General features: G+C 34.9%; 105 protein-coding genes and 1 other RNA gene (1 of these 106 running past the window's edge). 60 read left to right on the top strand and 46 right to left on the bottom strand.

From position 1 onward, the window contains the following. The 3 genes from ACTB0X_RS14415 to ACTB0X_RS14405 all read right to left on the bottom strand — a co-directional run. Window positions 1-84, bottom strand: the beginning of a protein-coding gene (locus tag ACTB0X_RS14415; protein WP_463025752.1) for an ATP-binding cassette domain-containing protein. Its footprint begins 2988 nt before the window's first position; only the first 84 of its 3072 coding nucleotides appear in the window; its start codon is at window positions 82-84; its stop codon lies off the left edge, out of view. Window positions 85-188: 104 nt separating this feature from the next. Beyond that, a complete protein-coding gene (locus ACTB0X_RS14410; protein ID WP_463025751.1) occupies window positions 189-506 on the bottom strand; it encodes a hypothetical protein in 318 nt (105 codons plus the stop codon). A gap of 125 nt (window positions 507-631) precedes the next feature. After that, a complete protein-coding gene (locus tag ACTB0X_RS14405; RefSeq protein WP_463025750.1) occupies window positions 632-1558 on the bottom strand; it encodes a hypothetical protein in 927 nt (308 codons plus the stop codon). Between the two features lie 313 nt (window positions 1559-1871). Here ACTB0X_RS14405 and ACTB0X_RS14400 point away from each other — a divergent pair, with 313 nt between their 5' ends. Together ACTB0X_RS14400 and ACTB0X_RS14395 are read left to right on the top strand one after the other, a co-directional pair. Then, window positions 1872-4841 carry a sensor histidine kinase gene (locus ACTB0X_RS14400; RefSeq protein ID WP_463025749.1) on the top strand — a complete coding sequence of 990 codons (2970 nt, stop codon included), beginning with the start codon at window positions 1872-1874 and terminating at the stop codon, window positions 4839-4841. Beyond that, window positions 4822-5544, top strand: coding sequence for a LytR/AlgR family response regulator transcription factor (locus ACTB0X_RS14395; RefSeq protein ID WP_463025748.1), 723 nt, complete (start codon window positions 4822-4824; stop codon window positions 5542-5544). Before ACTB0X_RS14400 ends, ACTB0X_RS14395 begins: the two co-directional genes overlap by 20 nt. On the opposite strand, the gene ACTB0X_RS14390 is transcribed toward ACTB0X_RS14395, so the two are convergent. Then, window positions 5541-7313, bottom strand: a complete 1773-nt coding sequence (locus tag ACTB0X_RS14390) for a sodium:solute symporter family protein (RefSeq protein ID WP_463025747.1) — start codon at window positions 7311-7313, stop codon at window positions 5541-5543. The two genes, ACTB0X_RS14395 and ACTB0X_RS14390, sit on opposite strands and share 4 nt — an antisense overlap. Before the next feature lie 234 nt (window positions 7314-7547). Between ACTB0X_RS14390 and ACTB0X_RS14385 the strand changes: the two genes are divergently transcribed. From ACTB0X_RS14385 to ACTB0X_RS14350, 8 genes are all read left to right on the top strand, one after another. Further along, on the top strand, window positions 7548-8123 hold the full coding sequence (locus tag ACTB0X_RS14385; protein ID WP_463025746.1) for a HutD/Ves family protein: 576 nt from the start codon (window positions 7548-7550) through the stop codon (window positions 8121-8123). A gap of 302 nt (window positions 8124-8425) precedes the next feature. Further along, window positions 8426-9265, top strand: a complete 840-nt coding sequence (locus tag ACTB0X_RS14380; protein ID WP_463025745.1) for a putative RNA methyltransferase — start codon at window positions 8426-8428, stop codon at window positions 9263-9265. A 47-nt stretch (window positions 9266-9312) separates the two neighbouring features. Beyond that, window positions 9313-10320 (top strand): toxin-antitoxin system YwqK family antitoxin, encoded by a 1008-nt coding sequence (locus ACTB0X_RS14375; RefSeq protein ID WP_463025744.1) that lies wholly within the window; start codon window positions 9313-9315, stop codon window positions 10318-10320. Window positions 10321-10422: 102 nt separating this feature from the next. Beyond that, on the top strand, window positions 10423-11433 hold the full coding sequence (locus tag ACTB0X_RS14370) for a toxin-antitoxin system YwqK family antitoxin (protein WP_463025743.1): 1011 nt from the start codon (window positions 10423-10425) through the stop codon (window positions 11431-11433). A 14-nt stretch (window positions 11434-11447) separates the two neighbouring features. Beyond that, window positions 11448-11813 carry an iron chaperone gene (locus ACTB0X_RS14365; protein WP_463025742.1) on the top strand — a complete coding sequence of 122 codons (366 nt, stop codon included), beginning with the start codon at window positions 11448-11450 and terminating at the stop codon, window positions 11811-11813. Between the two features lie 73 nt (window positions 11814-11886). Continuing rightward, window positions 11887-12678: a TIGR00266 family protein gene (locus ACTB0X_RS14360; RefSeq protein ID WP_463025800.1), complete on the top strand. Its 792-nt coding sequence runs from the start codon at window positions 11887-11889 to the stop codon at window positions 12676-12678. Window positions 12679-12734: 56 nt separating this feature from the next. Next, window positions 12735-13148 (top strand): hypothetical protein, encoded by a 414-nt coding sequence (locus ACTB0X_RS14355; RefSeq protein ID WP_463025741.1) that lies wholly within the window; start codon window positions 12735-12737, stop codon window positions 13146-13148. A 103-nt stretch (window positions 13149-13251) separates the two neighbouring features. Continuing rightward, window positions 13252-18501, top strand: coding sequence for a T9SS type A sorting domain-containing protein (locus ACTB0X_RS14350; RefSeq protein ID WP_463025740.1), 5250 nt, complete (start codon window positions 13252-13254; stop codon window positions 18499-18501). An 80-nt stretch (window positions 18502-18581) separates the two neighbouring features. On the opposite strand, the gene ACTB0X_RS14345 is transcribed toward ACTB0X_RS14350, so the two are convergent. Beyond that, entirely contained in the window at window positions 18582-19511 is a 930-nt protein-coding gene (locus ACTB0X_RS14345) for a leucine-rich repeat domain-containing protein (RefSeq protein WP_463025739.1), read from the bottom strand. A gap of 78 nt (window positions 19512-19589) precedes the next feature. Beyond that, the gene (locus tag ACTB0X_RS14340) at window positions 19590-24047 is read right to left on the bottom strand and encodes an alkaline phosphatase PhoX (protein WP_463025738.1); all 4458 of its coding nucleotides are present in this window, start codon (window positions 24045-24047) and stop codon (window positions 19590-19592) included. 198 nt (window positions 24048-24245) lie between these two features. Between ACTB0X_RS14340 and ACTB0X_RS14335 the strand changes: the two genes are divergently transcribed. The 11 genes from ACTB0X_RS14335 (at window position 24246) to ACTB0X_RS14285 (ending at window position 35799) form a co-directional block, all read left to right on the top strand. Then, window positions 24246-24941, top strand: coding sequence for a DUF2064 domain-containing protein (locus ACTB0X_RS14335; protein WP_463025737.1), 696 nt, complete (start codon window positions 24246-24248; stop codon window positions 24939-24941). Window positions 24942-24991: 50 nt separating this feature from the next. After that, on the top strand, window positions 24992-28228 hold the full coding sequence (locus ACTB0X_RS14330) for a SusC/RagA family TonB-linked outer membrane protein (protein WP_463025736.1): 3237 nt from the start codon (window positions 24992-24994) through the stop codon (window positions 28226-28228). Between the two features lie 9 nt (window positions 28229-28237). Next, window positions 28238-29689, top strand: a complete 1452-nt coding sequence (locus ACTB0X_RS14325) for a SusD/RagB family nutrient-binding outer membrane lipoprotein (protein WP_463025735.1) — start codon at window positions 28238-28240, stop codon at window positions 29687-29689. Between the two features lie 299 nt (window positions 29690-29988). Then, window positions 29989-31353, top strand: a complete 1365-nt coding sequence (locus tag ACTB0X_RS14320) for a sodium:solute symporter (RefSeq protein WP_463025734.1) — start codon at window positions 29989-29991, stop codon at window positions 31351-31353. A 544-nt stretch (window positions 31354-31897) separates the two neighbouring features. Then, window positions 31898-32719, top strand: coding sequence for a metallophosphoesterase family protein (locus ACTB0X_RS14315; protein ID WP_463025733.1), 822 nt, complete (start codon window positions 31898-31900; stop codon window positions 32717-32719). Window positions 32720-32919: 200 nt separating this feature from the next. Beyond that, window positions 32920-33378, top strand: a complete 459-nt coding sequence (locus ACTB0X_RS14310) for a hypothetical protein (RefSeq protein ID WP_463025732.1) — start codon at window positions 32920-32922, stop codon at window positions 33376-33378. 6 nt (window positions 33379-33384) lie between these two features. Further along, complete coding sequence (locus ACTB0X_RS14305; RefSeq protein WP_463025731.1) at window positions 33385-34275, top strand: tetratricopeptide repeat protein; 891 nt, start codon at window positions 33385-33387, stop codon at window positions 34273-34275. 65 nt (window positions 34276-34340) lie between these two features. Then, window positions 34341-34634 carry a type II toxin-antitoxin system HigB family toxin gene (locus tag ACTB0X_RS14300; RefSeq protein ID WP_463025730.1) on the top strand — a complete coding sequence of 98 codons (294 nt, stop codon included), beginning with the start codon at window positions 34341-34343 and terminating at the stop codon, window positions 34632-34634. Between the two features lies 1 nt (window position 34635). After that, on the top strand, window positions 34636-34992 hold the full coding sequence (locus tag ACTB0X_RS14295; protein WP_463025729.1) for a helix-turn-helix domain-containing protein: 357 nt from the start codon (window positions 34636-34638) through the stop codon (window positions 34990-34992). Between the two features lie 4 nt (window positions 34993-34996). Continuing rightward, entirely contained in the window at window positions 34997-35206 is a 210-nt protein-coding gene (locus ACTB0X_RS14290) for a DUF5808 domain-containing protein (RefSeq protein WP_463025728.1), read from the top strand. A gap of 272 nt (window positions 35207-35478) precedes the next feature. After that, window positions 35479-35799 (top strand): GIY-YIG nuclease family protein, encoded by a 321-nt coding sequence (locus ACTB0X_RS14285; protein WP_463025727.1) that lies wholly within the window; start codon window positions 35479-35481, stop codon window positions 35797-35799. Window positions 35800-35929: 130 nt separating this feature from the next. Here the strand turns inward: ACTB0X_RS14285 and ACTB0X_RS14280 are convergent, their stop codons facing one another. The 3 genes from ACTB0X_RS14280 to ACTB0X_RS14270 all read right to left on the bottom strand — a co-directional run bounded on the left by ACTB0X_RS14280 (window position 35930) and on the right by ACTB0X_RS14270 (window position 39467). After that, the gene (locus tag ACTB0X_RS14280) at window positions 35930-36064 is read right to left on the bottom strand and encodes a hypothetical protein (protein ID WP_463025726.1); all 135 of its coding nucleotides are present in this window, start codon (window positions 36062-36064) and stop codon (window positions 35930-35932) included. Window positions 36065-36067: 3 nt separating this feature from the next. Further along, window positions 36068-38524, bottom strand: coding sequence for a PIG-L family deacetylase (locus ACTB0X_RS14275; RefSeq protein ID WP_463025725.1), 2457 nt, complete (start codon window positions 38522-38524; stop codon window positions 36068-36070). Between the two features lie 76 nt (window positions 38525-38600). Further along, on the bottom strand, window positions 38601-39467 hold the full coding sequence (locus ACTB0X_RS14270; RefSeq protein ID WP_463025724.1) for an alpha/beta fold hydrolase: 867 nt from the start codon (window positions 39465-39467) through the stop codon (window positions 38601-38603). Between the two features lie 99 nt (window positions 39468-39566). Between ACTB0X_RS14270 and kdsA the strand changes: the two genes are divergently transcribed. After that, entirely contained in the window at window positions 39567-40379 is an 813-nt protein-coding gene (kdsA, locus tag ACTB0X_RS14265) for a 3-deoxy-8-phosphooctulonate synthase (RefSeq protein WP_463025723.1), read from the top strand. A 73-nt stretch (window positions 40380-40452) separates the two neighbouring features. On the opposite strand, the gene ACTB0X_RS14260 is transcribed toward kdsA, so the two are convergent. The 8 genes from ACTB0X_RS14260 to ACTB0X_RS14225 all read right to left on the bottom strand — a co-directional run bounded on the left by ACTB0X_RS14260 (window position 40453) and on the right by ACTB0X_RS14225 (window position 46194). Then, window positions 40453-41109 carry a transposase gene (locus tag ACTB0X_RS14260; protein WP_463025722.1) on the bottom strand — a complete coding sequence of 219 codons (657 nt, stop codon included), beginning with the start codon at window positions 41107-41109 and terminating at the stop codon, window positions 40453-40455. A gap of 85 nt (window positions 41110-41194) precedes the next feature. Further along, entirely contained in the window at window positions 41195-42397 is a 1203-nt protein-coding gene (locus ACTB0X_RS14255; RefSeq protein ID WP_463025721.1) for a TonB family protein, read from the bottom strand. Next, entirely contained in the window at window positions 42394-42756 is a 363-nt protein-coding gene (locus ACTB0X_RS14250; RefSeq protein WP_463025720.1) for a BlaI/MecI/CopY family transcriptional regulator, read from the bottom strand. The genes ACTB0X_RS14255 and ACTB0X_RS14250 overlap by 4 nt, the downstream gene beginning before the upstream one ends. A 112-nt stretch (window positions 42757-42868) precedes the next feature. Further along, entirely contained in the window at window positions 42869-43894 is a 1026-nt protein-coding gene (gene arsB, locus ACTB0X_RS14245) for an ACR3 family arsenite efflux transporter (RefSeq protein WP_463025719.1), read from the bottom strand. After that, window positions 43891-44466, bottom strand: coding sequence for an arsenate reductase/protein-tyrosine-phosphatase family protein (locus ACTB0X_RS14240; RefSeq protein ID WP_463025718.1), 576 nt, complete (start codon window positions 44464-44466; stop codon window positions 43891-43893). The genes arsB and ACTB0X_RS14240 overlap by 4 nt, the downstream gene beginning before the upstream one ends. Before the next feature lie 13 nt (window positions 44467-44479). Then, window positions 44480-44953, bottom strand: a complete 474-nt coding sequence (locus tag ACTB0X_RS14235; protein WP_463025717.1) for a DUF6428 family protein — start codon at window positions 44951-44953, stop codon at window positions 44480-44482. Window positions 44954-44964: 11 nt separating this feature from the next. Continuing rightward, on the bottom strand, window positions 44965-45294 hold the full coding sequence (locus ACTB0X_RS14230) for an ArsR/SmtB family transcription factor (RefSeq protein WP_463025716.1): 330 nt from the start codon (window positions 45292-45294) through the stop codon (window positions 44965-44967). A gap of 90 nt (window positions 45295-45384) precedes the next feature. Further along, window positions 45385-46194 (bottom strand): hypothetical protein, encoded by an 810-nt coding sequence (locus ACTB0X_RS14225; protein WP_463025715.1) that lies wholly within the window; start codon window positions 46192-46194, stop codon window positions 45385-45387. A gap of 242 nt (window positions 46195-46436) precedes the next feature. Here ACTB0X_RS14225 and ACTB0X_RS14220 point away from each other — a divergent pair, with 242 nt between their 5' ends. Then, complete coding sequence (locus tag ACTB0X_RS14220) at window positions 46437-48152, top strand: ABC transporter ATP-binding protein (protein WP_463025799.1); 1716 nt, start codon at window positions 46437-46439, stop codon at window positions 48150-48152. Window positions 48153-48158: 6 nt separating this feature from the next. Here the strand turns inward: ACTB0X_RS14220 and ACTB0X_RS14215 are convergent, their stop codons facing one another. The 12 genes from ACTB0X_RS14215 to ACTB0X_RS14160 form a co-directional block, all read right to left on the bottom strand. Then, window positions 48159-50300, bottom strand: a complete 2142-nt coding sequence (locus ACTB0X_RS14215; protein ID WP_463025714.1) for a KAP family P-loop NTPase fold protein — start codon at window positions 50298-50300, stop codon at window positions 48159-48161. A 360-nt stretch (window positions 50301-50660) separates the two neighbouring features. Then, complete coding sequence (locus ACTB0X_RS14210) at window positions 50661-51167, bottom strand: hypothetical protein (protein WP_463025713.1); 507 nt, start codon at window positions 51165-51167, stop codon at window positions 50661-50663. 62 nt (window positions 51168-51229) lie between these two features. Next, a complete protein-coding gene (locus ACTB0X_RS14205) occupies window positions 51230-51844 on the bottom strand; it encodes an SRPBCC family protein (protein WP_463025712.1) in 615 nt (204 codons plus the stop codon). Window positions 51845-51892: 48 nt separating this feature from the next. Further along, the gene (locus ACTB0X_RS14200; RefSeq protein WP_463025711.1) at window positions 51893-52927 is read right to left on the bottom strand and encodes a cytochrome-c peroxidase; all 1035 of its coding nucleotides are present in this window, start codon (window positions 52925-52927) and stop codon (window positions 51893-51895) included. Window position 52928: 1 nt separating this feature from the next. Further along, window positions 52929-54035, bottom strand: a complete 1107-nt coding sequence (locus ACTB0X_RS14195; protein ID WP_463025710.1) for a cytochrome-c peroxidase — start codon at window positions 54033-54035, stop codon at window positions 52929-52931. Between the two features lie 2 nt (window positions 54036-54037). Then, window positions 54038-54982: an MbnP family protein gene (locus tag ACTB0X_RS14190; protein WP_463025709.1), complete on the bottom strand. Its 945-nt coding sequence runs from the start codon at window positions 54980-54982 to the stop codon at window positions 54038-54040. Window positions 54983-55051: 69 nt separating this feature from the next. Continuing rightward, entirely contained in the window at window positions 55052-55456 is a 405-nt protein-coding gene (locus ACTB0X_RS14185; protein ID WP_463025708.1) for an HYC_CC_PP family protein, read from the bottom strand. A 64-nt stretch (window positions 55457-55520) separates the two neighbouring features. Next, complete coding sequence (locus ACTB0X_RS14180; RefSeq protein WP_463025707.1) at window positions 55521-56732, bottom strand: permease; 1212 nt, start codon at window positions 56730-56732, stop codon at window positions 55521-55523. 11 nt (window positions 56733-56743) lie between these two features. Next, on the bottom strand, window positions 56744-59080 hold the full coding sequence (locus ACTB0X_RS14175; RefSeq protein ID WP_463025706.1) for a multicopper oxidase domain-containing protein: 2337 nt from the start codon (window positions 59078-59080) through the stop codon (window positions 56744-56746). Between the two features lie 87 nt (window positions 59081-59167). Then, on the bottom strand, window positions 59168-59596 hold the full coding sequence (locus tag ACTB0X_RS14170; protein WP_463025705.1) for an HYC_CC_PP family protein: 429 nt from the start codon (window positions 59594-59596) through the stop codon (window positions 59168-59170). 387 nt (window positions 59597-59983) lie between these two features. Next, on the bottom strand, window positions 59984-60634 hold the full coding sequence (locus ACTB0X_RS14165) for an MCP four helix bundle domain-containing protein (protein ID WP_463025704.1): 651 nt from the start codon (window positions 60632-60634) through the stop codon (window positions 59984-59986). A gap of 76 nt (window positions 60635-60710) precedes the next feature. Further along, window positions 60711-61181, bottom strand: coding sequence for an OmpA family protein (locus tag ACTB0X_RS14160; RefSeq protein ID WP_463025703.1), 471 nt, complete (start codon window positions 61179-61181; stop codon window positions 60711-60713). A gap of 193 nt (window positions 61182-61374) precedes the next feature. On the opposite strand from ACTB0X_RS14160, the gene ACTB0X_RS14155 reads away from it, so the two are divergent. Then, window positions 61375-62061, top strand: a complete 687-nt coding sequence (locus tag ACTB0X_RS14155; protein ID WP_463025702.1) for a M24 family metallopeptidase — start codon at window positions 61375-61377, stop codon at window positions 62059-62061. A 208-nt stretch (window positions 62062-62269) separates the two neighbouring features. Then, window positions 62270-62641, top strand: a complete 372-nt coding sequence (locus ACTB0X_RS14150; RefSeq protein ID WP_463025701.1) for a DUF6567 family protein — start codon at window positions 62270-62272, stop codon at window positions 62639-62641. A gap of 261 nt (window positions 62642-62902) precedes the next feature. Here ACTB0X_RS14150 and ACTB0X_RS14145 read toward each other — a convergent pair whose 3' ends face one another. Then, window positions 62903-63454 carry a 4'-phosphopantetheinyl transferase family protein gene (locus ACTB0X_RS14145; protein ID WP_463025700.1) on the bottom strand — a complete coding sequence of 184 codons (552 nt, stop codon included), beginning with the start codon at window positions 63452-63454 and terminating at the stop codon, window positions 62903-62905. Between the two features lie 201 nt (window positions 63455-63655). Here ACTB0X_RS14145 and ACTB0X_RS14140 point away from each other — a divergent pair, with 201 nt between their 5' ends. Together ACTB0X_RS14140 and ACTB0X_RS14135 are read left to right on the top strand one after the other, a co-directional pair. After that, complete coding sequence (locus tag ACTB0X_RS14140) at window positions 63656-64162, top strand: DUF4442 domain-containing protein (RefSeq protein WP_463025699.1); 507 nt, start codon at window positions 63656-63658, stop codon at window positions 64160-64162. A gap of 104 nt (window positions 64163-64266) precedes the next feature. Then, on the top strand, window positions 64267-64767 hold the full coding sequence (locus ACTB0X_RS14135; RefSeq protein WP_463025698.1) for a GreA/GreB family elongation factor: 501 nt from the start codon (window positions 64267-64269) through the stop codon (window positions 64765-64767). A gap of 84 nt (window positions 64768-64851) precedes the next feature. Here the strand turns inward: ACTB0X_RS14135 and ACTB0X_RS14130 are convergent, their stop codons facing one another. Both ACTB0X_RS14130 and ACTB0X_RS14125 read right to left on the bottom strand, forming a co-directional pair. Then, window positions 64852-65682, bottom strand: a complete 831-nt coding sequence (locus ACTB0X_RS14130; protein ID WP_463025697.1) for a prohibitin family protein — start codon at window positions 65680-65682, stop codon at window positions 64852-64854. Window positions 65683-65794: 112 nt separating this feature from the next. After that, window positions 65795-66973 carry an AZOBR_p60025 family cell surface glycopolymer formation protein gene (locus ACTB0X_RS14125; protein WP_463025696.1) on the bottom strand — a complete coding sequence of 393 codons (1179 nt, stop codon included), beginning with the start codon at window positions 66971-66973 and terminating at the stop codon, window positions 65795-65797. Between ACTB0X_RS14125 and ACTB0X_RS14120 the strand changes: the two genes are divergently transcribed. Further along, complete coding sequence (locus ACTB0X_RS14120; RefSeq protein WP_463025695.1) at window positions 66972-68495, top strand: hypothetical protein; 1524 nt, start codon at window positions 66972-66974, stop codon at window positions 68493-68495. The two genes, ACTB0X_RS14125 and ACTB0X_RS14120, sit on opposite strands and share 2 nt — an antisense overlap. Before the next feature lie 144 nt (window positions 68496-68639). Here the strand turns inward: ACTB0X_RS14120 and ACTB0X_RS14115 are convergent, their stop codons facing one another. Further along, window positions 68640-69434: a class I SAM-dependent methyltransferase gene (locus ACTB0X_RS14115; RefSeq protein ID WP_463025694.1), complete on the bottom strand. Its 795-nt coding sequence runs from the start codon at window positions 69432-69434 to the stop codon at window positions 68640-68642. A 293-nt stretch (window positions 69435-69727) separates the two neighbouring features. Between ACTB0X_RS14115 and ssrA the strand changes: the two genes are divergently transcribed. Beyond that, window positions 69728-70125: a transfer-messenger RNA gene (ssrA, locus tag ACTB0X_RS14110) on the top strand. A gap of 81 nt (window positions 70126-70206) precedes the next feature. On the opposite strand, the gene ACTB0X_RS14105 is transcribed toward ssrA, so the two are convergent. The 5 genes from ACTB0X_RS14105 to ACTB0X_RS14085 are packed head-to-tail and all read right to left on the bottom strand — an operon-like array spanning window position 70207 to window position 74814. Beyond that, window positions 70207-71463 (bottom strand): hypothetical protein, encoded by a 1257-nt coding sequence (locus ACTB0X_RS14105; RefSeq protein WP_463025693.1) that lies wholly within the window; start codon window positions 71461-71463, stop codon window positions 70207-70209. A gap of 39 nt (window positions 71464-71502) precedes the next feature. Next, complete coding sequence (locus ACTB0X_RS14100; RefSeq protein ID WP_463025692.1) at window positions 71503-72807, bottom strand: hypothetical protein; 1305 nt, start codon at window positions 72805-72807, stop codon at window positions 71503-71505. Window positions 72808-72814: 7 nt separating this feature from the next. Beyond that, complete coding sequence (locus ACTB0X_RS14095) at window positions 72815-73723, bottom strand: hypothetical protein (protein ID WP_463025691.1); 909 nt, start codon at window positions 73721-73723, stop codon at window positions 72815-72817. A gap of 10 nt (window positions 73724-73733) precedes the next feature. After that, window positions 73734-74300 carry a hypothetical protein gene (locus ACTB0X_RS14090; protein ID WP_463025690.1) on the bottom strand — a complete coding sequence of 189 codons (567 nt, stop codon included), beginning with the start codon at window positions 74298-74300 and terminating at the stop codon, window positions 73734-73736. Beyond that, entirely contained in the window at window positions 74293-74814 is a 522-nt protein-coding gene (locus ACTB0X_RS14085) for an RNA polymerase sigma factor (protein WP_463025689.1), read from the bottom strand. Before ACTB0X_RS14085 ends, ACTB0X_RS14090 begins: the two co-directional genes overlap by 8 nt. A gap of 431 nt (window positions 74815-75245) precedes the next feature. Here ACTB0X_RS14085 and ACTB0X_RS14080 point away from each other — a divergent pair, with 431 nt between their 5' ends. From ACTB0X_RS14080 to ACTB0X_RS14050, 7 genes are all read left to right on the top strand, one after another. Continuing rightward, window positions 75246-75947 (top strand): hypothetical protein, encoded by a 702-nt coding sequence (locus ACTB0X_RS14080; RefSeq protein ID WP_463025688.1) that lies wholly within the window; start codon window positions 75246-75248, stop codon window positions 75945-75947. Window positions 75948-75951: 4 nt separating this feature from the next. Further along, window positions 75952-76401, top strand: a complete 450-nt coding sequence (locus tag ACTB0X_RS14075) for a GIY-YIG nuclease family protein (protein ID WP_463025687.1) — start codon at window positions 75952-75954, stop codon at window positions 76399-76401. 97 nt (window positions 76402-76498) lie between these two features. Beyond that, window positions 76499-79783, top strand: coding sequence for a DEAD/DEAH box helicase (locus ACTB0X_RS14070; protein ID WP_463025686.1), 3285 nt, complete (start codon window positions 76499-76501; stop codon window positions 79781-79783). A gap of 164 nt (window positions 79784-79947) precedes the next feature. After that, on the top strand, window positions 79948-80727 hold the full coding sequence (locus ACTB0X_RS14065; protein ID WP_463025685.1) for a hypothetical protein: 780 nt from the start codon (window positions 79948-79950) through the stop codon (window positions 80725-80727). A gap of 84 nt (window positions 80728-80811) precedes the next feature. Continuing rightward, window positions 80812-81234 (top strand): lipocalin family protein, encoded by a 423-nt coding sequence (locus ACTB0X_RS14060; protein WP_463025684.1) that lies wholly within the window; start codon window positions 80812-80814, stop codon window positions 81232-81234. 265 nt (window positions 81235-81499) lie between these two features. Beyond that, window positions 81500-82783 (top strand): replication-associated recombination protein A, encoded by a 1284-nt coding sequence (locus ACTB0X_RS14055; RefSeq protein ID WP_463025683.1) that lies wholly within the window; start codon window positions 81500-81502, stop codon window positions 82781-82783. 81 nt (window positions 82784-82864) lie between these two features. After that, window positions 82865-83341 (top strand): OsmC family protein, encoded by a 477-nt coding sequence (locus ACTB0X_RS14050; protein ID WP_463025682.1) that lies wholly within the window; start codon window positions 82865-82867, stop codon window positions 83339-83341. 5 nt (window positions 83342-83346) lie between these two features. On the opposite strand, the gene ACTB0X_RS14045 is transcribed toward ACTB0X_RS14050, so the two are convergent. Continuing rightward, window positions 83347-83859 (bottom strand): DinB family protein, encoded by a 513-nt coding sequence (locus ACTB0X_RS14045; RefSeq protein WP_463025681.1) that lies wholly within the window; start codon window positions 83857-83859, stop codon window positions 83347-83349. A gap of 1 nt (window position 83860) precedes the next feature. Then, window positions 83861-84442: an LOG family protein gene (locus ACTB0X_RS14040; RefSeq protein ID WP_463025680.1), complete on the bottom strand. Its 582-nt coding sequence runs from the start codon at window positions 84440-84442 to the stop codon at window positions 83861-83863. Between the two features lie 114 nt (window positions 84443-84556). Here ACTB0X_RS14040 and ACTB0X_RS14035 point away from each other — a divergent pair, with 114 nt between their 5' ends. Then, window positions 84557-85708 (top strand): trans-sulfuration enzyme family protein, encoded by a 1152-nt coding sequence (locus ACTB0X_RS14035; RefSeq protein ID WP_463025679.1) that lies wholly within the window; start codon window positions 84557-84559, stop codon window positions 85706-85708. Window positions 85709-85712: 4 nt separating this feature from the next. Here the strand turns inward: ACTB0X_RS14035 and ACTB0X_RS14030 are convergent, their stop codons facing one another. Then, window positions 85713-86600: a hypothetical protein gene (locus ACTB0X_RS14030; RefSeq protein WP_463025678.1), complete on the bottom strand. Its 888-nt coding sequence runs from the start codon at window positions 86598-86600 to the stop codon at window positions 85713-85715. A gap of 186 nt (window positions 86601-86786) precedes the next feature. Between ACTB0X_RS14030 and ACTB0X_RS14025 the strand changes: the two genes are divergently transcribed. The 8 genes from ACTB0X_RS14025 (at window position 86787) to ACTB0X_RS13990 (ending at window position 96107) form a co-directional block, all read left to right on the top strand. Then, entirely contained in the window at window positions 86787-87914 is a 1128-nt protein-coding gene (locus ACTB0X_RS14025) for a hypothetical protein (protein WP_463025677.1), read from the top strand. 6 nt (window positions 87915-87920) lie between these two features. Continuing rightward, window positions 87921-89543, top strand: coding sequence for an alkaline phosphatase PafA (pafA, locus tag ACTB0X_RS14020; RefSeq protein WP_463025676.1), 1623 nt, complete (start codon window positions 87921-87923; stop codon window positions 89541-89543). 147 nt (window positions 89544-89690) lie between these two features. Further along, window positions 89691-90026 carry an arsenosugar biosynthesis-associated peroxidase-like protein gene (locus ACTB0X_RS14015; RefSeq protein WP_463025675.1) on the top strand — a complete coding sequence of 112 codons (336 nt, stop codon included), beginning with the start codon at window positions 89691-89693 and terminating at the stop codon, window positions 90024-90026. A 350-nt stretch (window positions 90027-90376) separates the two neighbouring features. After that, window positions 90377-91429, top strand: a complete 1053-nt coding sequence (arsS, locus tag ACTB0X_RS14010) for an arsenosugar biosynthesis radical SAM (seleno)protein ArsS (protein ID WP_463025674.1) — start codon at window positions 90377-90379, stop codon at window positions 91427-91429. 236 nt (window positions 91430-91665) lie between these two features. Then, on the top strand, window positions 91666-93063 hold the full coding sequence (locus tag ACTB0X_RS14005) for an MBL fold metallo-hydrolase (RefSeq protein ID WP_463025673.1): 1398 nt from the start codon (window positions 91666-91668) through the stop codon (window positions 93061-93063). Window positions 93064-93251: 188 nt separating this feature from the next. Then, complete coding sequence (locus ACTB0X_RS14000) at window positions 93252-94310, top strand: sensor histidine kinase (RefSeq protein ID WP_463025672.1); 1059 nt, start codon at window positions 93252-93254, stop codon at window positions 94308-94310. Next, window positions 94307-94963: a response regulator gene (locus ACTB0X_RS13995; RefSeq protein WP_463025671.1), complete on the top strand. Its 657-nt coding sequence runs from the start codon at window positions 94307-94309 to the stop codon at window positions 94961-94963. The genes ACTB0X_RS14000 and ACTB0X_RS13995 overlap by 4 nt, the downstream gene beginning before the upstream one ends. Window positions 94964-95063: 100 nt before the next feature. Continuing rightward, window positions 95064-96107: a hypothetical protein gene (locus ACTB0X_RS13990; protein WP_463025670.1), complete on the top strand. Its 1044-nt coding sequence runs from the start codon at window positions 95064-95066 to the stop codon at window positions 96105-96107. Here the strand turns inward: ACTB0X_RS13990 and ACTB0X_RS13985 are convergent. Continuing rightward, entirely contained in the window at window positions 96090-97031 is a 942-nt protein-coding gene (locus ACTB0X_RS13985; RefSeq protein WP_463025669.1) for an SPFH domain-containing protein, read from the bottom strand. The two genes, ACTB0X_RS13990 and ACTB0X_RS13985, sit on opposite strands and share 18 nt — an antisense overlap. A 5-nt stretch (window positions 97032-97036) precedes the next feature. After that, window positions 97037-97483: an NfeD family protein gene (locus ACTB0X_RS13980; RefSeq protein ID WP_463025668.1), complete on the bottom strand. Its 447-nt coding sequence runs from the start codon at window positions 97481-97483 to the stop codon at window positions 97037-97039. A gap of 94 nt (window positions 97484-97577) precedes the next feature. On the opposite strand from ACTB0X_RS13980, the gene ACTB0X_RS13975 reads away from it, so the two are divergent. Then, entirely contained in the window at window positions 97578-98057 is a 480-nt protein-coding gene (locus ACTB0X_RS13975) for an ABC transporter ATPase (RefSeq protein ID WP_463025667.1), read from the top strand. 3 nt (window positions 98058-98060) lie between these two features. On the opposite strand, the gene ACTB0X_RS13970 is transcribed toward ACTB0X_RS13975, so the two are convergent. Both ACTB0X_RS13970 and ACTB0X_RS13965 read right to left on the bottom strand, forming a co-directional pair. Beyond that, complete coding sequence (locus tag ACTB0X_RS13970) at window positions 98061-98711, bottom strand: carboxypeptidase-like regulatory domain-containing protein (RefSeq protein ID WP_463025666.1); 651 nt, start codon at window positions 98709-98711, stop codon at window positions 98061-98063. Window positions 98712-98751: 40 nt separating this feature from the next. Beyond that, the gene (locus tag ACTB0X_RS13965; RefSeq protein ID WP_463025665.1) at window positions 98752-100467 is read right to left on the bottom strand and encodes a M23 family metallopeptidase; all 1716 of its coding nucleotides are present in this window, start codon (window positions 100465-100467) and stop codon (window positions 98752-98754) included. A gap of 160 nt (window positions 100468-100627) precedes the next feature. Between ACTB0X_RS13965 and ACTB0X_RS13960 the strand changes: the two genes are divergently transcribed. The 3 genes from ACTB0X_RS13960 (at window position 100628) to rny (ending at window position 103035) form a co-directional block, all read left to right on the top strand. Continuing rightward, on the top strand, window positions 100628-100912 hold the full coding sequence (locus ACTB0X_RS13960; RefSeq protein ID WP_463025664.1) for a hypothetical protein: 285 nt from the start codon (window positions 100628-100630) through the stop codon (window positions 100910-100912). 10 nt (window positions 100913-100922) lie between these two features. Next, window positions 100923-101210, top strand: coding sequence for a cell division protein ZapA (locus ACTB0X_RS13955; RefSeq protein WP_463025662.1), 288 nt, complete (start codon window positions 100923-100925; stop codon window positions 101208-101210). 283 nt (window positions 101211-101493) lie between these two features. Beyond that, a complete protein-coding gene (gene rny, locus ACTB0X_RS13950; RefSeq protein ID WP_463025661.1) occupies window positions 101494-103035 on the top strand; it encodes a ribonuclease Y in 1542 nt (513 codons plus the stop codon). 258 nt (window positions 103036-103293) lie between these two features. Here rny and ACTB0X_RS13945 read toward each other — a convergent pair whose 3' ends face one another. Continuing rightward, entirely contained in the window at window positions 103294-103647 is a 354-nt protein-coding gene (locus ACTB0X_RS13945; RefSeq protein WP_463025660.1) for a hypothetical protein, read from the bottom strand. A gap of 134 nt (window positions 103648-103781) precedes the next feature. Here ACTB0X_RS13945 and ACTB0X_RS13940 point away from each other — a divergent pair, with 134 nt between their 5' ends. The 11 genes from ACTB0X_RS13940 (at window position 103782) to ACTB0X_RS13890 (ending at window position 115278) form a co-directional block, all read left to right on the top strand. Then, entirely contained in the window at window positions 103782-104891 is a 1110-nt protein-coding gene (locus tag ACTB0X_RS13940; protein WP_463025659.1) for a tyrosine-type recombinase/integrase, read from the top strand. Window positions 104892-104969: 78 nt separating this feature from the next. Continuing rightward, entirely contained in the window at window positions 104970-106010 is a 1041-nt protein-coding gene (locus ACTB0X_RS13935; protein ID WP_463025658.1) for a tetratricopeptide repeat protein, read from the top strand. Between the two features lie 34 nt (window positions 106011-106044). Next, complete coding sequence (locus ACTB0X_RS13930) at window positions 106045-106605, top strand: hypothetical protein (protein WP_463025657.1); 561 nt, start codon at window positions 106045-106047, stop codon at window positions 106603-106605. Window positions 106606-106750: 145 nt separating this feature from the next. Further along, window positions 106751-106996 (top strand): hypothetical protein, encoded by a 246-nt coding sequence (locus ACTB0X_RS13925; protein WP_463025656.1) that lies wholly within the window; start codon window positions 106751-106753, stop codon window positions 106994-106996. Window positions 106997-107023: 27 nt separating this feature from the next. Continuing rightward, entirely contained in the window at window positions 107024-107923 is a 900-nt protein-coding gene (locus tag ACTB0X_RS13920) for a hypothetical protein (RefSeq protein WP_463025655.1), read from the top strand. Window positions 107924-108090: 167 nt separating this feature from the next. Further along, window positions 108091-110742: a UvrD-helicase domain-containing protein gene (locus tag ACTB0X_RS13915; RefSeq protein ID WP_463025654.1), complete on the top strand. Its 2652-nt coding sequence runs from the start codon at window positions 108091-108093 to the stop codon at window positions 110740-110742. Between the two features lie 176 nt (window positions 110743-110918). After that, window positions 110919-111449: a hypothetical protein gene (locus ACTB0X_RS13910; protein WP_463025653.1), complete on the top strand. Its 531-nt coding sequence runs from the start codon at window positions 110919-110921 to the stop codon at window positions 111447-111449. A gap of 552 nt (window positions 111450-112001) precedes the next feature. Beyond that, window positions 112002-112484: a MarR family winged helix-turn-helix transcriptional regulator gene (locus ACTB0X_RS13905; protein WP_463025652.1), complete on the top strand. Its 483-nt coding sequence runs from the start codon at window positions 112002-112004 to the stop codon at window positions 112482-112484. Then, window positions 112481-113407, top strand: coding sequence for an aspartyl protease family protein (locus ACTB0X_RS13900; protein WP_463025651.1), 927 nt, complete (start codon window positions 112481-112483; stop codon window positions 113405-113407). The genes ACTB0X_RS13905 and ACTB0X_RS13900 overlap by 4 nt, the downstream gene beginning before the upstream one ends. A gap of 26 nt (window positions 113408-113433) precedes the next feature. After that, complete coding sequence (locus tag ACTB0X_RS13895) at window positions 113434-113880, top strand: GNAT family N-acetyltransferase (protein ID WP_463025650.1); 447 nt, start codon at window positions 113434-113436, stop codon at window positions 113878-113880. Between the two features lie 219 nt (window positions 113881-114099). After that, a complete protein-coding gene (locus ACTB0X_RS13890) occupies window positions 114100-115278 on the top strand; it encodes a chloride channel protein (RefSeq protein ID WP_463025649.1) in 1179 nt (392 codons plus the stop codon). Window positions 115279-115343: the final 65 nt, after the last annotated feature.

The following is a 115343-nucleotide window of genomic DNA, read 5'->3' as shown; positions in this document are numbered from 1 at the left end:
GTCTCTACCTAGTTTATTGTCTTCTCCAACATTTGCCACAATTGCAAATAGTTGCATTAATGCTTTTAGTATCCGTTCACTCATTTTGTTGATTTAAATCGAGGCCCATTTGACGCTATGAAAATAATAAAAAAAAGGCCTTGAAACTAATTATTCAAGACCTTCATTTTTAAAAGTTTGGTTTTATACTAGGGTTTAAATCCTACTAGTAAAACAGCACATCCGGAACCTAGTTTGTCTAGATTAAGATTTCCTTCTACTATAATATCCAGTGTGTTGGTTACTTTGAAATCCCAATATGGGCTGATGGCGTGATCTTTATTTGAGAAAATAGGATTTCTATCCTTATCGTAAACAGAGAAAATCAAATTACCTTCGCTTAAGCCACTGCAAGCAGCAAACCGATATGTACTGTTACCATATAAAGTCAAGTGAAATTCTGCTGTTTCTTCTTCAATTAATAGCGCACGATACTCTTGTCCATCAGAAAGGTAATTCTTAGCCATGTTTTTTTCGCAGATAGTTGCAATAGTATCACATTGGGCAAAAGAATTGAATTGACTGCCAACAGTTAGAAGAAGAAAAAATATAAGAGATCTTAGCGATTGATTGTTCATCGAGTTTGTATTCATTATAAAGTGATATTATTTCTGATGCTTGAGATTTTGTCTGAAATATTTTTCAAAGTTTCAGCACTCATTTCTATTTTTGATACACTAGTGATTGTCGTTGTTTTGTTTTCTACGTCAGTGATTGGCTCTTTATATTCGTAACCGTAATTTACATCTTTATAAATGTCTTTTAATTCTTGTAAACTTCCTAGTAATTGTGTGACGTCCTCCGTAGGTTCAATGGTTAACAATAATTTCATTAAGTTTTCCAATGTAATTTTTTGTTCTCCAATACGGTCGATTACTTTTTGATTTCCTGAACTATTAGAAATTTTTGTTGCGAAATGCAAAGTTTCAATCCATCCCCCGGCTAGGATTAATACACCCAATTGTTCCTGTTGATTTTTCTTTAAAAATTGGTCGGTTGATTTAAATGCATCAGAAACTAAACTCAATAGAGAATCTCTATTGCCAATATTTTTCTCAAAACGAGCCAATATTTTTGCATCAAAAATATTAGCAATTCCTAAATCTGTAGCCAAACTTTTTGTTGCCGCTAAGTAAGAAATAGAAGATTGTGTTTGATCAAAAATAGTCACATATCCTAAGTCTGCTCCATAGATTCCAAGATTTATAGCTCTTTTTGTTGACGTAGTATATTTTGAAATATTAGTGGTCGGATTCAAAACTGAACCATCAAAGGCTGTTCCTGCATCTTTTAAAAGCAATGCAGTCTGAATCGGAGAAGGAATACTGAAAACTTTTCCTTCAATTTCAAACATTGTTCCACTGTTTTTATCTTTGGGTTGTTCTTGTTCTTCTTTTACTTCGGCTTTCTGTTCGCCTTCAGCACAAGAGGCTATAGAAAGAACTAATCCAAGAGTGATTACAGCAAATGTTGTTCTAAGTGCTCCATTAGTGATGTTGCCAAGGGAAGTGTTTTGCATAACTAGCAAATAATTAAATATTTAATTAGACCATTTTTCAATTGTCGGGTAAAGATAATTAAATCTCTAAAATTGTCGCAATAAAACTAGATTATCTTAATCATCCTTTCAAATTTATACAGAAAGTCCTATTCTTTAGATTTACAAAAAGTTAACAACAATGTAAATTCACATTTGGAAACTTTCGATTCATAGTTGGGAATAATTGGTTCATACATGATTCATTTTTGCCGAAAACATTGATTAATCTGACAAATTAAACAGTTCCTTATCGCATTTGATTTCCTATTTTCGTTTTTCAAATCTATTTTGCATGAAACTGCTACTCCTTCCTTTTTTAATTATTTTCAGTCTGTTTCAGCAAGCTTCTGCGCAATCACCTATGCCAAAAGTTCGTCATTTTAATGCCGATAATGGGTATGATAGAAGTGGAATAATAATGGATGTAAAATCAGATGTTATTGGAAATATTTGGATTGTACATCATTCAGGAGTTACTCGCTATAATGGTCAAACTTTTCAAGAAATTAATACCGAGAATGTACCCCATGGTACATTGCTTCGGTTTTATGAAGACAATAGTAGTCAGCCTTTTATTATTGATTACAGAGGTGCAATCTTTTATATAGAAGGAGATTCAATTCGCCCTTACGCATACAATGAATTATTAATAAAATTGAATGTTCAGAATGGATTTTCGGATCTCTATTTTGATCAACAAAATCGATTGCATATCTCATTTAAAAAGTCTGGTTACGCCATTGTTGAAAATGGTGAAGTAACTTATCCGTTCAAAGAAAAAGGAAATGAATTGTTCGGAACTGCATGTATTTTAAGAGAGGGGAAATTACCGTTTATGTTGTCTCGTTTTGAGAACAATGGATCTGACGAAAAGGATGCGCAGTTTTATCTATTTGATGCTGACTTACAATTGATAGACCAGATTGAAATTAAGAAGGATATCTACGCCTATCCCAATGCAATCACACAATTGAACAATGGGAATTTTATTTATTCATCTGGAAGGGGGAATCTCATATCATTTGATCGAAATCAAATTTTTCAAGAAATTGAATATAAACATGCCGTTTTAAATGTTTATTCAGACACTGAAAATGGATTGTGGATTAGCACAGTGGAAAATGGAGTGAAACTTTATCGAGATGGTCAGATTGAAGGTCAAATTCCAACGGTATATTTTAAAAATACAACGAGTATTTTAAGTGCAGAGGATTATGAAGGAGGGCTATGGGTTTATTCTGAAGAGAAAGGATTAAACTTAATTTCTAATCACTATCTGAAATATTACAATGAAGAAAATGGATTAATTCTAAGTAACAATGTTTATGCTTTCGATTTAATCGATACCAAATTATTGGCTGGTAAAGAAGGTTGTAAATTTTCTAGTATTGATATCGTTACTAATAAGATGGATAGTTTGACACTGCCCATTGACTGCGAGAGGTATGTGTATGATATACAACATCAAAAAAATGGAGAAGTCCGCTGGGTGACTCAACGTGGCAAAATCTACTTCAGTAATAATAACGGGTGGAAGGAGGTAAATACTTCATCACTTCAAACTGCCAGTAGTGGAACTATTTTTAGGTTGAATGACTATGCCGCAGAAAGTGAAGATTATACGGTGGGAATAGCGAATAGACAATTCTTTTACTTAAAGCAAGACAGTATTGTTTATACTTCACCTGTTTTTCCTGAATTTATATATCATGTGTTGGTTCAGAATGATACTGCGTGGGTAAGTTGTATTGATGGGTATTATTTAGTTGTTAACGACCAAATAACCAATTTGGCTGCTCAATTTCCCTTGTTGGCGAACGGAGTGAATCAATCTATCGCATTTGATGGTAAATTGTGGTTGAATCTGAGAAATAAGGGAGTACATTTTCTGCATAATGATTCTCTTATTCCTTTAACTTATAATGGGCTGCAAATCAAAGGAGCGGTATTAGTTGAAAAAAGCAATGAAGAATTGTGGGTTTTTGCCAATCAAGGCAGTTTTCAATTCACAACTTCCGATTTGTCCAATCATCCATCAGGAACTTTTATGTCAGTTTATCAACCTTTATACGGATTCAGTTCTACTGAGGTACGCTGCAATGAGTCAACGGTTTATTTTGGTACAAAAAATCAAGGAATTCTTCGGGTAGAATTTAAAGACATCATGGATCGGCCTTTGTCTAGTCCTCGATTGGTTATTACTACATTGAAAATTAATGATCAAGTCATCACCACAGCTGATTCTGTTTTTGAGTTGAAATACAATGAAGGGTTTATTCAAATCTCTTACATCGGAATCAGTTATAAGAATCAGAAAGTGCGCTACCGTTATCGGATGAAAGAATTGAATGATAACTGGAGTTATACCAATGAAGTATATATTCAATATACCACTTTACCTCCTGGGAAGTACCAATTTGAGATTCAAGCTCAATTGGAAGATCAACCTTGGAGCGCTTCCAAAACACTGCGATTTGAGGTTTCTCCTCCATATTGGAAAACTTGGTATTTTATTCTTGGATCTATTTTGTTAATTATATTTATTGGCTATGAATTGATTACCTATCGATTTAGAATAATAAAGCGAGAAAAGGACTTAATTATTGATCGATTAATGGCAGAGCAACGAGCGTTACGGGCACAAATGGACCCTCATTTTGTGTTCAACATTGTAGCATCGGCTCAGTATTTAATTTTGAAAAATGAAAATGAAAAAGCCAATCAATTTTTGGATTTATTCTCAAAGTTAATGCGCAGTATCTTGGATCAATCCAATCAGAATTATCAGCCCATTAAAACAGAGTTAAAGTTTTTAGAAGATTATATTCAACTGGAGTGTTTTCGATTAGAGAATAAATTTGAATATAAAATAGATGCTTCAGGAATTTCAACTATTTCTAATGATTTGATTCCACCTTTCTTTATCCAGCCATTTGTAGAAAATGCGATTCATCATGGATTGAAAAATAAAGTTGGAAAAGGATTGCTGACGCTAACTGTAACAAGAGAAGATCCATTTATAAAGGTCGTGATTCAAGATGATGGGATAGGTCGAGAAGCGGTTAGTAAATTTAAGCGGAACGATAAAAATGGACGAAAGTCACACGGGATAAGAATTATAAAAGAACGATTAGCGTTGCATCATGGCAAAGTAGGGAAATCAGAAGTGGTGATTGAAGATTTGAAAAGCGGAGACCTAGTTTTAGGGACTAAAGTGACAATATACATTAAAAGAATACCAAATGAGGGCATTAATAATTGATGACGAGCCGTTGCCGGCAAAACATTTACAAGAAATGATTCAAAAGAATTGTTTCGAAATAACTAGCACTACAGTTTTTACGAGAGCTTCTGAGGCCCTCGAGCATGTGAAGACGGAAGTTTATGATTTGTTGTTTTTGGATGTAGAAATGCCTGAATTAAATGGGTTTGATTTTATAGAGCATGCTAATTTGCCGCACCATACCATTGTGATTTTTATAACGGCCTATTCGCATTATGCATTCGAAGCGTTTAAGGCCAATGCGGTTCATTATATCTTAAAGCCAGTAATGAGTGATGAGTTGATTAAGGCAGTCAGAAAAGCAACTCAATTATTAAGTGTAGAGAAAAAAAAGCAAGTTAGTGCTGTTGAAAAGTACGGTGATACATTATCTATTTACGACGGAGAAGACTACCTAATTCTCGATGTGGCAAACATTATTCGAATGGAAGCAGATGGCAGTTATACAAAGATTGTATCCAAAACCCATGCGCCAATTTTAGCTAGTAAAAGAATGGGGCATTATGAAGAAAAGTTAGATCCATCCAAATTTTTTAGGTGTCACAATTCTCATTTAATCAATTTAAAAGAATTGAGTCGTTTGAGTAAAGGGAAATCTGGATACATCACCTTACTAAACAATGAAGTAATTCCTGTTTCAGGCTCTAAAAAAGAACAATTGAATCAGCTTTTAGGACTTTAGTTCTCAAAAACATGACTTTTTGAAATGAATACTTTCAATACAATGAAGCTGACTAAGCTAATTGAACCGTAAAGCATCACGTCGTCATAGTTTTGGAAGATGAGTGAACCGATAAAGAATAAAATTCCATAAGTCATAATCACAGAGCTTAACCAACACATCAATAAAGGAAAAATGGTGCCTTTTTCTTCCGAATCCTTTTGTTTGTATGGTTTCCAATTTCCTTCAGGGCGGACCTTATTGTAGAATTTCGCCAAGTGAACGTAATCCGTTGGTTGAGTTAAAAAAGTAACGGTTAACCAACAAACGGTCGAAAAACCAACGGTAAACAAGAAGTTGGTTGGGTGCTCGAAATGAAATACATAGTTGGATAAAGTATAGCCCAAAAACGGCGCAATGGATGCTGTGATTTCACTCCATGCATTGATTCTCCACCAATACCAACGAAGGATTAAAACCATTCCTAAACCGGCTCCGCATTCTATTAAGAAGTTGGCAGCTCCGTCAATGGTTTCGATTTGTGATGTGGCAAAAATGGAAATCAACACAATTAATAAAGTGCTGATTCTTGCTGCTTTTACGTAATGCTTGTTTTCTTCCTCTTCATTTTTAAATGTTTCAGGTTTTCTTAGAAAGCGTTTGTAGAAATCATTGGTGATGTAGCTGGCTCCCCAGTTTAACTGAGTGGAAACGGTGCTCATATAAGCTGCTAAAAAAGCAACAAGTAATAATCCTTTTAATCCAACTGGCAAGTAATCGCGCATCGCCAATACGAAACCTTGTTTGGTTTCTTCAGGCCCTAAATCAGGATATAAAACCAACGCACACAACCCAACAATAATCCAAGGCCAAGGACGCAAACAGTAATGTGCAATTTGGAAGAATAAAGTGGCGAAAACGGCATTCTTTTCATCTTTAGCACTCATCATTCGTTGAGCGATGTAACCGCCACCGCCTGGTTCAGCTCCTGGGTACCAACTTGCCCACCATTGCACCAAACCGAAAGTTAAAAATGCACCAATTGAAATACTGTAAGTTCCGATGGTGTCCAAAGTAGAAGTCCCTTCTCCAATTTTAGGGAAAAAGTCAAAACGCCAAGCTGGTAATTGAGCTTTCAAGCCGGCGATGCCGCCAATTTGTTCGGTGTCTAAAACGACATAAGCTAGAATAATGCAACCAATCATGGCGATAAAAAACTGTACCGTATCCGTGATGGCGACACCCATAAAACCTGAAAGAGTAGAGTAGAAGGCCACTATCAACATGCAAGCACCTATGACATATAGAATCTGAGTTTCTGGTATGTCAAAAAAGACAATTAATATAGATGCCAATGCCGCATTTACCCAACCGATAATCACTACGTTTAAGAAGATTCCCATGTAGAGGGATTTAAAACCTCTTAGGAATGCGGCTGCTTTTCCGCTGTAGCGGATTTCAATCAATTCTAGCTCTGTCAATACATCTGCTCTTCGCCATAAACGGGCGAAAAAGAAAGTGGTTAACATTCCTCCAATTAGCATGTTCCACCACAGCCAGTTTCCGGATATACCATGTTGGGCAATTTTTTCAGTTACCCAAAGAGGCGTGTCTGCAGCAAAAGTAGTGGCCACCATGGAAATACCTGCGATGTACCAAGGTAAGTTCCGACCACCTAAGAAAAATTGACTTAAATCTTTGCCTGCATTGGCTTTGTAATACAATCCAATACCAAGTGAAAGTAGAAAATAGGCTGCTATTATGATCCAATCGAGGTAGTGTAAATCCATTTGTGTTTTTTTCTGGCAACTAAAGTAGAAAAGATTTTTGATGCAATGAAAAGTGGGTTGGAATTAATACCGAAATGAAAAATTATATCCTCCAATTTCTCTGCCTTAGGCAGATCATTCGACTATTAATTTTAACAATCGGCATTAATCACTGTAAAATTTATTTTTAAAGACAAAAAAATAAATTACATGGATATAACTTTTAGCTACTTTTAAAAAAGAATCGATCATTCCATGAAAACCCAACTTATTCCATCCGAAGCTCACACATCCACTCAATGGTCTGGAGGAAGCACCACGCAGTTGTTTATTTTTCCTACTGGATCAAATGTCGCAGATCGGAATTTTGATTTTCGAATAAGCACAGCGAAAGTGGAGGTGGGAGAATCCACATTTAGCTCGTTTGTTGGGTTTGACCGAACACTACTCATTCTTGATGGAAGCATTCAGATTTCACACGAAGGACATCATCAAAAGGAATTGAAACCTTTCGAGCAAGATTTCTTTAAAGGAGATTGGAGTACTAAATCGGTAGGGACTTGTGTGGACTTTAATGTGATTACTAAATCCGAATTTTCGAACACGACTGAAGTGTTGAAGATTTCAAAAGGGGAGGAAGTCATAATCGAAGGTTCTTCCAATTGGTTGATTTTTTATTTGTACAAAGGAGCGATAGAAATAAATAGTGAATTTTTGTTGAACCAAGGTGATGTGTTTGTGGTGGAAGAATCAGAAAGTGAAGTGTTGAAGATTATAGCTGAAGAAGAAAGTGTGGTGGTTTTAGTTAAAATATCAACTCTCAAGCCATAACAGGAGTATGGTTAGTTATAATACTAGTTTATGTTCTTTTGGTTTGACCCAAAAGAACCAAAAGGTCAAGTCTTTGAAGAAAATAAATTATTTCTCTTCATGAAACTTAACTTCGAAGGAGTGATTTCCTCTTAAAATCGGAACTTCTCCATCTCTCTAAAGTTCCATTTTGAGCTATAATTCATTTTCTTCAAGGACAGTCAAAACAAAAAAAGGTAGAGGCAATTGTTTTTTGATTTTACTTTTATTGAAAAATCATTTAAAAATTCCAATCTATCAATCATTCTCCCGAATTTCGCATTATGTCTATTTTGATTTGCCCACATTGTCAAGTTCCTCTTGAACCAACTGAAAACCGAAGTTATGGTTGTGAAAACAATCATCAGTTTGATATTGCTAAGGAAGGGTATGTGAATTTGTTGCCAGTCAATCAGAAGAAATCAAAGAACCCAGGCGACAATGAGGTGATGATTTCTTCTCGGAGAAATTTTTTAGAAGAAGGGCATTACGAACCATTGGTTGATGAAGTGGCAGCACTCATTCAGTCTGAATTAATAGAAAAAGAAGCGGCGACTATTTTGGACACTGGTTGTGGAGAAGGGTATTACACCCACAAAATAGCTGAACAGTTGCAATCTTTGTCTCCACAGGTTTATGGAACTGATATTTCAAAATATGCGGTTCGTTTGGCGGCGAAGCGATACAAATCGGCCACTTACTTTGTGAGTTCTGTGTTTAATCTGCCTGTGGCTGATCATTCTGTGGATTTAATTGTTTCCATATTTGCACCTTTCGATGCAGCAGAATTTCAAAGGGTGTTAGCTGAAGAAGGAAAGTTGTTGATTGTAAGTCCTGCAGAGAACCACATGAAGGAAATAGCCGAATTGGTGTACGATGAATTCCGACCACATGAACGAACTATTTTGGAAAAGATTCCAGAACCGTTCACGAAAGTTGTCACTGAGCACTGTTCTTTTGTATTGAACTTAAAAAGCAATGATTCCATTTTGAATTTGCTAAAAATGACGCCCTATTATTGGAGTGCTTCTGCTGTCCAATTGATTCATTTTAAAACCATTGAATCCATTCAAGTGAGTTGTGATTTTAATATTTCTATTTTTGAAGTTGCTACTGTAAAGTAGTTCTTGACTTTTAGTATGTTTGACTTCCTAAGAAATTACTATATCCCATGAAATTTATTTTCTCCTTTTTGATTGTCATAATTGGATTTAATCCACTTTACTCACAAGAATTGATTGTAGATTCTGGTGTGGTGTTGAAAAAAGGAGTGTATCGAAACTTTGAAGAGTTTAGGTCGAATAGTCCGTCAATTAGTTACTCAGGGAGAATCGTTGATAGAAATGTTCTCTATGGTGTCTTAGGACTAGGTGGTTCTATTAAATATTATGGAATTGAAGGGACTTTTGATAGTGACATTGAAACTAGAAAATTGTATGGATTCAGTGATGGAGAAAATGTTTATGTCAATACAAACTTTTCCTTGATTTCAAAAATTGATTTTGTAAAAATTGATTATTTAGGACGTTATTGTTACTTCGAGCGAGTTGATAGAGGTAGTGCATATATGGCACCCGGAGTGAACGGAGGTCTGTCTTCTGTAGGTAGTTCTCATAGTTTTAAAAGTGAAGTAATAATAGACATTAATGATGGGCAGCATTATGAAATAAATAAAAAAACATTGAAATTATTATTTGCTAAGAATGATTCTTTAACTGAAAAATTAGCAGATATTAAAGCCACTGATTCTAATTATAAAGAACTGTTAATTAAATATTCTGAGATTCATCGAGATAAAATTTTGCGTGTACTTCCTGATAAAACTCGACTTGACCATCTGATTTATAGAACTCCTTTAGATTCAACACTTTTTGATTATGAAAATAGAATGTTAAGTTATTTAAATGACCCAATGATTCTAGAAATGAAGGTCGTTAAAAGCTACTATGGAAATGATCAAATGAAGGTTTTTGGAATTTGGGCAAAGCATGAAAATGGAAATAATGAAGATTACCCTTACGACATCGGTACTTGGTATCATTTTCATAAAAATGGACAATTGAAAGAGGAAGTCAACTATAATCTATTGGGTAAAAAAAATGGACGAAACATCGAGTATGATGATCAAGGGAAGGTGATTAAAGAATTGATGTATGTTGATGGAGAATTGGTTGATTAAAGGATGAATTTAATTCAACTGGTACTCATTTTTTAATACAAAACCTGAAAATCAGTTGTTGCTTTTTATTAAGTTTGAATCACTAAAAACGAACTAGTTCACATGAAATCATACTTTTTACTCCTCATTGCCTTTTTTGGTTTTAACACATTATTTTCACAAGAATTGATAATTGATTCTGGTGTAGTTTTGAAAAAGGGAGTGTATAGCACTTTCGATGAGTTTAAATCTAATTCTCCTTCATTAGACTATTCTGGAAAGATTCTTACTGACCAAGTATATTATGGTTTTGTTGGCACCAGTGGTTCTATTACCTATTATGGAATAGGGAAAAATGAGGAACACACTTATAAAACAAGTAAAGTCTTTGGATTTTGTGATGGAGAAAATGTTTATTACAACACCAACTTTTCCATATCCTCTAATACCAATTTTGTAAAGTTTGGTTATCTAGGAAGGTATTGCTACATTGATTATGTTATGAATGGCAATGCAGTCCCAGTGCCTGTCGTAAAAGGTAACGTTGCTGTTGTCAAACAAAGTAATAGAAAAGCGGCGGGGGTTTTAGACATTAATAATGGCCGTTTATATGATCTTTCAAAGTCTAACTTGAATGATTTATTTTTCAATGATAAAGCGTTTAATGAAAAGTTTGATTCTATAAGGAAGTCAGACGGTGGCTATGAACTCTTAGTCGCAAGATATGCTGAATTGAATAAAAATGAGATTGTTAGAGGTGCACCTTTAGAAAGGAACCAACTTGAAAAAACGATTTGTAAGTTGCCATCTGATAGTTCGTTAGATGGTTATATTTCTAGAGTCATGTTTTTTAGAAGTGACAATCGGTTTAATGAATTAAAATTGATTGAAAAAAGTTATGGTAATGGAACGCTTAAATCCATTGGGGTGAAAGCAAAACACAATATGAGCTACAGTAGAGACTATTATTACACGATTGGCACATGGCATCAATTCCATAAAAATGGACAAATCGCTGAGGTGGTCAGCTATAATTTGAATGGCGATAAAAACGGCCCTTCAATCAAGTATGATGAGGAAGGTAATGTCATTAAAGAGTCGATGTATCTCAATGGGAAGATCGTAAAAGAATAAATCATTGTAATGAAATGGAAGAAAAGTTACCAAAACCCAAAAATGTAGAAGATTACATTGCTCAATTTCCGGATTCGACTCAACAGCTATTGAATACATTGAGACAAACAATTCAAACCGCAGCTCCCGAAGCAAAGGAGGTAATCAATTACGGGATGCCCACCTTTCAGTTGAATGGCAATTTAGTGCATTTTGCAGCTTATAAAAATCACATCGGGTTCTATCCTGCTCCTTCTGGATTGACTGCTTTTGTTGATGAGGTTTCCAACTATAAAAATTCAAAAGGCGCTGTTCAGTTTCCATTGGGCAATTCTTTGCCATTGGAATTGATTTCAAAAATTGTAAAATTTAGAGTAAAAGAAAATTCAGCGAAATCATAGATTACCGCTGATGTATTTTTAATTGATAAAATTGAAGTGAATGGATTATTTTGGAAGCAAAAACAACGACAATATGAGATCACATGAAATAGAATATCAAATTCACGGAGACGACATGCAGGTGGTGTCCGTAATATTAGACCCCCAAGAAACAGTAATCGCAGAGGCAGGAGCCATGAACTGGATGGATAGAGACATCCAGTTTGAGGCTAAAATGGGAGATGGCTCGAACCCCAATCAAGGAATGTTTAGCAAATTAGCCAGTGTTGGTAAACGCTTGTTAACTGGAGAATCGTTGTTTTTAACCCACTTTACCAATAATGGTTTTGGCAAAAAGGAAGTAAGTTTTGCAGCACCCTATCCGGGTAAAATATTGCCATTAGACTTGAAAGAAATAGGAGGAGAAATTATTTGCCAAAAGGACTCTTTCTTATGTGCAGCCAAAGGCACTGAAGTTTCCATCGCCTTTACAAAACGCTTCGGAGCCGGATTTTTTGGAGGCGAAGGGTTTATTCTACAACGATTAAGAGGAGACGGTTTGGCATTTTTGCACGCCGGAGGAACCATTGTTAAGAAAACATTGAACAATGAATCTTTGCTGATTGATACTGGTTGTATTGTGGGATTTTCGCCAAGTTTAGATTACTCCATCGAAAGAGCAGGAAATTTAAAGTCCATGTTTTTTGGAGGAGAAGGATTGTTCTTAGCTACAGTTCAAGGAACTGGAACTGTTTATTTACAGAGTTTACCTTTCTCTCGATTGGCTGATCGGATTATTCAACACGCACCTAAAATGGGTGGTTCATCAAAAGGAGAAGGCTCTATCTTGGGAGGATTGGGTAGAATGATTGATGGAGATAATTAGGAGAAGTAACCTTCATTTTATACATTTAGCGTCAATTTGATTTAATTCTTTTACAGATGAAAATAATTCTAAGAAATATATTGGCCGTTGTATTGGGCTTGTTTGTTGGCTCCAGTGTCAATATGGGCTTAATTACCATTAGTGGGTCTATAATTCCACCACCTGAAGGTGCAGATGTAACCACTATGGAAGGGTTAAAAGCAACTATGGAATTGTTTGAAATGAAGCATTTCATTTTTCCTTTTCTTGCTCATGCTTTAGGAACATTGGTTGGAGCATTATTGGCATCATTGATTGCTGCTAGTCATCAATTAAAATTCTCTTTGGCAATCGGAGGTCTCTTTTTGATTGGAGGAATTATTATGGTATTTCAAGTACCATCACCGCTTTGGTTTTCTATTCTTGATTTAGGCTTTGCTTATCTTCCTATGGCGTGGATTGGCTGGAAAATTACAGGGAAAGGGAAGTAGGAAAGACTTTTTAATAGCCTCAATTTAAATCTTTGAAGGTAATTATTCAACAGAATTAGTTAAACTTGTTGTCCTTTGATAATTAGACAATAAACGACTACTAATGACAAATAGCTATTCTATGAAGCGAATCTGGAAGATTCTCTTTTTCCTAATTGCCTTTTTTACTTTATCTAACAACTCAGTTGCTCAGTATAAGGTTACTACTTCTGTAAAGCCCGACGAAAGCAGTTTTTCAATAGGGGGTTTATTTAATGTAAGTTCGAATCAAACTATTAGGTTAGATACTATTTACTTCCCAATTTTCCTTTCCAATTATTTAAATGTTGAATTATGGTACAAGGAAACTCCTATCTTATCGACTCCAGATACTGCTGATTTTGATGCTAACATTGGAGTGTGGAAAAATAAAATTATAAAAGTGACTGCTTCCAGTGAGGCCGGAATGGCTGCAATTGAAATCCCAAGTGGGATAGTAATACCTGCTGGTAAAAGTTTTGGCTTTTATGTTGGAAGGTATAAATATACCGCAGGTTTTGGCATTAGTATTCATAAAGGTGTGCTGTCTCCAATTAACGATAGTGTAATTTCATTTGAACCATTTGTCGGTAGTGGTTCTGGGTGGAATAGGGTTAATAATGTATTACCGACTGCAAATTTAAATACGAGCTTCATCGGAGGAGTTTACTACACAGTATTGACTAAAGGGTTAAATGATTTAGTAGTTAAGTCACTCGATTCTACTCAGACAATCTGTGAAGGAAGTCAGAGTGTTTATGCAACAATCGCTAATTACGGTAAGAATGTTATCAATTCTGCTCAAGTCAATTGGTCGGTAAATGGAATTCTTCAAACTCCGGTTAATTTCTCAGGTTTTATAGACACTCTTGGTGGTTTAGCTTCCTTTGAAGCAAAAGTTAGTTTAGGGAATTTCTTTTTTACTGGGATAAATCAAAATGAAATTAAAGTATGGACTTCATTACCAAATGGAGTTTTAGATACTAGAAACTATAACGATACTTTAGAAAAAAAGGTACACACCTCATTAACTGGTGGGAACTATACAATTAATTCGAATGCAACTTCTTCTGCAACCAACTTTACTAGTTTTTCTGCTTTGTTTGATAAGATTGCTGATATAGGAATTTGTAGTTCAATTACTGTAGATGTTGTCTCGGGTTCAGGGCCATATTTGGAAAGCGTGAGCTTAGAGGATTTTAAAGGAGCTCCCAACAGACAATTAATCATCAATGGAAATGGGGAGTCGCTTATTTTCTCTATGAATGCAGACACCAATACATCAACGCTTAAAATTGAGAATTCATCTTACATAACAATAGATAGTTTAATAATAGAATCCACTGGAATTAAATACGGAGATGCAATGTCTCTGAATAATGTGAATAATATAGTAGTTAGCAATTGTGTTTTTAAAGTGGACTCTACTGCCAATTCCGCTAACATTTCATGTGTAAGAATAGGTCAAAAACCGGAAAGTAGGAATTTTTTTCATGTTGTTTATCCATCATATTTTAAGGATGTAAAATTTATTGGGAATAAATTATATGGTGGAGGGAAAGCTCTTTATGTTTCCGGATTACTTGATTTGACAGCCAGTGGGTTTTTATTGAATCAAAATTCATTTAGAGGTTTTACTGAAACAGGGGTACATATATCAAGTGTAAGAGATGTAATTGTTGAAAGTAATTCTGTTCACCATGCAAAACTTGGTTATGATAAAACAGTTAATGGAATAGAAATTTGGGATTGTTATGGTCTAAAGGTAAATAAAAATGCCATCCACAATATTGGAATGAATACCTTATTTGAAAGGGTTCAATTTACGGCACTTTATATTAGAAGTTACGGTAATTATAATCAATCCGGTATAGTAAGCAATAATTTAGTGTATAAAATTCGAGTGGATAGCATTGCTATCGGAATTTATGATTTTGGCAGCGACTATATTAGTTATGCTAACAATACTATTGTTTTAGACGGGACAAATGCTCCTGATGTTAATTATACTGGAATCTACGTGGAAGATGTAGCCAACAAAATGGAATTTCAAAATAACCTTATTTCAGTTACATCAGGAGGAAGTGGGATGAAATATGGTTTGAGGCAATTGATGGATCCAAAGGATTCTAGTCGAGTAACAAATCCAATTGCCTTAAGAAACAATAATATTTATGTGAACTCGGTTGGAACAGGAGCTAAAAGTTTGGTAACCCTTGGTAGCAGGAGTGTGACACTAGAAGAGTTGGAAGCCTTGGAGGTGGGAGAATCAAATTTGTCAGTGGACCCAGTATTTAAGAGTTCAGTTTCTGATAACTATTCTCCTACAAACGCTCTTTTAAGCGCTATGGGATTATTTAATCCACTAGTTTTAGATGATTTTAATGGAGAAGTCAGAAATTCATTTAAAAATGACATTGGGGCAATTTTAATGGAGTCTCCAGTTCTAGATGCATCTATTCAATCTTTTGATTTGCAATTTCCTGCATGCCGAGGGATTATTAACTACGTTGTTGTTCAGAATAATGGATCAACGAAAATAGACAGTTTAGTATTTAATTGGTCAATAGACAATGTGTTACAGTCAACAATTGTTTACAAAGCTGCGATAGATACCATAGGTTCTGCTGGGGGAAACCAAGGCATTGTTTTATTAGGTAGTTATTCCTTTGACCCATTAAGTGTTGTCGAGTTAAAGGCATGGATTACATCCCCCAATGGACAGATTAACGACGATAATGTGCTTAATGATACCCTTATCAAAAAATATCGACCTCCATTATCAGGTCGCTATTCATTAGATGCCAATAGTCCAGTTTCAGCGAAAAACTTCAGATCTTTAACTGATTTTGCAACTACAATTTCAAAATGGGGTATGTGTGGCAATGTCACTTTAAATATCGTTCAAGGTTCTGGCCCTTATACTGAAACTGCTTTATTTAATGCTATCCCAAAATCATTAAATGACACGCTTAAGATTTTTGGAAATGGAGAACAATTAATTTATAATAATCAAGCTAAAACTGCGATTGCAGCACTTGGATTTATAGATTGTAAAGATGTTTTGGTCAATGATCTTTTTATAAACATAGAGAATAGAGTTGGTTCTTGTATTCGATTAACTGATGTCGATAATATTGAGATCTCAGACTGTAAAATCTATTCAGACTCGGTGTATAGTGGTGGTTCTGTTGGAATAAATGTTTCCAAGGGAGATTTCTACTTGACCTCGACATCAGGTAAAAATCTTAAGTTTCTTAGAAACACAGTACTTTACAATAATATAGCTATTAATGTTGAGGGAAATGATTTCGTTACGGTTAAAGATGTTGTGATAAAGGATAATATAATTGAAAAGTTTTTTACTTCAGGAATTTCGATCCGATCCATTGACAATGGATTAATACAAGGAAATGAGTTATCAAAATTAGTTAGCTCTAGAGATGTTATTGGGATATCTATCGTATCATCTTCAAATTTAGTAGCTACACGAAATTCTATACATAATATTCAGGGAAGAGGTATATTGGCTATTAGTTTTACAGGAATTGAAAGTAATAACTCTCCTGAACTAGGTAGTGAGAATTACATTATGAATAATATTATTTATGACGTCAATTCATATAGTCTTGCAACAGGATTAACCATCCGATCAGGAAAAAACGAAAAGGTTTTAAACAATACCATTTCTCTGATTAAATCGGATGTGCCATCAATAGGAATAAATGTGGGAGGTTTTAATTCCTTTTATGAATTTACTAGAGGTATTGAAATAAGCAATAATATCATTCAGATTTCTAAAGGGAGTTTCTTGCAGGGATTTCCTGTTTCAAACTATGCTTTCAGACTTTCAAATTTAGGTGCTAAGGTGGAGTGGAACAATGTCTATATGAAATCTTCAAATGAGAATTTTTATGCTTTCGATGGAGATGAGTTCTTCAAAAATATTCGCGATTTTCAAGATGTATCATATGGCGAGAATGATATAACGGTAGACCCAAAATTCAAAGACCTTGAAAACGGTGATTTAAGTCCACTTAATTACAGATTGAAGGGTACAGGTAAACCAAATAGCAAAGTCACCGAGGATTTTTACGGAGCACCTCGTAATCCAATGGCTTTGGATCGTGGAGCAATCGCTTTTACTCAGCCAAATCTAGAAGTAAGTATTGATTCGTTCAATGTCCCAGCTGCTTTATGTCCCGGAACTTATCCTTTAAGCCTTTTTGTTTCCAACGAAGGGTTTAATCGTATCGACAGCCTAATTGTAAATTATGAAATAAATGGAGTGGTGCAGAACTCAAAAAGCTACAATTCTATCATAGAAAATTACCTTTCTGTAAATGGGAATGTTGGTGAAATTCCATTGGGTGGGTTTTCAATTAATGAAAAGGATACCATTCATTTTAAAGCTTGGCTAACAAGTGTAAATGGTCAAATTGGAGACGAATATGCAAAGAATGATACTCTAGAGTATACTGTTGTTGGAAAACGAGGAGATGTATTTAATCTGAATTCCTCTTCAAAAATCTACAACTTCGAAATTGGAGATCAATGTTGGACCACCAATGGAACCAATTCTTCTTGGCAATGGGGTGAACCCAATTCGAGTTTTATATCCGCAGCTAATACTGGAGTTAATGCTTGGGTGACTAATTTGAATGGAAATTATAATGCAAACGAGCTTTCCTATTTAGAGTCGCCTTCCTTGGATTTATCAAAAATTGAAGCTTCTCAGCCCTTACAAATTCAATTTTTTACGAGCTATAACTCAGAGCAATCAAACGATAAAATGTGGCTAGAATCTTCGATAGATAGCGGCAATACTTGGCAAAAAGTAGCGGCTTCATTAACTGCGAATAATTTTTACAACAATAGTACCACCCAAGTTTGGGAGGGACAATCGCAAGGTAACAATGGTTGGATATCCGTTTCTAACGAAATATTAGGGTTGAGTGGCAATGCCAATGTGAAGTTGAGGTTTACTTTTCAATCCAATGGAACAAATCAACTGGATGGGTTTGGAATTGATGATATTCAATTGAATTTGTTGATCAGTGTTCCTGAATTAGAACAAAAAACCTTTTCAATGCTGATGTATCCAAATCCAACAAATGGAGATGTTAAGTTAGCGTTTAACAATTCTTCTATTGGAGAATATATGATTCGAGTGTTTTCTATTTCAGGGAAATTAATGCTTGAAAAGAGAGTTGCCATCATTGATAAAAACCAACAAACAGAGGCCTTGCAACTCTTAAATATGAGCAAGGGAATCTATTTTGTTCAGGTTGTTGGAGAGAATGGGGGAGAAACGAAAAAGTTGATTGTGAAGTAAGCGAGTGGAAAAAAGTCGCACCATCCATAAAGGAGAGTATTGTTTCTGTAGTTTAAGATACAGATGATGCGACGGAGGGACTAGAACCGAATGTCGGTATTCGGTAATGCTTTTCTAATTCTTGTTTGTTCTTCTAAAGAGAACTGATTTCCAACTAAGATTAATGTTTTTAGGTTGCTCAATTGGTTGATATTTTCCGGCAGAGTAGTCAATTGATTGTTGCCTAAATTCAATAAATTCAAGTTTTTCAATTGGCATATATTTTCAGGAAGCTCTTTGATTTGATTGTTCGTCAGTGAAAGCGATTGAATTGATTTTAGTTTTTTGATATCCGAAGGAATCGTTTGGATTTTGTTGTTGTCTAAGTTCAAATCCTCCAATCGTTTTAGTCGGCACATTTCTTCTGAGAAATCAGTTACCTGATTGTTCGCGACGTTTAATAAATCCAACCGTTTCATCCGTTTGATAGAGCTAGGAAGGGTAACTAATTTATTTTTCTCAAGTTCTAGCGTTTTTAATCGCCTCAAGTTTCCAATGCTTTCAGGTAAGGCAGTCAATTCGTTTTCTACCAAATGGATGATTTGAACCTTTTTTAAATTGCCAATTTCATTGGGTAGAGTGGTGAATTGATTTTTTGAAGCATTCAGTACTTCTAGGTCGTTGAGGTTTCCGATAGCTGCAGGCAATACTTTAATTTTATTCTGACGCAGTATTAATTCTGTCAAATCAGTACATTCAAAAATGGCATCGGGTAAAACGGTCAATTGATTTTTCATCAAATTCAAAAATTTCAATTCTTGGAACTGATTGATGCCCTCAGGAACTTCCGACAATTCTTTGTTTCTCAAATTTAAAACTTCGACTGTTTCGGTCGTTTTTTCAGCTTCTTCTACTGAAAAGTAAATGTGCGTACCGGCTTTGTCACGGATGTAATGTGGCTCATCCTTGTCTTGAGCCACCAGATTAAAAGAGAGAACTGCAATTGTTGCTGTGGTAATTATCTGTTTCATTTTTTATCAATATTGTTTACTACAAAAGCAAGGTGAGTTTCCCCACCTTGCTCGGTTTCCTATTTTTAAAGGAGTTGTTTAGTTTTTAATAAATAGCTTTGTGCCTACTTTATTTTGGCTTCTCACTCGAATCAAATAAGTTCCTTTTCTTTCAGAAGAAAGATCAATCTCATAAGTTCCAGTTTGATTAAAGTCTTGAATGACTTGTTTTCCAACTAAGTCTAGAACTTCCACATCAAATGCATCATTCGATCCAATCAAATTCAATGTTGTTCTACCGTTTGAAGGGTTAGGAGCAATGGTCATTGAATTGCTTAAATCAAACGCTTGTAATCCAACTGTACCAATAACTACAGCTTGACTAACAGTGTCTCCTAGACAAGAAGAAGCATTTGTTTCAACTACTTTTAAAGTTCCTGAACCGATAGTTGCTCCCCAAGTTACTGACACACTATTTGTGTTTGCTCCTGAAGTAATTGTTCCATTGGTGACTTCCCAATAGTAAGTAGAACCTGATGTGTTAGGAACCATATACGTTTCAACTGCATTTACAGAAGAATTGAAGTTTCCGGCTATCGCCCCAGTGTTTACTGCTGCTGTCGTTGAACTATCGAAAGCAGGAATAGATGTATTGTAAAATTTGTTTGGATTTTCATTGTACTCAAATACGGATACATGATACATGGTGTTTTGCTTCAATCCTTTAATGGTGATTGCAGAATCAATTCCATCATAAATAACATAGTTATTGGTTCCTAAAACTGAACCATTTCCTAATGTATTGTCAGCAGAGTAAGTAAATCCATCCATTGGCGAAGCATCTACTTTAGCCGCTTCTTTTGCCACAACCAATCTACCATTTCCGTTACCTTTTGTAAAGCTTAGATCGATTGAATCACAAGCTGCTGTTGGGAAAGTAAAGTTGTTCGCAACCATCGTAGGCGCATAGTTTCCTAAGAATTCTTTACGTGCAATTACAAGAGTCGCACTCAAGTTCATTCTTACTGTATCGCCATTGGCATCTACTTGGAAAGTGCTGCTGTTGCCACCACTTGGGTGTTGAATAGATACAAACATAAATTTATTGTCAGGAGTAAAAGTCATTCCACATGGCTCTGAACCTGAAGGAAGTTTTGCAAATAAATCAACTTTAGGTGTTGCTTGAGTGTGGTTAGGAGTTACCATCCAAATGTGGTTTCTTCCACCATCTTGCAATACATATAGGTTTCCTAGGTTATCGAAACATAAATTGTCATTTCCTGAACCCCAGTTTTCTGCTGTAATTCCGTTTCCATAATTGATTAAATAGCTATTTGGCCCTCCAACGAATGTTTCAAAAGCAGAAATCGTTGAATCTGTATCGTCACTAAAACGGTAAACTCTTGAATATCCTTTAGAAGTAAAGTAAACTTTTCCATCTACTGTTCCTATTTCAGCATCTTCAATTCCATTAAATGGAGTAGCGCCAAGACTTAAAGCCAACGTTCTAGTTGCATTTCTATCAGCGATTGTTGTGTTTGGGATTTGAATCCACTTTCCTACTGAAGAATTTGGTTCTCCATTAGATAAGCCACCTGTCAATTGCAAAGCGTAAAGTGTTCCTGCAGATAAATCACCAGGAGTGTTTGCCACAAATTTGTATAAACAACCGGAGCCTGAATCTTCACCTTCATAAGCAGTGATGCTATCGTTAGCAACAGCCACATTTTCATGACTCATTCTACCCATTGCCCATAGTTTTTCTTGCTTACCTGGAGTTCCGTATTCTTTCACTTTTCTAGTGATTGGATCAATTTCTACTTGCCAGCCCACGTCTTCGTATCCATCAACATTTGCATCACCTGCGTTGGTCGATTCTTCAGAAGTAATGATAGTTCCCCATGGAGTTAAACCACCTGAACAGTTTCGAGTAGTTGTCACTAAATCATTGTTATAAAAATCAACTGCTTGAGATGAATCAACCACCCAAGTTCGAGAAGAGTCGATGTATCTTACATCTAAAATAGAAACACCACCTGGAGAGTTTTCATGATTAATTGCCACAAACCCATCAACACTGCTTCCTGATCGAGGTATAAATCCTGTAAAGTCATTGTTTCCAGGAGCAGTAGTTCTTACAGATTGATTGGTATACGCATCACCTTGCTCAATCAATACTTGGAAAGCATGAGTGGAAGGAATGAATAAATCAGGCCCTTGACCTGAAGGGAATAAAGAAGTGTAACAAGAGATGTGTGTATCATTAGGTCCTAAACAAGACTTTCTTGCATTTACTTTTTCAAGTATTTCAAAATCAAAAGTTAAATCTGAACTACTAGAATCTCTTTGGTGTAACTCTACCGCAATGATGTTATCACCTGTATTAAAGATGCTTTTATGAACGGTGGTGGAGTAGAAAAGATCTTCGTCAGCTCCACTTACTATAGTAGAAGATTCCGTTCTGAAATTAATGGCTCCTGTAGGCATGTTGGAACGAACAATTTCTGTCCCATTTACATATACAACAGCACCATCATCACGTCTTAAACTCAAAATTAATGAGTCTGCAATTGTTTGGATGTTTGCAATGTTGAATCTTTTTCTGAAATAAGTAGTGATGAATTTGTCATTCACATCAGGTCCATAAGAAACAACAGTGTTTGTGTTTGAGTTATTATATCCCAATGCTGATGGACCATAAGCCCAGTTGGTGTCGTTGTAGTTTAGTGCCTTCCAGTTGGTATTGGTCAAGTCAGCGCCATTATCTAAATAGTTCCAATTGTCTCCGCTTACTATTGGGTAGATTGAAGTCGCTAAAGGAGGTAATTTTCCTGTCACTTCCATGTCGAAACTTAAGTCTGAACTAGTCCCATCGGCTTGGTGCAATTCTACCGCAATTGTATTTAATCCTGGTAATAAGTTATTATCTACGGTATATCTGTAATAAGTAGTTTCATCTGCTCCACCAACAGTTGAAGATGCGGTGGTATCAAATCCAATTAAACCGGATGGCATGTTCGAACGGAAAGCTTCAATTCCATTAATGAAAACGACTACACCGTCATCTCTCAATACGTCAAAGATCAATGAGTCATATTGTACCGCATTTGCTCCGTTAAAAGTGTGACGTAAATACGTTGTGATGTGTTTATCGTTTGCATTATTACCAAAGTCCACAGTAGTTGTGTTCGGATTTGAATAACCTAAAATGGCATCACCAAATGCCCAAGAAGTGTCATTGAAACTGTTTGCTGTCCATGCAGTTCCCAAGTCCAATCCTGAATCATTGTATTTCCAAGAAGAGAACTTAGCGATTGGGAAGTTCCCATTTATGAATCTATTTGGCTCTAAATACTCAACAATCAATTGTGGTGCTGAAGTTCCATCAAAGGATTCAGCTGTTCTTTTTCCAGTATTTCCTGTGAAACCTGGAATAGAAATAACCGCTGGCTGTACCATCCCAAAAGCAATCGCATTTCCGGCTGCCCATGAAGTTTGATTCACTCTGTCCTGCACTAACACAGAAAGGTCAGGTGTTCTTTGGTCTAAACCATTTGTTCCAATAGTTCCCCATCCTGCAAGGTTGCTCCAAATAACAGTATCGACAGTGCTGAATAATCTTCCAGCTATATTGTTGATTGAGTTAGCGTAAGCAGATGGATTTGCTGCATCTTCTACTAATATCGCCACATCAACATTTCCTGTTGTAGTCACTTCATCCACTTGAAATTGCAGGTACGCTTTTAAAATCGTTGATCCTTGTGGAATATTAATGCCTGTAAAACGAAGTCCAATTGCTTGGTCATCATTTTCTGTGGTGATTTCAATATCTGAACTAGAAATATCCATCGCTCCTGAAATTAAGCTTTGTTCTGCATCATCATTTGATGAATTGATGGAGAAAGTAACTTGAGAAGGCACCGAGTAATAAATGATCAGTTCTGCAGCTTCAGCTCCATTTGAATTGTAGGCTTCAGCAGTTCTAACTCCGGTTCCTGTAATTAAAAAAGTAATAGGGTTTCCTTGGTTCCACCCACTTCTATTTACAATGGTTGATACTAACGTTGAAACGTCTGGCGTTCTTTGGTCTAATGTTGCAATTTGAGCAGTTCCCCATGCAGGAAGATTACTCCAATTTACACTTGCTGTCGAATTTGACCTAGAGGAAATGTTAAAAGGCGTAGCACTGAAAGTAGAAGAACTATCTACGTCTTCAGCTTTAATTAAAACTGATGTAGCACCATTGTCTAATTCATCCACAGTAAATTGGATAAATGCTGAATCAATGATGGCATTCTTTGGAAGGTTTAATGAAGAAAATCGCAACCCAACAAACTGATTGCCATCATTTCCATCTTCTACTAATTCTATGTCAGAACTTGTTAAATCCATGACACCTGGATTGGATCCATTTGTTCCTTGTTCTTCTGCATCATCTGAATCAGCAGTAATTCTTGTCGATAGCATTTGATTTCTTTGTGCCATCGAAGTGTTGAATAGTCCAATTCCTCCAAGGAGAAAGGCTATTTTCAATACACTTGTCAATTTCTTTTTCATTTTTTTCTTTTTTGGTTTAGGGAGATTCTTTCTTGTTTCAAAGGTCATGTGCAAGTGTTCTGCTGATGTTCCAATTAGTTTATGTTTAGATTAACAAAAACAAGAAAGGTTAATTTAGTGTTAGGGACTCAAAAAAGGTCTTTTTACTGACAATCCAAAAATCAAAAACTTACGTACATTGGCAGCGAATTAAACTTTGTGGAAAAATTAACCTTGGACAATAAAACAGCGATTTTATTCTTTGATCATTCAAAGAAGCAATCGGCGACCCTTAGGTTAATGGCTCCAAGAATGGGGCTAAAGGCTGTCAGTCAGGTTCTTCAAGGATTGAGAAAACAAGCGCTTTCTATCGCACATCAATCTAAATTTCCAGTTTTTGAATTTCGTTCAGAGGGACAAAAAGTATTTGGTGAAGAATTATTTGATGCTTATCAATCCATATTCGAAAAAGGGTTTGATGCTGTTGTAGCCATTGGAAACGATTGCCCGACTTTAACTGTTAAGGATATTTTATGTGCAGCTAAAAGGGTTTCCAAAAACCAGTTGGCATTAGGCCCAGCATTGGATGGTGGGACTTATTTAATCGGTATACATAAAGACACGTTTAGTAAGCCACAATTTCTAAACTTGGATTGGCAGAAATCCTCCTTATTGAATTCCTTCGAAAATTTCGCAAAAGAGTATGATAAGAGTTGTTTGCTATTGTCTCCAAAAGGAGATATGGATACTCCTGAAGAATTTAGAAATGCTTTTCACTCTCACATAACTTTTCTAGATTTTGCCCGCTCAATCGTGGCATCATTCCAATTTCAATTATTGGAACTTAAAAAGTGTATCCTTTTTACTATCCCTCATTTTCAATTTTCATTGAGAGGACCTCCTGTAATGATGTAATATAACAAGGTTTTCAAACCAATTTATTATTCATTATTACTAAACTATACATGAAAAAAATTACTTTTTTTCTAGTGGCATTATTTTGTTTTGTTACTGGATTTTCACAAAATCAATCCTTTACCATTAATGGAAAGGTAGTTGACAATAAATCAAATGAGCCGCTACCAGGAGCATCGGTGATTATAAAGGGAACGACAAATGGAGTTTCTACTGATGCAAACGGTGCTTTTTCCATTACTTCCAATCAAGATCGAAATACATTAGTGATTTCTTTTATTGGGTATGCGACTCAAGAAATTAGTGTTCAGGCATCCACGCAAATTGAGCCCATTAAGGTGAGTATTGTTTCCGATGCAAATGAATTGAATGAAGTGGTCATTACTGCATTGGGAATCCAAAGTGAAAAGAAAAACTTGGGTTATGCCATTCAGACCATAGACAGTAAAGAAGTATCGGAGGTGAAATCGCCCAACTTCGTCGATAATTTAGCGGCGAAAGTGGCAGGAGTTACAGTTAGTCAGGGTGCAACAGGTGTTGGATCAACTTCTAAAATTACCATCCGTGGAGAAGCTTCATTTACTAATAATAATCCCTTGTTTGTAGTTGATGGCACACCAATCAATAACAACACAGTGATTCCATACACCACAGATGCTGCAGCAGGATTTCAAGAAATTGATTTCGGAAATGGAGCCATGGAAGTAAATCCTGATGATGTGGAATCGGTAACGGTTTTGAAAGGCCCAAGCGCAGCTGCATTGTATGGAACTCGAGCTGCAAATGGAGTGATTTTAATTACCACTAAAGATGGGTCAAAATCTGATGGATTTGGCGTAAGCTTTAACTCTTCAACAAGTATTGAAAGTGCTTTTAAGTTGCCCGAATTTCAAAACACATACGGTCAAGGTCGTCAAGGGCAATTTGAGTATGTAGATGGATTAGGTGGCGGAATCAATGATAATATTTCCTACGGTTATGGCCCTCGATTAGATGAAGGAAATTTGGCTGCGCAATTTGACAGTCCGGTTTATTTGGCTGATGGCTCTGTAGTCAGAGGTGGAGATGTAGCCGTTCATGGTGGTGCGCCAATTACGCCAACCGAAATGAAATCCTATCCCAATAATTTGAAGGATTTTTACGAAACAGGTTATACATCTATTAATAATTTGGCTATTTCAAAGTCCTTTGATAAAGGGAATATGCGTTTGTCGTATACTGATTTAAGAAGTAAATCAATCATTCCTGGAGTGAATTTAGATCGGAAAACGTTGGCTGCAAGAATGGGTTTAAATGTGACCGATCGCTTGAAAGTGAATACTTCAATTAATTATGTGAATTCATCGAGTGACAACCGCCCTTCTAATGGATATGGTTCTGAAAATGTCAATTATTCATTAGTTGCGTGGGGCCCACGATCATTAAACATAGATGCGCTGAAAGATTATTGGCAACCAGGTTTGGAAGATGTGCAACAGTATTCTTTCAACTATACTTATTTCGATAATCCCTACTTTATTCTGAAAGAAAACACCAATTCTTTTAATCGAAATCGACTGTTTGGAAACTTGAGTGCCACGTATCAAGTGGATGAATATTTAAGTGTAGCCGTTCGATCAGGATTGGATTATTCAGCTGAACTGAGAAAGTTTAAAAGAGCATACAGTACCAATCGCTTTTTACAAGGAGCGTATGCAGAACATCAAGTGGGTTTTAGAGAAATGAATTCAGATGTTTTGGTGAACTATCAACGAAAGTTCAATAACATTTCAACGGACTTTTCGGTAGGAGCCAATCGAATGGATCAGCAAGCAACGACTACACAAACTCAAACAACCAAATTGGCTCAGCCAGGAATTTATAGCTTAACCAACGCAGCTGCACCTATTCAAGTGTTTCAAGCCGACAATACCAAAAGAATCAATAGTGTCTATGGTGTGGCCAAGTTTGGGTATAAAGACTATTTGTATTTAGATGTAACTGCAAGAAACGATTGGTCGAGCGCATTGGCAACTGTCAATTCTACAGCGAATACTTCTTTTTTCTATCCTTCAGTGGCTGCAAGTTTTGTTGTTTCTAACTTTATAGATTTGCCCAAAGAGATTTCTTTCTTAAAGGTAAGAGCAAATGTGGCACAAGTGGGTAACGATACTGATCCTTATCAAACAGAAGGGACGTTTTTACCTCAAGTGACCTATGGCGGTTTGCCTACTTTAAGTGACCAATTAACCATCGCAAATTCCAATTTGAAGCCAGAGCAAACGACTTCTTATGAAGTAGGAGCTGATGTGAGTTTTTTTAACAATAGAGTTCGATTGGATGCGACGTATTACAATGCATTGACCGAAAATCAAATTATTTCATTGCCAGTTTCCATTACTTCAGGTTACAACCAAGAAGTGGTGAATGGGGGAGAAGTTCGCTCAAAAGGAGTGGAGATTATGTTGGGGTTGACGAACATAAAAAAAGAAAATTTTGAATGGAGAACCAATTTCAACTTCAGTAAAAATGTCTCTACGGTGGAATCTTTGCCACAAGATGATGGCCGATTGACATTAGGTTATTCTAGTGTGTATGATAATGTCAATCAGCGAGTATGGTTTCAAGTAGAAGAAGGAGGAAGAATTGGAGACATCTACGGAACAGGCTATAAAAAGACGGCAGAAGGAGACTTTATTGTGGATGACAAAGGAAATTTCATTGTCGACAATACATTGAAAAAGTTAGGCAATTCGAACCCTGATTTCATTTTAGGGATTAGCAATCAATTCAAGTACAAAAACTGGGACGCGAGTATTTTGTTAGATTGGCGTCAAGGTGGAATCATTGTTTCTAGAACATTAGCATTGGCCGGTGTTGCTGGTCAGTTGAAAGAAACGGAAGACAGACCAGTGGACGGAATTGTAGTGGATGGAGTCGTAAATGTAGGCACGGATGCGAATCCTGTTTATGAGAAAAATACCACAGCCATTTCTGCTGAAAATTATTACATCCAATACTACGACCGGAATCACGAAGAGAACAATACCTACGATGCTTCTTATTTGAAAATTCGAGAAGTGACGATTGGTTATACTTTTGACGCCAAAGGCAATACAGGCTTGTTGCAAGAGGGTAGAAACTTAAGAATTGCATTGTTTGGAAGGAATTTATATGCCTTCAGTGAAATTCCACACTTTGATCCAGAGCAGCTGGCTGTGCAAGGAAATCAATTTTTAAGTGGAGTAGAAGACATGTCTTATGCAACTTCAAGAAGTATTGGCGTGAAACTAGGATTTAATTTTTAAGCGAAAAATATGAAAAAGATAAACTATATAGTGGCAGCGTTTAGTATTTTGATGCTATCTGCTTGCACCAAAGATTTTGAAGATATCAATACCAATCCCAATGCGCCTATTGATGCGCAACCCAGTTTATTGCTGCGTCAAGTTATCTATAATTATGGCGAAGAAATGAGCTATGAAGGGTTTGTCGCAGGGAATTTATTGGGGCAGAATTTATCCATGATCGATTTCAATTTATTCGATCGACACAATTTAAGCTCCCCTCAATTGGGAGGAAATCCTTGGCCAGTGTTGTACACGAATCTGCGTGACAACCAAATCATCTTACAAAAATCTTCAGAAAGCAGTGCATTTAAAGTATATGAAGGACCAGCATTGATATTGAAAGCATATATGGGCGCTGCTTTGACAGATATTTACGGGGATGTTCCATTTTTTGAGGCACTGAATGGAAAGTCAGGAAATACGACTCCGAAATACGACAGCCAAGAAGCCATTTATACTGCCGATGGTGGAATTTTGGATTTGCTGGATCAAGGGATTGCAGCCATAGACAACTATTCTGGAGCAGCTCGTTTAGAGGGAGATATTTTATTTAGCGGGGATTTAGCTTCTTGGACGAAGTTTGCCAATTCTTTAAAGATAAAATTCTTGATGCGAATATCAGATCGAGTGAGTGTGAGTACAGAATTACAATCCATTTTTACTGCAGGAAATTACATTCAATTTAATGTAGAAAATGCGACCTATGATTTTACTTCAGGACCACCGAATAACTTTAGAATGGCCACTTTGCGGTCAGGAGATTTCAATCAATATGTGATGTCGTTGACGAGCGAAGAAATTTTAAAAGGATTTAACGATCCACGGATTGAAGTGCTATTTAGGCCACGCTCTGGTGATACTACTGGAACAACTCCTTATGTTGGGATTTTGAATGGACCAGATATTTCGAACACAATTTCAGTGGCGGATTATTCATTGCCAGGAACTATTTTTAGAGAAAATACAGGAGTGTTGGATGCCAACTTTATGACGGCTTGGGAAACCTCTTTTTTATTGGCAGAAGCTGCTCAAAAGGGATTAATTGGTGGGAATGCGCAAGCACTTTACGAAACTGGAGTTCGTCAAGCTTTTGAATATTGGAATACCGCTTTACCTGCTTCGTATTTGACGACTGATTCGGCTTCTTTCGGAGCTTTCGGAGCTGATCCATTGGAGCAAATCATCACTCAAAAGTGGATCGCCAATACCATCAATGGCTATGAAAACTGGATAGAATTTAGAAGAACAGGTTTTCCGAAATTAAAAACGGTTGCAGCTAGTTTGAACAGTGATTTGATTCCAGTACGAATGCCATATCCTGGAGGGGAACAAACCCTGAATAGCGCTAATTATAATACTGCGGCAGCTTCAACCAACGGAAATAGTGTCAACGTAAAAACATGGTGGGACGCCAATTAATAATGCATGTAATTAAAATGAATGTTGATATGGAAGTAGTCCCTTGAAATAGGTGTTTTAACGGGGAAATAAAGATTTTTAATGTTCTTTTGTCTTGAAACAAAATGAACCAAAAATTCAAGGCTTTGAAACCTCTCCTTCAAATTACTCTTTAAGCCTAAGAAGTTTAACGGATCTCCTCAATTCTTCGGAGCTAGTCAAACTCTCTAAGGCTTAAATTCGAAATTCTTGAAGATTTTTCAAGGCCGTTACTTCCCAAAAAAAATAAAAACAGTATTTTAAATAATTCAATTTATTGAATGAGTGATCTCTTAATTTATCAATGGATCTTGGTCATTTTATTTGGCTTGATCCTATTCTTTATTTCTCCATTGGCGAAGAGCAAGGAAATCTTTTTTCGTGCTTCTTCGGCCAATGGAAAACTGCCTGGCTTTTGGTTATTGACTTCTAGTTTGGTCATTTCTTGGATTTTTGCCAAGTCCATTACCAATGCTGCCAATTTAGGGTTGGAGTTTGGAATGGTCGGCGGAGTCGCTTATGCCACCTATTATTTGTCTTTTTTGGTGGCAGGATTTGTCATCTATTTCATGCGAGTAAATGGCGGGTTTGAAAGCATCCATCAGTTTCTACGCAGTCGATTTGGGAGCAATGCGATTCGTTTATTTTCATTACTCATTGCCTTTAGGATGTTCAACGAAGTATGGTCGAATACCATGGTGATCGGAACTTATTTTGGCGACAAAGGAACTACGGTTTATTTCGCAGCGATTATCGTTTTTACCTTATTGACATTGGCATACGCACTAAAAGGAGGGTTGCGAAGTTCGCTGATTACAGACATGGTTCAAATGATTCTTTTCGGATTGTTATTATTTGTGATTTTAGGCATTTTGTTGCCGAGTTCTGAAGCTACCGTTACCGAAACAGTTGGTACAGGCGAATGGACGTTAGCAGGCGGAGTCGATTTGTTAATGGTGGCTTTGCTGCAAGTATTTAGTTATCCTTTTCACGATCCTGTGATGACGGATCGTGCGTTTATTGCCACTCCTAAAGTGGCTTTGAAAAGTTTTATTGCCGCCACATTTATTGGTGGGATTTGCATCATTTTATTTTCATGGATTGGGATCTATGCGCAAGAAAATGGACTCGAAGGACAAGCAGCCGTTGAAGTGAGTAAAACCTTTGGAGTCGGAATGATGCTGTTGATGAATTTCATCATGATTACTTCCGCTTCTTCAACGTTGGATTCTGCTTTTGCCTCTTTTTCGAAGCTAATTGCAGTGGATTTGAACTTTGGAAAAACCATCAATATCAGTTTAAGTAAAGGGCGTTTGGCCATGATTGGTTTAACTATTCTGGGAACTATTCCCATCTTTTTAGGCCCAGAGATTTTATCAGCAACCACCATATCTGGAACCATGGTAATAGGGCTCGCACCAGTTTTTATTTTGTGGAAAGTTAAAGCTTCAAAGCTTTCATTCTTTCTTTCTGTCCTTGGCGGAATTGTAATCGGAACCTTGTTCGCTTTTGATTTATTCCCAAATAATCTAGCGATCGGAAGTGGTAAATATGCTGTTCTTTTAGGAGCTAATTTATGGGGGAGTTTGATTTGTTTGGGACTATATTTGTTACCCATTCTATTTTCAAAAAAGAATAGTAAGTAGTGTTAATGCCTATGTTATAATTATCAATTATTTAACTGAGTGATTGTTTTCCGAATACTTAAATTCATTGTTGTCCGGTTAAAATTTAGAATTGAAAACAAATGCTAATTTTGATGTTGTCCCTTGAATTTTTGTTTTTGGAAAATAAAATGAATCCTTAGAGAAACCGGGAAGCTCCAATCTGTGATTGGAGATCACCCGGCTGAACTTAGGATTTATAAAATTTGTAGGAAATAAAAATTCAAAGGACGAGCTTTTTTTGTTTCGTTTTTTTGGCGGACAAAAAAATGAAAAATGTAAATCAAAAAAAGTAAGCCCTATTTAACATTAATAAAATGGATTTTTTATTTTTTGTAGGAGAACAGTGATTTAAATTTTAGTTTAGAATTTTCATTTATTTTTCTAAAGGCTGAGCTTTTTGTTTTACTTTTTGCTTGATTATTGAGCTTTTGTCGAAATACACCAAAAAGTAAAGTAGAAACAGAAAAACACTAAAGTCAATTAGAATATAAAAAAATGTTACCAATTCTATTTTCAAAAAAGCATGAGTAAAACCCAATCCATTTCAATTTCAGGAAACGCTATTTTAGTGTTCGGAGGAGTGTATAGCAACTTGCAAGCACTTGAATCGATGAAAGAAATCGCTTTATCAAAAGGATTTACTCCTGATCGGACTATTTGCAACGGCGACATTGTGGGTTATTGTGCCCAGCCAGAGGAATGCTTGAATTTTATCAAAGATTGGGGAATCTATACCATTACAGGAAATGTAGAACAGCAGCTGAGAGAAGGACAGGAAGATTGTGGTTGTGATTTTGAAGACGGAACCCGATGCGATATTTTTTCAAGACAGTGGTATCCTTATGCTCAGCAGAATGTCAGCACTGAATCGATAGCTTGGTTAAAGCAAATGCCCGACTTTTTAGAATTTGATTTTTCGGGTAAAAAAGTAGCAGTTGTGCACGGTTCAAAAAGTAATGTTTCTCAGTTCGTATTTAAATCTACACCTTGGGAAGTGAAGCAAAAAGAATTTGAATTGACAGATGCAGATGTGATTATTGGCGGACATTGTGGATTGCCTTTCAAAGATGAAAAGGACGGAAAGTTGTGGATTAACCCAGGCGTAATCGGAATGCCTGCAAATGATGGTCAAACTGATGTATGGTATGCCATTTTATCCTCAGAAGAAGAGGAGTTAAAAGTTGAACATCTTCATTTCTCTTACGAGCATGTATTAGCGAATCAATTAATGACCGAAAAAGGATTACCTGCTTCTTATGCCAAAACATTGTTGACAGGAATATGGGACAATTGTGATATTTTACCTGAAGTGGAGACGAAAGCGCAAGGGAAAGTTATAATGTAACAATTTACTAATGAAGTAATTTATCAATAAGAAAATTTAGCAATGGGTTTTTGTGAGATTGTTAATTAGAATCAATATTGTCTTAGTGCCCTTTGTGAAAATCTTTGTAAACTTTGCGGTTAAATTATGGTTTAACCTTCATTCACAATAAGTTTTAAATTAGTTGGTTTTATTTGTTTCCAAATTAATCAAGCTAGTTCATGAAACAATTGTTATTCATTTCCTTTTTATCCCTACTCTGTTTTCAAAATAAGGCAAAAGCACAAGACCAATTTAAGCTGTGCGATAGCGTAAAAACAATGCCGTATTATCACCCTGACATCACCAATAAACTTAATTTTTACGACATTAAAAAGCATTTCAGGGCTGGTTATCCAGAAGAGAGATTCAAAAAGTTGGCAGTTAATTCAGGATTGATTACTATTCAATTTAAGATCAATTGCAAAGGCGAAGTTGGCGATTATCGATTGCAGCAGTGTGATTTGAATTATAAATTAACAGAGATGGATGCCTCCATTACTGATTATTTTATGAAGAAAACCAAAGAGTTAAAAGATTGGAATTTAGGAAAGGATGAAGCAGGTTTGATTGTCAACAGTCATAAATTTTATTCGTTTAGAATAGTCAAAGGAGTACTCACTGAAATCTTACCTAAATAAACGGCCATGAGAAATTCAATACTAATTACAGCCTTATTAATGAGTTTGATTTTTGGTTGTAAAAGTCAAGAGGTAAAAGATACTGAAATCCTAAGTCAAGAAACAAAAGACTACTTGGATACAATACTTTCTTATGTCGATAGTTTTCCAAGAAACGATGGTTCTGCACTCGCCAATTTAGGATATCGTGCTATTTATTATGGAAGGAATGAAGTGGGAAATGAATTGATTCAATTTGGGATTTCTAAAATGGATTCCATTACCGGAGATCAGTTAAGAGGGCTTTCAGTTCAGAATACTAAAAACGGTAACTATCGACAAGCGATAGAACTATTGGAAGAAGCCATGAAATTAGACCCTGAAACGGTCTCTCGATATTACGGGTGGTTGCTGCTATATTACTACCGAGATTATGAAAAAGCGTTAGAAATTCTTGAACTACATGACGCGTATACGCCCGATTTTGATGATGCCCCGATGGGAGAAGACATTCACTATTTGAAAGGGTTAGCGCATTTTCAATTGCAACAGTATGAGAAGGCGTTGGCAGAGTTCAATCTTTACATTTCTAATTTAGGAAGTACGCATGGAGAAGACTTTGTAGATGTTTACACTTTCGTGCAAAAGGGGAGGTGTTTAGCGCATCTTAACCAAAATGATGAAGCAATTATGGCTTATGACAAAGCTATATACTATGCTGCTTCGTGTACGGAAGCATTTTATTTTAAAGGTGTTCTTCTAGCCGAAATGGGAGAAAAAAGTAGCGCTTGCAATCACTTGATAAAAGCCAAAGAACTTATGGCAAAAGGCAGTAAAAGTTCCGATAATTATGTGGAGTATTTTCATGAAATCTACTGGCAAGATATTGACGAAGCGATAAAGACGTATTGTGAGTAGAGGGAGTTGTTTAATGAATTCCCAATTCGGTAACTTTTATTATATTTGTAGTAAATTAATTTCACGTGAGGATAATTTCCAAGAAAATTCTGAGAGAATTCTGGCTAAAACATGCTGATAGTGAACAACAATTAAAAGCATGGTTTAGGGAAACTAAAAAAGCAGAATGGAAGAATATTAACGATTTGAAATATGAATATCCAACAGCTAGTATTTTAAAAGACAACAGAATTGTATTCAATATCAAAGGAAATAATTATCGCCTAATTGTGAAGTTCAATTTTGAGTTTCAAATATCTTGGATAAGATTTATTGGGACTCATGCAGAATATGACAAAATTAACGCCAACGAAATTTAAGATGAAAATTACACCAATTAGAAACGAACAGGATTATCAAGAGGCATTGGAGCGATTAGAGGTTATTTTTGATTCTAAGAAAGGTTCAGATGAGGGAGATGAATTAGAAATTTTATCAATCTTAATCGACAAATATGAAAACGAGACTTATCCAATTGATCTTCCAGATCCAATAGAGGCTATAAAATTTAGAATGGAACAAATGGGAATGAAGCAAAAGGATTTAGCTGAAATTGTTGGTTTTAAAAGCAGAGTTAGTGAAATTTTGAATAAAAAAAGAAAGCTAACGATAGATATGATTCGAAAGCTAAACACCACACTTCACATTCCAACAGATGTGTTAATTCAAGACTATTAGAGCTATGAGCAAAGACATCAAAAAAGAAATGCGAGAACGCACCCATCAAGATCCTAAAAATTGGAAAGGTCCATTTTATGTCAATGCATCAGACCCTAGATTGATGGTTCCAAAATATCAACCACTTATGGGTTGGACACTTAATTTTGGCAATAAGTATTTGTATTTATTGCTGGTTGCTGTTCTTGGGATTGTCGTTTTGTTTGGGGTGTGAGATTGAAAACTTAAGAATAATATTTCTGGCTTTTGGGGCCTTATTTGTCTAATACTTCAATTCGACGTGGCTCAGTATATACTTGGTAAAGCTCAGCCTAATAAATTAAGATAGACTTTTCGTTTGTTGAGAAAAATTGATTTTAGTTAAAACTTAAACTCTTAAATTAGTTTTATCAATTACACTAATGCCTTTGTCACCCAGAGCTTTTTGTCGAAGGGTAGGCAAAGGAGATTTTAAACAGATATTTTCGCTTAATACTAAATTCGCAAATGAGAAGAGAATTCAAGTTTTACGTTTATATTCTAAAATGTAGTGACGATTCTTTTTATGTGGGTCTAACAAATGACTTAGAATTAAGACTTGCTCAACATTCATCAGGAATTAATAGTGAGTCTTATACTGCGTCGAGGCTTCCAGTAGAGATGAAGTATTACTGCGAATTCAGGTATATTGATCAAGCCATAGCTTTTGAGAAGAAAATAAAAGGTTGGAGCAGGAAGAAAAAGCAGGCTTTAATTGAAGAGAATTGGGATGAAATTGTAAAACTATCAGCTTGTTATCATCCATATTTTAAAAAGAAAGGAGAATAGTGGAATTATTTGTCAATCCTTCGACAAAAAGCTCTGGATGACAAATAAAATGATCATTTGGTTTATTTTTTATTATTCGAGGGGTTATGCAAATGAATTGTTAAATAGATCCATTACCCCATTACTAGATTTAAGCATAGCTCAAAGTCATCCACGTAAAAAACGCAATCAATGCCAATTGGAAGCAAATAATAAACACATACAACTTATTCCAACTACTGAAAAATGGAGGGCCTTCTTCTAAAATCTCTGGTTGTTTTTCCATGGTTTACTTTTTTCCTAATCCAATAATATTCGACATCAAACGGTAAGCGCCAGGCACTGCTGCAGGCAACTGTCTGAAGAACGAGATTCCAGTATATACAAAATGACCTTCGCCATATTTCGCAACGATTAATCCACCTTCAAGTGCTTTCTCGTCAGGATCATTCCAAGATAGAATAGGAGTGAAGTGCTCGTCCCATTCATCTGCAAAATACAACCCTCTTTCTTGCACCCAACCGTCAAAATCGGCTTTGGTCAGTTTATTTGGAAAGTTAAGCACATCCGCCTTAGGATTGATAAAAGTTACTTCAGCTTCTTCTTTCGTCACACGCTCACGAGAAATTTGAAATTTATACGGCCCAATGTCTTCAGTAACCAAACCTCTATTGGTATTGTATTGCACGATTACATTTCCACCATTTTTCACATAATCATTCAAAAATAGATTGCCATTTTTCAACGATTCAGTGGTGTTGTAGGCTCTAATTCCAATAATTATCGCATCGTAAACCGATAAGTCGACCGCATTTAAATTATCAGCTTCGATCAGCTCCACAGTATATCCAACTTCTTTCAAATTGTTTGGTACTTCATCGCCACTTCCCATGATGTATCCGATTCGATTCCCCGCTCGCTTAAAGTCAACTTTTACCACTTTTGCAACCAAAGGATCAAAAAGCGTTTGGTATTCAATGTGGTTGTATTTAATCAATTGTTCGGATTTCATTTCTGAACCATCTGATAATTTGATTGAAAGATCGCCTACACTTCCACCTTTTGGAGGAGTAACGGTGAACTTAAAGACTTGCTTTTGTCCTTTCTCGGCAATGCTGTAATCAAATTGAAAAGCTGTTGTTTTCCAGCCTTCAGGAATCATTAAAGAGGCTTTTCCTGTGGCATTGTTTTCATGTGCTTTAATGATTAAGCTCACCTCTTTTGGTTGCTCATCGGCAAACAATAAAACACTGCTGCTGAATTCACCCGTCACGTTTGGGGTAACAATAAATCGTCGGTAGATTTCGCCTTCCACTCGGTCTGTCCATTTGTAAAGTAGGGGAGTGGAGTAAGTGAAGGTGGTTCCTTCAAAAGTCAATTGATAATCTAAATTTACTGCAGCAGGACTTTCAGGCAATCCAATCAATTCTTGCTGATCCACTCCAAAGACTCCAAAGTAAGGAGAAGTCAACCAATATGGCTGAGAAATTTCTGCAGGTGCATTAATGGTAAAATCCTTTTCGATCAATTGATTTTTAGGCAATTCAATTTCACCATCTATATTTGAAAAAGTGGCTTTGACAGCCGTGCCGTTTCTGTTGATCAACTGTGCAGAAACCTTCACGTCACTTCCTGCAGTTCCGCTAAAATCTGCGGCTAGTGCTTCTACAAAAACGCCTGAACATGTTTTGATGATGTACTGAATGTCTGCCAATTTCTGAGTGGCGTGAGGCGTTAGGTTTTTATTCGCTTTGATGGTATTGTACAATTTTACTAATCCAGCAATTGATTGCTGAGGTTGGTTGGGTTTGAAATTCGCAATAACGGCATCAATTTGAGCTTGAATCTGATCACCACCTTTAATGGATTTCCAAGAAGTATTTACGCCATCAAATAAATCGGTAGTCGCTTTTTCTCCTTCTAAATAATATAAATATTCTAAGTTCTCGCCCCGCTGCATCGCTGCTCCAAAACCTTGACTTCTATGCGAACTTCTACTTTTTGCGGCAATCTCTCCGTTGGATTCTCCCAATAATGGGCTATAACCACCGGCATCAACTACATAGTATTTGTCATCTTTTGCTGCTTCTTCTGCGATTCCTTTGTTCCACCAATTGGAAGCATTCCAGTACAAACGTTTTACTTGCCAAGTGTCTACCAACTTTAGTTGTTCTGGATAGGCATTTTCGTCGGCAGCTAATTTGAATGCTTCAATAGCAATCATAGCAGAAGCGGTGTGATGTCCGTGACCTGCTCTTTCGTCAGGTGGAAATCGAGTTACAATTACATCTGGTTTGAATTTTCTGATCACCCAAACGGCGTCCGCTAAAATTTTATCTTTTTCCCAAATTTCAAACGTTTCTTTGGCTGTTTTAGAATACCCAAAATCTACCGCACGACTAAAAAACTGCTCTCCACCGTCAATTTTTCGAGCTTCGATCAATTCTTGAGTTCTCAACAAACCCATGGCGGCACCTTTCTCGGTTCCTACTAAGTTTTGTCCACCATCGCCTCTAGTCAGTGATAAATAAGCAGTTCTAGCCAATTTTTCATTGTCCAACCAAGTGATCAAACGGGTGTTTTCATCATCAGGATGAGCAGCCAAATACAAGGCATTACCCAAAAAGTTCAGTTTTTTTAGTTCCAACTGAATTTTAGAGGAGGAGTAAGTATTGGATTGCGCAAAGCTGCTAAATCCAATTATAATCAATAAAGTAGAAAATGATACTAGGGAACGATAATTCATAATGGTTACAATTCTGATTGCTTAAAAAAGAATCGTAAAACTATTGAATTTAATCAAAAGGGAGCGTTAATCGATGTTAATTAGAAGCCTCCAATCGCTTGAAAAAGTCAATCGTCGCATTTACGACAACGGGCGCCCACAACATCTTGTAGTGCCCAGTATTTTCAACTTGCAAGACTTCTGCGCCTTCCCAGTTTTTGGCAATGGCCTCTGTATTGTTATAGGGAATTACTTGGTCGTTTTTATCGTGAATCAATAAGGCGTTTTTTATGCCGGATTTTTTGGCGTATTCATTCATCACTAAATCTTTAGCGTCGATGCCATAATAGATTTTAATGTAGTCAAATAAACGAGCTTCCTGCTCTTTATTCAATTGCATTATACTAGAAAATTCATGAAATATATCTTCAATTTTATTGGTTCCACTCAAAAGGGCAACAGCTTTTGGCTGAATGCCATATTCGACTGCACTATACAAAGCCACACTTGTCCCAAAGGAGTGAGCGATGATGATTTCAGCGTTCCCATAGGCTTGTACAATCCCATTAAATATTTTTGCGAATAACATCATATTCGAGGTTTTGCCGCTACTTTTTCCGTGAGCGGGGCCATCGAACGTAATGATTTTGTATCCCATTTGCGACAGCGAACTAACGAAAGCGCCCATGCTCCCACCATTTCCTTCCCATCCGTGAAGGAGGTAGGCAATTTTGTCACCTTGTCCCCATTCATAGATTTGAATGTCATAACCTTCTAATTGTATTTTTTTATGCAATGCTCCTTTGAGAACCACTGTTTCTCGCTGCCTTACTTTTTTTGTTTGGGGAGTGGAGAAAAGTCGGATTAAAAGTTTGTTTGAAAGGGATGGGGTTAATTTTCCTAGTGTACTGAAATAAAATCGCAGTACTTTTACAATAAATGGGAGTTTAGTTTTTGGTGCCATGCCGCAAAGTTATTCTATTTTTCAGCCTAAATGCAATGATTTTAGTATTAAAAAATTGTAAATCGAAAGGTGTACTTTTGCAGCATAAAATAGAACAAAATGATAGATTATTTAAAAAATATAAAACATACAAATAGCGGTAATTTCTTTTTGATGGCGGGACCTTGTGCCATAGAAGGAGAGGAAATGGCGATGAATATTGCTGAACGAATTTTTGAGATAACCAATCGATTGGAAATCCCGTTTATCTTCAAGGGATCTTACCGAAAAGCGAACCGTTCACGATTAGACAGTTTTACTGGAATTGGCGATGAAAAGGCGTTAAAAATTCTACAAAAAGTAGGGCAAAAGTTTGATGTGCCGGTGGTAACCGACATCCATGCCGCAGATGAAGCTACAATGGCTGCCCAATATGTAGATGTATTGCAAATTCCTGCTTTTTTATGTCGTCAAACGGATTTGTTGGTGGCTGCAGCAAAAACTGGGAAAGTGATTAACATCAAAAAAGGACAGTTTTTAGCTCCTGAATCGATGATTTTTGCAGTCAATAAGGTAAAAGAATCAGGAAACGATAAGGTGTGGATCACTGACCGAGGAACCATGTTTGGTTACCAAGACATGATTGTAGATTTTAGAGGTATTCCTACGATGCAAGCATTCGATGTCCCTGTGATTTTAGACATTACGCACAGTTTGCAGCAACCGAACCAAACGAGTGGAGTAACAGGAGGGAAGCCTGAATTGATTACGACCATAGCGAAAGCTGGAATCGCAGTTGGAGCAGATGGGTTGTTTTTAGAAACTCACCACAACCCAGCCGAAGCAAAATCTGATGGAGCGAATATGTTGCACTTGGATAATTTAGAAACGATGTTGGAGAAGCTGATCAAGATTAGAAAGGCGATTAGTTAAACCGTAGACGTAGACCTCCAAGGTTTTGAAAACCTTGGAGGTCTAGAGCGGGGCTTTAAAACCTTGGAGGTCTTTACTCATCTATATCTACAATCCCAGAGATAGCTTTTTCGTCTAAAGCGCGATGATTATGTACTGCTATAAAATTAGCCTCATCATCAAATAAATCTATAACGTCATCCTTACTTATTAGTGTCTCCTTACTTGATAATATGCTGTGATAAGATGAATGAGCGTATTCCTTGAAATCACCAACGATCCTATGGCTTTCAGGATTTAAATGAACATATACTATTACTTGAGTCAAATATTTGTTGGAGGAGATTTCTTTACGCTTAAAATTTTGAGAAAAGAGACTACCATTCCTTTTGTAGCGTTTATTTATCTCTTTGGAGTAAGCATTAAAGAGATTGCTAAATTGTTGAGAAATTAGCTTTTTGCTCATCTCACCTCCAAGATTTTGAAAGCCCTGAAGATCAGATTGAACATCTTTTTTAATTTTTAGTCGCTCAATTTTATCCTTGAAAAATTCAATCAGTTCTTCTTCCGATTTTATTTGTAAAACAAAATGAAAATGATTCTGGATAAGACAATAAGCGTGCACTTGGGCAATTGGACAAATATACTTTTGGAATAGGCTCAAAAAGTATCTATAGTTTTCTTCATCCTTAAATAACAATTCCTTATTGTTGGTTCTGTTATAGATATGATAAAACTTTTCTGCTTCCATTGGTTCAAATTAAGCTATTTATCCCAAACCTCCAAGGTTTGGAAAATCGTAGAGTTTTGAGTTTAACCCTTGGAGATCGTTCTAATCAAAGCGAAAAATTAATCGGCACATTGTATTGAACCTTTACCACTTTGCCATCTTGCATTCCCGGTTTTTCAAAATCAGGTAGCTTATTTATTACATCTAGCCCTGCTTGGTCTAATAGTGGATGGCTGCCTTTAATTACGGTAACGTTTTCAACTTGTCCTTCTAAACCAACAACGAAGCTTACAAAAACACGACCTTTTATTTTGTCTTTTTTCGCTTCAGCAGGATAAACTGTATTTTCAGCAATAAACTGCATCATTGCTTTTTGTCCTCCTGGAAATTCTGGCATCTGATCCACTACCATGTAAACTGAATCTGATTCTGCAGTAATAGAAGATGTTTCAACTGAAATAATTGAAGGAGGTGTAGCTTGTAAAGATTGGATCCCGATGAAGCCTATTGCAATGAATACCGAAAGTGCGCCAATAGCTTTAATCGAAAGAGATGGTTTGGTTTGTTCTTGAATTCTCATAATTCGTGATTTTAAGTTAGTATTTGCGTTAAAATGGTGCCCCAATGGAAGGCTTGAAATTTCAAATTTTTGTTTTAAAAGTAGCTCAATATATCCCTCTGGATCGTTGCAACTAATATGATCTGCCTCGTATTCGTGTTGCTCTTTTAATAGCAAAGGGAGTTTATATGCGAATGGGTTAAACCAACAGAATAGCAGAAACAATCGGCTAACTATTAAATCAATGGAGTGGTGTTTATGGACATGGACTAGCTCATGTTGGTAGGCAATGTTTTGATCTCGCTTGGTTAATAAATTCCCAATGTAGATGTTACTCAAAAAGCTAAATGCTTCTATTGTTCCTTCTAATTCATAAAACTGACCATTGAATACGCTTCTTTGCTGAATACGTTTGATATGGAAGAATGAGACGATCAATTTGATGAATCCGAATAGCAATCCGGCTGAGTAGAGTATGAGCCCCCATTTTTCAATTGACCAAATCGGAGCAGAACTATTTTCAATTTTAATCTCTGGTAAAAGAATTCCATATAATTGACTCGTGTCAACCTCAAAGGTTGCAATAGAAATTTCAATTAATGGCAATACAAGTGATAGAATAGGAGTGAACAGTAAATAAGCTCTATTAAAATGGAAGGGATTGTTCTTTTGAATGAGGATGCGATAACCTAACAAGAGTAGGATAACGTAACCATTTACAGAGAGGATGTAGCTAAAAAATGGACTCATTTCTTATTCTTTTTTAGATTGGTTAAAATTTCATCTAACTCATTGATATCAATTTCCTCTTTTTTGGCAAAAAAGGAAACTAAGTTTTCAAGGGAACCCTCAAAATAATTGGACAATAAACTTTTTGAAATAGTTGTTTTGTATTCCTCCCGACTAATTAAAGGGAAGTATTGGTGCGTTTTACCAAATGCTTCATAGCCAACAAATCCTTTTTTTTCTAGGATTCTAATGATCGTTGAAACAGTATTGTATGCAGGTTTCGGATCTTTAAACTCTGCTAAGACTTCTTTTACAAATGCTTTTTCTAAGCTCCAAAGCACTTGCATTACTTCTTCTTCTGCTTTTGTTAATTCCTTCATGAAACAAATATAACTAAAAGTTTAGTTATAAAACTAATTTGTTAGTTGAAAGTTTCTGAATTTATTCCAATCAGTTGGTTAGTAGGAGGTTTATTGCTGAATTTATGGATACTTAATAATACTTCTTTCGCAACCAAAACGCTACTCTAACCAACAGTATCAAAGCAGGAACTTCTACTAACGGTCCTATTACACCAACAAAAGCTTGATCGGAATTCAGTCCGAAAACGGCGATCGCAACTGCAATGGCCAATTCAAAATTGTTGCCCGCTGCTGTAAATGCAATGGCAGCATTCTTATCGTAGGTTGCACCTGTTGCTCTGCTCATGAAGAATCCAATCAAGAACATGATGATGAAGTAAATAACTAATGGAACAGCGATCAATAATACATCAAAAGGAATTTGGACGATCAATTCTCCCTTCAATGAAAACATGACAATAATTGTGAACAATAAGGCAATCAACGTCAATGGAGAAATAAACGGAATGAATCGGTCAGTATACCATTCTTCACCTTTTAATTTCACCAATATAATTCGACTCAACAGTCCCATCAGAAATGGAAGACCTAGATAGATCGCAACGCTCTCAGCAATGGTAGAAATGGAGATGTCAACTAAAGCGCCTTCAAATCCGAAATAGGGAGGAAGTACGGTGATAAATAACCATGCGTAAAATGAATAGGCAAACACTTGAAAAATACTGTTCAAAGCGACCAATCCAGCTCCATATTCGGGGCTTCCTTCTGCCAAATCATTCCAAACTAGAACCATGGCAATACAACGAGCTAATCCAATTAAAATCAATCCAACCATATAGCCGGGGTGATCTTGCAAGAAAATTAAGGCTAAAGCAAACATCAAAATTGGGCCAATGACCCAATTGAGAATTAGTGAAACCGAAAGGACTTTCACATTTTGAAAAACTTTGGGCAATAGCGCATAGTTGACTTTCGCCAACGGTGGATACATCATTAAAATCAATCCAATTGCGATTGGAATATTGGTAGAGCCAGAACTAAACGAGTTGATGAAATCAGCCGATTTTGGATAAAAATAGCCAAAGGCAACACCAATTAGCATGGCTAGAAAGATCCACCACGTTAGGTTTTTGTCAATAAAGTTGAGCTTTTTCATTTTATAATTTCATTTACTGAAGTAAATACATATTCGATTTCTTGCGCTATTTGTTGGCTTCGCTCGTCGTATTTTGCTGCTTCCATATCTGTATCGTCAAACTCTTTTGGATCATCATAAGGAATGGAAAGTCGTATACTAGCTCCAGGTATGAAAGGGCAATTTTGCTCTGCATGCGAACAAGTCATTATCGCTGCAAAGTCTTTTGTAGGATTGGCAGCGTCATTGTAAAGTTTGGAGTAAAGCACCATTTTTTCTGTACCAATAGTTACCTTGTAATTTGGATTGTTTGATTTGTCTTTTTGAATGATTTCAAATCCGCTTCTCTTCAGACTAGCAATGGTTCTTTCATTGCAGGTAGTTACTTCTGTACCACCAGAAAAACTGTTGATGGAGATCTTAAATTTCTCTGCATAGTGTTTCGCCCACACTTGCGCCAATTGGCTTCTTCTGGAGTTGTGGGTGCAGATGAAAATCAAATTCAACGGATTGTTAGAGTTGATTTGGGCGACTAAATAATGAACGAAAGGAAGTAAAACTTCCTTTCGTTCTTGAGAAATGAGTGTGGTCATTTTGATTGTTATTTTAGCAGCAACCACCGCCAGGAGTGCAGGCGTTAGCTGATTCCTTATTTAATTCGCTCAATTTTACTTTCGGCTTTTGTTCAGGAATTCCACATTTGTCCTTTGCTAAACAGTCAGTGGTTTTGGAAACTAATAAAAAGTGGTTCCCATCATAGTCCAAGTCGTACTTTCCAATGGTGTCACCTTGGTATTCTACTTCAATTTCTAAATCGCCCATTTCTAGCACTTTCTCAGAAAGGGCTATGATGTTGGTTAGCTTTTCTGGATGTAAGCGGTGGTCATAGTCGTTGGCTTCCCACAATTGAAAGTTGGCTTTTTCTTCTTTTCGAACAGTTCCACCACAATCGATGAAGTGCTTAGAAACAACTCCTACTTCTGTTACATGAAAATGAGCTGGCACTAATTCTCCATTTGGCAATTGAAAAGCAATTTGATTGCTATTGGTTAAATGACTTTTAATTTCTGAAATTTTCATAATTTCTGTTATTAACAACAATTATTAGTTGGTTGATATTGATCAAATAAGTGATTGAAAAGGGTTTTTAATTGGGCCCACTTTTCTGGGTTGATGCAGTAACTCATGGAAACGCCTTCAACTGTTCCTTTAATAATTCCAATCTGTTTGAGCTCTTTTAGGTGTTGACTTATCGTAGCTTGTGCCAATCCCAATTCTTGAACTAAGTCGCTATTGATGCATGCATTCGCAGCTAACAAATGCTCAATAATTGCAATTCTTGCCGGATGTCCTAAGACTTTCGCCAAAGTAGCAAGTGTGTTTTGTTCCTCCGTAAAAAGTGTTGACTTTGTTATACCCATCGTTATAATATTACATTGCAATATTACGATTAAATAGCTTGTAAAAAGTATCCTTAGGATTTTTTAAAGAGAAAACAAAGGTTTTGGAATTTATAGTCTGATTCGAAAACCCAAGTAGAGCTCGAAACGCTTCGTATTATTAGGAAGATTTCCCCGATTGATGATATTGGTCAATTCCATTCCTCCATAAAATCCTTTTGAAGAAATGACTTCTAAAGTGTTATTTAAAAAGTAGGGATTTTTATAGTCTCCGGTGGTCACTAAATTCTCGGATTCCAATCTATAAAATGGAATAGTTAAATGTCCCTTGTATTCCAACATAAAATGTTTTGTTAACATATAATCCACAATAGCGGTGGGACCAAATCCATAATAATTGCCATTTGGTTCTTGTACTATTGAATTACTAGGGTTGTTAAATGCTTGTGTAATGTTTTCAGGGTAAGCGGATGTCAAAAAATAATCGCCAAAGTGAATACCTAAAGATACTTGATATTTTTCTGGTTCATTGATGTTCCAAGTGGTAGAAAACCAACCAAGCAGTCCGGTACTTAAAAAGCTCTGTTCCTTTTGATACACACTGTTCTCTTCTTTGAATATCTGAGTAGCATAAAGAATTAAGTCGCCAGCTAATTTGTTAGTATAATTAAATCTGACTTCTCCTTTTTCAAAATTTGTTTTTACCAAATCTAATCTTAAGGTCCCTCCACTTAATTTGTGATTGTCGGAATTAGGTGCTTCATTATTAGATATTTGAATTCGATTATAACCCAAACCTAAAAACAATTGATCTTCATAGTCATCTCCAAACCAACCAAAATCGCTAATCGTTTGAGAACTTAAAGAAAATGCAGAAGAAAATAAAAGGGTGAATGCAATTGTACAGAATCTAATTTTCATGTTTAATGGGTTTATTATAGAGAGCAAAATACGATCTACTCTAATGAGATTACAATACGGGATTCAACTGATATTTATGGATTAATTTGAACTTAGAAAACCGAAAACGATGTTCTCTTCTTAACTTTGACTATTCAAAACCAACCATGAAGAATTTACAACGATTTCAAGAGAAAACACCTAAGAAACGATTCAACTCAAAAGCTGAAGGAGGAGAACCTGCCAAGCACACCAAGGTGACCATGATGCAAGCTTTTAAAACCATTATTTGGCCGCGCAGAAAGTTGGTTTTTGTAGGTTTATTTCTAATTGTTTTGAGTCGATTGGCAAGTTTAGTATTGCCCTGGAAAACAAAGGCATTGTTGGATGATGTGATTCCGAATAAGGACTATGATCAATTATACAGTTTATTGCTGATTGTTGGAATTGCCATTTTGGTTCAAGCCGTTACTTCATTTTTACTGACCAAAATATTAAGTGTACAAGCGCAGTATCTGATTTCTGAATTACGAGCGAAGGTACAGAAGAAAGTGCTTTCGTTGCCAATTAGCTTTTTTGACAATACAAAGTCTGGTGTGTTGGTCTCTAGAATTATGACGGATGTTGAAGGTGTTCGAAATCTAATCGGAACCGGATTGGTCCAAATGGTTGGAGGTACGTTAACCGCAGTTATTTCATTAGTCTTGCTTTTGACAATTAGTCCATCAATGACCATATTTGTGTTGGCTCCTGTTGCCGTATTTGGCGTGGTGGCTTTGAAAGCTTTTAAATACATTCGACCGATTTTTAGAACACGTGGAGTGATCAATGCTGAAGTAACTGGACGTTTAACCGAATCATTAGCCGGAGTTCGAGTTATTAAAGCATTCAATGCGGAAGAGCAAGAAAATAAAACATTTGAAGAAGGCGTAGAGCGATTGTTCAACAATGTAAAACGAAGTTTGACTGCTACTGCAGCCATGACAAGTTCGTCTACTTTTCTTTTGGGATTGGCCTCTACAGGAATCATGGGAATCGGTGGGTATAAAATTATGGTTGGAGAATTGACTGTTGGAGACTTCTTGTCATTTACACTCTTGTTGGGATTTATGATTGCCCCGATTGTTCAGATGAGTAATATCGGAAGTCAATTGACTGAAGCTATGGCGGGATTAGACAGAACAGAAGAGTTGATGAACATGGAAGCCGAAGAAGACACAGGGAATCGAACGGAGGAACTTCCAAACATGATCGGAAACATTGTGTTTAACGATGTATCTTTTGCTTATGAAAAGGGCAAGGAAGTCATTCATAACATTAGCTTCGAAGCAGCTTCAGGAACGGTTACCGCATTGGTTGGTAGTTCGGGGTCTGGAAAATCAACTATTGCCGGATTATCTGCTACTTTCTTAAATCCAAAATCAGGAATGATTACCATCGATGGAAAGGACTTGTCTAAAGTAAAGTTGAACCATTACCGAAGAAATTTAGGAGTAGTATTGCAGGATGAGTTTTTATTTGAAGGTACTATACGAGAGAATATTTTATTTCCTCGACCAAATGCCACTGAAGAGCAATTGACCAATGCCGTAAATGCAGCATATGTGAATGAATTTACTGATCGTTTTGATGATGGGTTGGATACCTTAATCGGCGAAAGAGGAGTAAAGCTCTCAGGTGGACAGCGTCAACGAATTGCCATTGCTAGAGCGATTTTAGCTGATCCTAAGATTATTATTCTAGATGAAGCGACTTCTAACCTAGATAATGAAAGTGAAGCATTGATTCAGAAAAGTTTGAATGAATTGATGAAGGGAAGAACTACTTTCGTGATTGCTCACCGACTGAGCACCATCAAAAAAGCAGATCAAATTTTAGTCATCGAAGATGGACGAATTGCAGAACGAGGAAACCATGATACTTTGATTCAATCTGAAGGGCGTTACTATGATTTGTATACCTATCAGGCAAGGATTTAAAGGTTTTTACAACTTATTTTTTGAAATCTTTGTTTTCTCATATTGTTGGAATATGCCTATTAAATCGCCATCTGAAAGTGGTTCTCTGTCATTAGAGCTTACTGGAATATCTCTATGACCATGAAGCTTTATTGATAAGTGATAAACCTTGTTAGTATCCATAATCTTTGATAACTCTTTCATTTGTGTTGATGTAAATTCGCTAGTGTATGGTCCTGTATGACTTGTACTGTGTCCTGTAGAGCCATAAACTTTAATAATTTTGACTAAATTATTGATATTTTGATTGATACTGTCTAGAGTCAATTTATTTATCTCTTTATTATTGTATTTGCCCCATAATTGAAAGTATTCCTTACAATATTTACTATAGAATGAATTAAGAGCATTTTCAAAGTCTAGTTTTGATTTGGTATCTTCAAATAGCACTTTACTAATTTCATCATATTCAATTTTATTGAAAAGTTCACTAACAAAAGATTCTGAAATCTTAGGATGAAAATTATACCATAATTCCCATGATAATTCTAAAGAGCTAGAAACTTTAAAGATTTTAAGTGCCAATTCTAAACGATCGGACTTATCTAACTCTCTTATCAACTCTGTTATGATTGTACCAATTGTTCGAAGCGGACCATAAAGAGAAAATATTTCTTTTGGATAAGGAAATCTATCAGATAAGTAAGCCAAGTTTAGAACAAATGGTTTGATAGATTCTAGATTGATATCCTTAAAAGATATTTGGAGTTTAAAAGTCAAGTTTTCAATCTCCGTATTATCAATAAATTCAGTTAATTTTTTCTTATCAGAAATGCCATAATCTTTAAACATTTCATTTAAGAATGAATTATACTTTACATCTGAAATTTGACCTTTTATAACTGTATATGTAAAGTACCTCTCAAAGTAATCATGAGAACTAATCCTCTGCTCTTTTATAAGTTGTTGTGCGTCAATATTCGAATTTAGGCTAGTATCTAATGTTTGTTTCAAATGAGGAAATAATTCAATTGAAATCCTTTTCAAAATCTCCATAGACTCTGAGCTTTCACAGATATTACTAATTTTGTTTTCAATCTCACTTTTAATATTCTCTTCTTTAATTTTTATCTTACTAAGAAATAGATCTTTAGATTTCTTGTTATAAAAGAAGTAGTTTGATTCATCTCTAATAAAAGTGTACCATTCAGGATAGTAAACTTTTATCCACTCTATTAATATTAGGTCTATGACATTCACTTCATTTAATAGCAGAGGAATCGTGAAGTTTAAAGAATTTATATATCTAATTTCTATTCTTGGTGTATCAATACATGGGGCAATGAACATTGTTAAAGCTGAGTCTAGTCTATATCGTTCATCATTGCTTAAAACAACCTTGTTTGTTTTGAGTATTTCGTCAATACTATTTGTTAGTTGTTTAAGAATTAGGTGCTTCGGAGCTTTGGGTAATTTTAATGGTAGTTGAATAATTTTCTCTAAATAACCATCTCCCTCACCTTCAAAATGTTTGCTTATTAACTTTCCAACTAAAATATTGTCAAACGCCACAATGTAAATGAAATTTTTAAAGTCTCCAGTTAACTTTATTAATTTGAAGACTGCAATTATCTCGTTTGGTGATAATCTATCAATGTCATCGAGAATTACGACAACTTTTTTATCGAAAGTTGATAACGCTTCATTTATTTCTATTTTTCTTTCATCTAGAGACTTTTGAGATAAATACTTACCTACTTTGGAAGTTATATTTGATATTCCAGGAATTGAAAATAAAGTAAGCGCTGCACCACCAATAATATCAGAGTATTGATCGAGCTTTTTGCCAAGTTTATTCTTTATTGAAATAGGTGTATTCTTAAATAAATTAATGATTGTCTTGAAAAAAACAGTTAATAAATCACCTTCATTTGAGAACATCCAAGGATTGAAAGGGAGAATAATTGTTTTGTCTTTTTCTTGCTCTAATTTGTTTTTAATAAGGTTTATTGTAGAAGATTTTCCTTCGCCCCACTTTCCATAAATACCAATAACAAAGGAATCATTCGATTCTCTGTTTATTATTAAGTCTGAAATCTGTTTTGCAAAGGAGTCCCTCTGAAATTCATCTTCTTTTAGATTAGAAATGGGGGCGTCTGACTTTATCATATTTAAATTCAATTAGTAAGAATAAAAATATGAAAGAAATATCATACTCATATCATGTTTGAAGGAATATTCGAATATATATTTATAGAATTTCACGAATGACTTTTTACTGTCCTAATAATACCATCAGTAGGGTAGATCAAATCTTTTGATCGAAGATGGACGAATTGCAGAACGAGGAAACCATGATACTTTGATTCAATCTGAAGGGCGTTACTATGATTTGTATACCTATCAGGCAAGGATTTAATGAACCAATTTTTTAGTTTAGCAATGGTTCAATTTTGATAATTAGAAATCAAAAAAATAGCACAAGAATTATTTCTGATGCTATTAATTAAATCTTAATTCGGATTGATTTTACAACTTCAAATTATTGAATCGTCCATTGGTCACTAAAACAGTGTCTTTGTTTATCTGATCATACCCTTTAAAATTAAAGGTGGCGCTATATGATCCTGCATTATTGGTCAAGTTTAAAGTGCCGCCAAAATCTCCTGAAATATAATAATCTCTTAGCCCTGAAGCATCTGCTTTTCCTATTCGAATGTACATTTCTGCTTCATCAGCCGAGCCATAAGGAACTCCGAAATCATACGTTTGCAGGTCTAAACTATTTAAATACAAGGATGCTGAATTCTTTTTTGTAGCATCATCATGCTTAATCTCATAGCTCGTGCTGCCATTGTTCGTTTTGGCAATTAATTGAACTGGCCATTGGTACTTTTCTCCTCTTGCTTCAAAACATAAATTTCCATCAGGACAGGCGTTTAGATTTTCAACAACAGGTTCTACTTTATCATCTTCTTTTTTACAAGCACTAACACCTAGTGTTAGTGACAATGCAACTACTAGATACTTTTTCATCTTTTTTTTAGTAAAGGTCCTTCAGAATTGAGTAGATGACAATAAGGGATAAGTCGTATTTATCAATCCTCAATCATTGCTTTAAACATTCGCATCGTTTCAACGGGGCCTTTTGTAATGGACGTATTGACCAACCATGAAGGAATATCTCCAGCTGGATCGGCTACCACTCGGTAGTCAATGCTAATGGTGGTCGAATTGATTTTCACTACTTCCCATTTGGATTCGAAGTAGGCCATTCTCACTCGATCTTCGCTTTTGTTATACTCCGAAGGAAAAAGTTTTGAAACAGAGGAATAGCCTTTTCCATTTGACCAAATGGTTTGTTGTGTATGAATCACTAAATCGCGATCAGATAAAGGAAACGGAAAGTCTGTCAGGATGTAATAATTAAAATCATCTTTATTTTTTAAAGAAACTTGTTTCGATAGTGTGCATTTATAGACCCAATTTTTATAATTTGGGACATCATCAAGCAGATCTGAAACTTTGTTTAGCGTAGAAGTGGCGGTATATAAAATTTTAATTTCATGAATCGGAGAGAAAGTACTCTCGCTAGTATACACCTTAAATCCATCTTCTTCATTCACTAATTTCCATTGATTCTCAATTGGAGCTAATGCCAAGAAGTCGGATACAAAGAAAATTGAAAGAATTAGGAGAAGAGATTTAAACATAATGAAAGGAGAAGGGGATGGATGCTTCCTTTTTCAAAATTAGCCCTTTTATTGCCAATTTTTATTGGTCACAAAATCATAATCAGTCAATGTTTTTAGGAAGGCAAGGAGCTCACTTTTTTCTTTTTCAGTCAAGTTTAGTGGCTGAATCAATTTACTTTTTTGGGGATAATTTTTGCCTCCAGAATTGTAGTGCTCAATGACTTCTTCTAAAGTGGTAAACTGACCTTTGTGCATGTATGGTGCTGTTAATTCTACATTTCGCAACGAAGGAACTTTGAACTTCGCATAATCCACAGAATCGAGTGTCAATCGAAAACGACCTGCATCTTCGTATTTCTCTGAAAGTCCATTATTCTCAATAGCATAGTTTGTGAAATTAAAACCTCCATGACAGCTTGCACATTTCAATCGATCACTAAAGAAGAGCTTTTTTCCTTTTATCTCGTTTTTAGTCAATACCTTCTTTTTGCCTTGAAAAGTATATTGGTCATATCGGCTGTTTCCACTTATAAAAGTGCGCTCATAATTTGCCAAAGCTCTAGAGATGACAAATGGATCAGGTCGTCGATTGTAGGCAGCCAAACTCATTTTAACATAAGTAGAATCTTGCTCCAATTCTTTTGCGATGTCCACAATGTTGTGATTGAATTCGTTGTGTTCTTGAATAGGAACCAACACTTGCATTTCAATCGTCGGAACACTTCCTTCTCTAAGAAAATACGGGTGATAACCGATGTTGGCTAACGATGGTGCATTTCTTTTTCCTGCTCGATTAAATACTCCTGGGCTCAATGCCACCGAATCTGAAAAAGCCAAATGCGGATGGTGACAACTGCCACAACTAATGGATTGGTCAATGGAGAGAATAGTATCGTTGAATAATCGCTTTCCCAATTCCCACCTTGCTTTGGTAAATTCATTACCTTCCGGAAATTCCATTGGAGGAAAACCAAGAGGTGTTTTAATCAATGAATCGGTTTTTGGAACTTCAGAAAATAATTGAAATCCATAAACAAGCAATACGACTATTGACAGGGCCAATAGTCGTATTACAGTTGTGCTATGAATTTTAATGTTCAATTTAAAATGGATTTGAATAATCTAAATTCGTCATTAAATCATCATCAGTTAGTGTTTTCAAAAAAGCAATCAGCGCTTTTTTATCGTCTTCAGACAATTGCAGTCCACCGTTATTCATTGGATAAATTAATGCAGGGTCAATAGTGGATGAATTTTCCATGCCCGAGTTGTAATGCTCAACAACTTCTTCTAACGTTTTGAAACGTCCATCATGCATGTATGGTGCAGTTAACTCAATATTTCGTAATGAGGTGACTTTAAATTTCCCCTTGTCATTGGGATTGTTCGTCACTTTCATCCGTCCATCGTCTGTCATGTCTGCATCACTGTCCAATGCATTGTTCAAATATTTGTCGTTTTCAAAATTTCGAGTGGTGTGGCAATGCGCACAATCTGCTCCTGAAAGGTTCGGAAAACCCGGATTGAATTCTGTAAAGAATAAATACCGTCCTCTCTCTTCAATGCTATCTAGTTGGGTCGTTCCACTTTCAAATCGATCATATTTACTATTCACCGAAACAATGGAATTCATGAATTGCTCCAAGGCCAATGAAATCTTTTCAGGGTTAATTTCATCGTTCCCAAACGCACGAGTGAATTGTTGGCGATACACTTCGTCGCCCTTCAATTTATTAACTACATTCGGCAAGCTTTCATCCATTTCCAAAGGATCTTGAATGGGCAATAAAGATTGGTGCCTCAATAAATGAGCACGACCATCCCAGAAGAACTCGTTGTTGTTCCATGCCATATTAAAAACGGCCATTGCATTTCGCTTTCCACGCAAGTTTCTAATTCCTTCTGAAAACCTAGCAGTATCTGTAAATGCATGTTCCTGTCGGTGACAACTCGCACAAGACTGAGTTTGATTGGCTGAAAGCTTCTTTTCATAAAAAAGCATTCGACCTAATTTTACGCCTTGAACGGTTAATTTATTATCACTCGAAATAACAGGTTGTTCGAAGTTGCCTGTTTTGATTTGATAAGGTGTGCCATCATATACAACCGTTTCATCTTCGATTTCATCATTGTCTTTTTGACAACTCTGAAAGAAGAATGAAATGAAACATAAAAAAAGCAAACCTTTTGTGAGGTTTGATTTTTTCATAATTACTGTATGATTACTTTCTCAGAACCGATAAGGTTTCCTTGCTTATAAATGTTTACAAAGTAAGTTCCTTTGGTTTCTATTGAAACGTTTACTTGATTACCCGAAGTGATTGTTTCTTGGCTAACGATTTGACCATTAACTGAAGTAATGATTAATTGATTTCCATTTTGATTTTCTTCAAATTGCAAAACAACATTTTTGCTGCTTGGATTTGGAGAAATATTGAATTTAGTCAATTCATTTTTCTTGATTCCAACAAGACCTGCACTGAAGACACTTGTATTAAAATTACTCAATAGAGTTGCAGCTTCTCCAGTTTCACCGTGGTTGAATAAGTTTCCATTGATTGTAATGCCATTCAAAGCTTCTGCGTAATCTGCATTTAACTCAATAGTAGTGGTCGTTCCTGTCGTAAATCCGGTCGTTGGAATTGTTTGTGTATTGTAATTTCTATTACCCAATGCATGAATTTGCCATCCTGTAGTCATATTCGCGCCGGTCATTCCTTCAAAAGCTGCGAAGCGGTACCCTGCAGCCCATCCCCAATGCATGGACGGAGATTTAGGTGCCAAAGGGTGTGTCATTGGCCAAAGATCCGGATCGCCGTTGTTTACTGATGCATCTACACCTGTTCCAAATTGAATGCTTTCTAATGTTGTTATATTAAATGAACCCAATAAAACATTAGTAGCAGTTCCTGCATCAACTAATATATAAGTATTTAAAGTTGTGTCTTGTCCACCATCATATTTCAAAGTAATTTCAGAAATGTAATATTCTAATCGTTGAAGATTAAACGAGTTGGAAATATTGTTAGTCGCTGTTTGATTGTATGTAAAATTAGACGAACCTAATTTGTGATTGATCTTTAAGTAGATGTCTTGCTGTGCTTGTATTGTTAATGCGCTAAACGCAAAGGCTAAAAGTAAATGTATCTTTTTCATGTTTCGATTTTTTGTTGAGTTATTTTATAATTTCTAAAGAGGCAATAAGTGTTGCCAAAATCAAAAAAGCTATAATCGAAAAGATTGAACCCGAAGAAAAAGAGGAGGTTCAACCAAAGGAGGATTTAAAAGGTAAAAAGTCGATAAACGACCATTGTTATTCGGTATAAAATCATTTTCAGCAATCTTACGCTCGCCAATTGAGAGTGCTAGGGTAGTCTCACTTTTTAAAGTGGTGTTGTGATTTTGTCCATTTATCACATAGTGTTCACTTCCACAGCAAGACTTATTTTTAAAAGCAACTCCATCTTTTGGAGTCACTGTTCCAAAATACTTTTCAAAAGAACAGACTTCAGCATCATCAAAAATGGCGATATCGGATAATTCTCCCAAACAATAATGCATGTTTATTGTGATGCTCATTGAACTAAACACAATTTGTAACATTAAGAATATGGATAAAATAGCTTTCATTGATTCCCAAATTTAACGTTTTTTTAGCTTGTTCTTACTTTCTGGATTTATTTTTAAATGTTGACTAAATGAACTTAAGAATTAGCCCAATAATTAACCAACCATAACTAATTAGAGCAATCCATTTTAGTAATTGTTCAAACCACTTACTTTTTGGAGCCATCTCTTTGTGATGATGAACTTTTGATTTCTTGAAAAATCCCAGATAAACTAAAACTCCTGAAATGATTAAAAAGGCAATATTCATGAAAAAGGTATAGTTGATTTTGAAATGCTCTGATTGTTCAATCAAATTTGGAGCAGTCGGTATTAAATCAAAAAAATGGAATCCGTAATGGAGAAGGAGGGAAGAAATAATCAGCGATACGAAAAGCAGAAAAAGAATAAAGAGGGACATTTTCCATCCATAATATTTTGCATTGATTCGCAATACAGGAAAAACAACTAAATCACTAAATATAAAAGCCATGACACCGGCGAAACTAACTCCTTTTCCAAATAAGAGGGCCGCTAACGGAATGTTTCCCATGGAGCCGATAAAAGTTAAAAAAGCGACCACTGGTCCGATGATGACGTGCTCTAATAATACCAAGAATGAGAAAGAACTTTGGCCGGTTCCAGTATTTATAAAAAGAGTTTCAAAGAAAGAATCAGGAACAAAAGCAGCCACTATTCCTGCAATAGTAAAACCGATGGTAACATCTTTCCACACCATCTTCCATTCCATGCCATACTGCATGCCTATTTTTGCCCAACTCTCAGGAGATTTGATTTTAGCCAAGAACGATTTTTTATCTGTATTACTTTCTTCTCCATCTCCAAGATTCTTCCGCGCTTCTTCGATCAATTTTTTGGGTCGAATCATCAGAATTAACAGCCAGCTAATGCCAATCAGCAAAAGACCTCCGATGTATTCTGCAACTATAAATTGCCAACCTAAAAAGATAGAAATAATAATCCCTAACTCTATAACTAAATTGGTTGAGGCTAATAAAAATGCAATTGAAGCTACGAAACTAGCCCCTTTTTGGAATAAAGTTTTTGTTGTGGCCAAAGCTGAAAAGCTGCATGAACTGCTAATAAATCCGAAGAATGTACCAAGACTTACACTTTTGAGGTCACTTTTACCCATTGCGCCCCGCATCCTCTCTTTAGTGACGATAATCTGGATAAAACTACTCAATGCATACCCCAAAATGAAAGCCCACAAGGCCACCCAGAAAAAGCCAACGGAAGTATAAGCAGCTTCTCCCCATTTATCTATAAATGAATTCATATTGTTTAAGTTTAAAATCGAACTGATAGTCCGCCACCGGCACCGAACCGATTGTCATAACTACCCATTAAGGAAACATTACGCGACAAGAAATATTCCAAACCTGCAGACCAAGTAACTTCATCACTGAAATTTATTTTTGACCCATCTTTATTTGTTAGATTATTAACCCATCCAAAATCAGCTTTATACTCGTAGTTTCCGAAGACAACTGTTCGAGGAAGGATTAGAACTTTTCGACTTAACCTAAATTCAGGTCGCAATTCATTATCCACCCTGACATCAAGGTTGAATAAGTAAGGAGTTAAAAATCGGATACCGACCACCGGATTTGTATTGGCTTTATCGTGGTTCTTTTCAAATTTATTCTCAGCATTCAATCCCACAAAAACTCTAAAATAATCATAGATATATCGCTCGTAAGAAAGTTCAAATTCAAAATTCTCATTCCAACCATATTCTCCTTTTAAATTAAATTGATTTCTATTGTTGGAAGCGATTAAATTCAATGCAGTCATATGCGATGCAGCATCAATCATTCCCCATTTGTAAAAGTGGTTTCCTTCATTCATTAAATTTTTTAATGGAAACTTTTCCATTCTTGGATCACGAGGCGTATCGTAACTATAGACTCTTGCCATCCCGCTCATCATGTGATACAAAACATGGCAGTGGAAAAACCAATCTCCACTTTCATTGGCATCAAACTCTATGGTAACTTTTTCCATTGGAGCAACATTTACGGTATGTTTTAGGGGAGAGTAGTCTCCATTTTCATTGATTACCCTAAAAAAGTGCCCGTGTAAATGCATGGGATGGTGCATCATGGTTAGGTTGTTCAAGGTAATTCTTACAATTTCTCCTTTTTCAATTTTGATTTTATCTGCTTCAGAAAGTGGAACACCGTTCATGCTCCATATGTATCTCCACATGTTTCCGGTTAGATTTAGCAAGACCTCTTTTACTGGAATATCTTCTGAAAAATTTGTTTTTTTAGGGGATTTTAAATAGTTATAATTGTATTCTTGATACAAATTCATGCTTGCCATTTCACTCATTTCCATCTGTTCTTCCACATTACTACTATCCTGTTGAGCTACTTTTGAAGAAGACATTTTCATGGAAGAGTCAGAACTCATTTTCTCAACTTTATTTTTCTTCATTTTGTGGTGCTTGTGCTTCATTTTTGAATGATCTTTGCCTTTTACATCGCCCTTCATATTCATTTGCATCCCCCAATTGTCCATCATTTTCTGAGGATCTTCATTGGAAGGATCAACTTTTGTAGCAGGCGCTCCCATGCGCATGTCCATTCGTGCCATCTGCTGCATCATCTTTATCTTATCAGGTCTCGGCAATACTTCAGCTTTCAAAGTGTCTTTTCCACTACCAATGTAGGTTAAGCTATGTCCTGAGCCATCTTGTGCCATTGCCCGCATTTCAATGGTTTTACCTTCAGGAATTTCAACTATGAAGTCATACGTTTCAGCGATAGCAATAAAGGTTTTGTTGTGTTTTACAGGTACCACATCCAATCCATCAGCGGAAATAATAGTGGGATCATTTCCTCCAAATGTCAACCAAAATTGCGAAGAAGCAGAACCATTAATGATTCGCATTCTTACTTTATCGCCCCCTTTGAAGTCAGGATTTGAGTTGACTTGATCTCCATTGCTTAAAAATGATGGATAATAGATATCAGCAATATCAGCTCCTACCATTCGTTGTTTCCAAAAGTTGAGTTGAGCTCCCAAAGCCCCTCTTCCCAATACACGATTTAACGGGACAGAAGTTCCTTTTTTCATTCCGTACCATTCATTTCCTCGTTTTAGGTTTCTTAAAACATTCTTTGGTTTTTGATTCGTCCAATCAGAGAGTACTACAACCAACTCCTGATTGTAGTCATGTGTTTTTTGTATCGGTTGGATGACGATGGAACCAAAAACGCCACTTTGCTCTTGTAGCATAGTGTGCGAATGATACCAATAGGTACCAGCTTGTTTAATTGGAAATTCATATTTAAAAGTTTCTCCAGGTAAAATGGGTGGAGTTGTTAAGTAAGGCACTCCATCTTGAAAATTGGGTAAAAGCAATCCATGCCAATGCACAGATGTTTCCATATCCATTTCATTCGTGACATAGATTACAGCAAAATCGCCTTCTTTAAATTCTAAAGTTGGCCCAGGAGTTTTTCCATTAACAGTCATGCCCATTGTTGGTTTTCCTGTTTTATTCACCATTTCTTTTTTAATGGTTAATCGGTGAATTGTAGTGTCTGTTTGAGCATTTAAATTGCTTAAAATAAATAGACTAGCGATAAGTGCCGCGATTGTATTTTGAATTTTCATGAAAATGTTTTTTATATAATAAATCTGTCGTCCTTATAAAGAGATGACTGTAAATTAATTTTGATTATTAATCGATAAAAAACAGAATCACAAACGATAGGTCTGCAGAGTAGATTGGAAATCGCTACTAAAGAGCAGTGGAGGGCTTTCTTTAGAATAGAATTGTTGAAAAAGAGGAGATGGAACTACCTTCAAAAAATGTGCTGCTGAATAAAATAAGGTAATTTGTTTAATCTCTATTTTATTGGTAGAGAGGTTATTTATGTATTCATCAGTAATTTCTATTTTATTGATGATGTCACTGCAGCAATCTGATTGAGAGATGTTAGTTTCTTTAATGGAGCAGTCTTTTTCCGATCCGAGTAGATTGTTGTGCATTCCACAGTCGTAATGACCACCTCCAAAAGTGTAGCTTTCATTTACCTCTAACCCACCACAAAAGTGAGCAGCCCTTGATAAACCAATATTTCCAAACAAGAAAATAAGACAAAGAAATGAAGCAATAATGCGTTGCATAATTACAAAGGTAAGGAAACAAAAAAGGACGATGATTTGACAGAAGATTTGGAAAATTCATCACAAAAAAAAGAGCACTTCTTTCGAAGTGCTCTTTCAGAGTTTTGGTCGTTTGTTATAGGTGTAGTTAAAACTTAATATCATTAATCTATTGTTTTGATCTACTAGTAGATATCAAAGCTTTTTTTCAGGTATTTATAAAAAAATTAATTAGCAGATTGCCTGTTTAAATAAATAATATTTAAGGTTTCTTCAGATAGTATTTTAATTCGATGCCAAAGGTAGTATGAACCAAAGATGATAAAATACAAACTTCGTTGAGGGATGAGCTTTTAAAGTTGAAAGTTATCTATTTCCCGATAAGAGGAATTACAAGCAAATAGGAGCTTAGTTGAGATTATGTGGAGTTTGTAATTTAATAGTTAAAGACTTAGAAGTAAAAATGAGCACTTGTATGACTAATGCTAAAACAATAAGAATTGCTAGTTCCAATTGAGAAATGGAAACACTTCCTAAAACAATTTGGTGAGAACTAATTTGGAGTGCTTTGCCTTCTTTGGTTTGAATATTAGATAAATTCCGCATTGAGTTTATGGCGTCAATAGCTTCAATTTTAAGTTGGTTAGCAATTGCAGCTTTTTTTGAAGAGTCATTCAGGGCTAACAATTGCTGCTCCAACACTTCAATTTTGTCGAGGTGTTTTACAAAGGTATCGAACTCTTTCTTTTCATTCTCAGTCAAGTATGTTTTTTGATATTCAGAAATAACTGTCTTGCGTTCAGCTCTTAAATCCAAAAGGCTTTGGTCGGGATATTCCACATTTTCTCGTCTCACTATTTCTTCTTTACTCAAGTTGTCATATAAACGGAATAAATAGTTTTGAGCCATCAAACGATCTTCATAGATACTTGAGATGGAATCATCCAACTGCTCAAAACGCTGTCGATTTTGAATATTGACCAAGAGAATCAATAGAATAATGATTGTTAATAGGATAGACGCTGATAATTTGTTTTTTACACTATAAGGCCACTTCATAGTATCTCAGTAAAGGTGAAAGATAAATTTACCCAGGAAGTGCAGATAAATCAAACTTTCGGAGAAGTAGGAGTATTCAGAAATTTAGCGAAAGATCAATTCGCGTGTTGACCTTTAAATTGGTCAATGAAAGGGGGTGGTTTTCTCCATATCCATTAATACGGATGCGTGATTCGTCTAACTTAGCAGATATAAAATAGTCTTTGATAGCTTCTGCTTGTTGGATAGAAAGCTTCAAGTTTCTTCTTTTGCTGAAACTCTCAAAGTAATGTCCTGAGATGACTAAGTTGTAATGGGGATTTTGCTCTAATAGAGTCGCAATTTTTTCAACGGCTTCAATGGCTTCCAATGTTAAAATGTAGGAATTTGGATAAAATTCTAACTGACTAGAAACGGTAGTCATTAGTTCTAAATCTTCATTTGATATAGAAGGAAGTTGTTCTGTTTTTGTCAATTGATTAGGTGAAATTTCCTCTAATTGCTGACTAACTAAATTGACCGAAAATGCAGTCAACAGCAATAGGAAAAAGAGAAAATGTTTCGTCAAAATAGGGATATTTCTAGTTTTAAAAGTACTTAGATTCCTGATACCTGCACCTTTTTTTCGTTCAATGGGTTTGAATTATTGTTGAGAGGGTCTTTTATGCTTTAAATATAAAAGTTCTTGAAGAAACTAAAATAATTGCAAAGTCGAAAAAAAAATGAATTAAATGTGTTATTTGTGTTCACAAATACAATCCATGCACAACCCACTCCAATACTTAATAGAAGCAGAAGAAAAAGCAGTAGTTTTATTTCAGCAAATAGAAGAACGCCAGTTGGTTAAAGCTGGAAAAACAGAAAAGGAGCTCAATACTGAAGTATATGAGTTGGCTATTGAACTGTTTGGAATTCGGCAGTTTTGGCACAAACGAATCGTGAGAGCAGGAGCAAATACATTATTTCCTTACAAAGAGAATCCTCCTAACTTAACGGTTCAAAAAGACGATATTTTATTCTTTGATTTTGGACCAGTTTTCGAAGAGTGGGAAGCCGATATGGGCAAGACGTATGTGATCGGAAAGAATCCGCAGAAAATCAAATTAAAACAAGATGTAGAAGCAGCTTGGAAAGAAGGTAAAGCTTATTATGATAAAAATAAGGATACTTTAACAGGCGCAGAATTCTACCACTTCACTAAAGAAATGGCTCAGAAATATGGTTGGCAATTTGGCAATATTCACAGCGGGCATTTAATAGGAAAATTTCCACATGAACAAATCGTAGGAGAGGAGGAAATAAATTACATTCATCCGAATAACCATCTTTTGATGAGCAATAAAGACAAAAACGGCAATGAACGATTTTGGATTTATGAAATTTATTTTATAGATGAAGCTTTGAAGATTGGGGGCTTTTTTGAGCAGTTGCTGTCAGGCGACCAGTAATTTGAATGATTAAAAACGAGTGTTTATATTCGGATAATATATTGTTTGGATGAATGCGTTTAGAAATTTTAGAAGTCATTTTGTCTTAAAAAATTTTGCTTTTCTTGTTTTTTTTATCAAAATTAGCATCCATAATAATAAGTCAAGATCGTCTATTGTTAAAAAGCAAGGCGAATCTATAAGTTTGTAATCAATAATTAATTAGAAAATGAAACACATTAAAATTCTATCGATTCTATTTTTAACCACCATATTGTTGTCAAGCTGTGGGGTTCATTCTACTTTAGTAACTAATTCAAATAACAACGTTACCAGTGTTGAGCTAAGTAAAAAGAACTTTACTGTTCTTGATCAGGTTAGTGGGAAATCAAGTGCCAAGTACATTATGGGCATTGGAGGTCTTTCTAACAAGGCGTTGATTGAAAATGCAAAAGCTGATATGCTTAAGAAAGCTAATTTAGTAGGTGGCTCGAAGGCACTAGTAAATGTCACCATTGAGTCGCACTATTCAGCTTTTTATATTTTCTACTTTCAAAAAACGATAACAATTAGTGCTCATATTGTTGAATTCACGGAGTAGCATTTTTCTTACAAATCTATTTTAAAAAACTGCGATAGAGTGGCTAACCACTCTATCGCAGTTTTTTTGTGTAAAGAACTTCGTTGATAGGGAGAATATATTGTTGCAGTTTAATTTATCGAAGCATCAATTGAGGTATTCCTACTTCAAACACTATTTGATGGTTTTCCGTTTGTAATATAGATACCATTTAAATTAGTAATCGGTTAAGTTTTTTGCTTAAATGATGAAAGGGATAAAAAGCTGAAAGCTGTTGAATGTCTAGGTATAAGTCAGTATCCAATTATCTCGGTAAAAATAATTCAAGCTTTTTTCTTCTGAATTATAAGAATAAAAAACCTGATTTGCTGTATAGCTTGAAATGGTAACTTCATTAGCAAGGTCATTTATTTTACCTCTTTCTAGTTTAAAAATGGCCTCTTTCATGCACCAAATGAGGTACAATTCTTTTAAACTCCAAGCATTATTGATTTCATTTTTGTTTAGGAAATATGCTTTTACTTTATTTAAGTCTTTTTTAATTGTTTCAATGTCCACCCCTACATCGATTATCTTTGACAGATAAATGGCAAAAAGGTTATCACAATGAGAAATGGAAATGTTATATGGATAATCTTTGAGATAAGGAGCCCCATTTTCAAGGTGAGATAAGGTATGATCTCCAATTAGTTCAGATAGTATTAGTTGAATCACTCGGGCTTGAAACTCTTTTTTTGGTTTAAAAAGTTGACGATCTACCTCAAATTGATTGGAGTCTATGACAAATACTTGCCCTTTCGAGGAATCTATTTTTTTTATTATTTCAATCTTCATAAAAGGAGCCTCATTTGAGCTTGAAAAGTAATTATAAAACGGTAGTTCCTAAAAAAGAAGTAATCTATTCTTTCCATTTTAAGTTTTTCTGAATGAATTCTAATTCAAAACAAACGAATGTTAGGTGGTAGAAGCAAGACCTGATTGAATCTCTGTAAATTTGGATTTTATTTTATCAAGATGTCAATTTATAAGCAGTTAATGAAAACAGGGCAACGATTTATAGGGTTGCCTACCTTATTTAAATACGGATACAATTGGTCGCCAATGTACCGCAGAAGTACTGCTCGAATTCGATCGGTTTCTGATGATTTATTAAAGATTACCGTAAAATTGCCCATCAGTTACAAGAACAGAAACTATGTAAGCTCGATTTTTGGAGGAAGTATGTTTTCTGCAGTTGATCCAATTCCCATGGTACAATTAATGAATTTAATTGGCGACGATTATGTGGTTTGGGACAAATCAGCAGAGATCTACTTCAAACGACCGGCCCGAGAAGATTTGTATGCAGAATTTACATTTACGTTAAATGAGTTAGAGCAAATCAAGCAGCAAGTGGCAGAATCAAAAGAAATCGACTTTTTGAAAGTGACCCAGTTGACCAATGCAGACCACTCGGTGGTATACTGTGAAGTGAAAAAGACCATATATGTGGCAGAAAAATTATACCACAAACAAAAATTGGAGAAGAGGAAAGGGCAATAATTCAATTTTGCGTATTTAGAATTAGTTATAAAATTTATTCAACCTGTTGAAAACAAGTCATTCTAACCAGACTTTCATAACTTCGAGTAATAAACCAGAAAGAGATGAGCAGAGGATTTGTTAAAGAAGACGATCAAGAAGAAACACCAATGGTACCGCCAAGAGCTGACTTACCAGACGGCTTAACCAATTATGTAACGCCAAATGGCATGCAGGAGCTGTTGGCTGAAAAAGAGGAGTTGTTAAAAGAAAGAGAGCAATTAGAAGCAACCAATGAAAAAGAGCGACGGATCGCGTCAAATTTAATTCACGCTAAAGTTCAATTGCTTAATGAACGAATTTCTAGTGCTCAAATTGTAGAATTAGAAGAACAACCAAAGGACGAAGTGCGTTTTGGCGCTTTGATTTCTTTGAAAATTGGAGCGGCTAAACAAATCCAGAAATTTCAAATCGTAGGAGTGGATGAAGCGGATATATCAAAGAAGAAAATGGCATTTAATTCTCCAATTGCTCGACTGTTAATGGGTAAAAAAGTAGGAGAGAAGGCCGTTCTTCAATTGGCAAAGGAAGAGCGAGTGTTTGAAGTTGTTGGGATTGATTATTAGAAAAGAATTAGTGGACAATAAAAACGCCTTACTTCACAATGAAATAAGGCATTTTTATTGATTTATGTTTTCTCTTTAAAAGAACTATTTAGTTTCACCAACACCGATAAAAGGAATTGCTCCTCCACCAGTAACACCTGGTAGCACTCCATTCCATTTTTCAATGGCTTTTAGTTCAGCTTCAATTTTTCTCAATTCGATCAAGTCAGGAGAAATATTCATTTTTTGCAAACGTAAAGCTTCTGCTTCAGCAGTTGCTGCTGCAATTGTTTGTTCTGCTTCAACACGAATCCGATCCAAATCTCTTTTTGCTTTCAATGCATTTTGCTCAGCAGTTTGCTTGGCTTCAATTGCATCAGTAAAGGTTTGAGAAAAACTAAAGTTGATAATGGAAAAAGCGACTACTGACATATTCGCTTCCAATAAACGACTTTGTATTGCTTCTCTCATTTCGCTGCTTACTGCAGGTCGTTTGGTAATTAATTCTTCTGCAGTATATCTGGCTGAAACAGCCTTTACAACTTCTTGAATAGCTGGGTCAATAATTCTAGACTTAAAATCTGTACCGATAGTTTGGTAAACCACATTGGCTTTGTCAGGCATGATGTTGTAGTTCAACGCTACAGACATGTCTACATCTTGAAGATCTGAAGAGGAAGAAGCTGCATCTGTTACTACTTTTTGAATTTTAACGTCCATTAAAATCACTTCCTGCATAATTGGAACTCTAAAGTGAATACCTTCTTGCAAAACAATGTCTTGTACTGCACCAAAGTTAAGTACCACACCTCTTTGTCCTGCACCTACTTGTGCCCATGGTCTTAGCAAGAATAATAAGACAATTAACCCTCCTACAATGATTAAGTTTCTAAGTTGTTTTTTTGATAAAATTTGATTGATATCGTTTGCGTCCATATTTCTTTTTTAAATGATTAGCGAAGGTAAGGTTTATAAAAAGGATGGCTCTCCAATAGTTTCCGTTGTCGATTGCATTGGAGTTATGGATGAATTCATAAGCTCCAAGTGCTTATACTCTAAGAATGATTCTTGCTATAGTTATACACGCAAGAGCAACTGTCGCTATTGAAAACCAATTGATGAGTTTTCCTTTGCGTTCAATTATTAATAATATTAGGAATAAATCTAGCGAAGCTAAGACTCTTAGAAATGCCCAATCATCAATATATATGGAGATTGAAAAAAGTAAAGCAAAGCAGATTCCTACTAAACTTAACACCGATAAGGTGCTGCCTATAAAATTGGTTTTGAATTGAAAAACCATAGCGCGTATTCCAATAATGAATAGACTAAATTGCCAAGTAAGAAAAGTAAGCCAAACAGCAAACTCAATGAAACTTCGAGTAGAAATAATTCCCTTAAAATTTACAAGAAAGCTCATATAGATTCCATTTAGTGGAAATGTAATATTTGAACCAGCGGAGATTAAATCACTATTTGGGTATGAGTTTAGAAGTATAAATTTCCAACTTGCAAGTAGAAAGAATGGAATAATCAATATAAAGGCATTTCGAAAACCTGTTTTGATGGAGATGTGTGCACAATCCTTCCAAAACCAAATTAAAGCCATAGTTCCTATAAATATCACTGTGGTTTCTCTAGTAAGTAGCGACAAACAGGAGAATAAAATAAATAAACCTAATTTATTTTTAATGAAATACTTAAATGTTAATATGAGCAGTGCAACTTCAAGACATTCAGTTAAATCACGACTTAAGCTTAGCCACAATCCAGAGATTAAAAATGGAATTAAGAAACTCCACTTGATTTGAGATGTAAAATTGAAATTAGAAACAACATGACTAATAACAAACAAGGAAAATATATTTATCAAAACTAGCATGAATGGAACTAAAGAACTAACTCCAAATGATGCTAAATAAGCTAAAAAAGGATATAAAATTCGTTGATGTCGATAGGGTGGATGATCAATGATAACACCACCCTTTTCTTTTTCAAAAGAGAATGGTTCTTGCGCCAATCCGTAATAAAATTGTCCATCATATCCAGGACCTTCTTGTATTTCTAGTGCATCTGAACTGATTGATGACGAAGTAAAATCATTGCCCAATACAATAAAATAAGACCAGTTAAATCCACCAAAAGAAAATCTTAATAAGACCACTAATAGAATAAGTAAGATAGTAACAAGTGATTTAGAACTATTACTTTTGGGATATAAATTCATGAAGTTAAATAAGATGAACTTTAATTTAAATACGATCAATCGAATTCTGCAAATTTCTATTTTTTTACTTGTTTTGGCTACCGTTTATGTTAGATTTTATAAAAATCACCATGAATTACCTAAAGGCTGCGACGAATTCGGGTATTTGCATATGTCTGAAGCCATTGATAACGGTAATTTATTCTCTGATCATACAGAACGTCCTTTTTTAAATGATTTAAAACAGTATTTATCTGATCAAGGTTATGCCAAAAAAGAATATGCTTGGATTATAGTTCCACATGCCTATCATTTAGATGAATCATCTGATAAAATCATAAATCAATACCCTATTGGAACTTCGGCTTTACTTTCTATTTTCCCAAAGGCATACAGACAATATTTATTTCCTTTAGTCATAGTGCTATTGATTTATGGATTAACCTTTATAGTGGCTTTAAAAGAAGAACCTAAAATAAGAAAAAAACAGTTTACTTTGACCTCCCTGTTTATTTTATTGAGTATTGTAATAGCCCCATTTTTAACCGAATATACCAATGTGAATTCAGTGGCTCCGACCTTCGGACTTTTAATAGCTGCCGGAATTTGTTATTCTAAAAATTGGCGATTGGCAGCAATTTTTATTGCTATTACGGTTAATTTCAGACTAGCAAACGTTTTACTTCTTGCTCCCATTTTCTTACATCAGTTTATTCAATTCTTGGACTCTAAAAATTTGAAATCTTTTATCCTATCGGCTGCACAAGCCTTCTTGATTCTTTTTGTGTTTGGATTATTACCATATTCTGTTTACACTAAAATTTTACTCAATGACTTTATAGCATCCACCTATTCGTCTATTGATCAAGCTTCTGCAAGTTTAGAGATGGCAATAGTGAATCTTAGGTATTACTTTTTAATTGAGAATAAATGGTTCATTATAAATGTAGTAACCTTGTCCATTGCTTATTTTTTAAACCTTAAAAAAGGAATGAAGTCGATACTTCCATTTACTATTAGTTTAGTTTTAATTTATCTTTTCTTTTTATTTCATGCTGCAAAAACACCTTATTATCCATATGGCTTAGCGTTAATATTGATAGGATTGATTATTCACAAGGTTGCCCAAATAAATACTAAAACCGAAATGAGTTATATAGCCCTTAACTCTTTTATAATAATTGGTTTATCTGTAGTTTTTCTTTCCAATTATTCAAAATTCAAGACCATTGAAAAGTTGCCTATTTCAGCAGAAACGGAAACTCTGAATGATTGCTTTGATAACTATGATGTTGTGTGGGGAGAATTAAAAACAGGAACCATAGAATATGCAACATCAACTCCAACGATGCGATTTTACTGGGGAACTCAAAAAATAAGAGACGAAATAATGACTTGGTTAAATAAGAATAACTACAAGCAGGCTATTTTTTTAAATGATCTAAGCGTCAATGAGGAAGAACTTTTTAGGTTAAATAATAAATTTAATATTACAGTCAACAATAATAAAATAGAGAGTTGTGGTGTATTGTTAGAGCTATGATTATTTTCATTGTTTAGAAAAGATGGCGGTACTTTTTCAAAAGTTTCCATTAACCCCTGTAATTTGAATGATCAATAAGAAAATATAAAATGATTAAAGTTTACTGGAGCAACGTTTAGATTATATTTTGATAGTCAAATTGTATTAATTTTTAATTGCCTTTATCGAATAAACCATTGGCACTTTGTTTTCCCAATGTTTGATGTGGAATTTTCCAGGCTCAAATTCTTCGGTATGAGAAAAACAATTGTAGGGGGAGTAATCAAACTCTTGCAACGATTGAATTACTAACCCTTTGTTAATTAGGCTATTTACAACCTCTCCCAATCCATGGTTCCAAGAGATATATTCTTGTGTGATTTCAGCATCAGGGTTGGTGTAGGTTCCATCTTCCGTTTCTTCAATGGGAGCATCGTTAAAATAGCGGTATTTAATCGTGTTAAAATTAGTATCATACATCCATAAGATAGGATGAAATTCTGCGATAATGAATTCACCGCCAGGTTTTAAATACTGTTCAACAATGTCTGCCCATTTGTTAATGTCTGGCAACCAGCCGATGGATCCATAACTCGTAAAAACAATGTCAAACTTTTCAGACAAATGATTTGGAAGATCATAGACATCGCAGCAAATAAAAGTAACATCGGTGTTGACTTGTTCGTTTAGTTTCCTGCCATAATCAATAGCTGCATCAGATAAATCTACCGCAGTTACTTTAGCACCCATTCTAGCCAATGAAATGGAATCTTGTCCAAAGTGACACTGTAAGTGCAATATTTTTTGGCCAGTTACATCACCCAGCAAATCTAATTCAATGGAATTTAAAGAATTCTTTCCTTTCAAGAAAGTTGGAACATCGTAGAATTCAGACTCAATGTGGACTGCAGTTCGTTTGTTCCAAGATTCGCGATTGATTGAGATGTAATCACTAGACATGTTAGTTTGCTTTAGAATTTGGGGATTAAAGTAATAAAAAAAGGACTTCCTGTGCGCAGAAAGCCCTTCAAATAAATAGAATTAGTCCCCACATAATTCTACTGTTAATTAAATTAGTTTAGACCAAAGGTATCTGGTTTGTGGATGTGGGGAAATACTCAGAAATGGGTATTTTTTTGAGGGAACAGGAAAGAATGGATTCTAGTAACAGAGAAAAGAGATCACCTTAAAATTTAAGTATCGGATGAAACACAATAGAACGCTAGACTTTAATTAACTTTGTCATTCGTTTTGGGGCCGACCGGTTTCGACAGCGAGAAGGATTTATAGGTAAGCATGTCGAGCTTTTAGTTTTTGGCTCGTTAAAACTAATGCTAAACTTTCGCTAAACGGCGAGAACAACTACGCGCTTGCGGCTTAATACTCGATAGAGATTAACCCTAATTCTGCAACTAGGTTGTAGAACAAGCTAGGCCTCCGGAGATTTTGCTCAGTAATTTTCGGAATCGGCTTATCAGACTATTGAGCTAGCGAACCTCGCGCTTCGATGGGTTGGCGAAACTAAAGAAGATAAGGTTTGAAGAGGTCGTTTTTAGCCATTTCACTCCCGACAATTAAGTAAAGACTACACATGTAGAAAGCTTATCGGTTCCTCGTTTGGACGAGGGTTCGACTCCCTCCGGCTCCACAAAAAATCCCTAGTGCAAAATTGCGCTAGGGATTTTTTTTGAAAACAAACCAATTATATAAAATTTACTGAATTAATTAACTGCTAAAATCGAAAACCTACTTTGTTATTAATAATAAGTTCTGCACCAGATCGATTATTACTTGGACGAACTTTATCTATAATATCTGTAAATCGGATTCCAGCTCCCAAATCATAGAAGAAATGATCTCCAACAAAACGTTGTGTGCCAACAGTGAATTGAGGCTGTAGAAAGTTGAAATTGTCACTGCCACTTAGAGCCCAAATTGTGGAGTTTATATATTCAGCGTTCTGATAATAATTATGAAACCCCAATGAAACATAATCAGCTGATAATCCATTTCCAGTTTTTCCTTTTAGAATCCGGTTTTTCAAGTTGAAGTAATACCTTGTTTCGAAAAGGTATCCAACATTTACTGATAAGCGATGAAAATCTAAATTGGATTTTATCGCATTATTAATTGAGAAGGATGATTTGCCCAACTTAATTTCATGAGAAATTTCAGGATTTAGCCAAAAGTTGTTAGAGTTACTTTTTATTTGGATTTCAAACAAATCAGAAAGGTTCAGTTTGAAAACGGACTTTTCAGATTCAAAACACTTAATGACTGAACACAATTTTTTGTCATTTAAAGTTGATTTGTCTTTTGCAAACGCTAATCCTATCGAGGTTTCTAATTTCAATTGAAAACTATTATTAAAGTCTCCATTAAAATTATATGCAGCCTTAAGACTGGCATCAATATAACCGTTCTTCAAATAACGGCGCTGCATTCCCCATTTTAGGAAATAGGTAGAATTAAGTCCTCTGTTGTAAATTGTATATTCTACACCGTTGTTTGTAATCTTTTCTTTAGAAGTCCTGTTATTATTTGCTTCATAGCCCAAAGAAAAGTAATTGCCTGATAAGTTAAATGGGGTATTTCTATTTTTATTTCGAAGTTTCATATTGTAATAATACCTTGCGGAGAAGTTGACCATAAGCATGTTCCTAAAGCCTATATTAAAGTATTTATAAGATCTGTTACTGAAGCCTGAAAAAAATATATTGTCTTGATATTTTAAAGAAATGTTCGCAGTGAACCCACCTTTAATTCTTTTTTCAAAACCAACGAATAGTTGATTTGACGAATTCGTTCCTCCCTTTAGCATCCAAGGCGTTTCTTCATGAAACATAAAAGCATACTCCATTGGAGTTAAGTATTGGGTAGAGTTGGAGTCCATTCCATTGGTAATTTTTATGGTATCGTTCTGTGCAAAGCCGTTTAGGCTAATTAATAGAAGAAGAATTGAAGAAATGAGTAGAGCTTTAAATTTCATTGCTATTTACTTAGAAATTACATTTGAATACTAAATTGTTTAAAACCGAAATCCTACTTTATTGTAAAGATGAAGTTCATAAGAAAGACGACTATTGACTGTCCTTTCTTTATCGATTAGATTTGCCATTCTGTAACCTATCCCTAAGTCATAATAAAAGTGATCACCAATAAAGCGCTGGCTTCCTATAGTGAATTGTGGCTGTAAAAAATTAAAATTTTGCTTTTTATACTTTGGGTCTAGGTAACTAACAGTTGAATATGGATTAATTATGTAGTCATTATTTTGATAGTAATTAAATAATCCTATTGAGACATAGTCAGCCGATAATCCATTCCCAGTTTTGCCTTTTAGAATACGATTTTTTAAATTGAAGTAATACCTTGACTCGAAGAGGTACTCAACATTTATTAATAAACGTTGGCGATCAATATTAGATTGAAAGATATAACTGCCGGGAGGTGGAGTGTTATTATAATCATTGATACTGTATGAAAATTCTAGATTGGTACTCAATGTATTATTAATGGAGAAGGACGATGTTCCCAATTTGAATTCATGAGTCACTTCGGGGTTTAGATGTACACCGAAATTGTCACTTGATAACCCTATCCCAAATAAATTTGAAACATTTACTTTAAAAACAGAACGATCAGATTCAAAGCACTTTATTACTGAGCAGAGGTTTTTCTCATTTAGTGATGATTTGTCTTTTGCCAATGCTAATCCTATTGAGGTGACTGAATGAAGTTGAAAACTATTATTTAAATCTCCGTTTAATCTGTATACTGCTTTGATTCCGGCATCAATGAATCCATTCTTTAAATAACGCCGCTGCATTCCCCATTTTAGAAAATAAGTAGAATTAAGTCCACTTTTGTATTTTAAATATTCCACCCCGTCGATAGTATTCTTTTCTATTGATGTTTTTCTATTATTTGTCTCATATCCCAAAGAAAAGTAATTGCCCGATAAGTTAAATGGAGTGTTTCTACTTTTATTACGGAGTTTCATATTGTAATAATACCTCGTTTCGATATTGCCTATAAATATGTTTCTATTGACTGTAGTTGATAGATTTCTCGCATAGAGAAAAGATACGTTAGCAGTGAATCCACCTTTGATCCTTCTTTCAAATGCAATTAAAAAATCATCTTCCGAATTAATACCTCCTTTCAACATCCAAGGAGTATCTTCATGAAACATAAAAGCGTATTCCATTGGAGTTAAGTATTGGGTAGAATTGGAGTCCAATCGATTGGTAATTTTTATGGTGTCGTTCTGCGCAAAGCCGTTCAAGCCGATTAGCAGAAAAAGGATAGAAATGTATTTTTTGAGTAGCATAGAAGTTTTATTTAGAAAGTGCTTTTAACGATACGATACCTGTATTGGATTTAATGTCGATCACTCGAGTTGGTTTAGAATTGAAAAGTGAACCGATAATTTTAAATTCTTCTTTTAATGAATAGCTGACAGTGGCAGTACTTGGGAAATTGAATTCAGATTTCTCTAAATCAAATAATATGTAATTACAACTCAAACAGGTTTGAGATAAATTAATTTCTGAATGATCGTCTTCTATCGTTGAGGTCTGTTTTGGGTTGATATTGATTAAGTTAATCTTTGAAAAACTAGACTTTAAGATAAAGTCTCCATTGTGGTTTTCAATGTTCAGTTTTGAATGCTTGGTCGTTAGCGTCAGTTTACCTTCAACATTATTTAAACTCACATCTCCATAATAAGATTCTAGTTTTAAGCTGCCTTCATAATTCGTTATTGTAATTGGACAAAATTTACTTTCAATAATGGCATTCGCTGCAATGTTGGAGAATTCAATTTTTCCGAAATCATTTTTGATTTTAAATTCACCAATCATGGACTTAGGAACCTCTATTAAAAAAGTGGTTTGAAGGTTAGAGGTAGGTTTTGATTCTCCACTCGATAGTTCTACATAGTTGACAATAGAGATGGTGTTTGATTTTTTAGTTATAATGTGTTTTTGTAGTGTTAAGTCTTTTTCTGCCAATTGTTTGTTCTCATTTTTAGAACTCAATACGGCAGTTATTTTAATCAATTGGTTTGTCGTAGCAATGACTTTAATATCTGCTTTGTTGGATACAATAGAGAAAGCCGTTTTGGAACCAATTTCAAATTCCTTGACAATTGTAGACTCTACATTGTACACCTTAATTTGTCCGATAAGTGGCATCGAAACAAGCAAAGGAATAATGAGTAATAGAAGCTGTTTTTTTAGTTTCATTGTTCTGTTATTAAGCTGCATGGAAAGAAATTAAACTTCTCACGATTGAACTTTTTTCTAACTCTATTCGTGTAAGGATCAATTCTAATTCTACGTTTTCACTGTATGGATTCACTTCGTTTAAAATCTCTTGTTTTGATTCCAGTAGGTTGTTGTATTCTCTCTTTAATAGGTTGTATTCTTCTGATTTTAAGAGAAGAGGAGTCTCAGTTTCTTTTTGTTCAATCAATGCTGCTATGCTTCGATCTTCTTCTATATTCCAATTTGAAGTATCTATGGGTTCAATCCACTCCTCTGAGTATGTGATAATTTCATTCTCTTTTTTCATCGGATTTAATAATGCGATCAAGTAACCGACTCCAATTATAAAGGCAAAAGCTGCTGCTATTTTTAGAATATTCGTAAGGGTAATAACTCGACCAGTTGGTGGTGGTTGAATCTTATTCCATACTTTTTCTGAAGGACTGTATTGAGGCAGCGCATCAAGCAATTCTTGATTGTTTAATCCAGTTTCAATTGCATTCCAAACATTTTCATTTGGATGGTGCTCGGGAAGATGTAGCTTATTTTTATCCATTGATTGAAAAGTTTTTAAGTTGATCTCTCAGGGTTATCTTGGCATTTCTCAATTGTGTTTTAGAAGTGCTAGTTGAGATTTCTAGCAATTCAGCAATTTCATGGTGCTTATATCCTTCAATCTCATAAAGTGTAAATACGGTTCTGTAGCCATCAGGTAAACTCTGAATGGCCTTTTCTAAATAGTCAACATCAGAGGGGTAAACAATTTCTAGCTGACTGTCATCAGCATGTATGTCTATGGTTTTATAATTTACGTTATCTTTTATTTTTCGAAAAGCCGTGCGAACGATAATGGTATGAATCCAAGTAGAAAGCTTCGATTCTTGATTAAAGCTGCTCAAATTTCTAAATACCTTTAAGAACCCTTCTTGCAACACATCTTCTGCATCTTCAAAACTATTCGTGATCCGATAGGCCAGTGTATACATTGGTGTTTTATAGGTGTCATACAATTTCCTTTGAGAAATTCGATGCCCGTTTATACACTGTTCAATTAGTTCTCGTTCTTGCATTATTCAATAGTCGCTCTATGGAATTAGAGTCAATAGTTTCAGATATGGTTGTATGAAGGTGGTATTTTTTTCAAAAATCGGTATTCAGGATGAATTTGAAAGGGTGAGCTATTGCTTTACTGAATAAAAGACAACTCTTGTGGAAAGCGGTTTGTACTTTATTTTGGATGTGTAACTCATTAATAGTTTAGTCGTTCTGTTCAGGATATCAACTATTTCTCCTATCTTCGGAATTGTAAAACAACTACAATAAGATGGAAACTGACGTTTATTCGTTTTTAGCTGTCTGACTTTCGGCTGAAACGATTGTTAAATGATTTATTGGTTGATTGTAAGTTTGTTAGGTGTTTTATGAAAAAAAAATAATAAGTGAAGACATATAAGTGCCATTGCGCTTATACAGTTGGTATACGCAACCTTGAAAAACAACAGTGGACAAAATTGACTGGACATATATTACGGCTCTTTTCAGTATCGCCTTTGGGTGGTTCTTAAATGAACTTGGACAATGGTTTAGAACAAGACAAGAAGACAAAAAAATTAAGAAACAAATTCTCTATAATCTTTTAGAAACCAACTTCATCTTTAATCAGCTCGACACTTCAAATATCGTTGAATTGTTAACAGAAAGAATCTTACTGCGAGTTCCAAAGCACGAACAAACAGAAGAAGTAAAACAATATTTAAACCAACTCTACTCTGGACTTATCGAGAAGCTTATTCAAGACAATGTAGCTGACAATCTTGAGAGCATTGAGGAAAAATACACAAATGCTGTTGACAGTTTAGCAACTATCGACCCAGTTACCGCATATAGACTTAATGGAAAAACGAAAATCCTTGAAACTTTTGATTTACTCGAGGATTACTATGAAGAAGTAAAACAACAATTTCCAAATGATATTGACGAAATGCGGGGTGCTATTGAGATTACAACAAATTCTATAAAACCAGAAATTATCAAAGAAGCAATAGAAGACTTAGAAGACGAAATTCGTGACATTGCATTTTCAATTGACATTCGCACTTGGTTTAAAGTTAAGCAAACATTAAAGTCGTCAAAAGAAAGAATAAGAAAAGATGGGGTTAAGAAAATTGATGAACTACTTGACAAGTTAATTCCAAGCAATTAATAGAATGAATGTATTAAACTATTTAATTGATTTGAAAGACAAGTTGTTCAATGAGGACAATTGGAAAGAGATAGAATTAACTCGGCAATGGACTTCAACGGTTCCTTCAAAAGCTGGTGTATATGCCCTAAAAGAAAGAGCAGAAATTGTTTACGTTGGTGAAACTGGCAATCTTAAAGGAAGAATGAATGACCTTTTGGATAGCAGACATCACACTGTACGCAGGACAATCGGTAAAAACTTGTTTTCAAATAATAAGGACTTTATTCAAGCAACAACTAAAAATAAATTCCCTGACAAGTATGAGAAACTCTTAAACAAACATATTTGCGAGAGTTTGAAAATAGCTTATCTGGAAGTAGAATTAGGGAGAAAGGAACTTGAAGAGTATATCGAGCAAGACATTAAGATAGAAATAAAGCTAAATAAAAGAGGAAAACGAAAAACGAAATAACAGAAAAGGCAGCGTATAACAATCGTTATAAAAACATGCCCTTCGGGACACGTTTCATAGCGAAATCGTTAGCCACAATACCTGAACCAACATAACTATGAACATTAAACTTCCCGAATTAGAAAAAACATATTGGCAGAAGGTTGGAACAAATAATATATCCAAACAACTTCTCGAACCTAGTCTAGAAACAGATTTTACTTTTGTTTCTTCACACAGAAGTTATACATTAATTGAGAGTAACGGAATCCAATACTGCTTATGTAGTAATTTGAATACTATGCCAGATGGTTTCAATTATGTTTTGTTGACTAATAAAAAAGCGACACAAGAAAGATTAGAAAACAATGAAATTAAATTCAAGAATTGGATTAAGCATCCTAAAATTTCGGAATTTACAACTGATGTCATAATTGAATCCTGGAAAAATAATTTCTCGTTTATAGAAGAAAATGTAGAAGAAAATGTAAATGGTTTGAGAGAGCCACAAATTGCAGCACTATATTCAATATTAAGTCACCTTAAAATTTCAGATGAAATAGGTACAGTTGTTATGCCTACAGGAACTGGAAAAACCGAAACAATGCTAACTACGTTGATTGCTAATAGGTGCAAAAAAGTGATTATTACAGTTCCTTCTGATGCTTTAAGAACTCAAATATTCAATAAATTTTATACTTTAGGCTTACTTAAAGTATTTGGAATCGTAAGTGAAAATGCTTTGAATCCAAGAGTTGGAATTTTACAGCAAAACTTTACAGAACCAAACGAACTTTTGGAGTTCATACAAGAATGTAATGTTGTAGTAACTACAATGAGTATTCTTTCAAGAAACTCAAATGAGCTACTTACTTTGCTGTCGGAAAATTTTTCGCATTTATTTATTGATGAAGCACATCATTCCGAAGCAAATTCTTGGAATAGGGTAAGACTCTATTTTAAAGAATCGCAAATTTTACAATTTACAGCAACACCATTTCGAAACGATAGAAAAAGAGTTGATGGCAAAATAATATTCAATTTTTCACTTAAAAAAGCACAAGAACAAGGATATTTTAAACCGATTAATTTCATTCCAATTAGAGAATACGACTTCAAAAAAGGAGATATAATAATTGCTGATAAGGCTGTTCAAAAATTAAGAGACGATATTGCTTTAGGTTATAATCATATTTTAATGGCTCGATGCGAAAACAAAACCAGAGCAGAAGAAATATTTGAAATCTACAAACAATTTAAGGATTTAAATCCTGTAATGGTTCATTCGTCAATTGCTAACAAAAAAGCAATTTTAGATTCCATTGTTAATTGTGAACATAAAATTATCGTTGCAGTAAATATGTTGGGAGAAGGTTTTGATTTACCCCAACTCAAGATAGCAGCATTTCACGATATTAGAAAAAGTTTACCAATCACTTTACAATTTGCGGGACGATTCACAAGAACTTCTCACGATGACGAACTGGGTAACGCAACTTTCATAGCCAATTTAGCCGATTCAAATGTGGAAAATGAATTAAGTGAACTTTACGCACAAGATTCAGATTGGAATTCATTATTGTCAACATTGAGTTCCGATGAAATTGAAGAACAAATAGATTTCAATGAATTTATAGATGGTTTCCAATATTTAGAAAGTTCAAAAATTCCATTCCAAAACATTCGCTTTGCTTTAAGCACAGTAGTTTACAAAAATAATTTTGACCAAGAAGATCAAGATCTTGATGTCGAAGATACTTACAACTTAAAGAAATTTAAAAAGGGTATTAAAGGGTATAATGAATTGGAATATAAGTTTTTTGACTATAACGAATCAGCCAAAACAATGGTTCTTATTACCGCAGGAAAAAGCGAGGTAGAATGGGTAAATTACAAAGAGGTATTTGGCTTAAATTGGCAATTAACTGTCCTCTATTATGACACAAGTAGTAATCTTTTGTTTATTCATAGTTCAGACAAATCAAGTCTTTATAAAGATTTAGCAAATGCTGTTCTATACGATAAAGCGGTAATGATAAATCAGTTGAATGTATTCAAAAGTTTTTATGATATCAAAAGAGTTTCACTCCAAAATGTTGGTCTTAAAGAATTTCTTAATAGAAAAATTAGATTTACAATGAGAGTTGGAACAGATATAGAAGAGGCGCTTTCAATAGCTGAGCAACAAAGAGGTCAAAAAGCGTTCGTTTTTGGTTCTGGTTACGATGAAGGCGATAAAATAACTTTAGGCTGTTCATACAAAGGTCGAATTTGGAGTTATTTGAGAAATGATTTAAGAGGTTTTATTAAATGGTGTAATAACCTTGGTCAAAAATTAATCGATGAAACTATTGACCCAAACCAAGTTTTAAAAGAAACTTTGATTCCTCAAATTATAAGTGAAATTCCAGAAATTTATCCTACTCATATTGATTGGGATGACAATTTTTATGATAATTCTGAATCAAGAGTTTCATTCGTTATTGAAAACCATGAGTTCAGTTTAACATATTGCTCAATTGCACTTACGAATCCAACAGCAAATGGCGAAATATCATTTGAAATTAATACACCAACAAATTCTATAAAATTCAAAAAGGAGCTGTTTGAAGAAACAATTGGAGAAAATCAAATAGCAAACTATAGAATTGTAAAGACTTCTGTTAATAACGGAGAAATAATTATCGGGAGTAGAAAGTTTGACTTGACCGAATATTTGAATGTCAATCCACCAATGATTTGGTTTGCTGATGGCTCGAGGTTAGAAGGAAATGAATATGTTGAGTTAAAACAAATCATTTTACCATATCCAACGGAGAACCTTATTGCTTGGAACTGGAATAATGTAGATTTGAGTAAAGAAGCACAAGGTGTAGTTCCGCTGCGAACTGATTCTATACAGTATAAAACTATTCAAAAACTTATCGCAGAAGACTATGATATCGTTTATGACGATGACTATTCTGGAGAAATAGCTGATGTAATCACTATAAAAGAGTTTGACAAAAAAATTGATGTTCAATTCTATCATCTGAAATTCGCAAAAGATGGTAATGTAAATACAAGAATAGACAACTTTTACGAAGTATGTGGTCAAGCTCAAAAATCTATTCACTGGAAACATAAAAAAGGTTCAGAGTTTTTCGAACACCTACTTAAAAGAAAAACCAAAGTAAGAACTGGAAATGAAAGAAGTAGAATTGAAAAAGGAAATTCTGATGATTTAGAAAGGCTATTGACAATTGCCAAAAATAAAAAACCAATGAACTTTGAGGTTTTTATAGTTCAACCGAGTTTATCTAAACAAAATGTATCGGAAAGTATTATGACTTTGCTAGGTGTAACTGAAAACTACTTAAAAGAAGTAGGAAATATAAGCTTGAAAGTAATAGTAAATGAATAGTAAGTACTGTGTACAACTATGTATAAAAATAATAGCGGTTTTATCGCTAAAATGAAAGTGAGTTAATATAAATTAGGTCTTTGTTTAACCGAAAATTAGTGCATTTTAATCCACTACTATTCTTGTCCTAGAACGTTGTGCCCAATTAGAATAGAGATATTTAGATGATTTTAGAACTTATACAAAAACGATTGAAAATTGATTTCTCAACGTCTGTGATTGAGAGAGAAGGAGGTAGTGAAATTAGTACTGATTTTGATATTGAACCTCGGCATTTTCTAAGATTTGCAAAATCTGATTTTAAGACACAGGAATTAAAAGGATATGTAAATGCATTGACAAATGCAAAGAGAGCTATTGATTGCCAAATAGATAGTGCGTTTGCTATGTTCGGAATCACATATGATAAAATTCCAGAGATTTCACAAAAAATTGTAGATATTGAAGATTTCGAGAACTCGGACATAGCATATAAATTAAAACTAATTAAAGCATTAGACTTTGCACCTAGTGGCTTGATTTCAAAAGCAAGATTACTACGAAATAAACTTGAGCATTATTACCAAAAACCATTAAAAGATGAGATTTCGGAAGCAATTGAATTAGCCGAATTATTTATTCTATCTGTAGAAAATCGAACAAGGATTATTGAGGACAGTTTCTATCTGACTGATAAAAAAAATTACGTAAAAGATTGGAAGTATAATAATTACATTCAATTTCAATTTGACTTCAAAAGGAAAGAATTCTTGTTAACTTTCTATGAGAACAATAAGGAAATCGAAAAAGTTAATCTCAATGAAAAAGATTCATTGTTTTATCCAATGATTAAGTTGTTCAATAATATTAATGATGAATTTGATTTTTGTGAAGCTTTGAAAATATTTCTAGAGATGATTAATCATCCGATTCCCAAAAAAAATATAAAAATTGACTTTAGATAACAAATAATTAGGCACAATAACAACGGGTATAGTACATGCCTTGGGGACACACATCATACCCAAACCGTTAGCGATAATTAAAAAATGAAAAACATTCTCAGCATATTATTAGTCATAATAACTGTTGCAGCGGCTTGTCAATCTTCAAGCAGTGCTGATAAAATAGAAATTATAGGAATTTGGTCTCTTACAGACTATAACGACTCCAGTATATTTGAGGATACTTGGGAGTTTACTTCTGATAGTATTTTCAATGAATTAAAGTACAAATCTGACGGAGATTCAACATTAGTTCCTGATGAAAATGGTACTTGGAAATTAGAAGGTAAAAGACTCAGAATTATTGTAACAGGAGAAGTTACAAGTGGTGAACAAAAGCTCTACGAAAAACCGCAAATAATGGAATTTAAAATAACCAAAAAGGGTGCAGATTATATCCTAACAGTTATTTCTGATGGAGGAGCTAGTGATGGAAACACGATCAAACTAAGATTAACAAAAAAATAAAAAATCGCTAATAATATGTACAGTGCATAGCACCACTCGGGTGGAACAACATTAAAAACCGTTAATACTTAGCAAAGTCAAATGCACATCTAATTGTGCAATTAACGCAAAAAGCGTTGAATGCAATTTGCAAACCCTTCGTGAACCTGCTTACCGCAGGCATAGCTTAGCGGTTAAAAACCCTTCGAAAACGAATGCAATCAAATGCATTTATTTCAATATCGAACCGCTATAAAACGTAATTTCGCGTTAAAATTAGATAATAATGGCCTCTTTAATTCCTTTAGCAGAACGACTACGTCCCACCAATTTCGACAACTACATCGGTCAGAAACATTTGATTGGAGAAGGAGCGGTATTGCGTAAACTAATCGAAAAAGGAATGGTTCCTTCCATGATTTTATGGGGAACACCAGGAATTGGAAAAACCACTTTGGCCAACATCATAGCTCATGCCACCGATCGACCATTTTTTACGTTGAGTGCCATCAACTCTGGAGTAAAAGACATTCGTGAAGTAATCGACAAAGCGAAGAAACAGCAGTTTTTCAATGCAGATCGGAACCCTATTTTGTTTATTGATGAAATCCACCGATTCAGTAAATCGCAGCAAGATTCCTTATTAGGAGCGGTAGAGCAGGGGATTGTCACTTTAATTGGTGCCACAACCGAGAACCCATCTTTTGAAGTCATATCAGCATTGTTGTCTCGTTGTCAGGTTTATATTTTAGAACCGTTGACCAAAGATGAACTATTGAGCTTGATTCATTTAGCGATAAAAAACGACAAAGAATTAGCAAAAAAAGACATTGAAGTAAAGGAATATCAAACGCTGATGCAATTGTCTGGTGGCGATGCTCGAAAGTTGCTGAACCTATTGGAACTGACAGTAAACAACAGCGAAGGAGATAAAGTAGTCATCACAAACGATAAAGTAGTAGCCGTAGCACAGCAATCAATTGCGAGATATGACAAAGACGGAGAGCAGCACTACGACATTATTTCAGCTTTCATAAAATCCATTCGAGGGAGTGATCCAAATGCCGCCATATATTGGTTGGCAAGAATGATTGAAGGGGGAGAGGATGCCAAGTTCATTGCTCGTCGTTTATTGATATTGGCAAGTGAAGACATAGGAAACGCCAATCCAACGGCGATAGTAATTGCCAACAATTGTTTTCAAGCCGTGAATGTAATTGGTTGGCCGGAAAGTCGAATCATTTTATCTCAAGCGGTGACTTATTTAGCTTGCTCAGCAAAAAGTAATGCCGCTTATATGGCCATCAATATGGCGCAAGCAGAAGTGAAACAATCAGGTAACTTAAATGTGCCATTGGCGCTGAGAAATGCACCGACAAAACTGATGAAAGAAATAGGCTACGGAAAAGAATACCAATACAGTCACAATGGGGCTGGTAATTTTGTAGCACAAGAGTTTATGCCCCCTGAAGTAGCGAATACTAAGTTTTATGATATGGGCGAAAATCCTCGGGAACGAGAGTTGCGTGATCGCATGAAACGATTCTGGAAAGATAAATACGGATATTAAAAATTCTGTCTATTGTAGAATTCTCAATTTTAATTATCTTGATGACCTGAAAATATAGTTTTAGTCAAACCGAAGGGAATAATGAGAAAGCACAACTACACTGCAGAATTAAAATGGACAGGAAATACTGGCACAGGAACTTCCAATTATTCCGCCTATGAGCGCTCTTTTGTAATAGAGAGTGGAGAGTTTAAAGTACGTCCAATTCTAGGTTCTTCAGAGCCTGCTTTTCGGGGCGACAAAACAAGATATAATCCCGAGGAAATGTTGTTGCATTCGGTTTCCTCTTGCCACATGCTTTGGTTTTTGCATGTTTGTTCAGATAACGGAATAATCGTGACCGCTTATGGCGATCACCCAACCGGCGAAATGACTGAAGATGAAACAAGTGGTGTGGGGCAGTTTACCAAAATTACCCTCAATCCAACAGTTCATGTCGCCGATGAATCCATGGTGGAAATGGCAATTAAGTTACATACCAAAGCGCATCAAAAGTGCTTCATTGCCAATTCGTTGAATTTTCCGATACAGATAAAAGCAAATGTTGAAGTTGGATAATTGAATCACACCAATCGTTTCATTTGACTTTGATGGTGCTTGGCATGATCTACTAGAAATTGAATCGTTTGCTCAATTGAAATCATCCCAGCATACGGATGCTTGAAAACTGCTTTGCCTTCCAATTCTTTTGGGAAGTGTTGTAAGAATTTTTCAAATGCAACTTGAGTGGAATTCCAATCGGTAATCAATTGATCAAAATCTAGTTTTTCGGGAATCTCACTGACCCTTTTCGGAGTCTTAAATTTCATATTAGTACTCAATAATACCTTCAATGAAAAGTACCTGAATGTTGCTTTTAATCCAGCTTTTTGAGTCAATTCGCCTTTTGCATTTTTATAATTGATGTAATCCAATACCGATTTTTCCACATTGTTTAAATGAAAAATCAGTTGGTTGATCGACCATTTTTCGGTTTCTTTGATTGAATTTTTATCTAAGCTAGATTGCTTGGCTTTAGCCAACATCCACTCTTTTTGTTCCTTCGATTTTTGATAGGCTTTTACCAATTTTTCCATTTTACGTTGTCTTTTTTTGAAGTAACTCTATAGCATCAGGAGCCGAATAATTGACCATTTTTTCGAATAATTCAACGATAGAATCCTTACAAATAATCATCTCCACAAATCGGCTTTGCACCATTTCTTCTTTTTCCATCTTTCTCAATTGATCCATCAAAGGGGTGTAAAAACCATTCGTATTGAGTATCGCCATTGGTTTTTGGTGCAGTCCCAATTGGCCCCAAGTCATCATTTCAAACAATTCTTCCATGGTTCCGTAACCACCTGGAAGAGTAATGATGCCGTCACTTAATTCGTGCATTTTTAGCTTTCGCTCGTGCATGCTTTCTACCATAATGAGCTCTGTAACGTGGGTTGCAGCCACTTCTCTTTTGTTCAAAAAATGAGGTAAAACTCCAATTACAGTTCCTCCATGCTCCATGCAACCTTTTGCCAGAGCACCCATGCAGCCCACACTTGCTCCTCCATAAACTAACCTGTACTGGTTTAAAGCGAGGTGCTTGCCTAAGGCGTAGGCAGATTCCATATAAATGGCATTTGCTCCGGTAGATGAGGCACAAAAGACGGCGATACTTTTCATTGGATTGATTTTGGTTTTGCAATATTAATGTAATCCATATAATCTTACTTTTGGGATAAATGTACGTGGTTAATTTCCATCATAAAAAATTAGCTGCAATTAATTCTAAAGAACATGAAACTTCCAAAATCAATAGCTACAGCAACAAAATGTGTTCATTCAGGCACTCAGATTGATGAAAATCAAGGAGGCGTAAATACACCAATTCACACCTCTACAGCATTTAAATATTTAGAAGACTACGAGATGAAATATCCTCGTATGGCGAATACTTCTAACCAAATAGCGATTATTGACAAAATAAATGCGTTGGAAAATGCAGAAAAAGGAATGGTTTTTAGTTCTGGCTTAGGTGCGATTGCTGCAGCATTAATGGGTTTATTAAAACCCGGCGATCATATCATTGTGCAATCAGATATTTATGGTGGGACGGCTCATTTTATGCACCACCAATTGGAACGAATTGGTGTTGCGATTTCTTTTGTGAATTTCTCTGATACCAGTGAAATGGAAAAGGCCATTACGTCTAAAACTAAGTTGGTGTATATAGAAACGCCTTCTAATCCATTGATGAAGTTAACCGACATTACTATGGCAGCGGAATTTGCCAAAAAGCATCAATTGATTTCTTTTGCAGACAACACCTTTGCGACACCACTTTTTCAACAGCCTTTGGAAATGGGAATTGATTTGGTGATGCATTCTGGCACCAAGTATTTTTCAGGCCACAGTGATATTATTTTTGGCTACCTTGGTGGTAAAGCTAGTTTGATTGATGAAATTAAAGTCGCACAAGTTGACTTTGGATCTACGTTGGATGCTCGATTGTGCTATGAAATCGAACGAAGCATGAAAACCTTGCACTTAAGAGTAGAGCGCGCTGCAGAAAATGCAATGGAATTGGCAACTTGGTTAGAAAAGAATGAAAATGTGGAGAAGGTGTATTATCCAGGATTGTCAAGTCACCCACAATTTGAATTGGCAAAACGCCAAATGAATGGAGGCTTTGGAGCCATGATGAGTTTTAGATTAAAGCCATCCATTGATCCAATTAAATTCCAAAAGGCATTGAATATTATTTGTCCTGCAGTAAGCTTGGGTGGAGTAGAGTCGTTAATTGGCTCACCATACTTAACTTCTCACAAAAGTATCAGCCAAGCAGAACGAGATGCTATGGGAATCAGCAACCAAGATGTACGGTTCTCTGTTGGCATTGAAGCAGTGGAAGACCTGAAAGATGATTTAGAGCAAGCCATGAAAAAGTAGCATGCTACTTTTTCTTGTCGAACAATCTAAAGTTGTAGCCCAATACCAATGAGCGTTCGTAATAGAAGATCGTTTGTTCTGCGTGCGCAGAATGATCGCCTTTTGGAACTGTGGCAATTGCCCACATGTTTTGGAATCCACCTTGAAGGGTCAATCGCAAAAAGAAACGCTTATAAATCGTGGCTTGAGCAGCACCAAAGATGTGTGCACCTAAACCCGATACTTTCGGACGATCATCATTTCTCTTGCCAAAAATGGTAGAATTGGTCCATGGAAATGCGATTCCTGCTCCGGCACCTGTAATGGCACTAAGTGCAAATTTTTGATCTTTTGTGGTGTATAAAAAGTCGTTGCGTTCTAAATTGATATTGATGACATTAAAGCCATCAGAATGCTCCATCTTTACAAGGTTATACTCATCCATAATAATTTTATCATGGTTGTAATAACCTGCATAAAGTGGAGATGCGGAAGCATCTATCCGACCTGTAATAATGGCTGGTTGTCCACTTCTGGTTTGATATTTCATGTGATCCCATCCCAGTGCCAAAGCATATTTATCTGATAAATGATAGCCAACACGGAAATTAAACTGAGGAATTGTCAACTTTTTAGGATTAAAGTATACTGAAGAAAACTCTTCTGGTAAATCTCTTGCTTTTACATCCGAAAGGATGAAATCGTAATCAGGCCCTTTTAAATGAATGTCACTTTTAGCGTATGAAGCACGATTATACCCCCAGTAGAAAAAGAAATTTCCTTTTTGCTTTTTAATGTCTAATTGACTTTTCTTAAAGTTCCAATCAATTTTATCTTTTTCTTGAGCAGATAATGAGTAGGTAAAAGAAATAAGTTGCGCTACAACTAATCCTAATAAGATTAAATTTTTCAAGGCGATCTGAATTTTATTTAGAAAGTTCAAAATTACTCCCATTTTTTGAATTCGTCACATGAAATAACTAGCAACTTCCTGCCATTTTAATAGGATTAAATTAACCTATTCATAACCTAGCACTGTTAATAAGCCAATTGGTTTTGCTCAATTTTGTAAACTATAGTTGCAAATACTTACACTACGTTGGGGAAAAAAAAGAACAAGAAACAGGATCTAAAGACCTTAGATTTAGTTGCTATATTAGTGAAGGAGAGAGGTTTTTTAACCATCATTTTATTGGGCTTCGTTTTATCAGCTATTTTAGTCGGGTTCGGTCAAGCAGCCATGTGGCTAGGATTCTTCTTTGCAGCTTATGCTACAGTAGCTAATGATAGCATTCAGTCTTTAGGAACATTCATAGAGAGTAATCAGAATAGAAAGTGGTGGATTTTATGGCTCTATATCGGAGGAATCTTTATAGTTACTGTCACTTTTAGTTGGTTCTATTATGACGGAGATGTCACCTACCAAAGGCTGTTATCTTCTGATGGAATAACAGAATATCCTCATCCAGAAAATTTTAACTATTTTCAGATAATAGCACCTTTAATCCTGCTGATTTTAACTCGATTAAGAATGCCGGTATCAACTACCTTTTTGATGTTGAGTGTGTTTAGTGCCTCTTCTAGCGGGATTGTGTCAGTAGTAAGTAAGAGTCTTTCGGGATATGGAATGGCGTTCATTTTATCCTTTTTGGTGTGGTACTTTTCTTATGGAATCATTCGAAAATACTTTTCTCAGCGGTTTACGCACAATGCTTGGAGCGTGGTGCAATGGATAGTAAGTGGAGCTTTGTGGGCCGTGTGGGTTATGCAAGACGGGGCAAATGTGGCCGTTTTTCTACCTCGTCAACAAACGTGGTGGCAATTCTTAATCTTTACTTTGACTATCTTTTTAGGATTGGGGTTACTCTTTTTCCTTAAAGGAGATAAAATACAGAAAGTGGTGAGCGAAAAAGCACGTATCTCTGATGTTCGAGCAGCTACTTTGATTGATTTCACTTATGTGATTTTATTAATTTATAAACTCTTTATCAGTACTGTTCCGATGAGTACCACTTGGGTATTCTTGGGAGTAATTGGAGGAAGAGAAATCGCTGTTAATTTTTCTCGAACGAAGGAAGGCGGCGATCATAAAATAAAATCCATCAAGATGATTGGAAAGGATGTAAGTTATGCAGCAATTGGGCTTTTTGTTTCTTTGGCATTGGCATCTGGAGCAAATCCTGCTATTCGGGATGAAATAATTAGTTATTTTGTTCCTGGAAAATAACAGGATATGAAAGCAAAGAACCTACTACTCGTATTGATCAGTTTAATGACTTTAAACACATCAGCTAAAGAAGGAAAACCTAAGTTAGTAGTGATGGTTACAGTCGATCAAATGCGATACGATTACCTCGCCAAATACTGGGATCGATATTCTGAGAATGGATTCAAACGATTAGTAAATAAAGGGTTTTCATTTGAAAACGCTAATTTTAGTTACGTTCCGACATTGACTGCAGTTGGCCATGCCACTATTGGAACTGGAACTACTCCTTTTCATCACGGCATTGCTGCTAACGATTGGTACGATCGGACAAAGAAATCGACTGTTTATTGCGTGGAAGATTCTACCGTTACTTCTGTGGGAGTCAAAGGAGCGGATGGTCAACATTCACCCAAAAATTTAAAAGCAAATTCGTTTACCGATCAATTAAAATTATCTTCTTCAAAGAGTAAAGTGTTTGGGATTTCTATCAAAGATAGAGGGGCCATTTTACCTGTCGGATATTCAGCCAACGCCGCCTACTGGTTAAGTGGCGATGAAGGAAAATTTATTTCTAGTTCATATTATATAAATGATTTACCAAAGTGGGTAACGTCATTTAATTCTAAAAAATACGTGGAGAATTATTTAAAATCTCCTTGGAATACTTTATATCCGATTGAGACTTACACCGCTTCTAGTGTTGATGCTGCTGAATTTGAAGGCAAATTTGAAGGGGAAAATTCATCAACATTTCCACATCAATTGCCTGACATTAAAAAAATAAGTGGACTCAGTTTGATTAAGGAAACCCCTTTTGGGAATTCTTTGCTAGCTGATTTTGCAATTGAATTAATCAGAAACGAACAGTTAGGCGATGATGAGATCACTGATGCCATTAGCATTAGTTTCTCATCTACTGATTACATCGGTCATCAATTTGGTCCACAGTCGATAGAAATTGAAGATACTTATTTAAGATTGGATAAAGATCTGGCAAAATTGTTAGAATTCTTAGATGAAAGTGTGGGGGAACAACAATATGTATTAGTGCTGACAGCCGATCATGGAGTGGCCGATATTCCTGCTCATGCCAAGGGAAGCACCGATTATTACGACAATAAAGTGTTTAAAGCGGCTCTTAAATCAGGATCAATGAATTTATTTGGTGCCGATGTGATTGAGAAAGTAATCAACCACCAGATTTATTTGAATTATTCGGAAATAGAGCGCCTTTCCTTAAAGCAGAATGAGGTGAAACGAGCTCTGTTGGACGTTTTGTTAGAATACCCAAACCTGACTTCAGCTGCAGATATGAGTGGAAGAGTTTGTGTGGGTGATGAAAATGTATGTAATCGGATGTACAATGGATTTGATTCCAAAAGGAGTGGTGATATTTTCTATAGTTTTCAGCCTGGTTGGTTAAGCGATTATTATCAACGAAACGGTGGAACTGGACATAGCACGGCCTATAATTACGATACGCATGTTCCCATGATCTGGTATGGATGGAACGTTGTTCAAGGTAATTATTCAGAGGAAGTGGCAATTAAAGACATTGCAGTGACACTTTCTTCTCTAATACAAATTCCATTTCCAAACGGAGCTACTGGAAAACCATTAGATCACTTTTTTGTTACTGAAAAGTAAGGTAATCTGTTGTTGTCAATTGTTTGACACTATCAACTTTATTTAGCTTTTTTAATGAATTAAGTTGGTTCTCCGATTACTTTTTTCTTAATCTTATGATTCAAAAATCTAATTGAGTGCATAACTCGTATTTATAAAAATAGAAACATGGAAAAGACTTATTACGACCCAAAAGACCTAAAGAAATTTGGACAAATTGCAGAATTTGAACCAGAGTTAGCTGAGAAGTTTTTTGACTGGTACGGCGCAGTATTTAAAGAAGGAGCACTAACACAGCGTGAAAAATCACTAATTGCTTTAGCAGTATCTCATGCGGTTCAATGTCCTTATTGTATTGATGCATACACTGAAGATGCCATGCAAAAAGGAGCCAATGAAGCCATGATGATGGAAGCAGTTCATGTCGCTAGTGCGATTAGAGGCGGCGCTTCTATGGTTCACGGAGTACAAATGATGAATAAAGCGAAAAAGCTTTCAATGTAAAAAAATCTACTGTTTGATTTTTTTTAAGACTCAAAAGATTAGTTAAGAATACTAAATAAGTTATATAAATTGAAATCATTTTGTTTAAATCTGGGTTTTTTTATTTTAGGACTGCCATTTAGCAAAAGGTAAGTAAATCAGAAGGATTTCCTTAGAGAAACTGGAAAGCTTCGAAGGTGGGCCGAGAAGATCATCCAGCTGAACTTAGGGAATACAAGGATTTAATTTCATTTTGATAAGGCTGAGCTTTTTGCTTTACTTTTTGCTCACCAAAAAGTGAAATAAAAAACAAAAAAATGTCAAATTAAAAATTTGTCGTACAATAATTTAAAAAAAACGAAAAGTCATTTATGATTAAATCACTAAAAGCTAGAGGAGATAAACTAGCTGACATAAAAAACCAATTAAAAGTATTGAACGGAAGTCCCTTTGATGGTGAATTGCTCACTTTTAAAGAGCAATTGACGAAGTTGGGAGACTTTCCGATGAAGCCAACGAATATTGAAATTTTTCAGATCAATGTGGGCTATATGTGCAACCAAGTTTGCAAGCATTGTCACGTAGATGCAGGTCCTGATCGAAAAGAGATAATGACCAAAGAATATTTGCAAAAATGTTTGGATATTCTAGAGAAGACAAAGATTCACACCGTTGATTTGACTGGTGGAGCACCTGAAATGAATCCAAATTTCCGTTGGTTTGTTGAAGAAGCAACCAAGATAGGAGTGAAGGAGATAATCGTTCGTTCCAACTTAACGATCATTAGAGCAAATAAAAAGTACTACGATTTACCCGAGTTTTTCAAAAAACACAATGTGCATGTCGTTTCTTCTTTGCCCTACTATCAAGCAGGAAAAACAGATGCCCAGCGAGGGGACGGAGTTTTTAAAAGCTCTATAGAAGCCTTGCAAAGTTTGAATGAACAAGGATATGGTATTCCTGGATCCGGATTGCAATTGGATTTAGTGTATAATCCTACAGGAGCTTTTCTTCCTGGAGATCAAGCGCAGTTGGAAATGGAGTTCAAACGCAACTTAAAAAAGGATTTTGATATTGACTTCAATGCATTGTTTACCATTACCAATATTCCAATTAGTCGATATTTGGACTATTTAGTAGCCAGCGATAACTATGAAGAATACATGGATAAATTGGTAACAGCTTTTAATCCTGGTGCAGTCAAAGGAGTGATGTGCAGGAATACAATTTCAGTAGATTGGGACGGATACATGTACGATTGCGACTTCAATCAGATGTTGGACATGAAAGTGGCCGCTCCATCTTCTCAACACATTAATAATTTTGATATTGAAGCTTTATCGAAACGAAATATTTTAACCAATCAACACTGTTATGGCTGCACTGCCGGTGCAGGGTCAAGCTGTCAAGGGACAGTGGCATAAAACATAGAAAAGGAAGAGCAGCGCTCTTCCTTTTTTTATGCAAATAAGATTGGAAGAAGCAATTTTCTTATTCAAAAGATTTTTTCCTGATTCAAAGAGATTAGTTTAGGAGGTGCAGAGCAAGAGTGTTAACTTGTGATAAAAAGAGTGAAGTGAAGCTGAGATTTTCGTTTGATGGGCGTTATTAAATGCTTTTTTAATTTACCTTGTGTAATTTTGCCATAAATATTGATGACATGATAATAGAACAAATATATACGGGTTGTTTGGCCCAAGGAGCATATTATATTGAAAGTAATGGAGAGGCTGTAATCATTGACCCATTAAGAGAGGTGAACGATTACATTCAAAAAGCGGCGAAGAATGATGCAAAGATTAAGTACATCTTCGAAACCCATTTTCATGCGGATTTTGTAAGTGGACATGTTACTTTGGCTGAAAAAACTGGCGCAACTATCGTTTACGGACCAAATGCAAACCCCTCTTTTGATGCTCTGATCGCTAAAGACAATCAGGTATTTAAAGTTGGGGATATTACCTTAACTGCTTTGCACACACCCGGACATACATTGGAAAGTACGACCTATTTATTAAAAGATGAAAAGGGAAAGGACATTGCTATATTCTCAGGAGATACTTTATTCCTTGGAGATGTTGGTCGTCCTGATTTGGCTCAGAAAATGGGTTCAATTACTCAAGATGATTTAGCCGGAATGTTGTTCGATAGTTTGAGAAGTAAAATTATGCCATTAGCCGATGATGTGACGGTCTATCCTGCTCACGGTGCAGGAAGTTCGTGTGGAAAAAACATGATGAAGGAAACGGTAGATACTTTGGGGAACCAAAAGAAAATGAATTATGCCTTGCGTGCAAATATGACTAAGGCGGAGTTTATTGCTGAGGTGACAGATGGTTTATTGCCGCCTCCAGCATACTTCCCTTTGAATGTGCAGATGAATAAAGAAGGGTATGCTTCCATTGATAGCGTCATGGAAAAAGGACAAACGGCTTTGACTCCGAATGATTTTGAGCAAGCTGCGAATGCTACAGATGCGATTGTGTTGGATGTGCGTCATCAAGATGATTATTCGAAAGGTCATATTCCTCAATCTATCTTTATCGGGTTAGACGGTCAGTTTGCACCTTGGGTAGGTGCTATGATCGCTGATGTAAAACAACAAATACTATTAGTAGCTCCAGAAGGAAGAGTAGAAGAAGCCATCACCCGATTGGCAAGAGTTGGTTTTGATCAGATTATAGGATTTTTAGAGGGTGGATTTGATGCATGGAAAACTGCCGGAAAAGAAATAGACACCGTGGATTCAATTGATGTTGATGGATTGAGTGATGTGCTAAAAAAGAAACCGCAATCTCCAATTGTAGATGTTCGAAAAGAAAGCGAATATGCTACTTGTCATTTGCCAACATCTAAGTTAATTACATTGGATGAAATTAATAGCTCTCTGAATGAGTTTCCAAATGAGCCATTTTATTTGCATTGTGCAGGTGGATACCGATCAATGATCGCGATTTCTATTTTAAAAGCGAGAGGTAATCACAATGCCATTGATGTGAAAGGTGGTTTCGGAGCAATTAAACAAAGTAATATCCCATATGAAATGGCAATTTCCTAGTTATTTCATTGATTGAAAAGTAGTAGCCTTTAGAGAAAATCTAAGGGCTATTTTTTTATAGGCGTTTTTTTTGTCATTCATAGATGGAATAGTTTATTTTAGCACTATATTTATGAGGTTAGTCTAAAATATAAGCTATCAAATAGTTGTATTATATTTAGCTCGATAACTTCTTTTACTTTTGCAATATGTCAATCGAACTTGAAAAAAAGATATTAACCGAACTTCGAGTGCTTATTTTAGTCGTTGATGAGATGGAAGGTTTTTCTATCATGGAGTTAATGGGCGCAATGAGTGACTATAACTACGTTGGATATCATGAGTCTTCTTTGAAAATGGGAAAGCGTATTCTGAAGGAGACTAAAATCGATGTAGTTCTTGTAGATTTAGGTTTACCGGATTCATACGGGGCTCATACATTAACTGCTTTATTCGATGAATTCTCGACTACTCCATTTGTCATCCTAACAGATTTGGAAGATGAGGCAATTGCTTTGAATGCTGTTTTAGAAGGTGCTCAAGATTTCTTATTAAAAGCTCAGATTAATTCTCTAATACTGAACAAATCGATTCATTATGCGATTCAACGAAAGAATACAGAAAAGCGAATGGTCACAGCAATATTAGAGACAGAAGATATAGTGAGAAAAAGGATAGCCATAGATCTTCATGATGGAATAGGTCAATTATTGACTTCAGCTTCTATGAATTTACAAACCGTTATGCCTGAAATCTCTCTGCTTTCTGAGAAGGGACAAACATCAATTAAAAGGGTTTTAGATACACTCAAAAATGCTATTTCTGAAACAAGAGGTTTAGCTAGAAATTTGATGCCTAAAACAGTTGAAGAGTTTGGCCTAGTTGCAAGTGTAGAAGGAATGATCGAAGATTTAGGTAATTCAGAAACAGAACTATACTTTTTTAATAATCTAGATGGCAAAAGGTTGAGCATAAATTTAGAAGTGATGCTATATCGAATTATTCAAGAATCATTGAATAACATTCTGAAGCATGCTAAGGCAAAATACATTTCGATTCAATTGATGCAATACAATGATAGTTTGAATTTAATGATTGAAGATGATGGCGTCGGATTTGCAATGACTTCGACTGACTTCAAGAGTGGTGTAGGTCTTTTAAGTATTAAGAATCGAGTGAAGTCTTTAGGCGGTGCATTGACAATAGATAGCTCCAAAGGTTGTGGGACAACAATAGCGGTAGAAATACCTCAAAATAAAATAGTATGATGAAAATTATTATTGTAGATGATCATAAGCTAATCCGTGACGGAATCTCCTCATTTTTATCAGATAATTCAAAATACGAAGTGATAGGAGAAGCTTCTGATGGCATAGAAGCATTGGCACTTATAAAAAACCAATCCCCTGATTTAGTGATCACAGACTTAAATATGCCCAATATGGATGGTTTGGAATTAATCACGATGATTAAAAAGGACTACCCTAAAATAAAAATAGTGGTCTTGTCCATGGTAGATGAAACGCAATATATTCGACAAGTGTTGAAATTGGGTGCCAATGGATATTTACTAAAGAATTCTGGAATAGAAGAGGTGAGGACCGCCATAGATGCTGTTATGAGCGGGAATAATTTCTTTAGTGGAGAGGTTACTAATGCGATAATGAGTCAATTATCCGCTGGGTCGAAAAAGAAAAAAGTAGGCAGGTTTAATAACAGTTTCAATTTAACAAAAAGAGAAAAAGAGATTCTAAAATTGATTATTCAAGAATATAATAATGGGGAAATAGCTGACATGCTTTTCATTAGTATTCGGACGGTTGATGCACATAAACGAAACATGATTGAAAAAACTGGATCTAAAAATATGGCGGGACTTTTAGTTTGGGCCATAAATAGTGGTGTGCTAGATGAGGAATAAGTGAATCCCCTATATTTAGTATTTCCGTTTAACTATTAGGTTTTAAATTTTTTACAGTGCTACTTTTGGAGAAGATAAGTCTCAATAAGAAAGCTGTTAAATGAACACCACATTCTTAAAAACATGCAAACCAACACTTACTGAAACACTCAATTCAACTGAGATCGCAGAGTTTGTAAAGGGATTTAACCTTTCGGTAAAGTTTTTAAACTCACACTCAGAACAAAAACCTATTTTCGATTCAGTTGAAAAAAATGATGTATTGTTTATTTACCTAAGCTACTCGCTTATAAATAATACTGAAGTAAAAGAAATTTTGACGAAGAATACTTCTAAACAGCAATTAATAATTGGATTGTCAGAAGAATTTGAATCAAGTGTCCTGAAAGATTTAGTAGAATTTGGGGTTAAGAACTTTTTATTTGAACCCATTTCAATAAATACATTGAATCAAGAATTAAGTCCATTACTAGAAGGATTAATTGAGAAAAGGGAAGATTGTTTGAGTCAACTAAAAATGGCGCTTTCGCATGGCGCTATTGGAAGAAACCATTACCAACTAAATGGTGAGACTTATCGGAAAATTTTTGTTTACTCTTCAAGTCAAGGAATTCTTAACTCAGATTTAATTTTTGGTGACCGCATTAACGATGATGTTCTCATGGTAATCGGAACTGGTAAGGATAATGAAGTTCAAACTGCATTGCAATCGACGAACATATATGATTGGTTGACAGAACAAGTCGAAAAAAAAGAAGATTCTAGAGCTGTTGTTGATCAATTGATAAAGACAAAAGAGATGGATTTTGAGATTGTAACACTTAGCTTCAAGTCAAAAGAGGTGAATTATTTTGGTCAAAATAATTTGGTTATTTTTCGAGATGGATTCCCAATTGAAGTTCCAAATGGTGAACGTAAAAAGTTGGAAGCAAAAGACTCTGTATTTCTCTTCAATAAAGGTTGCTTTCAGCAGTTGGGATGTTTCGATCGAATTTTAGGGAAGGAAAATTTTATTGGATTATTGAAGTTAATTGAACCTCACGACAACAAACAGAGAAGACATCGTTTAAATTATTTCTTTGAGTCTTTTCGAAGCTCAAATTCTCAAAGTGAAAATATAGCTCTTTTAGGTTTTACTGTTTGATACTGTTTTTTTATGATCTAAAACGGAAGTTGCAGTAGCAACTAAACCGGCAATATCGCTCAAATCAGTTGGTAAGATGATCGTATTGTTAGTTTTAGCTAACTTCCCAAACTCTCCAATATATTGTTCTGCTACTCTAAGATTTACTGCATCTCTTCCACCTTTTTCTTGGATCGCAAGTGCGATTAATCGAACACCCTCTGCTGTCGCTTGAGCAATTCGTTCAATTTCTTGGCCCCTTCCTTCCGCTTCGTTTATTCGTTTCAATTTCTCTCCTTCGGATCTAGCAATTAATTCTTGCTTATCTCCTTCTGCTCTATTAATCTTAGCTTGCATTTCTCCTTCTGAAGTAGCAATGATTGCTCTTTTCTCTCGGGTAGCGCGCATTTGCTTTTCCATTGCATCTTTAATACTTTGTGGTGGAGCAATGTTTTTTATTTCATAACGCGCAACTTTAACACCCCAAGGGTCAGATGCTTTGTCTACTGCTTCTACAATGATTGCATTAATAGTATCTCTTTCTTCAAATGTTTTATCCAATTCTAATTTTCCAATGATGCTTCTCATTGTAGTTTGAGCCAACTGTATAGAGGCAAAGTGATAATTATCAATTCCATAAGAAGCGCTTTTGGGTTCTACTAATTGTAAATAGAGCACTCCATCTACCTCTACCGAGATATTATCTTTTGTGATACAGGTTTGAGCCGATACATCAATCACTTGTTCTTTTAGCGTGTGTTTGTAGGCTACTTTATCAACCAATGGTATTATAATATGAAATCCTGCTAGCAATGTACTTTGATACTTTCCAAACCGTTCAATAATGTATGCACTTCGTTGAGGTACAATTTTCACAGTTGAAATAAATGTCACCAAAGCAAAAACAATTAATCCTAAGTATATAATAGTTGTTGAGCTGATCATAAAGTTTAGTTTATTGGTTTTATTGTAAGTTTAATGTTATTTATTTCTATTATCACCACAGGTTGCCCATTCTTAATCGGCTGATCTGAAACTGCCATCCAGTTGCTCCCATTAAATTCTACTTTCCCGCTTTCTCCTGGATTAAAAGTGGAAATTGCTACAGCTGTTTTTCCAACAAATTCCATTTCAGCTTCTGTATTTTGACCAGATTTGTTCATGTATTTCTCTTTCAATAATTTTCTTAAAGCGACTAAGCTAATTAAGGAAGAGGCAATAAAAATCAAAAGTTGGGTATTTAAACTGAAGTTAAAAATGTAGGCTGTTATGGATGTAATCCACGCACCAACTCCAAAGAACAGCAATACTAATCCCGGAAAAACAAATTCTAATAAGAATAAGACCAATCCGATACTGAACCAAATAACTTCTTTAGTGTAGAGTACTTCTTTCACTTTAATGCTTTTTGTTAAAGTTAATTCTTTTATCAATAACTAGATGCTTTTTTCGTGTTGGAGGTTTAAGATTTCCTAATTTTGAAAAAAAACTATGAATTATAACAGTATCGCAGATCACAGTAGAGTTTGGATTTATCAATCTAATCGGTTCTTGACTGAAAAGGAAGTTGAATCTGTTCAGCAAGAAGGCGATCGATTTATTGATTCATGGGCGGCTCATGGAGCACCTTTAGCTGCTACTTTCTTAGTGAGAGACAATTTATTTTTAATTTTGTTGGTTGATGAAGCTCAGGCTCAGGCGTCAGGATGCAGTATCGATTCTTCAGTAGGATTTATCAAACACATTGAAAAAAGTTATGACTTAGATTTATTTGATCGCTTACGAGTGGCATACGAGCAAAATGGTGAAATTAAAATGACCAAAATGCATGCCTTCGAAGAATTACTTAAAAGTGGGGAATTGAACGAAGATACAGTTGTATTTAATAATCTAGTATCTAATAAGTCAGAATTGGAGACGAATTGGAAAACCACGGTAGGGAATAGTTGGCATGCGAAATTATTGGCCTAAAACCTATCTTTTATCTTTTCGTTTAAAGTCTCCTCGTTTCCATGCTTCCACAAATTTGGCCCATGCAATTGGATTCAATAAGTTGTTTGGAACATATTGACCCGCATAATAAATTTGATTGGTTCGCTGCTGCATTTGCAATCTAAAGTTCATGCTTCCGCTCATAGGCATAGCTTCAAAACGAGCAGACATTTGCTCATCACTCAGGTTTTTTCTGGCAATTTCTAAGTCATCATCTGGGATGTCTAAATTTAGAAATGCTGTTTTAAATTGTTCCTGTGTTGGCCAAGGATATACGATTGCTTCGTCTAATAGAATCGTATCATTTTGAAGCATTTGAATCAACGAATATCGTGAATCATTTAATGAATCAGGAACCACAAATGTACTTCGCTTGAATCCTATTGAAGAAAAAACAATGGTGTCTAAGGGTTTTGCAACAAATGAAAAGTAGCCGTAGTAGTCAGAAGTCGTTCCTCTTTGTGTGTTTTTAACCATAATACTGGCAAAAGGCACAGGATTTAAACTGTCACCGGTTATAATAATTCCTGAAAACTGGATTAAATCATTGTCCTTATTTTCTGTTTGACTAATTGCAGATCCGCTGATTGTAAGTAACAAAAACACTAAAACTGTGGAAAGACTATTTTTCATAGAATATAAAAGTAAGTGAATATCTTATTTTAAGCTCCCATTAATTGTTAAATTTTAAATTGATTTTAGAAGAATTATTTGTTCCGTCTTTCACCTCAAAAGTTAAAGTGTGGTTGCCTTTTTCGATGGTGCCATCAAAATAATGGAAGAATAAATTTCGTTTATAATCGTATTCAAATAAGATCCATTTCCCGTCCACTTCACCGCGGTAATAATCTATTCCAGAAAGATTGTCTGACCCTTTTATCATAATGGACCATTTGCCACTCATATTCGAACCATTGCTAATATTTACCGGAACAATTACCGGAGGTGTTGAGTCTATCATTACACAATAGCTTCCAAAAGTTCTTGACTTTACACTGATATTATCTCCACTCCATTTGCCACCTTCAGCTGAAAAATTACGTTTATTGGTCGTCGAAACAATCAATGATTTCTCCTTCAACTCATCAGACAAGCCTTCTAGCTTGATTGAAACATTCATATAAGAATGCAGTGGGGTGTATTTATTATGCAAATTGTACAATGGGGAAATACAACGCGAATTAGATTCTTTGGAGAATTCAAATTCTAAATCTTCGTATAAATAGTAATCGGGAATATTCACCAAAATATCGTCTTCCAAAATAACGTTTCTTCGATTGTAGTTAAAAAAGCGGTTATCACTTGATTTTACCGAAGCATTTCTGCTCCCTGAATTGGTCTTTTTTCCAACTACGGTAAAGTTGATCTCACTCGCATTTCCATAAGCATCTTTCAATTCATACTTCATGGTTTTAGTATCTCCATTCTGCAAGGTGATAGGGCCTGATTTTTTATCCAATTGATAAATATCCAATTGGTTATTGTCCAACACAAAGCTGCGTTGAACATTTCTTCGTGTTTTTACTTTCTCTTCATAATCGATATGAGCATTCATAAAACGCGACTTGTTAAAAGGAATTTTATCAATAATATGACTGTAAATTAACTGTTCATTTTCTTTCAAATCAATTGTATAGACTCCGATTTGATTGCCCACTCCATTTGCTTGGTCGATGGTTTCAATTCCAAATCCAATTCTGCCATAAGCACTAATTGAACTCACTAACAATCTATAATTCCCATTGCTGCCGGTAGCTGGAAACCTCATTTTATTGTGGCTGCCATTCACCGTAGAAGTATCATCCAAAGGATAGGCATAAATGGATTGTACAATTGGTTTGATGTTATCCTTGATATCAAATCCAAAAAGCATCACATTTAGTGGCGCCTCGGATTTAGATTCACGAATTTCAAAGTGTAAGTGAGGTCCTCCAGAACCGCCTGTATTTCCTGAATATGCGATTAGGTCTCCTTTTTTAACTTGCAGTTCACTACTCATCGGAAACAATTCTACACTAAAGCTTTCCTGTTTATACTGTGCAGCTTTGATGTATTTTTCAATGGTTTCACTAAACTTTTGAATATGTCCATATACGGTGGTATAACCGTTTGGATGCACCACATAAATGGCTTTTCCGTAGCCATACGGTGAAATTTTTATTCGACTCACAAAACCATCTGCAGCCGCATTGACTGGAATTCCTTCAACACCTTGCGTTTTTATATCGATACCTGCATGAAAGTGATTGGTTCTAATTTCTCCAAAATTGCCGGATAAGTACAATGGAATATCCATAGGAGCGGCAAAATAGTCTTGAGGATACTTGTTTTCTTGTGCAAAAGTAAAGTGAACAGATAAAACAAATAAAATAGGAAGTAAAAATTTCATAAAATAGTTCAGGGAATTAAATTAAATCAGGTACAAAACTAAGTTTAACTAAATGGACGTAAAATTTTAAATCATATTTATTTCAACAGTTAATGGCTCAAAAAAATTGTTAGCTTTGTAAAAGACTTAATTGAGTTATTTTTAAAACGGATAGGGAGAAGTGGAAAATCTAAGTTTGACAGTTAAAAGTATTAAAACTAAATTGTTGGCATTGATAAAGAAGCATCAACAGACGTTGGAGCAATTGGAGAGGGAGCAAAAGCGAGTAGAAGAGTTGCAGCAAGAATTAACCCAATTAAGAAGTGAATTGAACGAGTTGGATGATAAAAACAAAATTTTGAAAATTGCTGGACAGTCTTCGGATGGCGGTAACAGAGAAATGAAGTTGAAATTAAACGAACTTGTACGGGAAGTAGATAAGTGCATAGCACAATTTAACAAGTAATGATTAATCCGTGAGGAATCTTTCGATAAAGGTAGTTATTGCAAATCGTCCTTATCCTCTAACAGTTAGTGGAGAAGAGGAAGAAGAACTAATTCGTAAAGCGGCAAAGCGCATCAACGAAATAGTGAAGGACTACGAGAGCAAGTATGCAGTGAAAGATAAACAAGATTTATTGGCGATGTGCGCATTGGAATATGCCACAAAAGCAATAGAAATAGAGTCGAAAGACATCATCGTTGACGACGGATTGAGTGAAGAGTTGGAAGAATTAGATGCCTTGGTATCGAAGTTCTTATAACATAAAAAAGAAGCGTTCTTAAAGTATACCCACAAAGTGGGAAAATGCATGCCCGTGCAAATTTGTAATGTTTGGTAAACTCAACATGCTTAACAGCGTGAGTTTAACTTAGTGATGCCAAAGACAGGCCTTTAATTACCCTAGTTTCGACTGGGGGATTTCTCAATTTATTGAGAGACGTTGGAAGTCTGCGGTACTCCGGAAAGCTCAAATCCTTTTATTAGGGGTTTACTCAAACGTCAAATTTGCCCGGGTTTTTTTATTTAAATAAATTATAAAACGAATGGATATAGTAAGTATCATTATTGGTTTGCTCATTGGAGGAGGAGTAGGAGCGGCCGTTGTTTTTCTTGGTTTGAAGAAAGCAATTGAAAAAAGCAATGCAAACATAATTGAAGAGGCAAAAGCTGAGGCCGAAGTCATCAAAAAAGATAAAATTCTTCAGGCAAAAGAAAAGTTTTTGCAATTGAAGGAAGATCACGAAAAGGTGATCAGTGAGCGTGAGCGAAAAATGGCTGATGGTGAAAACCGCATCAAACAGAAAGAGAATACATTCAACCAACGATTGAATGAGGCCAACAAAAAGGAAAAAGAAGCTCAAGCAATTAAGGAAAACTTAGACAAACAGTTAGATTTAGTTCAGCGGAAAATAGAAGATTTAGAGAAAGATAGAAGAAGACAAGTGGAGCAATTGGAAACAATTGCAGGCTTGAGTGCTGAAGACGCAAAAGCTCAATTGGTAGAAGCATTGAAGGCTGAAGCCAAGACAGATGCGATGTCTTATATTAAAGACATTGTTGACGAGGCAAAAATTAATGCGAACAAGGATGCGAAGAAAATCGTGATCCAAACCATTCAAAGAGTCGCAACAGAGCAAGCCATTGAGAACTCAGTATCTGTGTTCAACATTGAAAGTGATGAATTAAAAGGTCGAATCATTGGCCGTGAAGGTAGAAACATTAGAGCGTTAGAAGCTGCTACTGGTGTTGAAATTATCGTAGATGACACTCCTGAGGCAATTATTCTTTCTTGTTTCGATCCAATTAGAAGAGAATGTGCTCGTTTGGCGTTGCACCAATTAATTTCTGATGGTAGAATTCACCCTGCTAGAATTGAAGAAGTGGTAGCAAAAACCATGAAGCAATTGGAAGAAGAAATCATTGATACTGGTAAGAAAACGTGTATCGATTTAGGAATTCATGGATTGCATCCTGAATTGATTCGAATGGTAGGTCGTATGAAATACCGTTCTTCTTACGGACAAAACTTATTGCAGCACAGTAGAGAAGTAGCCAATTTATGTGCGACTATGGCTAGTGAGTTGGGATTGAATGCGAAAGTAGCGAAGAGAGCCGGATTGTTACACGATATAGGTAAAGTGCCAGATGATGAGCCAGAATTGCCACACGCAATTTTGGGGATGAAACTGGCTGAAAAGTACAAAGAGAAACCAGAAGTATGTAATGCGATTGGAGCTCACCACGACGAGATAGAAATGACTTCTTTGATTTCTCCAATTGTTCAGGTTTGTGATGCCGTTTCAGGAGCACGTCCAGGAGCGCGTAGAGAGATTGTAGAGTCTTACATCAATAGAATTAAGGAATTGGAAACTTTAGGTATGTCGCATAATGGTGTAACTAAAGCATATGCGATCCAGGCAGGTAGAGAATTGAGGGTTATAGTAGAAAGTGAAAAGATTTCTGATTTAGAAGCAGATACTTTATCGTTTGACATTGCTCAGAAAATTCAAACCGAAATGACTTATCCAGGTCAGGTGAAAGTAACCGTGATTCGAGAAAAAAGAGCGGTGAACTACGCAAAGTAATTTTACGCTAGATTTATATAAAAGCCCTCATTCTGATGATTCAGATTGAGGGCTTTTTTGTGTGGTTAAAATACCGATTGCTTTATAAAATCCTTCAAAGGCGGACAAGTTGTCGCATACGTCATTTCATTTCGACAACGCTCAATGTAAACTAACATCGTATACTCCTTTTATAATAGCTCGGCATTTACCAATTATAGCTTTTAAAATGTTTAAAATTTGCTTATTTACGGCATTTAAAATCTTAATTGGTGTAACTTAAATTTTTCTTCTAATTATTAAGATCTCATCGTCTGAAAATTCCATCCAAGCAATATCATATAGGAAATGGTACATTTTACCTTGTTTGTTTACATTGAAGTGGGTGAGGTATTTAAAATTGAATTTCTTTTTTGAAAGTACGAGTCTTTCTACTTTTTTCTGAATGGTGTTTTTCCCTAATATTTCAAGTAATATCGAACGGTTTCTATGAAGGATTTCATCTATAGATTTTGCTTCTTTATTCGTAACTCTTCGCAAATTTACGTGATAATAATTTTTACAATTTACAGAACAGAAGATTTTATCTTCTCTTCCTGCGATCACTTTTTTACAAATTTTACACTTTTTCATGTGCTGTATCCTATGTAAATATTAAGGTTTGGTGCTATCCGTTGTTAACGGTTAATAAACGTTTACAAACGACAAAGTACGACTTATTATAATCTTTACGCCTACTTTTAAGATGATGGACTAACAATACAGCTATGAAACGTGCAATTATTTACGAGCCAAAGAAGAATTCAAGTCGGATTAAAGTGTTTATTCCGTATCAATTACACGCCATAAGGGCCGAATTTAAAAAGCTGGATACCACCTTTTGGCATCCCAACCAAAAGTTATGGTCGATCGTGAATACTTCGGAGAATTATGAAAATGTGAAGCGTGTGTTGGATAATGATTATGAGATTAAACAAGAGGCTATTTATAAACGTGTTGAAATTGAATCGCTGAACGAACAATCTGTTCTGGCTTTGGATGAATTAGAAAAGCGGTTGGTTTTAAAAAGCTACAGTTCTTCAAGTATTTCAACCTATAAGAATATGCTAACCATCTTTTTTAGTCGTTTTCAGCATGAGGATATAAAGGAGGTAACTAAAGATGAAATTGAGCAATTTGTATATGAACTGATTAAGCAGAATAACATTAGTGAGAGTTATCAGAACCAACTAATAAATGCGATAAAAGCATATTATGAGCATGTGTTGGGAAGACCTAGAACTTTATATTTTATAGAGCGGCCAAAGAAAAGTGTGCAGTTACCTAATGTGTTGAGTAAAGAAGAGGTACTAAAGATCATACAATCGCCTGAAAATATAAAGCATAGAGCTATTCTTTGGACGATATACAGTGCAGGGTTGCGTATTTCGGAATTGATCAATTTGCGAGTGGTAGATATCCACTCTAAGGAAGGTTATATATTTGTAAAAGATAGCAAAGGCAAAAAAGATAGAAAAACCATATTGTCGGCACATTTAGTGGATTTGTTGCGCACCTATTATCAGCTTCATAAACCTTCCTATTGGCTATTTGAAGGCCAGATCGGTGGGCAATACAGCACCACTAGTATTCGTAAGGTTTACCGAAAAGCAGTAAAAGATACTCATTCCAATCCTTGGTCTACGGTGCATACTTTACGGCATTCATTTGCGACGCACTGCATTGAAAATAACGTAAACTTAAGGTATGTTCAAAACATGCTAGGACACAGTTCGCCCAAAACGACTGAGTTATACACGAAAACGATTCAAATAAATAATAAAAATATTTCTAGTCCATTAGATAATTTAATAAATAGTAATAACTTGCAGACATAAGAGATATAAGTGCCATTGCACTTATACAGTTGTTAGCGGCAACCAAAAAGAACAACTACAATTAATAAATTTGACAAAATGAGTTTTTTTAAATCAAACCTTGAAGGAGGAGCTAAATACACATCAAGTAAAGATGAAGTTATTTTAGAAATGAATGCTGCAATTGAGTATGAGGCAGGAAACATAGAAAAATCAATAGATTTATTTACGGATGGTATATCTGCCTATCCTAATAATCCATATTTCTATTATTTAAGAGGTAATGCCAAAGAAGACTTAAGACTTTGGAATGAAGCAATAGAAGATTTTACAAATTATCTTAAGTTAACAAATGGACTGTTTAATGGTTATTTTAGGCTAGGTCTTTGTTTTCAAAATTTAAAAAATTATGACGAAGCTATTGCAAACTACAATAAAGCAATCGAAAAATATAACTTGACTTTACCTGTAATTGAAGAAGTTGCATTGACTATCGGAAAAAGTGGAAGGAGAAATTATTACAATATACCCCATGAATCCCTATATAATAATAGAGCAATTGTTAAAACACTAATTGACGATACGGCAGGCGCCATTGAGGATTGTAATATTGCAATTAGAATCAATCCTGAATATGCTAATCCATATTTTATAAGAGGTTTAGAGTACTTAAAGGCGGGTGATAAAATAAAGGCACGTAAAGATTTAACAAAAGCTGACGAGTTAGGGAATCCGCAAGCAAAAACTGTCATTAAGCAGTTTTTGGATGATGAAAGCGAGAATACAAATGATGATTTTTATTCTAAGGTAATAGAGTTTGCAGAAGGTAGTCAATCGAAAGAAATGTCAGGAGGTATTCGTTTTAGAGATGGATTTCTAAATAATATTAAGACAAACCTTGAAAAAAATGGGCAAATTTCATCAATATCAAATCAAATATTGATTCATGAAGCTGTGGATTTTTTAATAAATATGTGGCAACAATATATTCAACACAAAGGTTCTATAGATGATTTTACCAAAGCTTTTATAGCTTACGAAACAAGCTTGACTTTTAGCTCATTAAGACCTGATTTAAATCAAACTGATTTTTGGAAGTTGACTTTAAAAGAATCACTCAAAGAGTTTAATAAAATCTGATTAATTGCTTTATTATTTTTAACAAATATTTAAAATGATTTTACAATATAAAGTCGCTTGCAAAAATTGTTTAACAACAAATCACATTCCGAGAATTATCAATTTAATTGATTATGACGAAAACTTCTTTAATGAAAACAATGAAATAAGACCTGAATATGAAATCACTAAATATATTCGATATAGTTTTTCAAGATACAATCAAATCTGTGGACGGTGTCTTTCTACTAATTTTGAAATAATGAACATTTTAATTAATAATAAGGAAATTGAAAGGAATCGATACGATAAATATTTTGAATTGGATATATTGCATGATAGTAAAAGACTAGAAGTAAGAAAAGGAGGCTCAGAAAACTTGCCTAGAGGTTTCGAAAAAGACTCCCTTTCGTTAATAATTGAAGAATTAAAAACAATAAATCAAGATGAATTTATAAATCACCAATCAGGAACAATAAGCTTTATAGTTGCAGAATATTTTGACAAAAAAACAAATACGTTCCAAAAGATTATAGAGAGTTTGAATTTTGTAGGGTATCATAAATTAGTAGCGGTAAAGGGACTTGAACAACTCCATGCTGACTTATTTAAATAGAGGATTAAAACGACGTTTAATTAACAATATGAATGATTTGTTTTTCAAACCCTTCATTTTCAATTCATATATATTTGAAGAATAGCAAGCAGGACAGTGTATTTCAAAAGGTAAGTTGAATATTACAATTGTTTGTACAATTGATATGGGAAAGATTAAAATACGATTAGATGGCAATTTAGAAGGTCTGAATATCCCGAAAAACTTTGATTTTAATATTAATGAATCAACGACTCTACCCGATGGTAGAATTCAATATCTAAAAGCTCCAGGGAATGATTTTAATCCAACAATTCCGATAGTATGTCATCTATTTGTTAAGAATCAATCTATTGACTATGTTAGATTTGCAATGACCCTACCTGACAGAATATTAGAGTTTTATAATTAGTTACTTGCCAATAATCATTTAAAAGCTTTGAACTTAAACAACAGTAATCAGTACCTTACATATATAAGCCAAAACTATTTTGATATAGCTAAATGCTTTGGTATTTCAGCAATTCAATTTTTAAGAAAGTGTGTAAAATTAAAAAACGAGTTGCTTTTAATGTATTCTCAAAACACTCGTTTGGAGATACGTAATATACCTTTTGGAAGCAACCGCTTTTGGCTTTGCTATCCGGACTTTTGTTTTGCTTATGCTTACAATGTAGTTAGGGATAAATCAGGAAAAATAATTCAGATTTTAAGCCAATCAGAGTTAAATTTCAAGAATGAAGTCAAGAAATATATAGAGATGCCAGAGGATGACCCCTTATATTATTTGAGAGATGATGAACTTTATCCGAATGCTGAACCAAATAATTCTGAACTATATGTATTCGAAGATGAAAAATTAAATTTTAGACCAAATGAAAAATTTAATTTAAAGAAACAACTTGCAGATAAGGCTATTTCAGAAATCAGTGGAAAATCAAAAAAGATATTTGTTGATGTAGATAAAATCCAATCTTGGTTAGAGCGTCATCATAACTTTTATTGGAGTTTACAAATGGATTGGAATATAGTTGCATTTAAAGCTTTCCAAGACTTATATACTAATCTGAAACTTATATCAGATGACTTCCAACATCTATCTATAGTTCGTCAAGCTCTTAGAGAATATGTACCCTTTGATGAAGATTGGGTAATCAGGTATAATAGGCTCTTTTACTGTAAAGTTATATTTCATTATGATTCATATGAAATATGGCATGAAAAACCAATTATTCTTAAACAAAGAGGCTCTGAACTTTATTTAGTAGGAGAAGAATTTAAATCCCTTTATGATTTCTCTATTACATACAATAGAGAGCTAAGTACCGTAAATTTTTAATTTATTTGATGGTTAAACTTTTTATAAAAAAAAGTAAGTCAAAATAAAACAAGAATGGCATAAACGACAAATTTTAAATAATAAAAGCAAATTTGACAATAATTTTAGTTCAAAACATTGAAAATCAAAAAAACAATCAACCATAGCTCAAAAATTGGCATTTACAAATGAAAATTATAATTGTATTAATAATTGCATTAGGGCTTTTTTTAGGAGGACTAACATTCTTTCGAAGAAAGAAAGCTAAAAAGCAAAAGAAAAAAGAGCTTGTTGAAAAATTAGCAAGAGAGAGAGAAGCTACTAGACTACGTCTTTTAAATTTCTTTACTTCAAAACTTCCCAATATAAAATTAGCAGTTGACCAATTTTCTAACTACCTCGAATTTAATCAAGGTTATTTTGCTAATTATTCATTAAAAATTTGGTCAAACAAACATGGAAGTCTTTTTAACGAAATTAAACCCAAACCTTACGAAAAAATTGGATTAGCGGATACAGAAGTTCAGACTATAAAGGCTTTTCAGAATTACTACAAAAGTTCCAAAACGTATCGCAAGGACTTCAATAAACAATTTGTAAAGGTTGAATTAAAGAATTATAATAATTTTTTTGACAATATTGAAGGCAGAAAACTTGACTTACAACAAAGAACATCAATAGTAACAGACGATGATAACAATATAGTAATTGCGGGCGCTGGTTCAGGTAAAACCACAACAATAGTAGGTAAAGTAAATTACGTTATTGACCGCTACAAAATTGACCCAGAAAAAATTTTACTTATTTCATTTACTAACAAATCTGCTTCTACTCTTGAAGGAAGAATAGATATTGACGGTATAGAGGCAAAGACTTTTCACAAGTTCGGTAAAGATGTAATTGCTGAAGTTGAAGGAAAGCAACCAAGTATTTTTGATGAAAAACAGTTTAAACCTTTAATTACAAAATTTTTTAAAGAACTAATACAAAATGAAAGTTATTTGCAACAAGTAACACAATACTTTACTGATTTTTTAAAACCAACCAAGTCACAGTTTGAGTTTGAAAATCAAGGCGATTACGTTCAGTATATTAAAGATCAGAACTTCCATACATATAAACTCAAGGAGATTCCAGTAAGAGGTAGAACAACATATAAAATGGAAGTTGTAAAAAGTATTGAAGAATGCAGAATTGCGAACTTTCTCTTATTTAACAGCATCAATTACGAATATGAATTCCCCTATGAGCACGAAACAGCTACACAAGCTTATAGACAATACAAGCCTGATTTTACTATAATTCAAAATGGAAAAAAGGTATATATAGAACATTTTGGCGTTTCAAGGAACGGTTATGTACCCCATTGGTTCGCAAAAGAAGGAGAAACTCAAGAAGAAGCGAATCAGAAATATTGGGAAAAAATAGAATGGGCAAGGAACATGCATGCTGACTATGAAACATCTTATATTGAAACCTTCAGCTATGAAATGTCTGAAAATATTCTCTTTGAGAATCTAACTGAGAACTTACTTAAAGCAGGCGTTAAATTAAAACCAAAGTCACCAAAAGAGATATGGAAAATAATAAGTGAAGCTGCACAAGACGAGATAAATAGCTTTATTGCTTTGTTTCAAACATTCATAACTCTAATGAAATCAAATAGCTATTCGATACAAGATGTTAAAAATAAAAACAAGCAAATCAAAGACACTTTCCACAAGAGACGAAATGCACTCTTTATCAAAATCATTGAGCCAATTTTTGAACGCTATGAAAAGCGTTTAATCGAACGAAATGAAATTGATTTTAGCGATATGATTAATAAAGCATCAATTTATCTCACTAATGGGGATTTTAACAGAAAGTTTAGCTATGTAATAATTGATGAGTTTCAAGATATTTCCATTGGTAGATATCAGCTCGTAAAAGCAATCAAGGAAAATAACCCTGCTTGTAAACTTTTTTGTGTAGGAGATGATTGGCAATCAATCTATCGGTTTAGCGGGAGTGACATTGCTCTTTTCAAAGAATTCGAGAATTACTTTGGCTACACAGTTAAATCTAAAATTGAAACTACATATCGTTTTCACAATCCTTTACTAAATCTATCTAGTGAGTTTATTCAAAAAAATCCAAACCAAGCAAGAAAGGAATTAAAAGGTAAGTCAAATTTAAGTGAAACAAAATATGAAATATACTATTCTTTCACAGACAACCATGATGACACTTCTGCTTTAAAACAAATTTTTGATAAACTATTAGGAATAAACGATGATATTGAAAGTAAAGAAATATTTATTTTGGGTAGGTATAATTTTGACATTGATAGAATTAAAAATGAAAATCAAATTTTTCAGATTGATAGAAAAAGTGGTTGGATTTCATACAAAGTAAAAACAGAAAGAGGAAAATTGACAACCCTAAAAGCACAATTCCTGTCAGTTCATAAAGCAAAAGGACTTGAAGCAGATATTGTCATTATAATAAACTGTAATTCAGGCAAACATGGATTTCCATCAGAAATGTCAGATGACAACGTGCTAAATCTGCTGCTTAGTGAATCAGACCAATTTGAAAATGGAGAAGAAAGACGTTTGTTTTATGTTGCAATGACCCGCGCAAAAGAAAGTGTTTTTTTCGTTGCCGACAGTTCATATAAGTCAAAATTTATATCAGAATTAGAAGTCGAAAATGAAAGTTCATTGATTAAAAAATGTCCTCGTTGTAAAACAGCAGACCTTGTTAAAAGAAGTGGAACAAATAATGGCAGACAATGGGCTTTTTATGGTTGCTCAAACTTCATGTACGGTTGTGACTATCAGGAATGGATTAATTAAAAAAAGGTATGCCGCTAACAATGTATAAGCGATAATGCGGGCTGAATGGCTAAAATTGAGTATTTTGGCATCTATTAAAGTTTGGTGCAGGCGGACAGTAAATCGCTCCGAAATCCCGCACTACGCTTATACTTGGCCGTTATGGGCAATTCCGAAAATTATAAATCATTGTCTACATGAAAAAAAATCTAATAATTTTTGTTTTACTACTTTTTAGTCATTTTTTAAGTGGACAAGACTCAATAGAAGTTGCTGTTATCAATGAAGTATTATTTAGTTTACCATACACTCAAGGAGTTGAAAAAATTCAATTGATTCAAAAAACAAGCTCTTGCTCAATAACCGATAATTATTCGGTACTAAAGGTCAGCAATGACACTCTTTCAGAAAGTTTATTTAAAGAAATTATTTTAAATAGAAAATCTGTAAGCAGATTGTGGACAAGTGATGAGATAAATAACGTTAAATTATTGAATTATGAAGATGTAAATGAAATACAAAAAAGTAATAATAACTCTACAAAAGAGAGAGACAATAGCTTTATTTATTATTTGGCTCTTCCAATATTTAATGACAAAAAAGATTGCTCAATAATTGAAATAGCTTATGGAACAGCAAGAAACAGAATGGAAGGTGGATTTTTCCTGCTAAAAAAAATAAAAGGGAATTGGACTATTATTAAAAAAATTTCAGGCTATGCGACATAATCACATTATGTTTTAACTAATTCGACTACTTTAAATAAAATTGTTTTAAGCACCAGCTAACTTATTTTAGCTGCACTGATATTTCATTTTTTTAAAATTGCTACCCTTCCACTTCGGTTTCACGTACAGATGTTTACAAGACTCAATTACAAAACCCAAATGGAATACCTTTTCTGCTAAATTTCAAATTTATCAGCTTTTAATTATTGGTTGGACTAATAACCAGACCCAATGTTGATAGACTGAGAACAAGGCTGATAAAAATAAAAAAAGCCCATAACAGGGTATAAAATTAATTAGGCATCAGTAGGATACATCACTTTAGCTTTCTTTTGAAGTTCCACAAAATCCGCTTGCGGACTTGTAAAAGTGAGAAAGTTACAAAGCCGCTGCGCGGCTTTTGTTCTTTAGTTTATTTGAAAGTGTATCTTTACTTATCGCCTAACTAATCTTATACAGGCGTTGTAAAACATTTAAAAAAATACGCAATTAGTTGAACTTTCAACTTTTTTTTATAAATTTGCATTAGTTGAACTTTCATCTAATTAAAATATGAATAAAGAAATATTACGAGAAATTGGAAAAATTTATAGAGCACTCAACTCATTTTCCGATTTTTTAATGAAGTCTATAAATCTCGAAAAAGGACAATACCAGTTTTTAATGCGAGTTAAAGAAAATCCAGGAATTAACCAACAAGATTTGTCATCTATACTTTTAGTCGACAAAACCACTACTGCTAAAGCAATAAAAAAGTTAGTAATAAAGGGTTATGTGATTAAGAAAGTTGAGCAATCGGATAAACGCAATTTTAACATATATCTAACAAAACAAGGAGAACAAACTTGTATTCTACTTGACCAAGAGGAACAATTTGCTACAAAGATTTCGTTGAGAGATTTAAATACAATTGAACAAAACGAACTCTTAAACCAGCTAAATGTAGTAAGTAATAACGTTGCCAAACTATATTCGGAATTTAAAAATGATAATGAAGAACACTTCCTTAAACTTGTTAAAAAAGAAAAAATATGAAATCCATTATCGCTTTATTATTAGTTGCAGCATTATATAGTTGTTCTAATCAAAAAAATATACTTGTTTCATCAAATACATCTAAAACAGTAAATCAATCATTAAGTGAATTTCCATTTGAAATAAGAGATGATAATCAATTATATATAAGTGTAAAAGTTAATGAAACTGATTCACTAATTTTTAATATTGATACAGGAGCAAGTTCATATGTTATTGTCGATAGTATCGCTCGCAAGAAATTAAACTTGAAATTTGATGGAGAAGACACCAATATAGGAGCTTCATCGATTATGACAGTTAAGTCTAGTTCGAAGAATAAATTGGAAATAGGCAATATCAAACTAGAAAATTTAACATTGTATTCAATTCCATATGAGGATGTTGATTTTGATGGCATCATCGGATGTGAGTTTTTCCTAAATTACGTTGTTGATATAAATTATGACAGACGAACGATTAAGTTGTATGACCCAAAAACATTTAAATATAGTGGGAATAAAAAAAAATTAGAAGTAAAGATGGATAAAGGAGTACCGCTAATTAAATCATCCTTTATGGTAAAAGACTCTTTAATAAGCGATTGGTTTATGCTAGACACAGGAGCTGATGATAGAATTTCATTTAATACCACAACAGTTATAAATTTAAATTTGGAAGAAGAACTTACGATAGTTGGCGCAACTACCAGTATAGATGCCAATGGTAATTTATTCAAATCAAAATTAGGTTTAGTCAAAGAAATGAAAATCGGCAATTATTCATTTTATAATGTGATAGCGAGTTTATCAAAGGCCCAAGTTGGTTCCAATACAAGCGAAACGCACGTTGGAGCATTAGGTAATGCAATTTTAAGTAAAATGAATATTATTTATAATTTAGGAAATAATTGTTTGTATTTAGAACCAAAATATTTCAATTAAATACTAAATCACATTTATTAAGATTTATGTTTTTGAAAATTTCAGTAAAAAAATTTAACGAACTCACAATTGATGAACTTTACGATTTGTTACAACTTCGTAGCGAAGTATTTGTAGTGGAACAAGATTGCGTTTATCAAGACATTGACGGAAAAGATAGAAAAGCGTTGCATATTATCGGTAAAAAGGATGGTAATATTATCGCCTATACAAGATGTTTCGCACCTCAAAATAATTTTAAGGAGGCAATAATCGGTCGTGTTGTAGTTGCCTTAAAAGACAGAAAATTAAAACTTGGACACGATATTATGATAGCTTCAATAAATGCGATTAATAGAATCTATAAAACCAAATCGATTAAAATTTCGGCTCAAACATACCTCAAAAAATTTTATGAATATTATGGATTTAAAAGTATTGGAGAAGGCTATCTTGAAGATGGAATTCCTCACATTACAATGTTAAAGGAATAAAATATTTGAACTATCTTTATAACATAATAATTAAATCATTTTGAAATTCAGGATAGAAAAACGTTTTACAACACCGTATATAAGCAATAGCGGGTTTAGTGTTTAACCAAAGTAAAAGTATATATTTAAGGTCTTTGCTAAAACGAAAATTATTGTATTTTAATCCGCTACTGCTCATATACAAATCCGTTGTATGCCATATAAAACAGAAACGAAACAGTGAAATTAAAACGAAGAAGAAAATTAGTAACGTATTTAAACATTTTAGACCAACCTGTCCGATTTAACCCTTTCGTTTTCAGTCGGACTTTTTTGTTATGGGCTTTACTTGGATTAATAGGTGGAATTATTGCAGGAGCTTATTGGATTGGACTTGAGTTTCTAACTCATCAATTAGCCTTTTTTAGTGGTTGGCAAGTAATTCCTGTAATGGCGATTTGTGGACTTTTAGCAGGTTTGATAATTCATTTCATTGGAGACCCAGGAGAAATACATTTGATTGTAAACAATATCCGATTTAATAAAGGAAAACTTGACCCTAAAAACAATCCTTCAATGGTTCTCTCTTCATTGCTATGCGTTGCGTCAGGTGGAAGTCTCGGACCCGAAGCGCCATTGGTTCAAGTAACAGGCTCAACAGGAACTTGGATAGGAAAATTGTTTCGACTAAAAGGAGAAGAATTAAGGTCATTAAGTATCGCAGGAATGGCTTCAGGATTTACAGCTTTATTTGGTGCGCCATTGGGCGGTAGCCTCTTTTCATTAGAAATTCTTCACCACAAACACGCAGTTGAGTATTACAAAGCAATTATTCCTGCATTTGTTGCAAGTTGTTTTAGCTATTTAGTGTTCGCTTTAATCATTCATTTGGGACTTGGCCCTATTTGGGATTTATCTGCATATGAATATTCAGGGATTTTTGATTTTGGCTATGCAGTTCTCTTTGCAATAATCGGAGCTGCTTTTGGTTGGACATTTATTTTTTGCACCAAATTTTTTAAAACACTTTTCGAGAAAAGACCCATACCCATTTATATCAAAACGCTAATTGGTGGAACTCTACTTGGTATCATAGCATTTTACTTTCCACTAACCCGATATTTTGGACATCACGAAATTAACGAATTACTTTCAGGAAACTTCCCATTAACTTTATTGTTTGCTATTTTGATTTTTAAAATTATCGCCATCTCAATAACTGTAACATCCGGTTGGAGAGGTGGATTTATTATTCCACTTTTTTTTGTAGGAGCAACGTTAGGACTAATTATCCATCAACTATTCCCGACAATAAATTTGACATTAGCGATAGTTAGCTGTATGGCTGCAATTAACGCCAGTTCGTCTCAAAACGAACTTAGCTGTTTTGTAAATATAGAATTTTTGATATTGATTTGAAGATGAACGAAGAATAATTCTATAGCGTCACTTTTGTGCTCAATTGGCTTAAAATGGATGAAAAT

The sequence above is a fragment of the Acidiluteibacter sp. genome (assembly GCF_055129545.1).
The sequence above is the reverse complement of the archived record's forward strand: the minus strand, read 5'-3'. Positions and strand labels throughout refer to the sequence as shown.

Bases quoted from the DNA above. Each gene is read 5' to 3' on its own strand.
- ACTB0X_RS14400 (WP_463025749.1), top strand. From the start codon at position 1,872: ATGAAACTGCTACTCCTTCCTTTTTTAATTATTTTCAGTCTGTTTCAG.
- ACTB0X_RS14000 (WP_463025672.1), top strand. From the start codon at position 93,252: ATGTCAATCGAACTTGAAAAAAAGATATTAACCGAACTTCGAGTGCTT.
- ACTB0X_RS14130 (WP_463025697.1), bottom strand. From the start codon at position 65,682: ATGGACGCAAACGATATCAATCAAATTTTATCAAAAAAACAACTTAGA.
- ACTB0X_RS14210 (WP_463025713.1), bottom strand. From the start codon at position 51,167: ATGAAAAAGTATCTAGTAGTTGCATTGTCACTAACACTAGGTGTTAGT.
- ACTB0X_RS14170 (WP_463025705.1), bottom strand. From the start codon at position 59,596: ATGCAACGCATTATTGCTTCATTTCTTTGTCTTATTTTCTTGTTTGGA.
- ACTB0X_RS14195 (WP_463025710.1), bottom strand. From the start codon at position 54,035: ATGAAAAAATCAAACCTCACAAAAGGTTTGCTTTTTTTATGTTTCATT.
- ACTB0X_RS14090 (WP_463025690.1), bottom strand. From the start codon at position 74,300: ATGGATAAAAATAAGCTACATCTTCCCGAGCACCATCCAAATGAAAAT.
- ACTB0X_RS14330 (WP_463025736.1), top strand. From the start codon at position 24,992: ATGAAAAAAATTACTTTTTTTCTAGTGGCATTATTTTGTTTTGTTACT.
- arsS (WP_463025674.1), top strand. From the start codon at position 90,377: ATGATTAAATCACTAAAAGCTAGAGGAGATAAACTAGCTGACATAAAA.
- ACTB0X_RS14285 (WP_463025727.1), top strand. From the start codon at position 35,479: ATGAGAAGAGAATTCAAGTTTTACGTTTATATTCTAAAATGTAGTGAC.
- ACTB0X_RS14040 (WP_463025680.1), bottom strand. From the start codon at position 84,442: ATGAAAAGTATCGCCGTCTTTTGTGCCTCATCTACCGGAGCAAATGCC.
- ACTB0X_RS14215 (WP_463025714.1), bottom strand. From the start codon at position 50,300: ATGATAAAGTCAGACGCCCCCATTTCTAATCTAAAAGAAGATGAATTT.
- ACTB0X_RS14125 (WP_463025696.1), bottom strand. From the start codon at position 66,973: ATGAATTTATATCCCAAAAGTAATAGTTCTAAATCACTTGTTACTATC.
- ACTB0X_RS14360 (WP_463025800.1), top strand. From the start codon at position 11,887: ATGAGATCACATGAAATAGAATATCAAATTCACGGAGACGACATGCAG.
- ACTB0X_RS14115 (WP_463025694.1), bottom strand. From the start codon at position 69,434: ATGTCTAGTGATTACATCTCAATCAATCGCGAATCTTGGAACAAACGA.
- ACTB0X_RS14365 (WP_463025742.1), top strand. From the start codon at position 11,448: ATGGAAGAAAAGTTACCAAAACCCAAAAATGTAGAAGATTACATTGCT.
- ACTB0X_RS14145 (WP_463025700.1), bottom strand. From the start codon at position 63,454: ATGAAGATTGAAATAATAAAAAAAATAGATTCCTCGAAAGGGCAAGTA.
- pafA (WP_463025676.1), top strand. From the start codon at position 87,921: ATGAAAGCAAAGAACCTACTACTCGTATTGATCAGTTTAATGACTTTA.
- ACTB0X_RS14205 (WP_463025712.1), bottom strand. From the start codon at position 51,844: ATGTTTAAATCTCTTCTCCTAATTCTTTCAATTTTCTTTGTATCCGAC.
- ACTB0X_RS14060 (WP_463025684.1), top strand. From the start codon at position 80,812: ATGAAAAACATTCTCAGCATATTATTAGTCATAATAACTGTTGCAGCG.
- ACTB0X_RS14260 (WP_463025722.1), bottom strand. From the start codon at position 41,109: ATGGAAGCAGAAAAGTTTTATCATATCTATAACAGAACCAACAATAAG.
- ACTB0X_RS14105 (WP_463025693.1), bottom strand. From the start codon at position 71,463: ATGAAATTTAAAGCTCTACTCATTTCTTCAATTCTTCTTCTATTAATT.
- arsB (WP_463025719.1), bottom strand. From the start codon at position 43,894: ATGAAAAAGCTCAACTTTATTGACAAAAACCTAACGTGGTGGATCTTT.
- ACTB0X_RS14100 (WP_463025692.1), bottom strand. From the start codon at position 72,807: ATGCTACTCAAAAAATACATTTCTATCCTTTTTCTGCTAATCGGCTTG.
- ACTB0X_RS14065 (WP_463025685.1), top strand. From the start codon at position 79,948: ATGATTTTAGAACTTATACAAAAACGATTGAAAATTGATTTCTCAACG.
- ACTB0X_RS13900 (WP_463025651.1), top strand. From the start codon at position 112,481: ATGAAATCCATTATCGCTTTATTATTAGTTGCAGCATTATATAGTTGT.
- ACTB0X_RS14045 (WP_463025681.1), bottom strand. From the start codon at position 83,859: ATGGAAAAATTGGTAAAAGCCTATCAAAAATCGAAGGAACAAAAAGAG.
- ACTB0X_RS14305 (WP_463025731.1), top strand. From the start codon at position 33,385: ATGAGAAATTCAATACTAATTACAGCCTTATTAATGAGTTTGATTTTT.
- ACTB0X_RS13895 (WP_463025650.1), top strand. From the start codon at position 113,434: ATGTTTTTGAAAATTTCAGTAAAAAAATTTAACGAACTCACAATTGAT.
- ACTB0X_RS14375 (WP_463025744.1), top strand. From the start codon at position 9,313: ATGAAATTTATTTTCTCCTTTTTGATTGTCATAATTGGATTTAATCCA.
- ACTB0X_RS14235 (WP_463025717.1), bottom strand. From the start codon at position 44,953: ATGAAAATTTCAGAAATTAAAAGTCATTTAACCAATAGCAATCAAATT.
- ACTB0X_RS14350 (WP_463025740.1), top strand. From the start codon at position 13,252: ATGACAAATAGCTATTCTATGAAGCGAATCTGGAAGATTCTCTTTTTC.
- ACTB0X_RS14070 (WP_463025686.1), top strand. From the start codon at position 76,499: ATGAACATTAAACTTCCCGAATTAGAAAAAACATATTGGCAGAAGGTT.
- ACTB0X_RS14015 (WP_463025675.1), top strand. From the start codon at position 89,691: ATGGAAAAGACTTATTACGACCCAAAAGACCTAAAGAAATTTGGACAA.
- ACTB0X_RS13985 (WP_463025669.1), bottom strand. From the start codon at position 97,031: ATGATCAGCTCAACAACTATTATATACTTAGGATTAATTGTTTTTGCT.
- ACTB0X_RS14120 (WP_463025695.1), top strand. From the start codon at position 66,972: ATGAAGTTAAATAAGATGAACTTTAATTTAAATACGATCAATCGAATT.
- ACTB0X_RS14230 (WP_463025716.1), bottom strand. From the start codon at position 45,294: ATGGGTATAACAAAGTCAACACTTTTTACGGAGGAACAAAACACACTT.
- ACTB0X_RS14050 (WP_463025682.1), top strand. From the start codon at position 82,865: ATGAGAAAGCACAACTACACTGCAGAATTAAAATGGACAGGAAATACT.
- ACTB0X_RS13940 (WP_463025659.1), top strand. From the start codon at position 103,782: ATGAAACGTGCAATTATTTACGAGCCAAAGAAGAATTCAAGTCGGATT.
- ACTB0X_RS14095 (WP_463025691.1), bottom strand. From the start codon at position 73,723: ATGAAACTAAAAAAACAGCTTCTATTACTCATTATTCCTTTGCTTGTT.
- ACTB0X_RS14370 (WP_463025743.1), top strand. From the start codon at position 10,423: ATGAAATCATACTTTTTACTCCTCATTGCCTTTTTTGGTTTTAACACA.
- ACTB0X_RS14295 (WP_463025729.1), top strand. From the start codon at position 34,636: ATGAAAATTACACCAATTAGAAACGAACAGGATTATCAAGAGGCATTG.
- ACTB0X_RS14395 (WP_463025748.1), top strand. From the start codon at position 4,822: ATGAGGGCATTAATAATTGATGACGAGCCGTTGCCGGCAAAACATTTA.
- ACTB0X_RS13970 (WP_463025666.1), bottom strand. From the start codon at position 98,711: ATGAAAAATAGTCTTTCCACAGTTTTAGTGTTTTTGTTACTTACAATC.
- ACTB0X_RS14310 (WP_463025732.1), top strand. From the start codon at position 32,920: ATGAAACAATTGTTATTCATTTCCTTTTTATCCCTACTCTGTTTTCAA.
- ACTB0X_RS14275 (WP_463025725.1), bottom strand. From the start codon at position 38,524: ATGAATTATCGTTCCCTAGTATCATTTTCTACTTTATTGATTATAATT.
- ACTB0X_RS13925 (WP_463025656.1), top strand. From the start codon at position 106,751: ATGGGAAAGATTAAAATACGATTAGATGGCAATTTAGAAGGTCTGAAT.
- ACTB0X_RS14410 (WP_463025751.1), bottom strand. From the start codon at position 506: ATGGCTAAGAATTACCTTTCTGATGGACAAGAGTATCGTGCGCTATTA.
- ACTB0X_RS14085 (WP_463025689.1), bottom strand. From the start codon at position 74,814: ATGCAAGAACGAGAACTAATTGAACAGTGTATAAACGGGCATCGAATT.
- ACTB0X_RS13910 (WP_463025653.1), top strand. From the start codon at position 110,919: ATGAAAAAAAATCTAATAATTTTTGTTTTACTACTTTTTAGTCATTTT.
- ACTB0X_RS14135 (WP_463025698.1), top strand. From the start codon at position 64,267: ATGAGCAGAGGATTTGTTAAAGAAGACGATCAAGAAGAAACACCAATG.
- ACTB0X_RS14385 (WP_463025746.1), top strand. From the start codon at position 7,548: ATGAAAACCCAACTTATTCCATCCGAAGCTCACACATCCACTCAATGG.
- ACTB0X_RS14055 (WP_463025683.1), top strand. From the start codon at position 81,500: ATGGCCTCTTTAATTCCTTTAGCAGAACGACTACGTCCCACCAATTTC.
- ACTB0X_RS14390 (WP_463025747.1), bottom strand. From the start codon at position 7,313: ATGGATTTACACTACCTCGATTGGATCATAATAGCAGCCTATTTTCTA.
- ACTB0X_RS13975 (WP_463025667.1), top strand. From the start codon at position 97,578: ATGAATTATAACAGTATCGCAGATCACAGTAGAGTTTGGATTTATCAA.
- ACTB0X_RS14345 (WP_463025739.1), bottom strand. From the start codon at position 19,511: ATGAAACAGATAATTACCACAGCAACAATTGCAGTTCTCTCTTTTAAT.
- ACTB0X_RS14270 (WP_463025724.1), bottom strand. From the start codon at position 39,467: ATGGCACCAAAAACTAAACTCCCATTTATTGTAAAAGTACTGCGATTT.
- ACTB0X_RS14380 (WP_463025745.1), top strand. From the start codon at position 8,426: ATGTCTATTTTGATTTGCCCACATTGTCAAGTTCCTCTTGAACCAACT.
- ACTB0X_RS14290 (WP_463025728.1), top strand. From the start codon at position 34,997: ATGAGCAAAGACATCAAAAAAGAAATGCGAGAACGCACCCATCAAGAT.
- ACTB0X_RS14140 (WP_463025699.1), top strand. From the start codon at position 63,656: ATGAAAACAGGGCAACGATTTATAGGGTTGCCTACCTTATTTAAATAC.
- ACTB0X_RS14165 (WP_463025704.1), bottom strand. From the start codon at position 60,634: ATGAAGTGGCCTTATAGTGTAAAAAACAAATTATCAGCGTCTATCCTA.
- ACTB0X_RS14220 (WP_463025799.1), top strand. From the start codon at position 46,437: ATGATGCAAGCTTTTAAAACCATTATTTGGCCGCGCAGAAAGTTGGTT.
- ACTB0X_RS14075 (WP_463025687.1), top strand. From the start codon at position 75,952: ATGAATGTATTAAACTATTTAATTGATTTGAAAGACAAGTTGTTCAAT.
- ACTB0X_RS14185 (WP_463025708.1), bottom strand. From the start codon at position 55,456: ATGAAAGCTATTTTATCCATATTCTTAATGTTACAAATTGTGTTTAGT.
- ACTB0X_RS14255 (WP_463025721.1), bottom strand. From the start codon at position 42,397: ATGAGTCCATTTTTTAGCTACATCCTCTCTGTAAATGGTTACGTTATC.
- ACTB0X_RS14280 (WP_463025726.1), bottom strand. From the start codon at position 36,064: ATGGAAAAACAACCAGAGATTTTAGAAGAAGGCCCTCCATTTTTCAGT.
- ACTB0X_RS14325 (WP_463025735.1), top strand. From the start codon at position 28,238: ATGAAAAAGATAAACTATATAGTGGCAGCGTTTAGTATTTTGATGCTA.
- ACTB0X_RS14005 (WP_463025673.1), top strand. From the start codon at position 91,666: ATGATAATAGAACAAATATATACGGGTTGTTTGGCCCAAGGAGCATAT.
- ACTB0X_RS13935 (WP_463025658.1), top strand. From the start codon at position 104,970: ATGAGTTTTTTTAAATCAAACCTTGAAGGAGGAGCTAAATACACATCA.
- ACTB0X_RS14035 (WP_463025679.1), top strand. From the start codon at position 84,557: ATGAAACTTCCAAAATCAATAGCTACAGCAACAAAATGTGTTCATTCA.
- ACTB0X_RS13905 (WP_463025652.1), top strand. From the start codon at position 112,002: ATGAATAAAGAAATATTACGAGAAATTGGAAAAATTTATAGAGCACTC.
- ACTB0X_RS14180 (WP_463025707.1), bottom strand. From the start codon at position 56,732: ATGAATTCATTTATAGATAAATGGGGAGAAGCTGCTTATACTTCCGTT.
- ACTB0X_RS13930 (WP_463025657.1), top strand. From the start codon at position 106,045: ATGATTTTACAATATAAAGTCGCTTGCAAAAATTGTTTAACAACAAAT.
- rny (WP_463025661.1), top strand. From the start codon at position 101,494: ATGGATATAGTAAGTATCATTATTGGTTTGCTCATTGGAGGAGGAGTA.
- ACTB0X_RS14405 (WP_463025750.1), bottom strand. From the start codon at position 1,558: ATGCAAAACACTTCCCTTGGCAACATCACTAATGGAGCACTTAGAACA.
- ACTB0X_RS14155 (WP_463025702.1), top strand. From the start codon at position 61,375: ATGCACAACCCACTCCAATACTTAATAGAAGCAGAAGAAAAAGCAGTA.
- ACTB0X_RS14190 (WP_463025709.1), bottom strand. From the start codon at position 54,982: ATGAAAAAGATACATTTACTTTTAGCCTTTGCGTTTAGCGCATTAACA.
- ACTB0X_RS14175 (WP_463025706.1), bottom strand. From the start codon at position 59,080: ATGAAAATTCAAAATACAATCGCGGCACTTATCGCTAGTCTATTTATT.
- ACTB0X_RS13995 (WP_463025671.1), top strand. From the start codon at position 94,307: ATGATGAAAATTATTATTGTAGATGATCATAAGCTAATCCGTGACGGA.
- ACTB0X_RS14225 (WP_463025715.1), bottom strand. From the start codon at position 46,194: ATGAAAATTAGATTCTGTACAATTGCATTCACCCTTTTATTTTCTTCT.
- ACTB0X_RS13945 (WP_463025660.1), bottom strand. From the start codon at position 103,647: ATGAAAAAGTGTAAAATTTGTAAAAAAGTGATCGCAGGAAGAGAAGAT.
- ACTB0X_RS14355 (WP_463025741.1), top strand. From the start codon at position 12,735: ATGAAAATAATTCTAAGAAATATATTGGCCGTTGTATTGGGCTTGTTT.
- kdsA (WP_463025723.1), top strand. From the start codon at position 39,567: ATGATAGATTATTTAAAAAATATAAAACATACAAATAGCGGTAATTTC.
- ACTB0X_RS13990 (WP_463025670.1), top strand. From the start codon at position 95,064: ATGAACACCACATTCTTAAAAACATGCAAACCAACACTTACTGAAACA.
- ACTB0X_RS14250 (WP_463025720.1), bottom strand. From the start codon at position 42,756: ATGAAGGAATTAACAAAAGCAGAAGAAGAAGTAATGCAAGTGCTTTGG.
- ACTB0X_RS13965 (WP_463025665.1), bottom strand. From the start codon at position 100,467: ATGAAATTTTTACTTCCTATTTTATTTGTTTTATCTGTTCACTTTACT.
- ACTB0X_RS14150 (WP_463025701.1), top strand. From the start codon at position 62,270: ATGAAACACATTAAAATTCTATCGATTCTATTTTTAACCACCATATTG.
- ACTB0X_RS13915 (WP_463025654.1), top strand. From the start codon at position 108,091: ATGAAAATTATAATTGTATTAATAATTGCATTAGGGCTTTTTTTAGGA.
- ACTB0X_RS14315 (WP_463025733.1), top strand. From the start codon at position 31,898: ATGAGTAAAACCCAATCCATTTCAATTTCAGGAAACGCTATTTTAGTG.
- ACTB0X_RS14340 (WP_463025738.1), bottom strand. From the start codon at position 24,047: ATGAAAAAGAAATTGACAAGTGTATTGAAAATAGCCTTTCTCCTTGGA.
- ACTB0X_RS14240 (WP_463025718.1), bottom strand. From the start codon at position 44,466: ATGACCACACTCATTTCTCAAGAACGAAAGGAAGTTTTACTTCCTTTC.
- ACTB0X_RS14320 (WP_463025734.1), top strand. From the start codon at position 29,989: ATGAGTGATCTCTTAATTTATCAATGGATCTTGGTCATTTTATTTGGC.